Here is a 115,343-nt window from a genome sequence, read left to right on the forward strand (position 1 = left end):
ACGACAAGCGCCAAAATGTACCAGATGTCTCCTAAAGTAGATAGAGCCTGACTAAGCCAGAGTCTATGAAATGATTTTGTAAGCATTGTACTCATCCTTTTCAATATTCAGTTGTATTCAGGAAAAGGAATGAGATTCTACAATGGTCTGCCTCCGATCAGATTGAAAAAGATTTTTTTATTATAGCATTTGTTTTTGATTTTAAATAGTTTTGTACCTACTTTATATGTGTTGAAACTAATCATGTTATGACCTTCATGATCACTCTCATTCATTAAGGATACTTCTATCTCACCTATTTGTTCAGCTAGTTCATTCTCTGAGATGATATCATTTCTTGTTATATGAACTACTTTCTTTAGATTTATCATTTTGTAATGTAAGATCTAATTGTTCTTTGAGTTCTTCCACATTATGACAAACAACTGAAGAATTCATCAACATCAGATGTCCCCATTGATTGATATTGAATTCACCTTCATGTAGACAAAAGATTGGTTTCTTATGCGCATAAGCATAACCAAGCTCCCAGCAGGTATTACTTAAATTCAAGCCATTGTTGTTTAAAACAGCGACAAACATATCACATTCTTCTATTGCCTTAACTGCAGATTTGAACATTTCATCTCCACTTTTTGAGTGTATAGATTGATTTTCTATGTCTCTATGTGGTAGATGTGTGGTTAAAAAGTGTGCTTCCATAATCGTATTTAACCGTTCCAACTTTCGTCGTTCCCCAGAAGTAAGTATAGAGCCTGACAAATATACATTTTTACGCAAATATCCCACGCTCCTATTCACAGGCTTCGTCATATAGTAATTTCTATTTGAATGATTAGAGCAGTCCTACTGTAAATCCATCATTTTTTGAATGGTTATAAGAACACCATTTTCTTCATTAGATTTTGTGATGAAACTTGCTGCTTTTTTGGTGTTCTCGCAAGCATTGCTAACAGCAAAGCTGTACTTAGCAATTGCCATCAGTTCAACATCGTTCTCTCCATCACCGAACGACATCGTTTCCTCCGCAGTTACCCCCAGCATATCCTGTAATTTTTTTACCGTTTCGCCTTTATGGGTATGAAGAGCAGTAATATCGAGCCACCTGGCTTCAGAGTCGACAATGTAGATTTGGCCATTTAACGTCTGTTCCACATGTTTTCTAAGCATTGTGCTTCTGCCTTCTGTATCAAATACGGTTATTTTGATAAAATCACTATCGATTTCGGAGAAGGAATCCATTTTTATGACTTGTTCATAAGAGCCTTTAACTACGTTGTACATATCATCAGAGATAGAGGAATGTACGTATGCTGCATCGCTTGCACATACAATGATTGTCATGTGGGGATCAAAACCTTGAATTTCTTCAATTGCTCGCAGAACGAGTGTGCGATCAATGCTAAACTCTTTGACGACTTTTCCATCTTTCTTGATTCTGGCTGCGCTATCTCCAAGAATCCAAATCCCTTTTCCATGGTCACCAAACAACTTTTCTACTCGTTCACACTGTTTTCCCGTGCAGGCTACAAACGTTATTCCTTTCTTTTGCATTTCTTCATGTACTTCATTAAAAAGTTCAATATCAAACGAACCTTGATTATTCAGAAATGTTCCATCCAGATCAGTTACTACGAGTTTAATCATTTAAAATCCTCCGAGTTCAAGTTGGATTTATTATTCATCTTTATAAAGTTAACTTATTAAGTATTCATGGCAAAACCTTTATCTATTCAAAGAGATCATTAATTGATCGAATTGGCTTCACTTCTATAGGCTGATTCGACGATTTCAAAGCCGCATATGCCCCAATCCAAATGATAACTGCTAAAATTATATATACCATAACCCTCACCTCCCGTATTTCCGTAGATCCTTCTAATGTAGCCAGCGCTTTTTGTAACCCTCTTTATAAAACAACTTTATAAAGTCAGTATGCAGCAAACCTTAATGCTCTGTCAAAGGGTAATTAAGGAATCTTCTATAGCCTCCGCCGTATGTAAAAGAAAACCTCTACATCAATGAAGAAGTCTTCAATGATATAGAGGTTTATTTCGATTTGAAAATTGGTTTTCAGGTAAATTATCTTTTATCTGACCTGAATTAATGTGCGGTATAGCCTCCATCAACAAGCAAGGTAGTACCATTCACGAAACTAGCATCATCGCTGGCTAAGAACAACACAGCTTTTGCGACTTCTTCTGGTCGTCCAAGTCTGCCCTGTGGATGAAGTGAAGTTAAATATTCTTTGCTTTTTGCATCTACGTTCTTCAAGAGAGGCGTTTCAATGTATCCAGGACATACGGCGTTAACACGGATTCCCTTACTGGCATAAGCAGTACATAAATTCTGAGTTAACAGTTTAACGCCTCCTTTTGCCGAGGCATAAGCTGTCGTTTTAGGCAATGCAACAAAGCTGTGGATTGAGCCAGCATTAACAATAACGCCGCCATTTCCTTGCTTAAGGAACTGCTCAATAGCATATTTATTGGAAAGAAATACACCTGACAAGTTAATATCGATGGTTCGTTTCCATTTATCATATGACAATACATCAGCGGCTTCGTCATCGGCAACCCCTGCATTTGCATACATAATATCCAACTTACCATATTTCTCAACGGTTTCATTAATCATGTGTTTAATATCTTCTTCTTTAGTCACATCTGTTTTGACAAATAACGTATCATGACCTTCCCCATTGAGTTCGGCAGCTAGTTCTTTACCATGTTCAGAGAAGTCAGCAATGACCACTTTTGCTCCTTCTTTTGCGAAAAGGCGAACGGTGGCTTCACCAATTCCACTAGCACCACCTGTAACAATAGCTACTTTTTCATTTAATTTCATAAGATTCAACCGCTCCATTTCTTCATAGTAAGATTCATGAACTTGTACTCCTCAATCTTACTCCTTTAATTTTGAAATACTATCCTATAAAGTTCTGTGTAATAATGGATTGTATCCCCCCCCATTTGTAGGGTATTTCACTTGAAGGGAACGGCTTATTATGACACAAAATTTTCATCCATATACTGAAATGACTTTTCAGGAATTTGTATTATTTTTCAAAACGCATAGCAAACAGCTCGAAGAAAACACAAATATTTACCTGATCTCGGAAGCTAACATCTCTGAGACACATCGGAACGAAACGGGAGTACTGATGAGATCCTTTTTTCAGATGTTTACTTATTCAGACTTGGATCATATGGATAATCATTATTCTTCTTATTTGGATACCTGGGTTCAATCCCAGCTAACCATTTTAAATATGGCAAGCTTACAATGGCTTCAAATTATATTGGAAAAAGCTTTAATAACACTATTAATACAACTGAAACATCAACGGATGATGGACCCGCTCATGTTCCTGTTATCTGTCTTTTCGTATCTGATGCATAGCTTTCATAAGTGGGCTGATACGGTGTCTGGTAATCATGAAACGGAGGAAAATGAAGAATTAAAAAAACTGCGTTTGCTGGACCAATTAAACCAACTCCTAGTCAGTTCTTCCGGAGCTTCAGATCTCGCCTTTATCCTGAAAAAATGTGAGAAGTATTTCAATTATAAACGCTGTGTCTTCTATGCATATGTACCTTGGTCCAACCAGTTCTATGGGGTCATTGGCGAAGAACTTCCGAAAATTCAGAGCATGAAAGGACAATTGACTGAGCAAAATCTGATCTTCAACTCTAAAAGACCGATCTATTTGAAAGACCCAAAACCTTATTTAAGGGACGAGCATATCCAGTTATTTCAGTTGTCTTCGATTATTTTTATACCGATTGCCCACGATCATCAATTGTACGGCTGGGTCACTTTTGACCAAATGGGAGAATCATTTAATTGCACAAAGGATGAGCTGGATTTGCTTGAACAAGTGGGAAAGAGAATTGGTTTGTTTTTATCCAGGAAAGAGAAGGAAAACACCGCCAAAACGATGGCCATCGCTTTAACAGAAAGGGAGTCTACCGTGCTCGAACTTCTGGCGGAAGGTTATGATAACAAGAAAATCGCTTCCTTGTTGTTCCTCAGCGAGTATACAGTAAGAGATTACGTAAGCAGCTTGATGACTAAGCTGCGTGCAAAAAATCGAACACAGGTCGTTGCCTATGCTTTTCGTTGGGGGTTATTGAGTTAGTACCTTTGAATTTAGTTCGTCAAAAAAATAAGATCACCAACATGTGTATCATGTTGGTGATCTTTTATTCATTCAGCCCTTCTTGGGTAAATGCACAATAACGTTGAATTGATCGCCGTGAATCTCGACCTTAATCTTGCCTCCATGCAACTCAACGATGCTTTTCACAATAGCCAGCCCTAGTCCCGAGCCTTCTGTCTGGCGGGATTCGTCTGCTCTTTTGAAACGTTCAAACAATTCTTCCGCATCAAAATCAATCTCATAGGCAGAGGTGTTTTGAATTTTAAACCTTACCAGATCATCCGTCTCGTCCAGATAAATATAGATGCGGGTTCCTGGAAGCGAATATTTCTGTGCGTTGCTAATTAAATTTTCGAATACACGCCATATTTTATTACCATCCAAATTTGCATGGATCGGAAACTTGGCAATCCTCTCCCGAATTTCGAGCGACGCTTGTCCCATATGGGTGTTTGATTCTGCTATCGCTTGTGTCAATAACGTTGCCACATCGACATACTCCATATCCAGCTCTATTGTACCGCTGGCCATCTTAGAGATATCGAACAGGTCTTCAATTAATAGTTTCAGTCGAAGCGCCTTGCGTTCCAGCGTTTCAATATAGGCTCGGGTTGTTTCCGAAGGATGATTTTCTTTTTTTAATAAATCGACATAGTTGATAATTGAAGTAAGCGGAGTCTTCAAATCATGCGATACGTTGGTAATCAGTTCCGTTTTTAACCGCTCGCTTTTCATTTGATGTTCCAACGCGCTTTGATACCCGGCTTTCATATTGTTAATATAGCCGGCAAGTTCAGATAGAGAATCGTTTCCGTTATCTTGAATTGAGTTCTGAATATTCCCTTTGGCAATCTCTTTACTTCCATTGATGATGGCCATGAAACGCCCAAGCTTGGAGAGCATATAAGGAACCAGAAACAGCACAAATAGCAACAAATAAAGAATGAGCCATCCCTGTCCGTAATATGTGACTGCCTCCCAAAAACAAATGCCGGCTAAGGCGGTCAGCAGAAACATAAGAATGAGGCCAAACGTTAGTCTCCCGTTTTGCAGACTGGCTCTAAAGCCGGTTCTCCAAATATGAAAATAATCTATCAACACACTGCCATCCCAGAAGGAACGTTTATTATGTGGTGCCTTAAAATAACGAAACAGTCTGGCTACCAACAAACCCAAGATAATACTGGAAAGCAATTCCCAGATGAAACGTGAAGTTGAAAATCTCAGACTCAACCCCAAATATAAATACTCGTTTATAAGTATAAAGATCCCTATAATAACTGCGATTATGATGACAAGAAGGTCGATTCCAATCTTTCGATCTTCTTTACTTTTTCTCGATTTTGTATCCAATTCCCCATACCACCTTCAAATATTTTGGGTCTTTAGGATTGATCTCAATTTTCTCACGAATGTTTCTCACGTGTACGGCAACCGTATTCTCTGAAGCAAAGACCGGCTCATTCCACACGCGCTCATAAATCTCTTCAATCGAGAAAACTCTGCCCTTGTTTTCCATTAACAACTCCAAAATTTTGTATTCCTTCGCCGTCAGTCTAACGTCCTCTCCATCCACTTCAACAGTCTTGGAGCTTTTGTTCAGCACAAGTCCTTTTACTTGAATGATCTCTTCTCCAATGGAGTGAAAGGAACCTAAATTCGTAAACCGGCGCAGCTGGGATCGGACTCTTGCGATCAGTTCCAAGGGATTAAACGGCTTCGTTATATAATCGTCAGCTCCAACATTAAGTCCCAAAATCTTGTCACTATCCTCCGATTTGGCGGAGAGCATAATGATCGGTATATTTTTATCTTCACGAATCTTAAATGTCGTCTTGATTCCATCAAGCTGCGGCATCATGAGGTCCATGATAATAAGATGAATCGTTTCTTGTTCAAGGATCTCCAGTGCCTCCACTCCGTTAGAGGCCGTAAATACGTCTACATCATTGCTTTTTAAGTAAATAACGAGAGCTTCTCGAATTTCCGGTTCATCGTCTACAACAAGAATATTATTGATCTCCATATTTCTCACCTTCATCGTGTAATTGCTCCTACAACTCTACAATACTTTCTGCGGAGGCACCAGTTATGTAAAGCGAATACATTTTTCCATTTTCTTTTCATCAGACCATCATACACAATCTACATGAAAAATCTCTGGTATAAAAACGAAGGAATTTATGAAGTTTTAATACATCGTTAGATAGTGATTGAGAACATAATGAATCTCATGGGCAATGTTTATTCAACATGGTTATTCCCTTCGCATACGTTTATGTGTGTCGAAAAAAAGGATGAAATCGAATAGGTATCTTGATTTTCCCTCTATGCACCCTTACATTTTAATAGAAAAAAGCGGGGCATTAAGCCCCGCCAATAGTAATGTTTGTAATCCAGCCTTCAGGCGCTGGGAGAACTCCCATCTGGATACCAGTAAGAGTTTCTAGTAGTTTCTTTGAAATAGGTCCCATTTCTGACATACCACTTGGGAAATATATTTCTTTACCATGGTCATCTATTTTACCCACAGGAGAAATAACAGCTGCAGTTCCACATAAACCACATTCTGCAAAATCTTTTACCTCTTCGAAAAGAACTTCCCTTTCCTCAACTTCAAGGCCGAGATATTTCTCAGCAACGACCATTAAAGATCGTCTGGTGATGGACGGAAGAATACTTTCTGACTTAGGTGTAACAACTTTATTGTCTTTGGTTATAAAGATAAAATTGGCCCCGCCTGTTTCTTCAACCTTGGTTCTGGTTGCAGCATCCAAAAACATATTTTCATCAAATCCATTTTTTTGGGCTGTCCTTAGCGCATGAAGACTCATGGCATAATTCAATCCTGCTTTGATATGTCCTGTACCATAAGGCGCAGCACGATCATAATCACTAACACAGAGGGTAAGGGGCTTGGCTCCTCCTTTAAAATAAGGGCCTACTGGTGTAGTAAATACTCTAAACTGATACTCTTCAGAAGGTTTAATCCCAATAACAGGACCACTTCCGAATAGAGTAGGTCGTATGTATAGTGTAGCACCAGAGCCATACGGTGGTACATATGATGCATTTGCTTTTACTGTCTCGACAATAGCATCTATAAACCTATCCTTTGGAAAGGGTTGCATATGAAGTCTTATAGCGGAATCTTCCATGCGCTGTGCATTTAAATCGGGACGAAAAATAGCAATTTGTCCGTCTTGGGTGGTATAGGCTTTTAAACCTTCAAAGCATGTCTGCGCATATTGGAGAACGCCTGCCGATTCGTTGAGCACTACATTGGTATCCTCTGTTAAAATTCCATCATCCCATTTTCCTTCTATAAAATTTGAAACATATCGTTTTTCTGTCTTTCTGTAATTGAATCCGAGATTACTCCAGTCCAAGTTTTGCTTTTCCATTTTGTCACCATACCTTTATTTTATCATTTCATTTTTGAACCATTTACTGCGATACTGCCTTTTCTAAACCTTTAGGAATTCTTCCATTTGTAAGTTACACAATTAAATTCTATTGTCAAAATAACACGTTCAAACAATTCAGGTCAATTAATAACAATAAAAAGTTGGAGTTGTTTAAGTCATATATGTATCTATCCCCGTTCTTTCTTTAATATCTAAAGAAGAACGTGGATCTTCATTAATAACATCAACCTTAGTAACGGGACTCAGGTTTCGTAATACCTTTAGAAGGTCAGAATCACTTTTCCCTGAGAGTGACCCGTCGACACTTTATTCAATGCCTTTTCGATATCATCAAACGTGTAGGTTGAGTCTATAGATGGCTTAATATCTTCTTTTTCTATTAGGCTTGTGATCTCTTGTAATTGAATTCCACTGGCTTGTACAAATAAAAAGCGGTATTCATTCTGATTCTTACGCGCTAGAGAATCCAATCGAGCACCTGCCAGACCAAACAATGCTTTTTTCCACATCGGAAAATCATTATCAACCGCAAAGCGATAATTAGGGCCAGCTTTCAAGGATACCAATTTCCCATGTGGTTTTAGAATACCCAGTTCAGCTTTGATATCTTCGGCACCCAAGGTGTCTATCACATAATCGATATCGGACAAGATGTCAGCATAATGTTCTTCCTTATAATTAATGAATTGATCTGCCCCGATTGATAATGTACGTGATCTGCCTCTTTCACTGCCACTTGTAATAACCGTTAATCCCATGGACTTAGCAATGGGGATAGCCATCGCACCGAATCCTCCGGTTCCTCCAGGAATAAACAACTTTTTATTGGTTTTGGCTTGAAGTACATCATGTAACGCTTGATACGCAGTTAAGGAAGTAAGCGGCACGGCAGCAGCTTCAATAAAAGATAGATTCTCGGGCATCATGGATAAAGCATCTTCATTCACAGCTGCATATTCAGCAAAAGCACCAATTTTATTCAGCGGCAACCTTGTGTACACAGGGTCCCCAATTTTAAAATTCAAAACATCTTCACCAACAGCTTCAATCACACCAGATAGTTCATTCCCTAGAGTTAAAGGCAACCTATAGTTGGCAATCATCCGAACGCTGCCGTTCATATTCATGATATCCAGTGGATTGACACCCGCAGCTTTTACTTTGACAAGGACCTCTCGACTATCGATATGAGGGATGTCCATCCGGTTTAATTCTACATGAATGGTTTTGGAATACTTCTGTATTTGAGCTGCTCTCATCATCTTCCTCTTCCTCTGCTATTAGACTAAAAATATGGCGTACAATGTTCAGTTGTACGCCACGTTTCACGCTTGATGTTAGTGTAGCTCCTCTGTTGAAAGCTAAATCTAATTGAGCTAATTCCTTTACAAGGTAGATATAAAGTTCAGGACCTTGTTCACCATCTTGGACTCCACCCAGAGGTGTATCCTCTCTGTCATGTGTGCCATTGCGAGTCGATGGGGCGGGGCAATTCTATCTTACCGATTTTCGTTGTAGTCCATAATTTCACCAATGGTATTCACTGCTGTTTTGATGTATTCCACAGCTATGTGAATTGAATTTATAATTCTGAAATAACTGGATAGATCGGACCTCTCAGATTGAAATTATAGTTCTGATCTACGATCCCTACCACTTCGTTGTGATCATACAGTTCCACCATAAAGCCCGCCATTTCTTTAGCCGTGTGGTACTTAGGCATGTTTGCTTTGTAGTCAAATTCTTCAGCATCTATGGATCTCTTCACGAATTCCGTTTCCGTTATCGCGGGTGCCAGGATTTTCGCTTTTAGTTTTGCACCTTTCAGTTCCAGTTCTTTGGCAAGACCTTCTGTGAAGGCACTAACATAATATTTCGATGCAGAATAAGCAACACTACCAACAGCAATGGCATATCCGAGTGCGGAAGAGACGTTAATTAACTGAGTACCTTCAACCTCAGCATAATTTCGCACATACAGTGTAGAAAGGATGGTCAGGGATTCAATGTTCACTCGTAACATCGTTTCAACTTTATCTAATTTCTGTTCTGCTATAGATGAACCTTCACCGAGCCCTGCATTGTTGATCCAGGTCTCAATCTGGTATTCCTTCAGATTGTTATATAGTGTATAAGCCTGATCTGTAACAGATAGGTCACTTGTCTGAACAATAACATTTACTTGGGGATCTATACTCTGAATGGTTGATTTAAGCTCCTCCAGTTTATCCAATCTTCTAGCTACCAAAATCAAGTTTTTTCCACGTGCTGCAAATGCTAATGCCGTTTCATATCCAATCCCTGAACTTGCTCCAGTAATCACTGTGTATTTCATCATAATCTCTCCTTAGGTTCCTACATTTTTTTAGAATGATCGTTCTCTAATGTGTAAAAAAACAGTTAGATCTAACTTGCTGTTTAATCTAAAGCAGACAGTGTCATATCAATAATATTCATTATTTTTTGTTGATCTGTTGTTGTCTTAACCAACGTACGCAGTCCTAGCCAAGCGTTCATTAGATAATGAGAAATAACGACCGAGTCAAGATCAGAATTAATCTCACCCGTTTGTTGCCCCTCCAGAACAAGGTTAGTCAAACATTCCTCGGTTCGCGCATAACTCTCACCCACGAAGCATGAAACTTCAGTGTCTAATACACCTAACTCCACACCTGAATTCACCAAAAAGCACCCCAGAGGTTCTCCTTCGTTTCTTACAGTAAACTCAAACATCTCACGGATTAATTGTTTGATTGGTTGTTGTTTTTCAATCAGAATCTTCATTCTGCTGGTCTGCTTCGTTTCATATCGTTCCAGAGCTTTCATAAATAAAGCATGTTTATCCCCAAAGGTATCATAGATACTTCTTCTATGAATACCCATAAACTCAACCAGGTCTTGCATTGAAGTTTTCTCATATCCTTGTGTCCAGAAGAGATGCATTGCTTTATCTAATACTTCATTAACTTCAAATTCTTTGGATCTTGCCATCGTCATCACCTCAAATAATCATTATACATTAAGTGATTGTTCGGCAAACTGAGATAGTTAAATTGAACATATCTCAGTGATAAGACATGTCGAATTAAGCCTGGATTCTTCGTTTGTTTGCTTGTAGCCAATCCGGTGTCCAACCTTTTTCCATAGCATCCAGGGTCACACCCGGCGGAACGATGGCGTCGATTGCATCCAGGATATCAGTGTTTAACCGGATATCGCTGCCTTTTAATGTTTCACGCAGTTGCTCAATTGTTCTTGCCCCCACTATTGCAGAGGTAATCGACGAATGAGCTTGTGTAAAAGCCATGGCAAGATGAGGCAACGTTAATCCTGCTTCATTTGCAAGGGTTTGGAGCTTGGCAACGGCTTCGAACTTGGTACGATTTTCTTCTCGATTCGGGTCGACAACAACCGAAAGTTTCCCTAGTGATCCCGCTGCTCTTGAATCTGGAGCAGCCGCTTCTCCCGAGCGGTATTTTCCAGTTAATAAGCCACCCGAAAGCGGGCTCCAAACCAGGACACCCATTCCATATTTCGCGGTCGCGGCAAGCAAATCGAATTCGATACTCCGATTCAAAATGGAATAAGGGGCTTGCTCAGATACGAAGCGTGCCATATTTTTACGTTCACTAGCCCATTGTGCTTCGGTTACCTGCCATGCTTGAAAATTGGATGTACCGATATAGCGAATCTTCCCTTCACGAACCAAATCCGTCAACGCGTCAAGACTCTCTTCAATATCGGTATGGAGATCTGGCTGATGCAGTTGATACACATCGATATGATCCGTTTGCAGCCTTCTCAAGCTTCCCTCGACTGCACGCTTGATCCAATACTTCGAGTTACCAGATTGATTAAGTCCACTGCCCATGGGCATTCCGCCTTTTGTGGCTAGAATAACATCCTGTCTGCGGCCCTGTAGGAGCTTACCCAGAATCTCTTCGGATTGACCACTGGAGTAAACATCCCCCGTATCAATCAGGTTAATGCCTCCAGCCAAAGCCTCATCCAACATGACTGCAGCCTCTTTTTCCGTATTATTTCCCCAAAAACCAAATGTGCCTGTACCTAATACAAAACTGCTTACTTTAAGACCTGTATTTCCTAATACACGATACTCCATGTTCAATTCATCCCTTCTACATATTGATATATTGAGAACGAACATTCTAATATAGGCATTAAACTACGTAGTAAGATCTTACACCGAGCCCCATCACTCTCTGCTTCGTAATCGTGTATATCTCCTACGCCAACAATATAACATATCTAGAACGATTGGTAAAGAATCCTTTTATAACTGTCTTGTGATCGTTATTAGTGAACTTATAGGATAGTAAAATCCCCTTTCAGCATCCTCGACTTCGAACAAGAACATGTACCGATACAACAAAAAAAGCCGCTGTAATAGCGACTTCAATGGTTTTGTCCCACGATACTTTGTCACGGATGTTAATTGTTTTTCAACGGGTTAACATGTTGTTCCATATGCTCTTCTCATAAATTCTAAGCCATTGCCTCTTCTCGCAGATCATGCTCCATGAAGAGAATATCACGTTTCATTTCTTTCATGCCCTGTCTTGAAATCCGCCCTGTCTCAAACATAGATTGAATGTTGTCTCGCTCCAGTTGTATTCCGACCCGGCCCAGATCCTGCATCGATAGGTCGAACTCTCGTCGGGAGTATGTGTCCGATTCGTTTCTGGTCATACGCAGCAGTATACTTTCATATTGCAAGATCAGTGAGCTGACTGCCTCTATATCTGATTCGCCTTCTGAAAGCAGACCTTTTAGCTGCTCAATGACATAAGCCATATTTTGAATTTTGAGTCTGGTCAATTCAGCGCGTCTTTCTCGAATGCTTAGTCGGGCAGGATTCAGCATCCCGAACATTTCGACCCATTGCTTAATGGGAAAAACCTCTTTTTTATAGCGGACATCTCTTGTGCGCATAAACAACAGTTGGTTAATTCTTTTAAGGTAATTGTACGCTGTATATGGATTTACTTCTTTCTTTTCAAGAGCAAGCAACGTATTCTCTCTTTCCCATTTCATGACAGACAGACCCAAGGACCGCTGTGTCTTATCTTTCTTTTCATCTTTCCTAAGTGTTCGGATTCTGGAAGTATACATATTGATAATATGGGCGGTCGCAAGCCGGTTCTGGTCCGTGGTCAGTTCATTTAATCCGGTAACCACATTCCTCAGAATCTCAATTTTTGCCTGAATTTCGTCCTCTTCCTGCTCCGTTTGTGTTTCTTTACCTAATAAAAGCGGCAACAGATAGTTGGATGCCAGAAGAGTCCACAAGATTACTCCAGCCGCAAGGAAAATGATCAGATCTCTGGCTGGAAATGCAGTTCCATCATTCAGAAAAAACGGCAGTGACAAGGTACTCGCCAGTGTAATCGTTCCCCGGACTCCCGATAGACTGAGGATAAGCGCATTCTTCAACCGGAGCCGCCAAGGTTCGCGCGATTTGGCACCTTCAGGATTATCCATTAGCATTGCCCAGATGAGACGCAGCCCGAGTACAGCTAAAGTCAATAATAGTGTGTACATAATGACTTTAAAATTCCCTATGTCCGGGTTACTCCAAATCGTCTGGATAATATCAGGAAGCTGTGTTCCAAGTAGTAGGAAAACCAGTCCGTTCAATACAAAGATAATGACCGACCAGGTGCTTTTGGATACAACACTCAGCTTGGCTAACTCGGGGTTCATTTTCTTGTAACCAAAAGAATGGGCGATTCCTGCGGCGACAACAGCCAGGATACCGTTGACCCCTAATTCCTCCGCAGCCATGAAAATCAAAAAAGGAGTCAGAATCTCAATCAGCATGTGGAGCGTGACATTCTCCATCCCCAATTTGCGCAACCACTTCACCACACCATATTTTACTAAGGTAAGCAGAAGGCCTAACACCACACCGCCAAGTGAAATGGCAATAAAACTGATACTGGCCGTTTTGAAAGAGAATACACCTGTGACCATTGCAGCTACAGCGAATTGAAAGGAGACCAGCCCTGATGCGTCATTTATTAACGACTCTCCCTCAAGAATTTGCATCGTCTGATGGGGGATCTTCACTTTCTGCTCCAGTGCACCCACGGCCACAGCATCGGTAGGTGCTAGTGCAGCTGCCAATGCGAAGGCTGCCGCCAGCGGGATGACCGGAAGTAACCAATTCAGGAAATATCCCATCACGGCTACCGTTACAAACACCAGACCCAGCGCTAGCAAAAGGATCGGTTTCTTCAGCTTCCAAAGCGCTTCTTTATCCGCATGCCTGCCATCATTGAACAGCAACGGGGCAATGAATAAAAGCAAAAACAACTCTGGATTTAATTTCAGTTCATAATGCAAGGGCAGCAAAGTAATTAACATCCCCAGCGCAATTTGAATAATAGGCACGGAGACCGAAGGGATAAACCGGTTTACTAAATTGGATAAAGAGACTGCCGCCAGCATCAACAAAATAAATTCAAACAATTCCAAACGTATCTTACCTCCATATTTATCTGCAATAAGCAGCTTTTCGTAAAACAGGTTTCTAACAAGAAGTCATCTTATTTTAAAATGCATTTATGAACTGTATATGAATCGCTTTGCACCTAGCCTGCCCGGAGCAATATTCTATAATCCACATAGGTATTTTTATCGGAATTGCCGATAATTTCATTAATACTTTCTAATCGAAATTTCTTTTCAGGAGGTACCCCGCGCTGTTGAAAAACAAAAGCAGCCGCTTAGCGGCTGCTTCTGCATAACTACATTCATATTCAGTTCACAAAGCTATTTTATTCTATACAACATCATTAGAAATATTATGGATCATGGGAGGAACGAATATGAAAAAAAATATTCTAGTTAGCGGGGCGAGTTTCGCCGGAATTTCAACAGCCTACTGGATGAAGCAGTTTGGCTACAACGTGACCGTTGTTGAGATCGCTGAAGGTCTTAAAAAAGGCGGCACACCTGTAAATATCCGCGAAAACACCGCCGACATCGCGAAACGTATGGGGCTTCTAGACCAAATCCAGTCGAACAAAATAGACATGGAATTGATGGAATTCAAAAATTCCGATGATGTCACTGAAAGAGTCGAAATCCGTGAGCAGCTTGCAGAAGATGAATATGAAATCGAGCGAGATGTATTGCTGGATATCATGTTCGAGGTTGTCCAAGATGACGTTGAGTTTATTTTCGGAGATAGCATTACGTCATTAAAGGAAGAAAGTAATGGCGTTGAAGTAGTTTTCAAAGGAGGACAAAAGCGCTCGTATGACCTGGTATTCGGCTGTGATGGTATTCATTCGGCCGTCAGAAAATTATACTTCGGCGAGGAAGCGGAATTTTCGCATTTTCTTAAAACGTATTTCTCTATCACGATCGTGGATAAGTTGTTGATCCGGGAGAATACGACACAGATGTACAACGAGCCGGGCAAGGCGGTCATGCTGAACTCTTATAACAATAAAACCGATATCGTGCTCTGCTTTTCTTCGGAGAAGGAACTCCCTTACGACTACCGAAACGAGGAACAGCAGCGGGATATCATTTTGAATCAATTTTCCGGACTAGGCTGGCGAACGCCGGAATTGCTGGAAGAAGTGAAGAACTCAAAAACTTTTTACTTTGACAAGCTGTGCCAAATGAAAATGCCGTCGTGGACAAAAGGCAGGGTAGCCCTAGTCGGTGATGCTGGATACTGTGCCTCTCCGGCTGCTGGCATGGGTGGATCACTCGCAATAGATGGAGCGGCAGCCTTGGCTGATGCTTTCCAAAAAAACCATGGGAATTATGAACTTGCGTTCCAAGAATATAATCAGAGTTTCCGTCCTTTCATCGAGGAAGTTCAAGCAAACGCAGAAATGATGGTAGATTTTCTAGTCCCACGAACTGAAGAAGACATTCGCGAAAGAATTTCGCAAACGGCATCCATCAAGGACATATAAGGACCGATCTGTAGGATATTGAGACTATCATTTGAGGGTATTTTTTCAGTGTGTATTTGTTGAGTTTAATGATTAGAATCAAGTTCTTGTCCTCAGTTTGGGGCAAGAACTTGACTCCTCAAACAAAAAAAACCGCTAAATTAGCGGTTTTCAATGGATGCATGCAAAGTTTATTGGTGATTTATCATATAGATCAATCCTATAAGATTACCTTTTACCTCGTATATCAAGTTAAAGGTGTAATATCCTTTTTCTTCATTGGACATATCTAAAGTAAACTTGTCGGGGTTCTGTTCCCATTCGCTCACATTGATCAGTGTCTCTTTAAACGTTTTATTGTTTCTAACACTTGCTGAATAGGGGATCACTTTATTACCATCTATTCCTGTAACCAAATTTGTGACTTCAATGCTAGGGCCCGTTAGCTCTCCTACTTCATTGATTTGAGGATTTGCCAACAAGTTAGCGAGTTTGGTTAACCCTTTTAATGGCGAGAAATCCGTAATTGCATTGCCTGTGATATCTAACGTCACCAAGTTATTTGCGTACTGCAACCCCTCTAGGGATTTAACTCTTCCAGATTTACTATTAAGTGTTGTCAACTTCAGCATATCGCCAAGGGTTAGATCTCCCGTTATTCCTAGCGTTGTCTTAATAGAGTCTCTTAAATATTCATCTTGTATGACAATCGACGCAGTTAAATCAACTTCGGTTAATCCAGCTATTGCTGCCTGTAATGCCGCTAGTGCTGTATCCACTTCTTCTTGCTTAACTTCCTTATTAGCCAGGATCTCCTCGGCGGCGGATAAGCTAGCGGTGAACGCCCCAGCACTCTCCTCTGTGTACCCATCAAGATTAATCACTTTAGCATCTGTAACAACTTGTTCCAGATCTTCAGTATATAGTCTAGCCGCGTTGACAAAATGTAGCTTTGTATCTCCCCATGTGGCATGGTCAGATCCATTGCCATTTCCACCGTCTGTTACGACTAATTTAAGCTCTTTCGCTCCGTTAATGTCTACTTCAATGAATTTTTGCGGATCTCTAGAGTTCATAACTCCACTGTCGAATTTCTTATCTCCATCCACATAAACCTCAAAGCTTACAGAGCCGACAGAACCATACATTTGCCGATCTACACCCACATAGGACGTGAAGTAATCATAATTCTTATCGCTTAAATCATACACAATCGTAGAGTTCGAATGTGCTCCAATGCCTCTGTCATAGATTACTTCACGATTATTCTCATCCGTTAATCTCAAAGCATGATTACTAATCGAAATATCCTTTTGCGGAGCAGCATAGCTATTTTGGGTAGAAGTCCAATCAACATCTGTCAGATACTTGTAATCCTCCATGTTAACGACAGCGATCGTACGTGTTTGCGTCACTACATTACCATCGCTATCCGCTACAGTGTAAGTGATTGGATATTCTCCAACTCGATTGAAATTCACTTGCTCTCTTCCCGTAACCACTACACTAGAAGTTAAATCCCCATCCTCAGCATCCGCGGCTTTATAATTTTCATCGATCTGGAGGGTTTGTCCTACTTTCATCGATATCGATTTCGGTATCGTAAGTGTTGGCACACTATTTAGTACAAGGAACTTTGCATCTGCAAAATCAGCATGATCAGAAGCATTTCCGTTACCTGCATTATCTACGATTAGCTTCAATTGCTGTACACCCGCAAGCGGGATTTGAACCCATTTGGCTTCCGTACCATATTTCATCAATCCACTGTTATACACTTCTTGGCCATCTGCCAGAATACTGAACTTCACGCTGGAGTTATTCTGCTCCGGAATATTGCGATCGACACCTACGATCGTTTCAAAATAGGCGTAGTTATTATGGGCAAGATTATATACGATTTCCGAATTGGCGTGTGTTCCAATTCCCTTTTCAAACTCTTGAATTGCACCATTGACGAGTAACTTGATTGGATTGTTCGAACTGGCTTTATCTTTTCTAACCACATTATAATCTGTTTTAGCCGACTCCCAGTTCAAATCGCTTGCATAGGGGCTGGCGCTGTAAACAACGATTTGTCGTATCTTTGTAATGGCATTTCCATCGCTGTCAGTCACTTTGAATTGGACTTGATACGTTCCAGACTTACCTGGATTGAAACCATTCAAGTTCACTTCAACTTGTGATGTTAAATTACCATCTTCGGCATCAAATGCTTCTACGCCCTTCAGCACATCAAACTCACTATTTAACTTCACTGTAGCCATTTCTTCAGGAACCGTTAACGTAGGTAGGCTAGCATTATTTGTGAACTTTGCATCTGCCCATACCGTGTGATCCGCTGTATTTCCATTGTGGTTCGCATCGGTTGTGACGAGCTTCACTTCTCTTGCGTCTGTTACAGGGATCTGTACAAATTCATGTTCTGTACTCGATTTGAACACATCACTGCTAAATTTCTGTTCCCCATCGACGTAGATTTCGAACGTTGCAGAGGAAGCTGCATTACCTTTCACAGCCTGATCGATACCGATATAACTTTCGAAAAAGTCATACCCTTTGCCTTCAATGTTGTACACAACTTCAGAGTTGGCATGAACACCTAACCCCTTAGTATACATTGCAGCTAGACCTTGTCTTACTAAAGTAATTGCGCTACCTGATGGTGCCTGATCCTTCTTCAAGGAGCCCCAACCTACACTAGCTGATGCCGTATCCAGATCGGAGGCGTACACATAATCACTTGTTACGGTTACGTGCGCCGTTTTGGTTTCGGTAGTTCCTTCATTCTTGATTTCATAGACAACCTCATAATTTCCTTTTGTCGTGATATCAACGTTATTTGTTTTTACAGCGATAGTATCGGTAAGATCTTTCCCTTGATAATTCGCTGCCTTAACGTAGCTGATTGGATCAAAAGCCTGATTCAGCTTGAGCGTAATATGCTCTTCAACCGATAGCATTGGTTTGAATGCCTTAACCTCTACCGGGCTCAGCGCATTCAATTTTTTATCATAACCAATGATCTTATAGGTATAGTTTTGAGCCATATCGACATTGGCGTCTACAAATTGGTCCGTACCCGTAAATCCAACTAAGACATTGTCCCGGTATATTTCATAACCCAGCATATCTTCCTTGTAGGCTTTATCCATATTAAAGGTCAACGTATTCGTTTTTGCTGCTGCATTCGAGCTAATATTGATGTTGATAGGAACATTTTTATTAGCGATCCCTGTTCCTTCATAGTGGACGACTGAATTATTTAAATACCATAACTTGTTGGACGCCTGGTATTTGCTTACCTTCACTTTGGTCTCGGGATTAACTGTAAAACCGTGTCTAGCAAAAAAGCTGCTCAAATCCTGACCTAATACTTCTGACGAGAATTCTACTAAATATTGTTGTCTGGAGCTTTCCCCATTAGGAAGGGATACTTTACGATCTCGATATAGACTATTTAACTCCGCCCAGTACCCTGGATGGGCCAATTCTAATTGCCAGAATGCGCCAAGTCTCGCAAAAAGACCCTGCTGTTCCATCGCTACTTTATTTTCTTGAATAACATATTTATAAATATCCGATTCAAATGGGATGCGTGTATCTATGGAATTACGCTCTACTGACATCAACATAGGTAACATGTTATTGCTGACCTCACCATACTCCCGTTCACCTACAGCCATGCGGTGCCCGATCTCATGCGATAAACCCCAACCTGGATATACCTTGCCGAAATCTTGTAGCATCAAAGGTACGGTTTCAGCCTGAATTCCAGTATGGTCACCTGCTGCATACATCGCACCATACGGCTGCATTAATCTAATATTCTCTCGAATAAGCTTAGGATCATGGTTCTCACTGCGGCCATCTAGACCAAAGTAATCAAATAATCTATTAATCCATACATCATAACCCGTTAAGGTAGCCACAGGATTTTGACTCTTCGTAATAAACTCATTGTAGGCTTGTGTAGCCGTACCTGTGAAAATAATACGATCACTCACCATTTCAACTACGTCGATCATTTCACGGTCTTTAATGTTCGGATGGGCTGCTTTATCTGCATCTAATCTTTGTTTATAATCGTTCAAGAAAGCTTTAAATTCGGCCGGATCAGAGTCCTGCGTCATCATCGGGAATCGTTCTACACCTTCAAAACGAATACGAGGCGCTTGGCCTTGCTCTTCAGACGTATAAGGATTAACGATGTAGATAGGTCCACCTTTTGTTACATCATGGGCGTAAGCACTGGTTGTAGGGTTTTCAGGTACCACGATCGTATTTTTTCCAAGACGCAATTGCACTCCTTTTGCCCAGCTATTCCAAGCACCTTCTTGCTGCGAAAAGATTAATGAAGGCACTTTATCAGTAGAATCGACATCCACATATACGTTAATCGTATCGCCCGGCATGGCTACAAGTCCGGTAGGCTGGTTATTGGTGCCCATACTAAATCTTAAGTTTTGCTGCGCATGCTTCTTCATATCGCCATGTTGTTCAGCTGTAATAATCATTCCTGCGGTTTGCAGTTCACCGCTCACGATCTTTTGGGCTACATCAAGCTGAGCTTTAAACTGAGAATATAAAGGATGGGACTTTGCCTCATTTTCCAAAGCAGTTATTTTCTCTACTGTGTTAAACTCCCCGCTAACCTGACTATATGTATTATCCGTAAACAGTTTGTTCATCTTATCCGACAGAGCATCTTCTTTATAAAAAGCAAACTCAGCCGCACTCGCCCAATCTTGATTTGCCTTCTTGAAGACAAACTTGATTCGCTTAAATGCTGTTGGCGCAAATTTCATTTCAACTACGTCACCTGTGGAGCCTTTATACTCCCCCGTGGATACTAACGTGAAATCATCGCCTGCATCCGTCATTGAACTGTAAATCTCAAACTCTTGAGCGAATCCTTTCCCTTTAGCTCCAGTTTGTCTAGCTGCGTACACGATTCTATTTAATGTAGTCGATTCATCCAAAAGAAGTACGACCTCATTTGTGAATGTTGAAGAATTGGGTTTACCTGTTTCCCAGTGTGTATTTATATCTCCATCAATCCCCTTATTTATGGTGGAACTTGAGTAGTTCCCCCCATTATTAGTGATTGACTTAATATGAGTAGTGTTCATTTTAAAGACATCATTATAAGCATTTAAAATGTCTTTTCCGTATAAATCAAACAGTTTAACGGATGCCACAGTGGGTACAATAGTGCCACGATCCCCTGCCTGGTTTGTCACACTAGCATTAGAAACACTGGATAGTTGACTTCCTGCAGCATACCCTGCTTCACTTGACAGGCCAACGAGTAGTGCTGCAGATGTAGCGATTGCAATCATTTTTTTCATAATTGTTTCCTCCTGATGAATGATAGTTATGACAACTGACCTAAAATAGCGCAAAAAAAAACTACCCATAAGAGTAGTTTTATTGCACGCAAAGCTATTAAAAGATGAAGACTTCACCTTTTATAAACTTCTAAGAACAAAAAGCATCATATACTCTTTGGCAACTGGCTGACATTGTCATAAAACTTGAAACTTTAGTCCCTGTAGCTTTGCGTCCCTACGTTTCCATAGGTTTGCCTATTCAGTTGTAAGTACATTTAGACATATTATCACAGCAATACATCAATCACATGGTTAATTAGTATGATATAGGACTAGGTAATTTAAATTATTTTTTAATGATTCTTGGCAGCTAATCACGTTGATTAGCTGCCTTCTTGATTTTATTGATCTATCGTTACTCGTTAGTGCAAAGTTTTTTAAACGCAAACCCACTTACAATTAAACACGCTTTTGAAGCTTGACATCACATTCTGACATATTCCCAGTGACGTATTCGATATAATTCACAGAGCCATTAAAGTTCAAATATGCTTCATAACGCATGCGGATGGCGGGTAATGTAATCCAATCCAGAACATTTTCCTTTGGAACCCAACTACATTCGCTCGTTTCATCAGAAGTCGCTAACTCTCCACCTACAGCTTTGCACACGAAATCAAACATAACCTTTGTGGGAACATCCGTCACACCGTCATACCACTTATGTATCGCTGTATTCGAAACAACATTAATTAAATGGTTAACCTCGGCGTCAATTCCACTTTCCTCTTTTATTTCACGAATCACACCATCAATTAGATTTTCTCCAACTTCAGTTATACCACCAGGATACACCCAACCATCATCATGGGCTTTTACTAATAGGATATTTCCATTTCCATCTTCTACAATTCCACCTGATGAGACAATATGTGTCGGAAACGTCATTTCACAACCTCCAATTTCAGTAAATTTGTATATTTATTCCACAGCCCTCCTGAATTGTCCTCCTTTTGCGAACATACTTAAAAGTGGCTTAAATTCAGCTTAAGCTTATTTTCCGAACAAGATCAATGTATGGAGTTGGATTAACCAACTCAGGTTTGGATAACGCGGCCCCAGAGCCCAATCATAGATTTAATTATCATTTAGATTCTCTAGACGATTTGATTAAAATCATTAAAATTCAAAAAGGGATCTGAGATAATTTGTTTAATGTCCGAATCTTAATCTCTGGACCATCCTCCACAGTCCGCTCAATTCATTAAGTTCGTACACGCTGTACGCGCTTGATTCCTGTGCGCAGTGAAAGCCCAAAGCAAAGAATCAGGATGATTCCGGCAACCACATAAGGGTAGTTAACATTGATATCAAACATCAGTCCAGCTACTACCGGCCCGATGATATTGCCAAGGCTGGTAAAAGCGGAGTTAAGTCCAGCCAAATATCCTTGATGTTCTTTTGCGACCATGGACATTTGAGTGCTGATGGCCGGACGCAAAATATCGATGGACAAGAAGACAACAAAGGTGACCGCGAAGATCAGCCAATATTGGTGTACGAACAACGTCAACAGAACAAATACCCCGGCAAGGATCAAGCAGACTGTAATGACTGTTTTCTCACCATAACGGCTTATAATCCAACCGAAAATGGTTAACTGAATCAACGCGCCCCCAATAGAGCCGAATGTGAAAATGAAGGCAATATCCTTTGGTGTGAAGCCAAACTTATGGTCAACGAACAGACCGTATACCGCTTCATAGTTGGCAAGTCCAAAGGACATGACGAACACAATAATTAAACTGATAAAATAAGGCTCGCGGTATGTAAACCGCAACTGTTGAATTAGACTTCTTTTGGGTTCCAGATTAGGCATTGCTTTGTCGCTATTCCCATTACCCTTTACAAGGGATGAAAGAGATTCCGGCAGGACAATCATAGTAAGGATCGCAGCGATTAGACCAGCAACCCCTGCAGCATAGAACGGAACACGAATGCCGAATTCGGCAATATAGCCCCCGATGCCGGGGCCAATGATGTAGCCTGTCGAGATCGAGGCATTAATGAATCCCATTCCCTTCGCACGATCTTCCTCTGAGGTTACATCCGCCACATAAGCCATAACCGTTGGCATGATGAGTGCTCCACTAACGCCACCCATCATCCGGGATACAAAAAGCAGCAAAGCTGAGTCGGCTAACCCAAATATCACTTCGGCGCAGGCGAAAACTAGCATGCCGGCGACAATCATTCGCTTGCGTCCTAAGGAATCGGATAATCGTCCCGCCAGTGGTGAGAAAATCAACTGTGTAAATGCAAAGGAAGCAGTAAGCATCCCAGCAATCGTACCGTTAATATCTAAAATAGTAATATATTGCGGTATCACTGGTATGACCAGACCGATACCAGCAAAAACTAAAAATAGGTTAAACATCAGAAGCAGCAGAGCGCCCCGATTTTTGAATAATAAAGCCATCTAAATTGTCCTCCCTAAATCAAATATTGAATATGTATGCTAAATATGTAACTTCCGCAGACGCTGATCTAACCCATTGTGAAGTGAAGAATAACCAACATATAATATCTATTTTCATTCAAATATACTTTTTAAATATAAATGTTTAAAAAGTATGGAGTTAAATGTAATACACATTTTTTCCGCTGTCAATATATACTTTCTTAAATTTAATGTGTTGATCGGTGAGTGAGCCGATTCCCTCGATCGGACGTATTGGACTGACAGTCTGTAATTATTCAATGTACAGTTCAGGCTGAAAACCCCGGTCTGACCGCTCGTGACTATATAGACAGCAACCGGTTCGTCGTCCCGAATATGAGCAAACAGACGAAAAAAAAAGCCGCTAAAATTAGCGACTTTTAATGTGATAATTTTTATGTCCCTCTGACATCAACTGTCTTTTTGGAACAGCTCCATTTCGAGTTCAATGGTATTCAAAATAGAAATGATTCAACTAAAATATAATTCCGATAATTATAGCAGATAAAACGCTTACAAGTGTTGCGCCATATAACAGCTTCAATCCAAAGCGAGCAACAATATTCCCCTGTTTTTCATTCAGCCCTTTTACTGCACCCACGATAGTACCAATGGACCCAAAGTTAGCAAATGAGATTAGAAAAACGGAAACAATAGCTGTAGTACGGCCACTTAAACCGTCTTGAATCTTAACAAAGTCTAGCATGGCAACAAATTCGTTCGCAACCAGCTTCGTTGCCATGATACTCCCCGCATGAACCGCTTCATGCCATGGCACACCGATCATAAAGGCAATTGGTGCAAAGACATACCCTAGAACTCCCTGAAATGATATTCCAAATATGCCACTAAAGACCCCGTTAATTAAAGCAATGATTCCAACAAAACCAACTAACATTACCCCAACTACGATGGCTACTTTAAATCCATCCATAATATATTCGCCCAGCATTTCAAAAAACGTTTGTTTGCCCTCTTCCTTAACTTCAACAATATCTTCTTCTGCTGTAACTTCATACGGATTAATGATGGATGTAATGATAAAGCCGCCAAATAGGTTTAAAATTAATGCAGCTACTACATATTTAGGTTCCAGCATCGTCATATATGAACCAACAATAGACATGGATACCGTTGACATTGCAGATGCACATAATGTATACAAGCGATGTTTTGGCAATAATCCAAGCTGATTTTTCACAGAAATAAATACTTCATTCTGTCCTACAATTGCGGCTGCAACCGCATTATAAGATTCCAATTTTCCCATGCCATTTACTTTACTTAGCACCAGACCAATATACTTGATAATGAACGGCAGTATTTTGTAATGTTGCAGGATTCCTATTAATGCTGACATAAAAACAATTGGCATCAACACAAACAGGAAAAAGGTATGAGCTCCTTCATTGGCAATCCCACCAAAAACAAAGTTCGTTCCTTCGTTGGCATATCCAAGTAATTTCGAAAAACTATCGGCAAACCCTTTAATTAAGAATTCGCCTATACTCGTTTTTAGTATAATTAATCCCAAACCTAACTGAATAACAATCATTATGATGATTGGACGATATTTGATTTTCCGTTTATTATTACTCGCAAGCCAGGCTAGTAATAGAACAATAACCAGACCAACAACAGAAATTAGATAATGCATAATTAACCCTCCAAATTATCGATACTTTTTTTGGAATCCTCATATCGATTTGCATCTTTCCACATTAACCCTTGTTCCAAAATAATCGCCAATAGACTTCCGCAAATTAACCCATTATTCAAAATGGCTATTACAATCGGAGATAAATGGCTCGTAGCGGATGTAGGAATAAACATTAAACCCACACCAACTAAAAGAGAAACTCCGCTAACAACAAATGTTCGTTCTTCATGCAGAACCTTCTTCAATTCCTTCAGCGATAATCCAACCATCTTCACAAAGATAACGAATGTAACGGCATAGCCTATAGGCGCTGGAATACCGGATATTACGTTCATTATTGGCGGAAACAAGGATACAGAGATGACTAAGATGCATCCAATTAAAAACGATTTCCGTTCCCTCATCCCTGTTTGTTCAACATATCCCGCCGCTCCCGAAATAGGCACTGAGCCAATCGCTCCGAAACTGCCACCAATAAAATGGGTAATGCCAGAAGTAAATCCGGCACGCAAATAACGGTTATGATCCAATTTCTTTTGTTTCATAACGGTCTCCATCAACCGAATAGACGCAAGCGCATTGGTTATTAACAATAGTGTTAATAGAAAGGCAGTTGTGACTGTCCCGCTATCAAATCTTGGACTTCCAAAAGGAAATAGTTTTGGCAGTTTAAATAGTGTATCCGCCGGTGAAATCACCGGCATCTTGTCGCATATGATAAACAATAAGCAGCCTATCGATATACTGATTATTACTGAAAATTGGCGCAGCAAAACAAAGCGACTGTTCCCTAACCCAAAGGTAATGCAAATCACAATCACACTCAGCAAGAACACTTTAACATCTAACAAGGTGTGGCTTGACGTGATCCCCATCATACCTTTCATAAAAGAACCGCTTAATTGAAAGATCAATAAGAGCAAATATATAAAAGTGACCGTTGGCGTAAATAGACGAGCGATTTTATCCATCAGCTTAAATGCTGAGATTAGGATAAATAAAACTCCACTACAGATCATTCCCCCACTTAAAGCTTGCAGGGCAGCTATATTCGAAGAATACAATACCCCCACTAAACTTGCGTAAATAGTGAAAATGCTCCACCATAACCCTGCTGGACCTTCATGAATAGGGAATTTATGGCCGATGACGCCTTGTAAAAATCCAGCTATTCCTAAAGTAATTAGTGTGCTCTGGATCAGTCCAGAAGCCTCCATGGGTGTTAGGTTATATAAATCTGCGATAGCAATTGGCGCAGCAATTGCACCTGCGATCATAAACATCATCCACTGCAATCCAGACAGTACTACCTTCATTTCTTTCTCACTCTCTTTTCTTACTACACTACTCTTATCGGTAGATTAGCTCTCAATGGCTGTGTTAAGAGCGATTTCGACCATTTCATAAAATGATTGTTCACTTTCTTGATGAGTTAAGTGCTCCTGTGTTAACAATTGACTACCTACTGTCAAAATAGATAGCGCTTTCACGCCATATTTAGCGGCTAACGTATATAGGGCTGTGCTTTCCATTTCAACTCCTAATACACCAAAATCCATAAACTTGTGAAGTCGATCTAAGCTCTCACGGTAGAATTCATCGGAGTTATAGATGTTGCCTACAAAGACATTTACTTGTTTAGCTTGTGCTTGTTGATACGCTTTCATTAACAATGAGAAATCTGCTGTAGGTGCATAATTACAGCCATGGAAGATCTTATCCGTCATATTACTATCTGAAGACACGGATTGGGCTATTACAATATCGCGGATATTAATTTCTTTCTGCATCGCGCCACATGTACCAATACGAATCAATTTCTTCACTTCATAATCGACAATCAATTCCGTTGCATAGATGCTCATCGATGGATTTCCCATCCCTGTCCCCTGAACTGATACCCGTATCCCCTTGTATAATCCAGTGTACCCATACATGCCTCTTACTTCGTTATAACAATTGGCCTCATCTAAAAAGTGTTCTGCTACAAATTTTGCACGTAAAGGATCTCCTGGAAGCAAAACGATGTCCGCTATTTCTCCTTTTTTCGCGCCTAAATGCCTACTCATATTTCTGCCTCCTACTCTCAATGTTGAACTCAGGCTTACCGAAATCTCTTCCGCTTGCCTTCAAGAAAATCTGTTCGGAAAGTACATTGAGCATAAGATTTTTCAGCATAACAAACTAGACCAAAATCTTACGAAGGATACGGGAAATAATTGATCAAATTATAAAAGTAATTCTTTACGAATATTGTCCAGATCTCTTTTAGACGGGATCGTAGAGATAATAACAACAGGCACGGTCTGCAATGCAACAGGGATATTACTAATGACAAAATCAATCTGATGTTGCTGCATCATTTCGTCGGAGAGCCCTTTCATTATGGAAGTAATGATGATCAGCTGATCCCCAATTTCCTTCTTGATCAAATCCGCTATGTAATGACGAATTGAAAATTCTTCTCCAATCACCAAGAAGGCCCTTTTCCTTTTATAACGTAAATTGGAACGAACAATTAAGGTTAGCTTGGTTAAATGAAAATTATTGTACAAGACGGCAGGATAAGCTTTACTCCACGTTTGCATGCAGGTTTGTAGTTCTTGATAAAGCTGTTGGCATTCCTTTTGAACATAAGCCGTTAAATTACTTTGTGAAATCATCATCCATTCAGGAATTGCATTATCGATTAATAACTTGTCAAAAAACGCGTATATCTCCAATAGAAATCGTTCTTCCATCTCCAAGTTAGGGTATACTTTGGCTAGTAGCCTTAGAAGCAGATTACCCATTTGATATTCTTCTTTGTCCTTATGCAATTCAACTTCTTTCATCGGCGTTATTTCTGATCCTTCATAATAATGATATTGGCTGAGACTGACCAGAGATTGCATAAAGTAAATTTCACTATGGGGAAAATCAATGGAAAGCTTCTCTCCAAGACTCTTGGCAAGGGTCTTCACAGGCAAATAAAACATCCCCTTTTCCCAAGGGTAAGCACTTTCGTCGATTTTTACGTATTTGCCTTTAGCGACTCTTTCCACAACAATGGCCAACAAAAAGGATAATCTCCGTTTGGAATTGATAAAATACACAATATTTTTCTCATTCTCTGTATTTGTGATTAACTGATTGATATATGCAAAATCGACATTCGCAAAGGGCCATCCTGTGAACTCATACGCATCACAATATAACTTCCAATAGAAATATCGAATATTCATTTCATTCCCTTTGATCATCGGGGTTGAATATGTAATGCGTAACTTATACGCTTTTAGATCATTATTATTTAATTGCACGATCAGTTTCTTCAACGACGAGGTACTCATAAACATGACTCCGGCAAGCTCCTCCACGGACAGTCGATCCACATTCGTGAACAAAACATTCATCAGTCGATAAAAAATGGTTTGTCTGAACATTGAAGAAATCACTTCACTCATCGTCTCACTTCGCCCATCGCGCCGAAGAACGATTCCCTTTCCTCTAGAAACTTCTATGGTTACCGTAGGGGGTAATTGCTTGCTGATTTCCTCAACCATCTTACGTATGGTTTTATCGGAGATACCTAAACTTTTTTCAACTTCAGCTAAGATAAACCATCTTTGTTCCGTATCAAGCAGCGTTAATAGTTGATTAGCTAATGTAAATCCTTTATCCATGTTTCCACCCTATTTCAATGTGATTTGAATGTCATCGTGTTTTTGGCTAATGAAACGTCAATTCCCTCATAAGAAAAGAATCGGCTCTTTAATGTATTTAAATACGATCTATGATAAACCAGTGTGAATAAGCTTAAACTATCCAATGCGTTAGTTCAATCCATATACAAGTCGACCCTTTCGGCCACACCATTGATATGATTTCCCTTTTTTATCCATAAAAAAATCCCCTCCGCTCAGCAAGATTAAGTCCATCTTAACAGATGTCTTTTTTTTCTTGTCTACGAAAAGGGGATAAAAGCAATTTATATCTATAGATCTTATACTTTAATATTCAATTTGTGTTGTCTTCATAAAGATTAAGATTTCTTTCAAATTGTTCTTCTAAATGCTCTGCGTAACTGACAACTCGTGGGGATTCCAATAACCTACCTACTACACAATATAATCCAATCAAAATACATACAGATATAATGATTTCAACAATGAATGGCATCATTCTTCCATATTCTCTCCTTACCAGGTAACGTCTAAGTCGGCCCACGTTAGATTTGATTATTTGCTTGGTTATCCACTACCATTCGACTTGGTCGAAACGCATGTTTTTGTAGTAATACTCTCTGTCATGATCGGTGATTTCACGAAGGACCCTGCAGGGATTACCCACAGCGATAACATTACTAGGAATATCCTTGGTTACCACGCTTCCTGCACCGATCACACTACCCGAACCAATAGTAACTCCTGGCACAATCACAGCGCAGCTACCGATCCATGCGCCATCCTCGATGACTACCGGTAGGGCGAACATTCCACCTTCTTTGCGCTTTTCTGGATGTACTGGATGATTGGTTACAGCAATCGTGACATTCGGACCAAACATGACATCGTTTCCAATCGTGACTTTATAGTCATCGACAACAGTTAAATTAAAGTTGATATAGACATTGTTGCCTACTGTAGTGTTTGATCCATACGACATCCGAATAGGAGGTTCCATCCAAACATTTTCACCAATACTACCGAAAAGTTGTTCCATCAGAGTCTTACGCATTTCAATATCATCGGGATGTAAGCGATTGATCTCATAACATAGTGCCTTTCCTCGTTGACGCGCCCGAGCCAGATCAGAAGCTTCCTGTGGATAATTCGCATCGTGATCCGTAAACAGTTGTCGGCTTGCCATTCGTTCTGTAATATTCATGCCTTAGTCTCCTCTGAATTTAATCTAATCTATTTATTTTAGTTGACCTTACATTCTTTGACCGTCTATTTCTTAACCTACTGGTGAAAAAGTCCTTGTAATATTATTTAGCCATTTGAATTGGCGATAACGGTAAAATGCCAATGGCAACTTAATGATCTCATCCAAACTAATGACGATATATAATACAAGGGGTGATACGTGCCAGACAAAAGCACAGAGATAACCAAGCGGCAAAATAATACCCCACATTACAATCGAATCACACCAAAAGCCAAATTTAGAGTCACCACCTGCAGTAAATATTCCTGAGATATTAGTGGCATTAATGGATTTAGCAATACAATAAAATGCACTGATATATAACATTCCATCCAAGTAGTTTTGAGAAATGACATTTAGATTTACTACGGAGAAAACAAGGGGTTTTATCAGGATAATTGTACATCCTGCTAATACTCCAAATAGTAAAGCATAAAGATTCATTCTGCTTCCCACCTGTTTTGCTTTGTCGATCTCCCCTTTACCTAGATATTTCCCAACCAATATAGATCCCCCACTAGCAATACCTCCACACAGGACAATGGTTAAATTCTTAACCACGGATGCAACAGAATTCGCTGCAACCATATCAGCACTTACATGTCCAATAATTGCGGCAGTCGCAGTTAGTGCCCCTCCCCAAACAATGTAATTGCCTTGTACAGGCATGGTGTATTTCAGGAAATCCTTTAGGAGATTGCGCTGAATTCCATCCCATATGGGAAAACGAAAGCGAATCGATCCTCTCGTCACTGAGTATATAACACAGCAGCCCAACTCAATAAACCGAGCTAAAACTGTAGCAAGAGCTACCGCCATGATTGCCATTTCAGGTCTGTCTGGGAAAAGGACAAAGATACATAACGCATTAAACAAAATGTTTAACATTAAACATAGTGAACTAATCCAAGCGCTTAGTTTTGCATTTTCCATACTTCTAATCACGCTAAGATACATTTGTGAAATGCCCATTGCAAGATAAGAAAACGAATTCATCTTTAGAAATATTGAACCAAATCGAATTAATTCACTATCATTTGTAAAAAAACGCATTAACGTTTCAGGATATAAAAAAGATACTAAAAAAAACAAAATAGAGATACTAAATGAGAACAAGCAGGCAGTGCTGAGAATACGCTGTATGGTTTGTACATCCTTCTTCCCCCAATATTGTGCAGTCAAAACCCCTGCTCCCGTAGCCATTCCCATGTAAAACAATGTTAATGCGAAGGTGATTTGTCCCGCTAGCGATACGGCCGACATTGTAGATTGGCTAATCATTCCCAACATAACTACATCAGCTGATATAACTGTTGCTGAGATTAGATTTTGTAATGCAATGGGAATGACAAGCGTGATTAATTCCTTATTAAAATCTCGCGTCATAGGAGTAGTTAACTGTATGCGCTTTTTCTTTTTAACGTACATCCACCCCTCTCTGTTGGTATCCATATTATCAAGATAGGATAAATTCATTGTCCTTTCCATAAATATTGGCTATACTTTTGTCAAAATCGTATATTTATTGGAGGTACTTTGTTGGATGAAAAATTTAGAGGTATTTTCTGATTTATCGGAAAGATTGAATTATAATCTACCTGACCTACCCTTGTATGTCCGGAGAGGAAGCTTGAATGAATTTGATAATTTTGCAGCTGCCGCTCATTGGCATTCGGATGTTGAGTTCATTTACATTCTGGAAGGCTCCATGGAGTATTCTGTTAACGGACAGACCATTAAATTAGAGCAAGGAAATGGGATTTTTGTGAATAGCCATCGTTTGCATTTTGGTTTTTCTCACAGTCATTGTAATTGTTCATTTATCGTTATAGTGATCCATTCCTCTCTTATCGGGGAAGGTTCGTTCATACGAGCTTACTGGGAAGAGAAGTTTGGGCCAAACATGGATGATTTTGTATTACTAGCAGAACAGATCTCCTGGCAGCACGAGATATTGTTATCCATTCAAGCGATCTATGCTGAAATGCATAATAGCTTTGCTCCAAATCCGTTCCGCTTAACTTCTCAGGCTTTATCTTTATGTGCTGGTATTGGAGATCACTTGCAACCGAAGGTGGGAGATATCCACGATGTGCAATTATGGACGAATATTCAGCAAATGACTCGATTCATTCATCAAAACTACGAGCAAAAAATAACTCTTGAAGACATTGCGTCCTCAGGAGCCGTTTGTCGAAGCCGCTGCTGTACTTTATTTAATAAATACGTGGGTCAAACTCCCAACAACTATCTAACTCGATACCGCCTTCATAAAAGTTGTGAGATGTTGAGGGAAACTAAAAGATCTGTGAGTGAAATCGCACTTGCCTGCGGCTTTCAAAGTGTGAGCTACTTCTCATCCCTTTTTCGCAAGCACATAGGATTAGTTCCGCTAGCATATCGAAAAAGCGACATAAATGGCTTAAGTAAAACGGAGAATTAAACCTATAAATTACTTACAGTGGACCTTTTAACAACACGATTTAAAGTTCAGTTCTGTCCCGCCAAGCAAACCAGTATCTAAAAAAAGATTTTCCACAGTTAGCGATCTTCCCTCGCGTGGGAAAAGAACTTGTAGCAATAAAACAAAAAAGCCGCTGAATTAGCGACCATCTTTATCTTTTTTTCATTTTCAACGTATCTATTCTCGGGTTAACGCGACCCTCCTTAGAATCCTTTCACGGGCTTTGCCTTTGGTGTTCTCCCTCTTATGAGCCAGATACTTCTTCCGTTTTTAACTCACTCTTTGCGATATCGATGAAGGCAGCCATTGATGGAGAAATCCATTTCTCACGATGCCAGAGCATCTGTGCGGAAAAGGATACATCCGATAAATCCCATGGTAAAGCAACTAGTCTCCCCTCTCTTAATTCTTCCTTTAAAGCCATCTCAGGTAACAGGGCGATCCCAAGACCAGCCACAGCGCATTGTTTAATTGCTTCTACACTATGAAACTCCAGTTCTGTCAAAGCATCGGCGCCTTTTTTCAATAAGGACTGGTTAAAAGGAGTGCGATAAGAACAGTTTTTTTCAGTCAACAAAAAATGCTGTTTGTGAAAGTCATCAATGATCAATGAGGAGTGCGTTGCTAACATATGATCTGGAGAAACCACCATTTTAAAATACTCATCTTTCAAAAATTCTGAATGAAGATCTTTGGCTGCAACGAATTCATCCAATACAAATATCACATCTGTAAGTCCTTCTCTTAGGCTGTTTCTAAGCTCTTGTCCGGACAAGGGACGAAACAAAAGACGAACGTCTGGGTAGTTCTCCCGGAAGCGTTTGAACAAAGCAGGAAGAAAGTATGCACAAAGAACTTCGTCTGCCCCGATAGTAACCGTTCCTGTCGTTTCCCCGTGCTGACTTGATACACACTTGGCCTCTTCTACATCGTTCAGGATTTTAGTAGCATAAGGCAAGAATTGTTGGCCGGCATCCGTTAACATGACATTTTTGCCTAGTCGATCCAGCAATTTTACGCCCAACTCTTCTTCCAAGGATTTGATCTGCATGGTTATGGTAGATGGTACATAGCTCAATAGTTCAGCAGTCCGACTAAAGCTGCGTGTAGAAGCCAGAGTCCAAAAGGTTTTTAGTTGACGTATTTCCATAATCGAACACCTTCTTTGTTCAAAAAAATTGAATGTTACCTTCAAAAACGTTTCGTTGAATTGATGATAAGCGTATTGTAGAGTGAAAATCAAGTTATTACTAATTTGGTTATGAAGGAGCATCCATCAATGAAAGATTATGAAACGTATCCCCTTGGAGATCTATTGCTTCAATCCGGTCAGCAACTCCCTCAAGCATTTATTGCTTATAAGACCTACGGTACCTTAAATGCCGCAAAAAACAATGTTATTGTGTATCCGACTTGGTTTGCTGGTCTTCACACCGATAATGAATGGTTAATTGGAGAGAACAAGGCACTAGATCCTAATCGATATTTTATCATTGTGCCCAATATGTTGGGTAACGGATTATCGTCCTCTCCCAATAATACTCCCGCTCCTTTTGATAAATCCAATTTCCCTCTCATCTCTATGTATGACAATGTACGTGCTCAACATCAACTCATGACTGAAAAATTCGGTATCAGCAAAATCAAGCTAGTTGTGGGTTGGTCTCTAGGAGCAATGCAAGTTTTTCAATGGGGAACAAGTTATCCTGAAATGGTCGAACGTATTGCACCATTTGGCGGAACGGCGAAAACGAGGCCGCTAGCACAACTGGTATTCCAGAGTATGATCGCAGCACTACAAGCGGATTCAAAATGGGAAAGAGGACTTTACAAGCAACCACCTGTTGACGGTCTCGCAGCGATGGGGAGGGTTTATGCCCCTTGGGGATTTTCAAATTCATACTATTTGGAGAGATTGTATCAATCCGAGGGATACAGCTCATTGAAACATTATGCAGAAGAATACTGGGACCAAGTATTTTTGTCCTTTGATGCGAATGACTTGATTGCCATGTTACGTACAGGAATAAGTGGAGACATTAGCGATAATCCCGTCGACCAGTACAACTTCGAACAGGCATTACGTAAAATCTCCTCTCCTGCACTCGTTATGCCGGGATCAAGTGATTTGTTTTTCACTCCAGAGGATAGTAGGTATGACGTTCAACATATGTCGAATGCTGTTTTTCAACCCATAGAATCCAATTGGGGACACTGCTTTGGAATCGGTGCAAACGAAGCGGATTCACTCGTTATAGATAGTCATCTAAAGCGATTTTTGGAATTAGGCTAATTAAATAGGGACTTTCAGTGGGACTAAAACCTTTTAATCAGCCATCATTTCATAGGGAAGTGTCTTCTTTATATAGTCTCATTGATTTTGATCAACAATTTCTTTAATACTTGCTTCTCTTCGTCGGTAAGGACTTGAATGATTTCTTCCTCCACCTTTTGGAAAGAGTCTTGAAAATCTTCAATCAGTTCAATCGCTTTTGGCAATACGTATATGTTTTTTTGCCGTTCATTATTGGCCGGGATTTTACGCTCGATTAACCCTTTTTGCTCTAGAGCTTGAAGCATACTTGTAATGCTGGCCCGACTTAGATGAAACCGATCTGCAAGATCCATTTGAATAATATGACTATTTTGGTTTTCGTAAATATAATCGATTACTTTTCCTTGTTGAGCGTTTAAGCCCAGCTCTTTTATACTCTCGTCCGCTCTTTTCTTTAACTTAAGACCGATAATCTGAAATAAATCCAGATAAGGTGTTTCCTTTCGGGATTTCATAATCTTCCCTCCTTTGATTGTTAGGAATCTAATTGTAAGTAAATAAACTATACAGCGATCCCATTGGCTTGTCAAAAAAACATTAGCTCGTTGACAGTTAGAAGACTAACAGTTATGATTCGAATTGTTCGACAAACAAACACTTGGGAGGAATTCAAATGGAGAAGGTAACTCAAAATGCTGCGTTAGAACAAGTTACAGTGATTACAAATGTACGTATCTTTGATGGTGAGCAAATCATTGCGCCTAGACATGTTGTCATTAAAGGGAAGTCTATTGTTTCAGTCGGTGGAGACCTTCCGGCGGATGCAACAATTATCGATGGAGAAAATGCGACTCTAATGCCTGGTCTGATTGATGCACATGTCCACACTTCCATCGGCGGATTACGAGATGCGCTAAAATTCGGCGTTACCACTGAACTCGAAATGAACGGTGATTTTACTAAACGAGGGCGCGAAATTCAGTTGAAAAATGTGAATGACATCGCAGATGTCCGTTCCGCTGGCACAGCAATCACCGCTCCGGGTGGACATCCGGATGAATTATTGCCGGATGGAGATGAAATACCTGAATTCGTATTAAAGGAACTAGAGAAGTTATCGGAGGAAGATCGGGAAGCAATGTTAGCCGCATACGCTCACGATCACGATGAAATACCGCAAGTGACAACAGTCGAAGAATCGAGTAAACATGTGCATACCCAAGTCGAGAATGGGGCCGACTATATTAAGATCATGATTGAAGAAGGAACGGTCATGGGTGCACCTGGCCTGCCTGTATTAAGCGACGAGATTCTAAAAACAGCCGTGACAGAAGCCCACAAGTCCGGTAAGCTGGTTATCGCCCACGTCTTGACAGCTCTTTCATCGCAACAAGCCATCGATTTTGGAGTCGACGGTTTGGGCCACTTGTTTATCGACAGACCCGAGTACACCTCCGAGTTAGTGAAATCCATAGCAGCTTCAGGCGCTTTTGTTACACCGTGCTTGGTGTTGAATTCGTCGATTATCGGAAATCCGGCATCCGAATTGGCCAATGATCCGCGTGTTCATTCCAAATTAAATTCTGATTGGATTGATATTTTGAACTCAAGCTTCAATACGTTCCCACAAGGCAATATGGAGAACAGCTTTAAAAATGTGATGGACCTTCACCGAGCCGGAGTTGATATTCTGGTAGGGACGGATGTCGCGCCGGTTCCCGTTCCAAACCTCGGTGGCCTTGCTCATGGGGCAAGTGTCCACCACGAAATGCAACTGCTGGTGAAGGCTGGGTTCACTCCGATCGAAGCTCTTCAGTCGGCCACTTCGAAACCGGCTCGTTGCTTTGGTCTCCATGATCGCGGCCGTATTACCGAAGGTGCGCGCGCAGATCTTATTCTCGTGGACGGTGATCCAACAACTAATATTTCGGATACCTTGTCGATCAAATCCGTGTGGTTCAATGGTTCGCAGCAACTAGGTTAATCCCATTCGATCTGCCCGTATATTGGAAAACTCCGTGCTTTGGCACGGAGTTTTAAGCATTTTCCTCTTTGAAAATCGTATCCTTGCCCTGAAATGCGTATTCACTCTAGGGCTCTTCAGGATCTACAGTTATAGGTAAAAGGATACGGGTTACCGTCCTATTCACATCCATTTCACTTGTCTGGATACGGATCAATCATGCGAATCGTGCCATCCGGATTGTACGTTAACTCAGCAAACTTTACGCAGCGCTTGTAATCGACGCCGCCAGAAAGGGAACAATCGTGATAGAACAAATACCACTTTTCCCGAAATTGTACAATCGAATGATGCGTTGTCCAGCCCATGACTGGCGGTAAAAAGGTACCTTGGAATGTAAACGGACCCATCGGATTGTCGCCAATGGCGTACACCAGCTTGTGCGTTGTTCCTGTGGAGTAGGACAAATAATATTTCCCGTTATATTTGTGCATCCAAGGGCCTTCAAAATATCTGCGATCCTCATCCCCAGCGGTCAGCAGCTTTCCATCCTGATCTACGATGGATAACTCCAGCGGCTCCGACACCATCGAGAGCATATCTTCACTCAGCTTTGCAACTTTTGGTCCGATCGCCGAAGCATCCGGAGCAGGACCTTCCGCATGTTCCACGTAGCTTCCAGTCTGCCATTTCTCCAACTGTCCCCCCCACAACCCGCCAAAGAGCATATAAGCCTGCTCATCATCGTCTACAAACACTGCGGGGTCAATGCTGAAGCTGCCCTGAATATATTGCTCCTCCGGTTTGAACGGCCCTGTCGGTGAAGACGATGTAGCCACGCCGATGCGGAAAATACCATCATGGTCCCGAGCCGGGAAAAACAAATAATAGGTGCCTTTTCTGTATGCGGCATCCGGAGCCCACATTTGACTGGACGCCCAAGGTACATCCTTCACATGCAGAGCTTCGCCATGGTCCGTCACGGCTGAATTCATGTCCGCCATAGAGAGTACATGATAATCCTCCATCTTGTACTGATCTCCATTGTCATTCACCGGACCGTCGTGATCCAGATCATGGGAAGGATAAATATAAATACGATCCTCGAATACATGCGCTGACGGATCAGCAGTAAATATATGGGTAACTATAGGTTGATGCGGTTTCGGTAATTCGGACATACAAATGGCTCCTTCCAATAGATATGTACTCCCAAGTATCTCTTCGAGATGCTGTGGGTTAAACGAATCGATATTGATCCGTTTCATGTCACTTGGGTACAATGATTCGCGCAACACGCTGATACGCTTCCTTTGGACGATGCAACTCATCGAACAGGAATGGCCAGTTTTTTCGCCCTCGAACAGGGAAATTGTCAAGCCAGGTGTAGTCGTCGGCAGCCCCCCAGAATGTCACAGCGCTAATATGCTCCTTATATTCGTGGAGCAGGCGGAAGATGGATTCGTATCGCTCGGCTTGCAATTCCAGCATCTCTTGCGATGGCTGAACGAGATCTGTACGTCTGTCTTCAAAGCGAAATACCGATACATCCAGTTCGGTGAGCTGAAGCTGCAGTCCAAGCTGCGCATACCGCTCAATTGCTGCGCGCATATCATCCAAGGACGGATCATACAGATTCCAGTGCGCCTGCAGACCAACGCCATGAATTGGCACGCCTTGATCGAGTAATGAACGGACGAGCCGATAGATGCGTTCCCGCTTATGTGGATCAGATTCGTTATAATCGTTGTAGAACAACAACGCTTGCGGATCTGCTTCATGCGCGAATTCAAACGCTTTGGCAATAAAATCCTCTCCGGCGATATCCAGCCATTTGGATGGGCGCAGGAATGCGTTTGCATCATCCGCATCATCGGAAATAACTTCGTTTACAACGTCCCAAGCATAGATAACGTCCTTATATCTGCCAACAACGGTCTCAATGTGTGCCTTCAATCGCTCCAGCAATACATCGCGCTCCACCAGTCCGCCAGTTTCATTCTCGAACAACCAATCCGGAGTCTGGTTGTGCCAGACCAGCGTATGACCACGCAGCGCCATGCCCTGCTCTCTGGCAAAGGAAGCGATGAAATCCGCATCCTCAAACGTATACCGTTCCTGCTGCGGATGCACACTGGAGAATTTCATTTCATTTTCTGCCGTCAGACTGTTGAAGTGATAGGCGAGCAATGAACGCTGGCTGTCAATCGTCTTCGGACTCACTGCTGCTCCAATGTGGAATGCATCCTTGTACAATTCCTTCAGTGAAACCTCTTTTCGAAACGAACCCATAATTTCCCTCCTTTAAATTTCCTTCTTCGCATTGATTTATTAGCAACTGAATCAGACCGAGTACTCGAACCAATCAAAATGGGCAGGTGTGCTGCTTGCCTTACCATTGCCGGTAGCGTATAGTCCGACCACCGCTCCGGTAAAGCACATTTTGTGCACAAAGTCCTCCGGTGATATGGCACGTGCCGAGCCTGAACCCAATGCTGTCCAGTTCTGTCCGTCCTCGGAACAAGTCAGCCTATATTCCTTCTCTGTCGATTCGATTCGGAGCGACAGCCGCTCCGTTACAGTCTCGCTCTCGTGAACCATGTTCGACTCTCCGCGCACCGTCAAGCGAGCAAAGAGTATGTTTCGTCCGTTCAACCGTCTTATGCCAATCTCATAGTGTGCATCCTCATCCCGGCGAACACATAATCCCGCTTCTTCTCCATCGGCAACTGGCATGAAAGTCAGGCAGGTCGTAAAGCTGGCATGAATATGCTGCTGCCTGCGGCCAACAAACGTGATCTGACCCACGTCTTCAAGACTTCCATCCTGCCCATACAACGTCAGGTAACCTGGTTTTTCTGTAAGCGAGCATGCTCCTTCTGTAGGGTTGCGCACAAACATCCATTGCGACCCGAGTTCTCCGTCGAATTCGTCCCGGCCGACAACGATGGCAGTATGGCTCCCGGGCAAAGAAGGTAATGTCATTGGCAATCGCTGGACCTTCATGTCCAGACTCACTATTCCTTCATTGTTGTCAATGTGGGGCCACCCCTCGTTCCAAACGACCGGGGCGAGGAGGGTTTCACGTCCAAGCACACTATATCCTTCCTCTGTCAAACGCACGCCAAGGAAAACGGCCCACCAGTCTCCGTGGTGATCCTCCACCAGATCGGCATGACCCAAATACTGGATCGGATGGTCCAGATGGCGATGGGTCAGGATCGGCTCAGGATAGCGTTCAAACGGACCATAAGGTCGATCGCTTCGGCCGATGATCTCACGATGATCCTTGGCCGTCCCGCCAGAAGCAGACATCATGTAATACAATCCATTGATTTTGTACAGATGTGGCCCTTCGGTCCATGGCCCTCCATCTCCGTGCCAGACAACTTGTGGTTCAGAGAGAGCCTCACCTGTAGCGATGTCGATCTCATACTGGATGGCATGAGAATCGTAATCGGCACCTTGTTGTGCGGTCACGTACACTTTGCCATCGTCGTCAAAAAATAGCGATGGGTCAATTCCACCGTATGGAATACGAATTGGATCAGACCAGGGGCCAGCAGGGTCGGTTGCCGTCACGTAGAAATTGCCGATGCCTCTCACATCTGTCGTAATCATGTAAAATGTACCTTCATGGTAACGCAGTGCCGGAGCATAAATGCCGTCTGAGCTTTTCCGTCCGGTCAAATCAAGCTGGCTGACCCGATCCAACACATTGCCGATTTGCTCCCAGTGAATGAGATCCCGGCTCCGAAAGATCGGCACTCCGGGAAAATACTCAAATGAACTGCAAATGAGGTAAAAAAATTCTTCAGCCTTCACAATGCTGGGGTCCGGATAGAATCCAGGAAGGATTGGGTTGGCATAACAGATCGTATTAGCTTGAAGCTGCTTCATCTATTCCTTCACACTCCCTACATTTAGTCCAACGACAAAGTATTTTTGCATAAACGGATACACCAGCAAGATCGGAACAGAAGCGACAATTGTAACTGCAGCACGAATGGAAATTGGAGTTACCTGTGTTGAATGCTCCACCCCCACGCCGTTGGCAACGGAAGGATTACTGTTGGCATTCATACTGGAAGACAACAGCTTCATCAGTTCGTATTGCAGTGTGCTGAGCTCCTGACGTGATGACGTGTACAGAAAAGCATCGAACCAGGAATTCCACGCGCCGACTGCGACAAAGAGCGCAATGGTCGCCAGCACAGGCTTGCACAGTGGAAAAATAATTCTCCAGAAAATTCTGAAATCTCCTGCTCCGTCAATTTTGGCAGATTCAATCAAGCTTTCGGGGATCGTGTATATATAAGTACGAATGACGATCAGGTTAAACGCACTAATCAGCGATGGTAAAACATATACCCAGAATGAATTGATTAAGTGCAGGTCCTTCATCAGGAAGTATCCCGGAATAAGCCCTGCGTTGAAATACATGGTGAGTACAAAAATGGTCGTAATCAGCTTGCGGAAAATATAATCGCGCCGACTCAGCGTATAAGCGAGCATGGTGGTCAAGAAAATGTTCAGAACGGTGGATAGTACTGTACGTGCAACGGAAATCAAAAATGCGTTATAAATTGTGCCTGATGCAAATACGGCTTTGTAATTCTGCATGGTGAAATCGCGGGGCCACAAATATAAGCCTCCTCGAATGGTGTCATTCCCTGCATTAAACGAAACCACAATGGTGTTCAAAAATGGATACAACGTCACAATCACCAGCAGAACCATGAAGATGGTGTTAAAGGTGTTGAACAGAAACGGTTCCATGCCTCTGCCACCTGGGCGGCGTACGGAAAGCGCCGCTGTATTTCCTAAACCAGACAATGGTGTTTTTTTCGTCATTATAACAGCCTCTCTTCCCCAAGCCGCTTGGCGGTCCAATTCGCTACAAGTAACATCGTAATGCTGACCACGGTCTTGAATATTCCGCCTGCAGTTGCGAGCGAATAGTTGCCCTGTGCAATCCCGTATTTGAGCACAAAGATATCAATCGTTTCCGACCAGTCCACAACGAGTCCGTTGCCCAGCAAATACTGAACCTCAAAGCCGGCTTCGAGAATATGTCCAATCGACATAATCAGCAGGATGACAATGGTAGGCTTGATTCCCGGCAAGGTGACATTCCACATTTTTTGATATCGATTGGCTCCATCAATATCGGCTGCTTCATACTGTGCCGGGTCAATAGAGGCCATGGCCGCCAAATAAATAATGGTGCTCCATCCGACTTCTTTCCAAATATGAGAACTTGCAACAACGCCCCAGAAATATTTCCCTTCCGTCAGCCACAAGATCGGCTCGTTGATTAAGTGCAGTTTCATGAGGATATCGTTGACAATGCCGTCAGAAGCAAGCGATGTCGCTACGATGCCGGTAACGATAATCCATGATAAGAAGTGAGGAAGATAAGAGATGGTTTGTACCGTCCGCTTCCACATGATCTTCTTGATTTCATTGAGTAACAATGCCAAAACAATAGCGGTAACGAAACCCAAAATCATGTTGATGATACTCATGGCAAGCGTATTACGAAGCACGCGCAAGAAATTGTCATCCGTGAACAAAAATTGAAAATGCTTGAACCCTACCCACGTTTGCTGCGAGAAACTTCTGGCTGGTTTGTAATCCTGAAAAGCCATCGTCCAGCCCCAGACAGGCACATAAGCAAAGATAATAATGTACGCAAGCAGAGGAACAGACATCCATATGAGCTGTCTCTGTGCTTTGATATTTTGCCAAGTAATCCGCCTAATTTTCGGTTTTTTCTTCGGTCGGAGCGGCTTGGTACCCACTACAATTTCCTCCATAATATCAGGCTCCTATCCATCTTTATATTGAAAGGAATAACGTCCAGCGATATGTTCTTTAAAAAAATCAGGAAGGAAGGTAGCCCTCCTTCCTGACAGCATTTTCTTATTTCACTGACCAGTTATCGATTCTCCACTGCAATACTTCATTGATGCGGCCTTCGAAAGCCTTGATATCCAGCTTTTGAATTTCGGAAACGTATTCGCTCCATACACTGCTGAATTCGGATGTGTTAGCCAAAATCGCTTTCGGTAAATATTTGGTTGATAATTCGTTCAGCTTCGTATTGGCAATTTTGGCTGGAGATCCCTCAACCAGATCGACGGACCAAGCCGGGTAAGTAACCGGATTCTCTGGTGGAGCACTGAAGAAATCCACATAGCTGTTGAAACCGTAGGCGTCCAAAACTTCCTTATCAAACGGTCTCAAGCTGGCTTGATATTCTTCCGGCTGATTGCTTGCTGAAGTAGCGTTGCCATCGCTAAAGTAACCTTCCATCTTCGGTGCGGTTCCATAGAAAGCATCTGCTTTATTGGCCAGTTTCCAGGCCGCATCTGCGGCATTGTCGCGCTGCTCTTGGGTTTTCATGAAACGGCCTTCGTCATTCACGTAATAGTCTTCATCCTGAATGCCCCAAGTGAGTGTCTTTTGCCAATCTTCTTCCATAAGCTTGTCGAGCGCTTTAATAATTTTCACAGGGTCCTTGGCACTTACAGTAATGCCGTAACCATTGTTCAGGTTGAGCGCCGCGCGGTCGCGATAGTAGTCCTTCGTGCTGCTGTCGTATACCAGCGGGAAGCCGACGTACGTGCGTTCAATTTTGTCCTGAGTTATGAGCGAATCTTCCGCGCTGAGAAAATTCCAGTGTTGGTCGAACATGCCGAGTACTGCCCCACTGGACAATTTGGCCATATATTGGTCGTAGTTTTGTGCAAACGCTTCCTTATCCAGCAAGCCTTGTGCATTGATTTCATTTAGTTTCTGATAGTACGTCTTGGCATAATCCTTGTCTGCAAAAATCTCCGCCTTGCCGTCGTTGACGACCACACCACCATCATTCGGATGACCGATCAAATGCTGCGGCGGGTTCAGCAAGCCCCAGTTTTTCCAATCATAGTTCAATACCTCGAAACCGACTGTCGGTTTGCCGTCAATAGTTGGATACTTTTCCTTGTATTTCGCGATCAAGTCAAAGTATTCGTCCAGTGTTTTGGGCGTCGGATAACCGAACTCTTTCAACACGGCTTTTTGAATCCAAAAGGCAGGTCCGCTGTAGTAAGTATCAGCCACTTCGCCGTTGTATGCACCGTAGTTTGGCAGGTAGTAAATGTGTCCATCATTCGGGTCCTTCATTTGATTCCAGTACTTCTCATAATGCTTCTTCAGATTAGGCGCATGCTCCTCGATCAGATCTTCCAACGGAATGACCGAACCGGCTGCTGTCAGTTTGGTGTCCGCAGAGATCAGATCCGGATAATCTCCTCCGGCAATCATAACGCCAAGCTTTTGGTTTTTGTCGCCAGCCAAAAATTCAAATTTGAATGTAACGCCAAGCTCATCCTTGATTTTTTTGTAGATTTTGTTGTCAGCGGTTGGCTGTTGTCCGGCCTCGTTCAGGAATACCGAGATTTCTAACGGATTGTCAGCCCCCACCTCACTACCTTTACTACTCTCTTCTCCACTGCCTGAATTGCCGCCTGAGCAACCTGCTAGCACAACACTCAACGACAATAACAGTGTTGCCCCCATACGGAAGAATGATTTTTTACTGTCCCCCATAAAGCACCTCCAAAGTTTGATCTCACTACATGAAAGCCCTTTCATTTGAATAATTTAATTATAAATTTACATCTCTATGGAAACTATATTCGAATTATAGCTCTTTCCGAGAAAAGCTCAGGTTTTCTTGTATTCGTTAGGAGACATGCCCATACGTTTCTCAAATTGCTTTAAAAAATGATGGTAATTGGCGTATCCAACCTTTTCCGAGATCTCGCTATTTTTGTACTGATTCATCTGTAGCAACCGACATGCCTCCTCAACCCTCAGGTTATGAAGCAGTTCATTGAAGCCGATTCCATTTTTGCGTATCAATAGTTGTCCCAAGTAGGCCGGATGCAGGAAGAAACGTTCCGATAGCAACTTAATAGTCAATCCCTCCTGGTAATGCGTATGAATATAATCGTTGATTTCCTGTACAATACCTTGCGCTTCGAAGACGCTCTCTTTAAGCAAAAACTCAAAGCAGACTCTTCCACACGAATGCAGCATGCCGATCAAATCATCAAGGGTTAACAGTGCTTCATCCAGTTCCGGAATTTCGAACATACGGTAATTCTCTGAATCTTCTGCCATTTGCGCCCTCATGTAAGCACGAATTTCATGAAGAAGATAAATCACAAATTTTCGGGCTTCATCCGGGTGGACCCGCATCTGTCGAAAGGATTGCTCAATAAACTCCACAGCGGACTGGTAGTTGGCGTAATCAATGAGCTGAAGTGCTCCCAGTACTCGCTCGATCAGTTCAACCTGTTGGTTATGCCTTTGAAAATCGTGGTTCTGGATATCGGCATAATCCATTATGCTGTTCTCTTCCGCTTCATAAAAAGCGTGCAGCAACGCCTTCTCTGCTGTTATGCGGGAGTTGCTGATGTGATGAAGAGAGGATTCGGTTGAGCCAATCGCCATATATGTACGAAAGCCCGCCAGACGGCGAGCCAGTGTTTCTAATTGTTTTCTAAAATTTCCGCTCGTTCTCCGAGGTCCGGGGGAAACATCGCCAAACACAATGGATACAAGATCATTTCGCATACGAATGATATAGAGGACATCCCGTCCGTTCAGAATCTCTGAAGCAAGACTGCTCCACCGGCCAAACTCTTTCTCCGATACCTGAACCAGGCATACAATCCAGGATTCAGCTGACTGGGAAAGGGACTGCATCAATTGAGTACCCTCAGCAGACAGCACTTTGCCTAATAAAGCCTGCTTCATCGTCAACATTTCCTGCTCTCTCAATGCAATCTGCCCAATATAAAGCTGCTCTTGCTCCTTCATCAGTTCCATGCCCATCATGCGAATCTCGGACTCCGCCTGTTCCTCATCCAATGGTTTTAACAGATAACCGGAAACTTTGAATTTAAGCGCTTTTCGCGCAAACTCGAAATCGCTGTACCCCGTAAGAATAATGAACTTGGTCGACCAGTTTCCTCTACGTCGCCATTCTTCAATCATCTCTAGCCCATTCATAATTGGCATTTGAATATCAACCATGACAAGATCCGGCTGTAACTCTTCCATTCGTTCCAACCCTTCCGCACCGTTGCCACACATAGCGCATACCTCAAAGCCAAGACTTTCCCATGGAATCCACAGCTGCAAGCCCTCTAGCGCCCATGGCTCGTCATCAATCAGCAGCGCTCTAAATGCCATTGTCCTTACCTCCTTCTTCACCCTGATGATCTAACAGTTGCAATGGAATTTCGAAGGAGACCTCTGTCCCTTCTCCTATTCTGCTCACCAAGTTAAAATCCACTTTATCGTCATAATACAATTCAAGACGGCGATATACGTTACGTATGCCAATGTTACTCCCTCCGCTCTCCTCCTTGCTCCGCATATGATACAGAACCTCTTGCAGCCGTTCCTTATCCATGCCCTTACCATTATCGGATACAACGACGCGCAGGCGTTCGCTCACAACTTCCGCTTTAATCTTCACATACCCTAACCCCTCAATAGCCTGAATTCCATGTTTGCAAGCATTCTCTGCCAACTGCTGGATACTCATTTTTGGAATTCTATACTGCCTCGCCTCTTCGCTAATATCAATGTAATATTCAAACTTGTCTCGAAAACGGAACTTCTCGATCCCCAGATACATGACCGTAAAACTCATTTCCTCTTCCAGCGTGACCACATCGTCCTTCCAATTCAACAAGCGGCGAAGCAACTTGGATAGGTCCTTGATAATGTCTTTGACATCCGCATAATTGTTTTTGGTGCTAACCACCAGTAGCGCATTGAGCGTATTAAATAAAAAATGGGGATTCATCTGGCTTTGCAGCAAATTCAGTTCAGCGCGAATGCGCTCAGCCTCCTGGCTCCGTTGCTGAATTTCAAGCTTGTACACATTATTGATCAAGGAATGGATCTGAGCGGTCATCATATTGAAATTACGAATCAGATGACCTATCTCATCCTGTCCCCCATCAATGTTGATCAGATCAAATTTCTCGTTCCCCACCTTTTGCATATGTCTGGACAGACGTTTCACTCGATAATTGTATGAGCGCAGCATGACATAGATGAAGATGGAGGTAACCAAAGTAATGATACCAGCGAGCATGCCGAAATAAAGCTTCATGGAGAGCATCGCTTGTTTGACACGTGTTTCCTGAGGTACGCCAATGAGCTTCCAACCTTTCACATAGCTGGCCTTGCCAATCGGTACGATATGTAGGTCCTTGTCCGCCGCCTTGCTCGTATCAAATAACGCATAATCACTATCTACCTCACCCTGATACTTGTCATCTGTGGACACGATAATCTGATTCTTCGCGTTGACCAGATACAGGTCCAGCGAGCTTTTCTCTCTCGCAATAACGTCATAGAATCGATTAAGGTAAAAATCAATGCGCACTAACTTCTCGTAAGAGTTGTCTGCGTTATAATAGTCCATTTTTTCAATCACGCTAAAATACGACGAGGTCGCCGCGCGATCATTCGCTGCCTGATCGCGATAAGCGAGTACACTTAGTGATTCCCCTGCTGCTTCCCATTGTCTGAACCAGGCACTGGCGTTCATTGAGCTGTCCAGATAATAATAATCCCCTCCAGACACAATCGTTGGATTATCTGTGTAGATGCCGATCCGCTGGATTTGATTGTTCACGGGAATATAGGAAGTCACTCGATGGCGAAGCTGTTCATCGAATGTATTGTAGAAATCCAATTGGTCTTTGTATACACGATCCATGGATTCGGACAACAGCTTGTCCGTGATTAAGGCGTGACTGACAGCGATCCCCCCGTCAATCATGGTGTGAATGTCCTTTCTCGCCCGCTCCAGCGATATTTGCAGATTCTGCTCTTCCCGCTCCTTGATTAGCCCCGACATACGATCCATGAACAAATAATTGCTTGCTATGATCGGAAGCAAAATACCGATAACATAGATCAGCATAAACTTGTAGTTCAAAGGAATATCGTTCACGATGCCGCGAAATCGGAATTTCTTAAACATGTCTTCCATCGCCATCCTTCATTCATTACTTGTCGAGTCCCAATCTATGGTTGTTTTCGATACGCGGAGGGAGCCATCCCCGTCATTCGCTTGAACTGACTTACAAAATAGTCGGCATTAGGGTATCCTGAATGGACCGCAACTTCGGCTATGCTACAACAGCTCTGACGTAACAGTCTCTTCGCCTCCTCGATCCGTTTATCATTCAGATATTCCCGAAAAGACTTGCCAGTCTGCTGTCTGAAGGCTTGCCCCAGATAGTTGGCATTCATATGAAATTTCTGTGCAATCTCCTGGAGCTGCAGCTTCTCCCGAAACTCATGGTTAACATATTGCACTACACGAAAAATCGTGCTGCATTCTTTTTCTTTCCGCTGCTCCTGCAGAGCTCTCAAAGCGTTGAGACTTAATATAAGTGCATATTCCCTAAATGCAGGAAAGGAATCAATGTCAGATAAATCGCCCAACATATGTTGTAACTGCAACACAAACCTGTCTACATTCCCATCCAGCTCCTTCATTTGCTTGAGAACTCCCATTTCAAGAGCAAGCAATTGTACCCGAACATATTCTATATCCGACACAGACAGCCCTGAATCTGGACTCGCAAGCAACTCGTGTACCTCTCTCTCCAACCCATTCTCTTCACCCGTTAAAATGGTTTTAAACAGGTTACTCAACGCTTTTTGATTTACAATCGCCATGTTACTATGCCGTGGCAAATCTTGATCGCGAATAATGCCGCTTCCTTTTTGATAACGCTTCCATTTCAAAGCAGATAACGCTTTTTCAAATGCTGACCGCATAGCGACTACTCCACCTGAGTGATATCCAAATGCCACAATAATTGATCCATGACCGGAGTAAATCTCAAACAAGGTTCTCCCTAGCCTCTCAAGCCAACTCAGAGAATCTTCAATTATAGCAGCAAACACACCCATTCTTCCTTCAGCATCCATAAAAAATTCGTAGTGATGAGCGCTAGCAAAACGCTGTACCTGTGACTTTATGTCTTCATTGCAAATATCCGTTTCAATTAAAAGACAGGCCATATTCTCATGACCCTTCATTTGCAATATACTTTCCACTTCGGCTTGCAGTTCGCTGCTATCCTCCCCCTGAAACAGACGGTTGAACAAGCAATTTACATATAAAGTACGCTCATGTTGATGCAATTTCTCTGCGACAAGCTCGTTCTGAATTTTACGACTCATCTGTTCTAATACGTTTTCAATCTCAACCTCATCAATGGGTTTGAGTAAATAATCCTCCACACGCTGTTCCAGCGCTGTTTTCGCATAATCAAAGCTATCGTATCCGCTTAATATGACAAATCGCGGCGGTTTGGCTAGTTTTTGTATCGAGCGGTCAATCAGTTCAAGTCCGCTCACTGAAGGCATATGAATATCTGTAAACACCAGGTCTGGCCGAAGGTTCTCAATAATGGACCAAGCAGCGTTCCCGTTCTCAGCCTCTCCACAAATTTGAAAACCGTATTTGTTCCAATCTACCATTGTCCGCAGACCTTCCAGTACCCATGGCTCATCATCCACTAACAAAACATTCATCATTCTTGTTCCCCCCCGTTAATAGTGATGAATTTTGTCATTGTACACCTTGAATTTGCGACTATTAGTTAATCATAACATCCGAGCAAAGAATGCCAATACTTCAAACCAATATACAATAATTTTTAAAGAAAGTACTTTAATTTGCACAGTAACTCTGCTTGTATACACTCCCTGACAACTGATTTAATGTCTATGAGCAAGGATATTGATCAACTTACCAAATGGATCACGGACATAGAATCGACGAACTCCCCAAGGCTCATCCGTAAGTTCATATTCTATTGTATAACCCGCGCTTTTCATGCGTTCGTACACTACATCGACATCATCAACTTCAATCGAAAGGTCAGGTGTAGGTGTATTGGAGCCACCTTGTGTGGCGATACTTATTTGAACGTTCTCCTCTCCAAGTAATCCGTATGTTTCAATCCAACCATGATTCATCAATAAATCAAGTTCAAGCACATCCTGGTAAAAGCTTTTTGCTGCTGGAACGTTTTGTGTATTAATATTGGTGACAATTCGTTTCACCCTCATTTTCAGAACCTCGATTCAATTAGTATATTCCCCCAACGAGGAATCCTCGCCCTTATTTTACATTATCATCTAGTACCACGTTATTCAATCGACAAAAAGACCAACCAAGGGATTCTGGCTAGCCTGATAATACAAAAGTGGGATGCATCCCTTATGAAATTATAAATTTGGTTAATAATAAGAAATTATTCAGGTGAAAACCTATGGGAGTGATTCGATGCTGGGGAATGTCATTTTTGGTATGGTTATCCCCATCTTAATCGGTGGATGGATTCTACGTAGAAACGTCAACATCCTCTTAGCTTATTATCCGCTGGGAGTAGCCACCTCTTCTTGTTTAAACAGTGCGGGCTTCAATTTTTTCTGGAATATCCTTCCCAATACCCGTAACCAATCATATGCGGGGCTCCCTTTCGACTTAGGTATATACCCTATTGCTGGATGCCTCATGATATACATGATTCTTGAAAAAAATACGAAGTCGTGGCTAGCAATCTTAATAACCTCTTTTACATTAACGCTGATCGAATGGTTGGCTAAAGAAATGGGTAGAGTTCTTTATTTTAATGGCTGGAACATCTATTGGACTTTCTTTTCTTATTTTCTTCCTTTAGTCGTGGTGTACGGATATAGTAAAGTATTCACTCTGATGTACAACGTTTCTGATAAGAGGAGAACATAAAGTTTGGTTCTTTCCAACATAACAATTATTGCGATGCAAGAATATATCGATTCCATTTCTGTTGCCAGGGGATATCGTCCCAGAAAGGATGATGCGGCGCACAGTTAGAGCATAGAGTCATTCCCCAGAAGCCAAGAGCCATTCCTTTACGCAGCGCGTACTCTGCAATGAATTTCCCAACAGGCCCCTCTTCGAATCCCGCTAACAGCGGCGTATAACCAACATATCCTTCCCCAATAACGACCGGCAAGCCAGAATGAGCCGCCCATTCGTGAGCTTCCTCGAAGCGCATATCTGCCTTTTGCAGCATAGCCAGCTTATGTTTACTATAATTGTCGTATAAAAAAAGATCCCATTTATCCGGCTCCACCCAGTCATGCAGATAGAGCAGCCTTAACCCTACCGGATTACCTTCCATTCTCCATTCTTGGTCGCGCGGTAGCGTATACTCTTCAAATGGAGGCGCATCCTCCCGCAGGAGCGATTGGACAAATGAGCCGGGAAAAGGCGCCTGCTCATCATCAATTCCAGCCGCTTCGGTTAATTCATTCAATACCCCTTTGATATAGAGATGGAAATGTGCAACCTGTAAATTTCCCGCTACATAGGATTTGGGATAGGCTTCATTTAGTGTATAGCTTGCTGTCATCAAAATATCCGGGTGGACACTTCTAAGATAACCTACGGCCTCTTCAATATAAGGCTGCATGGCTTCCACCAGTGCCGGTACATTGGACGGGGCAATGCCTCGAGCGGTTCCAATCTCGGTCAGTTGCCCGAACTCCACCTCATTATGCAGCTCCGCGTAGACGATCTGCTTGTCGTATCCTTTCGCTTTTATATACCGGATAAGCTGATCCATGGATCTCGCAATAGCCATAAACCGCTCCTCCGGAGATATGGCAGCCAGTTCATCGCGCAACCCGGGAAATGCCAGGAAGCTGGGGCTCTGCTGATATTCCCAAGAAGACAGGATGATATAACAGCCATGGGCCTTGGCCTGTCCGAACAACTCCAGCAAATGTGCATGTCCATCCAGCTGGGCGCCACCTCGGCAGTTGTACCAGCGTGTCCGCTGCCCGATCTCTCCAAGGCTGCCGAAGTATAATGGACCCGGCCGCTTGCCTTCCGCCGTGAACAATAAAAAGGGCATCGCACAGATTCGGATCGTATTGTAGCCCCTCTCCACTGCTTCCTTAAATCTCGCCTCAAGGTCGCTATAGGGTTCTCCCGGTAAGGTCATGGTGTACCAGGAAAAATCCCACATCGTGATGGTCAGTTTGCGCGGCAACTCCCTACGCCCTACATCCATTATCATTACACCTTCCTTTTTGTTTGTAGCAATACAGGTTTATTCTCTATAATACAGCCAATGGACAATATCTCTACATCTCTTTGATGATGGAGCATTAAGGTTGAAATCCTTCGCCCAGTCGTTGGGAATACCGTCTATGAACCATTGCCCCTTGATGATTAGGCTCCATTTCCAGAGCCAACTCAAGTTCGGTTCCGGCCTCTTTGTCACGGCCAAGCCCCAGAAGTCCCAATCCCCTCATGTACCGGCAATGGATTACATTTCGCCGGTTCAGATCATCCTCAAATACTAGGAAATCCGGCAAGGATACCGCAAAATAATCCATTTTGATATCGTCAAAAATATGCTTTTCAGCATAATCAATCAGTTTATTAAAACGGCGCTTAGCTTCCTTCCCGTTACGGAGCTTTAACCAGGCCAACCCTTGGTAAAAAATCATTTCTGGCGGCTGATCGTTGTAGAACAACGCACTTGTCGGCTCGGCTAGACCCTGTGAAGCTATGGTATAACTAGCGATAGCTTCTGTTTCCCGCTGCAGTCCTTCGTAAGCCATGCCTAGATAATAATAAATATTATTCTCCTGAGTTCCTTCCAACTTACCTTCTCCCAGATTCAACGGATAGACTAATGCTTGTTTTAAATGCTGAACTGCTGCTTCATAATGACCGTTTTGCAGCGCTTGTTTACCAAGCTCGGTATGAGCCAACTTATATTGCCCAGTCACTTTCCCTTCTCCACCTTCCCACGGATGGAAATTGCGCAGAGACAAGGCAGCGATTGCCTCTTGATAACGTTCAAGATTGTTTAGCAGGGATACGTATTCCACATACAGATCATCTCGCTTCTCGACCAGATCTCGCCGCTCTTCAAGGAACTGGAGGCGTTTGTCTGTTGACCACGCAAGCTTCTTACGCAGCTGATCCAGTTCAAAGAAAATACGACCATCATCCGGTGCATAAGCAAAGGCCTGTTCAAGCGAAGCTAGGGCCGCTTTCGGATTGTTCTTTTTGTTATAATAGGCCAGCCCCAAGTTGCGGTGTACCGTCGGAAAATCATCCCGCAGTTCGCGGGATTTCTCCCAGCTCGCAATCGCCTCGATAGGTCGTTTTTTGTCATAATAAAAGTTTCCGAGGTAGTAATGAGCCTTGTCGTCCTTCGGGTTAGCATGAACTGCACTTACCAGCAGCTCAAGTTCAAACAACGTGTTCGGGAAACAATAGGTTGGATTGGCCAATTGTCCCTTACGACGTGCTTCTTGATCATGTTCATGTTGTCCGATACGTTTATATAATTCAGCCAGTGCATAATGCAGCATCGGATAGACTGAATTTTCCGGGTCCACTATTCTTTTCCCTACTGCAATGGCTTCTTCATAGAAACCGCTGTCCATATAATCTGCGATGACATTCAGATAGTTGTGTGCGTCATCTCTCATCAATTGCTGTAATTCAGTCAGAATACCTTGTGCAGCATCCTTGTCTCCCATAGCTGTATGAGCCAAAGCCAACTCATTATAAGCTCCAAAATCCGCAACATCCAATTCAAGGGTTTCAAGCGCATAGGCCTTTGCATTATCAATCAGACCAAGCTTGCGCAGCAGTGCGGCTTTCAGATTACGTGCTTTGTAGTTTCGTGAATTGCGGATGAGTGAACGTTCGATCTGCTCCAGTGCCTCGGTGTACTGGCCTTTCAGGCTGGAAATCTGAGCAAGAGAGAAGTACCCAGCATCCTGCCACGCTGCCGACCAGACCGATTTGTGGAAAGCAGTAAACGCTTCATCCAAACGGCCTTGGCCACGAAGTGCTCTTCCCAGCTGGTAGTAGGCCTCGCTCTCATATGGGTTCGGATTACGCCAGGTCAACCGCTCAATAGATTTACGGAAATACTGCTCGCTGTCTATGTATAATCCACGACGAAGTAGTAACGTTCCATAAGCTACATTTAACCGGATATCTCCGTTATCCCGCTTCAATCCTTCCAGATAGTACGCTTCAGGCTCAAACGTAGCATGCCGATATTGCTCCAGATGCTTGCCTGCCAGATACAGTTCTTCGGTCGAACGCAGTTCTTCTGGTGCTGCCAGTGGTTTAGCAGCTTCAGGAATCTGTTCAATATCTGGACGTTTCGGTTGATAGGAAATCAGCACTCTGCCTTCCCTATTTCGAACCAAAAGCTTCAGATCATGCTCCTGCTCCCCGCTCTCCAGCGGAATAACCTTCTGATATACATCTACAGGGGACAATTCAACCGTTTCCTGCAAATACCGGGTTGCCGCCCCACTCAACTCCACAACGGCATGTTCGAGTTTAGATGTTGCATATACCTTGATCACTGCCTCTCCGGCTTCAGCATCAACTTCCAGATTGATGGCTGCTTCGATGGAGGCATTTTTTACGACACCGATGTTTTTGTAAGGCATGAAATACTGGGTAAAGGTCTTCTCCTCGTAGGGCTGTAGCCAAGTGAAGTCGGGCTGATTGTCTGTGTACACTCCAGTCATAAGTTCAATGTATGGGCCATCTTCATCCGTCAATTGACGGTCCCACGCCTGACCGAACTCCCCATTCCCCCAAGTCCATTGTTTCTTGCCGGGAGAAATATGATGATTCGCCACATGCAGCAATCCGGCCTCTACGCCGTGATCATATGCGCCGACGAAATTATAATCGGATTTATAAGCCATGTACGAAGTCGGAACCGGGATGTTCTTATACCGGGAAATATCAACGCCTTCCGAGTAATCCTGTTTGTAATAAGTTCCGGTAGCAATAGGAAAACGGGAGACATCCCTTTTGCCATGATCGAATACAGCCGTTACGTCTGGTGGAAACACGGATTGTGTATATTCATTAACTGCTACGGCCGGATTTGCCCACCACAGAAAGGTCTGTGGCTCAGGTGTCCGGTTGTATAATTGAGCCTGGATCTCCAAATAGGCTTTATCCGGATAGAGTTTGAAGGCTGCAGTGACTTTTGTACCGTACATCCGGTCAATCTCACTAACCCATACTGTAGCACTGCCATCGTCAGTTGCTTCGTATTTGTATTCAACCGGACCAAATGTATTAGGACGGTGATGCTGCGGCCAGTTAAATTCAATTCCTCCGGAGATCCAAGGACCAGCAAGGCCCACCAGTGCAGGCTTAATGACGCGGTTATAATAAACAAAATCATAATTGTTCGTTTTATCAAGCGCACGATAGATTCTACCGCCGATTTCCGGCATGATCTCCATACGGATATATTGATTCTCCAGAATAACCAATTTGTAATTTTTATCATGCTTCACATCCGAGATACTCTCGATCACTGGATGCGGATACACACGACCGGTGCTTCCCTGATAGACTCTTTTCTCCAGAAACATCGGATTTGGGTCAGCTTCACCCGCCTCATATGTAGGTATCAACACGCTTGTCTCCCACACTTGTACCTGACTGGATCCGGTTGGATCCGCCTCCAGCTTGTGATCCACAGCCTCATGCTTCATGTTAGAACTGCCTCCCTTGTCTTGATAGTTATACTGTATATTCTGGCAAGGAAGGTTCCAATTGACGAAATGCGGGAAGTGATGGATTATATTCTTATTCGGATTATGAATTACGGGGGTAACTGGAATGAGTCCTGACCACATACGCAAGCGTGAAGGATTTGCAGAGGAGAAGCTATATGTACTTCCTGAATACTGGATGAAAGAACTGGAACAAGAAGAACTAACCTCTACCTTATTTATTACGGACATCGGCTATTTCCCCAACGCTCACTATCATTTCAGGGAGCGTCTGGAGGGCAGCCCCTCGCATATTTTCATCTTTTGCGAAGCGGGAGAAGGATGGGTTGAGTTGAATCATGGAGAGCGATTAATCATGCAGCAAGGAGATATGATGATAATCCCACCCGAAACTGCACATCGTTACGGGGCAATGCAGGAGAATCCATGGAGTATCTACTGGTTTCATTTCAAAGGCAGCCATTCGAATCGATTGGTGAAGATGTTTGGTTTATCTAACGCCACACTCGCTTTATCCCCAAGCGGCAAGGCCCGTTTAATGGAATGGTTCCTACCTACCTATGAAATGCTGGCCGAGCGGACATATGCCCTGACTACCCATGTACATGTGGCCCAAACTACTAGACAGTTGCTCTCCGGGATTGGCTTAAATGCCGTCAAATCGGCACAAGAGAAGAAACGTGAAACTTATCTGGAACAGGCCATTCAATACATGAATGTACATATGAGTGGCTCTATTTCTCTTACGGAGTTGGCTAATCATGTCGGGGTGTCGAAACAGCATCTGATCTTTCTGTTTAAATCTGAAACGGGCGTCGCTCCGATCGAATATTTTCTACAGCTCAAAATTCAGCGGGCAGGTCATCTTCTGGATCTTACCGAATTGAGTATTAAGGAAGTCAGCTATGCAGTGGGCATTAGTGATCCCTATTATTTCTCCAGGCTCTTCAAGAAGATATCGGGATTCTCCCCTTCCAGCTACCGGAAGATTCCGAAAGGCTAGCCTTTCAAAAGTTCTTTGCCGTCTTTCCTTCATTACCATAATAAAAAACCGTTGAGTCTTTAAATTAAAGATCAACGGTTTTTTATATCTAATAGGATCAATCCCTCATATTCTCAATTAAAAGTTAGCATCAGACTGAGCATGCTGAGGTGTGTGATGCGATATTTTTTTAACGAGTAGGAAGTACGTAAGAATCGCAACGAGACTGGTCATTAATAAAGTGAGTCCAAGTGGGACGGCAGTGTCTTCACCTGCGATACCAACCAGAGGAGCAACCAGCGCGCCTAAAAGGAAAGGAACAACTCCGAGTAGCGCTGCTGCACTTCCAGCCATCTTGGCTTGGCTCTCCATCGCAAGCGGAAATGCTGCAGTAGACGTAATACCTATGGAGCAAACAAAGAAGAACAATGGAATGACCAATGCGAACAGCGGGCCATGAACTATGGTTACCACCAAAGCTGCAACGCTTGCCGCTAGAGCAAGCCACAGTCCAGATAATAGAAGAGTCTGCTCAGGTATACGTTGTGCTAACCGACCCACAATTTGGGAACCGATGATCAAGCTGATCCCGTTCGAAGCAAACAATATAGCAAATACAGTTGGTGTGACTCCATAAATATTTTGGTAAATAAATGGTGTTCCTGCTACATATGCAAATACCCCAGCCGTCATGATTCCCTGTGCAAGCATATAGCCGACAAACTTGCGGTCACGTAGTAGCGTTCTGTAATTGCCCAACTGTTGTTTGAAGTTGGGAGCCATACGTCGTTCAGGTGGGTTAGACTCCTTCAAGCCCCACTTTGTCATTATTAATAAGAAAACGCCCAAAAATGAGAGTGAGATAAACACTCCAATCCATGTCGTGAATGAAAGAATGCCACTTCCAGCGATCGGTGCTGCCAAAGGCCCTAAATTCCCTACAAGCAACAGCAAAGAGAAGAATTTAGTGAGTTCATGTCCACTGTACAGGTCTCTAGCTATCGCGCGAGAAATAACAATTCCTGCTGAAGCCGCAAACCCTTGAGTGAACCGAAACAAAATCAATAGTCCGATATTAGGAGCAAAAGCGCACGCCAAGGAGCAAATAATATAGGCTGCCATGGAGATTAACAACGGTTTACGTCTACCGTGAGCATCACTCAAAGGACCCATAACGAGCTGCCCCACACCTAGACCTAATAAACAAGCAGTAAGACTAAACTGAACAAGTGATGCACTTGTATTGAAATTCTTTGCAATCTCAGGAAAAGCCGGTAAATACATATCAATAGTAAATGGGCCTAATGTTGAAAACAAACCCAGCAACAAAGCCAGGCCAAATACATTCCAATTATTACTCTTTATCATTGTTGATTAAATCTCCAATTCATTACGTAATTTAGTTTATTTGAATCGTCATTACAATCCATTTAGCGTTACCTATCCCCCGTTCACACCCCACATCTATGATCCTAACAAATTGTAACTGCCCTACTCCAGAAAAGCCACTTATTTTTCTTTCCTATTCGGAGTATAGGACATAGAGTTAACTGTAAGTCAATAGTTCGTTTAAAAGCAATCATAAAACCCCCTACTAGAGCAAATTATAGTTTTGCTCTAGTAGGGGGTTTTAGACTATTCATGCAACTCGTGTTCCGCATTAGTATATCAATGCATCAGCCTTGCAGTTTCCTAAGGATTTAGTGCACAATGAGCACTGGGCATTTCGATAACTGTGAAACCTTGTGGCTGACACTTCCAAGCATCATTTCTTTTATGCCACTTAGCCCCCGGCTACCAATAATAATAAGTTGCTGCTCAGTAACCTTAGCATATTTTAATATTTCATGTGCAGGATCTCCCTTAAGATGAACTGTTTCTGAGTTAATCCCCGCAGATTTTAATTTGGATTTGGCGCGTTGCAACTGTTCCAGACTCGCTTTCTTCATTTCGTTCAATATTTCTTCCAAGAAATTCTCTGGTAAATAGGTCATACCACTCGATACATATTCCTGGCTAACATTAACCAAGGTAACTTGGCTTTGTTTGTCTCGGGCTATTTCAACGGTTGCATTGAGAAGTTTGTTCGTTATTCCAGCTTGATCAATTGCCACAATAATTTTGTCAAACATAGTTATCGTCCTTTCCGTGGCAGCTCGTAACGACTTCCGCTACCTACAAAACGGTTTCTTGCTGCTCCCATTCCGGCTAACAAAAGTAAGACCGAAGCGCCCAGCAGAATGAAAAGTGGCATATCCCAACTATTTGTCGCATCATGCAGATATCCAATAAGTGCAGGACCAATTGCGGCAAGAAGATATCCGATCGATTGCGCCATGCCAGACAATTCCGCTGCTTGATGCGCATTTTCAGTGCGTAACCCAAAAAACATCATGGATAAACTAAAGGCGAAACCTACACCAATTCCCAGTATTATGATCCACAATAATATAATATTGGAGCTTCCGTAAAGAAGCCCGAGTGTTCCCGTCAAAAGCAAAATGGTTGTGATAACCACTAACAAACGTTGGCTAGACATGCGCCCAGCAATAACAGGAACAATAAATGTAAATGGAAGCAGTGCTAACTGCATTATCGAGAGGTACCAACCTGATTGGGTTGAATCAATTCCTTGCTGCTTTAAAATTTCAGGTAACCATGCGATCAACACATAGAAAACCATGGACTGTATACCCATAAATAAGGTTACCTGCCATGCAAGAGGGGACCGCCAAACATTCACATCGTTGCTGGCCCTCTGCTGACTGGTCGTGACTGTTTGCTTCGATTGATTTCTTAATTGGGGTAACCAACAGAGAATGGCTACAAAACTTAGAACCCCCCATATTCCTAATGCTCCCTGCCATTTTAGACCTGCGTTCACAGCTAGCGGTACACTGATTCCTGATGCAATGGCTCCACATAAACACATTGAAACGGAGTAAAGACCTGTCATAGAGCCAATTTTGTTGGGGAAATCCCTTTTGATTATACTTGGCAATAATACATTACATATGGCAATTGCAAATCCTAGAATTACTGTTCCAATATACAGATTAGCTGCACCAGATAAAGAACGTATTACAATGCCAATTGTCAAAAAGATTAGGGCAAGCAAAATGATACGTTCAACCCCATACTTTCGGCCTAATTTCGGTACTAGAGGCGATAATAAAGCAAAGGCTAGCAAGGGTAAAGTCGTTATCAAGCCCGCTAATGTATTTGAAATATGAACGTCATCCCTTATTAGACTCACTAAAGGACCGACTGATGTTAAGGGAGTACGTAAATTAGCAGCAATAAAAATAATGCCGAGAATGATAAACCCTATAGAGGAAGGTAGGGCTTTTGTATTTTGATTGTTCAGCATTCTTCAATTCTCCTTCCTGAAATCACAGATATTATTTGTTCCCTGTTGATTGTAAAAATGGTGCAATAATTATCCGCGCGGACAACAAAAGTATATTATAGTATATCATTATTTACAATAAGTATTTTATAATATAATTAAATTGTCTAAAAAAACAAAAATACAACTCTGAATTCCGGTAATGGAATTCGGAGTTGTATTCATAAGTGGAATTTGCGACTTTTAGAAACCATACTTCAAGGCTATATGCAGCACGGTTTCACTATTCGTATGATTAGTATAAGAGTGAGGAGAATCAGCACGAAAACTAATCGTATCGTATTGATTCAAGATGTGAATCTCTCCATTGACTTGAATTTCAATGGATCCCGTCATTACGGTCGCAATTTCAGTTGTATTCACATGATGTCCTTCAGGATGGTAGGAGCTATTGGGCTGTAAGTAAGCCCGACACATTTCAATATCGCTGCTAGCGTTTTTAAAGACGGGTTCAATAACCCAATTTTTTTGTTCATTAGAAAACCGCAGTCCTTCGCCTGCTCGATACAAACTTACAGGGTCTTCTGATTTGAACAAAGCCAAGAGTGGTAAAGATATGCCTTTTGAGATTTTCCATATGATCGCCAAAGTTGGATTTGTCTCGCCACGTTCGATATTTCCCAGAGTAAGTTTGCTTACGCCTGTCAATTCCGCTAAGTCGTCTAAGCTCATGTTGTTTTCTTTTCTGTACCTTTTCAAGGCAGCGCCAATTTGTAATACAAGTTGTTTGGATTCGTCGACTTCTTCCATTTGCTATTCACCTCAACAAAAAAGCAGTTATAAGCTAGTATATCGTTTATCTAGATTCTTTTCCATACGATTAGAGTTCAGAAGAAGAAGGCGAGATTTCGGCCAATCATTTATTTGTGGATGCTAGCTGCGGAACACGGGTGCCGTCATCTATAAGAATCATATAGTCGAATTTCAAACACTTCTGCCCGATCGCCACCGTGCGTTTCCTTAATGATCACCCTAATCCGTTTTGATTGGATCGGATTCTCAAGACGATGAATCTTTTTGCGAGTAAGGTTATGGCTATCACCAGCAAAACGTTCCCATTCCCCATTAATATATGCCTGCACCTCGTAGCTCTTAACCAACTCGGGAATGATCAGAAACGGTGTCTCGTGATGATGCAAATTGATCAAATCCTCATTAACATCGTCATTAAAGGTAAGGTGAATTTCCCGAATATCCACTGGTTCTGGAAGCTTGACTTCAATCCATTCTTCACGGCCATTAGTGATGGGCTCCGATATCCACAACTGTGGACCGCCAAACGGGCGGACATAGCCGTTGATGACTTTATCAGGTGAATACGCGCCAGTCTCAACTGCAAAACAGAATGGCTTTCGGACAAGTCGCTTCATCGACCATTCGATAATGGGCTGATTCGGCTGATGATCCTCCAGATCAGAGCTGATTATTGGCTTAACTCCCCGCTCAAACGCGAGGACACCGCTGATCGGGACAGCTGATGTATAGAGACTGACTGCTTCATTCGCACGAACAATGATAAAAACATTACAAGGATCGCCTCCAAACATTGCACTGTCTGCAGGCACATCCAACCATTGATTTTCACCTGCATCGATCTGGATATGCAAAGCTTGCTTGAAGTTTGCCGGTACATAATTCTCATGGCGACCGGTATCCCATAGTTCTATAGTGAGACTTGTAGCCTCACGGGCAGAGACCAACAGCGTAAATCCCTCAATTCCACCCTCGGTCGGGAACAGCCATCCAACATCAGTGACCAGCCGGTATTCCTCGGAAGGTTCGTTGATCAAAATTCGGGTCATCGTGCTTGAAGCCGTGATGGTCCCCTTTCTCGCAATGTCAGCAGAATCCATATTTCTCAGTCCTATAATTGAGGCATCGGTCCGTAACATCGTTTGCTGCAATTCGGTTAAATGCTGCTCACGCAGCTCACGAGGCGTAACGCCTTTGATTACCGACAAGGCAGCGCCTACACCTGCCGCTTCTCCCATTACCGCACAAGTTGCCATGACGCGGGTTGTTCCGAATGCAACATGCGATGCACTGATATTACGTCCCGCAAACAGCAGATTGCTGACATTGCGGGAGTACAGACATCCAAACGGAATATGATAAATGCCATCCGCATGCAGATGTTTGGAGCCGCTCTCGCTTGCATACATCCCTTGTGGGGGATGCAGGTCGATGGACCAACCACCAAAGGCGACCCGGTCTTCGAATGGGCGTTGAGAGATAACATCATTTTGCGTCAGAATCGTATCACCAAGGAAGCGGCGGTATTCGCGTTTGCCTGGAATCGAGCCTACCCATTCCAGCGTCATCTCCTCGGCCTGAAACTTGCCGGAGTTCTTAATATAATCCCAGATGCCATAAATAACAGACCATAACTCATCCCGAATCTGCTCATTCTCATGTACCGTATCCAGCTCGCCGCCCCATTCAATCCACCAGTAATGACAGCCAGAATCTCCACTACGGATCACACGCTTTAGCGGAATTGGGGTTGTCGTAATGTCTTTAGCAAACGATGGAGCTACAAACCGTACCGGTTTTCCGGTATCTTTCGTATAGAACAACAGTGTGCTGCCAAGCGTAATATCATCAGCAACTTCCGGTGCCCATTCTTCCCCGAACTCATGACGGGCTTCACGGCCAATCCGGTATGCTGCTCCAGCGAGAAATCCAACAAGTCCGTCCCCTGTACAGTCAAGAAAGATCTTACTTTCAAACGTAATCTCACGCTCGGAGCCCATCATCCAGCCTTTCACGCTACGAATTATCCTTGCATCCTTCTCACCGTCTGCTTCTACTTCTCTAACATCCGTATTCATAAATAGAGTCAGATTAGGTTCGGCTCTTACCGCCTCCAGCAAAGTAACATCCCACAAATAGGGGTTGCCTTCCGGATTCCGTTGTTGATTCTGAATGAATAATTCACCCATAATGCCGGTCTCCCGGGCATAACGGTTCACGCCATGCCCCGTTGCACCGCATACCCATACACGTACCTCGGAGCTGGAATTGCCGCCAAGTACAGGACGATTATGCACGAGGGCAACCTTTTGACCTAATCTTGCCGCTGCAATAGCGGCACAAATCCCGGAAAGTCCTCCGCCAATGACCGTAACATCGAATAATAGTTTCTCGCGTCTCATTATATAAGCCTCCTTTGAATTAGCCTTTTACAGCTGAACTGGATACACCTTGAATAATATATTTCTGACCAAGCAGAAAGATTAAAATCATAGGGATAATCGCTGCGGAAGAAGCTGCCATCATTCCGTTATAATCAACGTTGTTTTCCAAAACGAAATTTTGTAGACCAAGCGGAATCGTATAAAGCTTTGGACTCTGCAGGAAAACCAGAGCATTCTCATAATCATTCCACTGCCAGGAAAAATCGATAATCGCAAACGTTGCAAGCGCTGGTTTGGCTAACGGTAACACCAGCTTGAAGAAAATTCGAAAATGACCCGCACCATCGAGTAATGCAGATTCTGTAATCTCGTTCGGTATACTGAGAAAGAATTGACGGAGCATAAATACGCCAAATATCGAGAACATGGCTGGCAGAATTAATGCCCAATGCGTGTTATAAATATGAAGCCAGTTAAACAGGATAAACTTCGGAACAAAAACGACTTGAGGAGGAATCATCATCATGGATAGATACACGATGAAGAGGGTATTACGTCCTTTAAATTCCGTACGGGCGAAGCCATAAGCAGCAAAAGCCGACAAAAAAACGGCACCTGCTGTACCAATCACGGCAATCTTAATTGAGTTCAAATAATAAGGGAGAAAGTTATAGTTTCCCGTCCAGATTCGCTTATGGCTGGTCCAGTCCAGCTTCGAAGGAAGCCATTGGCGGAATACTTCACTTGGGGTCTGGAAGGAAGTACTGAGCATCCATAAAAAAGGGACTATCATAAACAACCCTGCAATCAGCATAAGGATCGTGACAGAAAGCTTAACCGAGCGTGTCTTCGTTGTTCTAAACATAGAGCCAGCTCCTCTCTAGTAATGGACCCAGCGTTTTTGGCCGACCCATTGGATAATGGTAATGACAAGAATAACCGCAAACAGGAACCAGGAAATGGTTGACGCATAGCCCATCTCATAATAGCTAAATGCCGTTTTGTAGACGAACAGCGACAGAATCGTAGTGCTTCCGCTTGGGCCGCCGCCCGTAATCGCTTGGATGAGAGAGAAGGATTTGACCGTCATAATCAGCCCCGTAATCAATAGCATAAATGTCGTTGGACTAACAAGTGGCCACACAATTCTCCATGTAATAGTCACTTTCCCTGCCCCGTCGATACGCGCCGCTTCAAGTTGCTCGGTCGAAATCTCTTGCAGAGCTGCCAAATAGATAATCATGTTGTAACCTAACATAAACCAGATTTGCACGACGTCAATGGCATACATCGCCGAACTTGAATCGGCGAACCAACCCGGAGGCGATACAATGCCGATAAAGCGAAGTACTTCATTAATTGGCCCCTGGGACGGCTGGAACAGTAGCATCCATACAAAAGCAACAGCAACACCGCTTGAGATATATGGCAGGAAGAACATGCCTCTAAGCAATCCTTTCAAATACACGCTCCGGTTAAGCACAAGAGCAACGAGAAATGCAATTGCTAATGAGACCGGAACGGACATCAGGAATATGATCGTATATTTGATTGAAGCATAGAACTGATCATCACCAAAAAGGCGTTGGATATTATCTAATCCGGTGAACGTCCAATTCGGATTGGCGAATTGATAGTCCGTGAACATCATAAAGAAGGAGTACAAGGCAGGCAGAATAAAAAATGCCAGGATACCGAGCATATTAGGCAAAATAAAAACGTAGCCCACCCAGCCTTGTTTCCGAATCCAGCTGTTCCTTTTCACAGAAAACGCCGCCTTTCTTCTCGTATGAAACTTTTTAAATACAGCAAAGAGAGAAGACGGAAGCGAAGAATCCTTCTTCTCTCTTAAGGATATTGTCAATATTCGATTATTCGATTATTTGATATATTCCTGATGGCGTTTGGCCATATTCTTAAGCGTTGTATCGATATCCTGCTCATTCAGGAAGTATTTCTCATATTCTTCCTTGCGGGCATCCAGCGCTTGCTGCGGTACATTCAGCTGGAATGATGGGAACTCACCGAACACAACGCTATTCATCGACTCTGTATCGTATTTGTCTTCAACACCTTTGAGCAGCAGGTCCATCGCCTGCTTGTTATCAACGCTCTTCGAGGATGGAAGGCGCCCTCCACTTGCCATCGGCAACATTCCGCCGTCCGCATACCACTTTGCGAACTTCCATGCCGCATCCTGATGTTTGGATTTTGCGTTAACGGAGAGCATATCACCTAAACCACCAGCATACTTATAATCCTTCTGATCGGCAGATACTTTCGGAATTGTAGCGAATGCGATTTTGAAGTCATGTGGAAAATCCTTCAGGTTATTGGCGTTGCGGAAAATAAATTCTCCTGCGGCTAACATAGCTGCTTCCCCTTTAAGGAACATTGTGTCTACCGGCATCTTGCTTGTTACTTGTTCTCCATATTCGGGCGTCGATTTGTCCACAAACATCATGTCATGCACGATTTGAAGCTGCTTTTTCCAAAGATCATTATTAAAGTTAGATGTTCCTTCCGGCGTGGTTACCCCAAGACCCGCTATGGTACCGTCAATTGCGGCGGTAAAGGCAGCATCATGCTGCATAAGACCGTACACATTTGATTTTGTTAGCGCTTTCGCATATTCTCTCAAGTCATCCCATGTCCAATCAACGGGAGGAATCGGAAGACCGGCTTCATCCAGCATGCTTTTGTTAAGCCAGATGAATAACATGTTTTTCTTTGTCGGAATGCCATAATACTTATCCCCGATTTTCCATTGAGCGGCGTCTACCCCCATTTGCTCGTCGATGTTGTAATCTGTTCGGCTGCTCAGATCCAAAGCGACTCCTGCATCAACACGTTTCTGTAAACGGTTAAGCGTGTAGTTGACGAACAAGTCTGCGTCCTGACCCGTCATGAGCGCCGTATCCAGCTTTAGGTTACCGGGGTCATCATTTACATAACGGAAGTACTCGACCTGAATGTCGGGATTTTCTTTGTTCCAGCTGTCAATCACTTCTTGAGGTCCAGCCTCGGCAGGAACAGCTCCCCAAAGCGTGAGGTTGATGGTCTCACCGGCATTTTGATTTGCCGATCCTGCACTCGCTCCCTCGTTGTTAGCCCCTCCGCACGCGCTGAGCATCGAAGCTGTCAAAGTCGTAATCAAAGCTGCCTTTAACCAATTTCTATATTTCATTTACAGTCCCCCTTATCGAGTTGATAAGCTGCTTGCTACGTCTTTAACTTTATCACCAGCCTGACATTGGGGGTATGAACGGTGTTTGGATATTCATAGAACGATTTTTTGTTCTTTCCGGTATTCGTTCGGGGTCAACCCACACCACCGCTTGAATATTTTAATGAAATAATTGTCGTTCTCGAAGCCTACCAACCTGCCAACTTCACTCACCGTTTTCTCCGTCTCTGTCAGCAGCATTTTCGCTGCTTGAACGCGGCGGTTCTGAATAAAATGCGTCATCGTGATCCCCATCTTTTTCTTAAATAAGTCACTGACATAACTGGCATCCATGCGAACATATTCAGCCAATCTCTTTAATGTCACATCCTCGGCGAAATGCTCCTCAATGTAGGTAATCATTCGGTTCAGCTCTGGATGATCTGTTGGTTCTTGGGTAGTCTTATCCGGGAACCATTTATCTGCCAAGCGAAGCTTATCCATTCTTGTCAGCTCTCCGGCTACTTTGTCCATGGTTTGCTTCAGTTCCTTCAAATCCAGAGAAAGTTTCATCAAATAACCTGAAGCCCCGTATTCCAATGCTTGTCTGGCATACTCGAATTCACTTACTGCCGTCAACATAACGAATCGGCATTCATGTCCTTCCTTTCTCGTGAGCTGGAGTAAACGGATGCCATCCATTAGCGGCATGAAAATGTCGGAAATGACAACATCAGGCTGCAGTTCCCGAATCAACTGCAAACCTTCCTCGCCATTTACCGCCTCACCGATAATTTCAAACGGAATATTCGCCTTTGTAAACAATTTGCACAAGCTTGCTCTTGCGTACTGTTCATCTTCAACGATCAATGTGCGCCACAATGGTGCTCCCCTCCTTCAAATAGGGTTTGGATAACAATAATGGGAAATGCATGATGACCTTCGTCCCTTCGTCCGTCGACTCTATCCGAAGTCCTGTTGGCTGGTTCTTAAACATAAGCTCCAAACTCTCGCGAAGGTTCTGTACACCAATGCTTTTTCGTTTCCGGTAGGACTGATTCGCCTGGGATTTTTTGATTCCTATGCCATTATCCGCGACCTCCAAAATAAGCAGAGAGTGGTGGCTTGATGCACGAATGTCGATCTGCCCCTCAAGCTGTGTTTGTCCAAACCCGTGAATCAATGAATTTTCTACCAGCGGCTGTAGACAAAATTTCGGAATCAACGCATACTCCAGATCCCTGGAAACTTCATAGTGGAGCTCGATGCCATGTCCAAACCGTTTCCGTTGGATATCCATATAGGATTCAATTAGCACAATTTCCTCCTTCAGAAGAATAAGATCAACCTCCAAATTCAGCGTAGTTTCTAATATTTTTCCTAGCGATACACAAATCTCGTAAATCTCATCTTCATCCTTATCCAGTGCAATGCTCTTGATTGTATTCAGCGTATTCAGCAAAAAATGAGGGTTCATCTGACCAAGCAACACCTGAAATCGGACAAACTGCTTTTGCCGCTCCTCAAGCTTTAACTGTTCCAATAGATTATTGATGTCTGCGATCATGAAATTGAAGCTTCGGGTTAGGGCCAGCAATTCACCTTTACCTTGTTCCGGCAGCTTTGTCTTCAAATTCAATTTTACGGTTGTCTCCATCTTTCGTTGAAGATGCTTTAAAGGACCGGTAACCGTTGAGGAAATGAAGTAAGTCAGCAACACAAACAGCAGCAGGATGGCCCCATATACGGTATAGAACCTCAGCTTCTGTTTGTTCACTTCTTCAAATAACAAGGACAGGGGAATCTTTTTCACAAGATAACCGTCAAGCTCTTGAATTTTGCTATAGGTATACATCATATGATTGTTCACAATGGATTGGGAGAAGGTATCCTGTCCCTGACTCTGACTTGCTGCTGGAATGGCAGATGACACGGTATAAGGGACGCTGTCTCCCGACTTGGATTGAAGCATAATATTCCCATATCCATCCATTAGAAAATAGGCTCCTTCGCTATCGCTACCGAATGTATTTCCCTCCGTTTTTTCCTGAAACCATGCTTCATAATCGATACTAAAACGTCCATAAGCAAATGGTTTTAGTCCGTCGTCACGCAGCACTTCGTAAAGGCTCAGCATCCGATTTCCTTTTCTCTCACGAACGCCAGTCGTCAAATCATTGGATTTCCATACGTACCGTTGTCCCTCAGTCCTCTTCAGCTCCTGTACCCAAGGCTCGGAACTGATGTGGGCATAATTCAGAGAATTCTCTGGCGTATACGAAGTGTAAGCGTTTCCTTTTAAATCGATCAATGTGTAGAATACGGTAGCTCCTGTAAGGAAAAAGCTGTTTTCAATACTAGCGAATTTATTTTCCACAATCCGCTTTCGATGGATAGCATCATATAATTCCGGCTTCTGCATCACTTCCCGGAGGACAGAATCCTGATCCAGCAGCATCCCAGTCTTCATCACAAGACTCATCAAATCAATAAGATCGGCTTTGATGCCTTCGAGTTGCTTGACGTTAATGTCCGAAGCATCCCGCTGGAGCATAACTTCCGTTTCTCGGAAGTTGTAGAGAACTAATATGGCTATAGGCGTCAGGAGGAATAATAGAAACGAAAATAGTATTCGGTGTTTAAACGTGCCTGGCGTTATTCGTCGCAGCCATCTGGTCAACATGATTATTGCTCAGCCCTCCCCTCGGTGTATACCTCCCAATTTACTGAACATTATGGGAGATCGCAACAGTAAAATGTAAGCGCTCATATGAGAAGTTGGGAATCTCCTCTTTCCTATGGATAAAAAAACGACAGCCAAATAATTGACTGTCGTTAAGTTGATGCTATTTCCGAATCGACTTGAAGGACTCCGTCTGCTGTGTAATACCTTTCTCTGCCGCAAAGCGCTCGATGCTGGATGCGCCGAAGAATCCATCGATGCCCTTCGTTCTCTCAATGACATAGGCCGCATCCTCCGGCTCTGCAATGGGTCCACCGTGGCAAATAATCATGATCTCCGGGTTCACAGCCCGCCCTGCTTCAATAATAGCTTCAATTCGTTGTACACAGTCGTCCAGGGTCAGTGCTGTTTTTGCACCAATGGAGCCCTTGGTCGTCAACCCCATGTGCGCAACCAAAATGTCAGCCCCCGCCTCCGCCATAGCTTTTGCCTGAGCAGGATCAAAAACATAAGGCGTAGTCAGCAAATCCAATTCATGGGCGATACGGATCATTTCAACCTCCAGGTCGTACCCCATACCGGTTTCCTCCAGGTTTTGTCTGAACACCCCATCAATCAAACCAACGGTTGGGAAGTTTTGAACTCCGCTGAAGCCCTGCTCCTTCAGCTGCTTCAGGTATACCTCCATTATTCGGAAAGGGTCGGTGCCGCACACCCCTGCCAGAACAGGCGTATGTTTGACGACGGGCAGCACCTCGGCACCCATCTCAACGACGATTTGATTGGCATCTCCATAGGAGAGCAAGCCCGCCAGCGAGCCGCGGCCCGCCATTCTGTACCGACCGGAATTGTATACGATTAACATATCTGCTCCGCCCGCTTCACTGCTCTTGGCCGTAATGCCTGTGCCTGCTCCGACACCTAGTAAGATTTTACCCTGCTCTACCTCTCCCCTAAATTTGTCCATAATTTCTGATCTGTTCAGCTTATTCATTTCGTTATCCTCCTTATTGGATTCATTAGGAATTTGATGTCATGAGAGCGATCAGCTTTTGTGCTGCGGCCTCTGCAAAGGCTGGATCGTTGATGGTGCAATCCATTTCAATCACTTCAACAATTGAGCGATCGACATGCTGGCGCAGGGTATCAAACAACATCCGGTCCTCCTCCGGTCCGTAGAAAGGCTCCCCCTCTACATCAATTGCGGATACGCCTCTAAGTGGTAGCATTAGCACGGTGCGTTCCTTTGCCATGTTCAGCTTCTCCGCAAGCTTCCTGCCGATCTGCTCATTCTCTTCCACCGTGGTTCTCATCAGGGTTACCGTCGGATTATGCTGATAAAATTTATGATCCTTGAATTTCTCCGGCACAGTATCGCTCGGCCCAAAATTGCACATATCCAAGGCGCCCACCGAGACTACCTGCGGAATGCGATTGTGGCCTGCAGCCTCTAAGCGATTCGGCCCCGCATTTAAGACACCGCCGATGATTTCATCCGCCCACTCCGTCGTGGTCAAGTCCAATACCCCTTCAATGAAGCCTGCTTCAATCAACGCCTCCATCGACTGCCCTCCGATGCCCGTAGCGTGGAACACAAGCACCTCATAGCCCCGCTCCTCCAAATATTTTCTTGCCGCTGTCACACATGGTGTTGTCACTCCGAACATCGTGGCTGCAACCAGCGGCTTCTTATCCGGTTTGTGCGTATGCTCAAACTTGAGCATGCCCGCCATCGCAAATAATGCATTTGTAAATATTTTCGTAGAAATGGAGTTCAATCCGGCTACATCCACCACAGACGGAATCATGACAATATCACTCGTGCCTACGTATGGAGCTGTGTTTCCAGAAGCAACGGTTGATACCATCACCTTAGGGACTCCAATCGGCAGAGCTCTCATGGCAGGTGTGACCAGTGAGGTCCCACCAGTGCCACCAAAGGAAATGATTCCGTCAAATTTACCTTGTTTGTACAACTGTGGCACCAGCTTCTTCAAGCCTATGGACAAAACCTCTGTAGCCAAAGCCCGATCCTTCTTTGCCGCAAGTTCTTCTATGACCATGCCTGCGGCGTGGGCGACTTCCTGATTGGACACATCCGGAACAAAGGATGGTTCAAATACACCTGTATGAATCATCAAAGTCCCCAACCCAAGCTCCTCTGCAATGCTCTTGATGTAAAGGTATTCATCACCCTTTGTGTCAAATGTTCCAATGATTGCGACGGTCTTCATTCCACGGCCTCCTCGTATGACTCTTTAGAAACCAAGCTCGATCGCAGGTAGCACGCTGATTTTTTTTGCTAACAGAAAAACCAGTACGATCGTTATAGCTTCATCATACTGGTCCTGTTTATTTATGAAAACGCTTTTAAGTTCTATGTTTTTGTGTTTAGGTTAGATCTGTACTTTTTGGGAGAGCAGCCCTTAAGCTTTTTAAACATTTTGCTGAATTGTGCGTAATTGGGATACCCTACCATCTCAGCCACCTCGGATAATTGAAGCTGCGGCGCATGAAGAAGCGTGACGGCTTTATTGATGCGGAAGCTTACCAGATAGGTCTGAAAGCTGCAGCCAACCTCCTTTTTAAACAAACTGCTCAAATAGCTGCGGGAAACATGAGCAACCTTGGCCAGATCCGAAAAAATAATTTCACTACTGTAGTTTTGCGCCACATACTCTTTGACAAACTCAACGTAATCATAATGCTGGGTAATGCCTTTCAGCATTTTGACCATAAAATCGTCCTCATCCAGTTTACCCAGGCGTTTAAAATCGCGAGTAACTGCCGTAATCGACTTCTCGGAAGGAATTCGTTCAAAAGCAGACCCGCCAATATACCCCATAATGTCTGTGTTGTCGCTATACATGTACTGGACATCGACCGGCGTCTTTACCGGACCGCCATAAATCATCTTGATCAAATCCGGCTTAAGCTGATTGCAGGTATCAAAAATACGCAGTGCCTTTGATTTGGCGGCCTCCAAGGATACAACCTTCCGTGCACCCAATAACCCGCCTTCGGTTAGGCCAAGATGAGCACAGATTACATCTGCCCCCGCTTCAATCATCTGGGCAGCCTGAAGCTCATCAAATACGAACGCCACCGTAAACAAATCCTGTCGATGGGCCAGACGTATGGCCTCAACCTCGACGTCATAACGAATCCCGTCTTCCTCCAGAGCCTCTCTGAATAATCCGTCTATCAAGCCGACCGTAGGATAGTTGTTGACTCCCGAAAACCCTCTCCTCTTGATTCCCTCTATATAATCAGCCATTTCTATGGTTGGATCATTTGCATTCAGTCCAAAGAGTACGGGAGAATGCCTCACCAGCGGCACAATTTCTCTTGACGCAAAATCCATCACCATATCATTACTGTTGCAAAATGGAAGAAAACCGGCAAGAGAGCTCCTCCCCATCTGGCGAAACTTGCCGGAGTTCAGCATTAATATAAAATCCGCTCCACTCTGAGCTGCATACTTGGCTGTAATCCCCGTGCCTGTCGAGACACCGATGATGTGATTTCCCTCGTACAGCTGTGATTGAAGACGCTCCAGTATGACTGTTCTGTTCAAACTCCATCCGCTCCTCATCACAATTTACCAATTGTAGTTTTTGTTCCTCAATATTATTATTGTACATCATTCCATATAGCTCATTCCCTCCTTCCTCGATCCGTTTGGTTAAAAGGCATCAAAAAAAAGCCGATTTCCCAGTTGGGAAATCGACCTTAGACATGCTCTTGATATTATTGTGTGACAATGATCGGGCCATTTTTAGTAAGGATAATCGTATGTTCCACTTGAGCTACATAGCTTTTTTCTGTAGCAAAGGTCCATTCGTCTTCTTTTTGATACACTTGTTCTTCTAAAGTTGAGATAAATGGTTCGAATGCAATAACCATGCCTTCTTTTAATAACTCATCATCCGATGTATCGTTATAATTATAAATATGGTCAGGTGCTTCGTGTATGTTACGTCCAACACCATGTCCTGTAAGGTTTTTAATAACGGTTAATCCATGCTGTTTTGCTGTTAGGAATACCGCTTTTCCGATGCCGCTTTTTTTGGAACCAGGTTTTGCTTTTTTAAGACCTGCTTCAAATGCTAGTTTAGCAACGTCGCATATTTTCGTTAACACTTCTTCTCCTTCGCCTACTACAAACGAGATTCCTGTATCAGCGAAATAACTGTTCTTCGAGCCAGAGACATCTATGTTGACTAGATCTCCTTCTTGAATAACCCGTTGCCCCGGAATACCATGTGCTACTTCTTCATTAACACTAATGCAAGTATAGCCAGGAAAATTATATGCACTTTTTGGAGCTGAGACTGCTCCTTCTTTCTCAAAAAGCTCTCCAGCTATATCATCAAGTTCCTTCGTCGTTATGCCAGGAACTGTTCTTTGCACCAATTCATCTCTGATAAAGGCAACAATTCTGCCAATTTCCTTCAAACCATTAAAGTCTTCCTCTGTTTTTGCAATCATTGTTTTCTGACCTCACTATCTTTTATCATCAATTAAATGTATAAGCTGGAACAACCAATTAGATAATCATATCCAAATGGTCAAAGCTTCGCAACTTTTTTTATCAATAACACCTTGACACTAAAAAAAGAAAAGCCCCTTCCGTCTTCAAAGGGGCTGAATATTGCATTATACCTCTTGTTCTTCGGCCTGACTAGGCGGAGCCATCAGACCTTTGACGGCACCCATAAACGGATGGATGGATTTGATCATGCCGTAGCCCATTTTCATGACCGGCATGAATTGCTGGATCATGCCGAATATCCGCATTCCGCCGCCAAGCATACCGCCAGCCGAAGCCGCACCGCCAAGCCCGCCAAACAGCGAACCCATCATCGGTAGAAAGGACGAAACCTGCGCACGCGACACTGTGCGCGAACGGGTAGACGGCTTGCGCGTACCATTCACCCGTTTCCGGTTCTGAGAACGACCGCTCTTGCTGGGTGCAACCTTTTGCTTGGAACGCTGGGAACTGTCCCCTGTGGTCGCCGTCCGCGATATTTTTCCTCCCCCGGTAAGCACCACGCCTCCGCTATTCACGTCAGAAATGTAACCGATATACGTTTCACCACTATGAAGAGTCACGCAGACGGGCCGGGCTTTATACCGCTTTGCCTTTAGGCGTATTTCGTTGGTTTTAGCCATTGAATTTCACCTCGCTCTACTGAATCTACTTCAGTTTACGCGATAAGTGGACTGCTTGCCTGTGCGAATGGGACATCTGTGCGGTATTCGCTATAGGTCAATTCATCAATTTAAGTGATACGACTGGAAATATAAATGCAAGATCATTGAGCGCAACCCGTCTAAATCTTCGCCTTCTCCTCTTCCGCCATCGACCGGATGTAGAAAGCACCCAGCACCGAGCAGAGCAGGAATGAGAAGAAAGCAATCGCTGCGGCTTGTTCACGCTCCTGGAAAACGCTGAATACCTGCTGCATGGAGACACCAAGCATCTGCGGAGAGTTGGCTCCGATCAGATAGGGTGCAGTGAACGAGCCGATGACCCCCATGAAGACAAAGGTCAGGGCAACAAGAAATGTCTTGTACGACAGCGGGAAAATAAACCGGGTAAATAGCGTCAGTCTGCCTACACCCACGTCCTTTGCACTCTCAATGATCGATGAAGGAATACCCGACAGCGCGGAACTGAGCAGCATGGTCGTAAATGGAATGTTGAACCATAGGTTGGCGATGATAATCCCTTTCTCGTCAAAGATGATGCGTGGCAGCGTAATCCCGACCACCTCAAGCATACGGGCGAGCCAGCCATGATTGCCAAGCAAATTGATCAGACCGTAAGTTGCAATAACACCAGGGATGAACAGCGGGATCATGTACGTTTTACGAATCAGATTGACGATCGGCCCCTGGTTGAAGCGCATATAGATCGCCAGTGTGTAGCTGATCAAGATTACGGCAACACACGTAATGGCAGTGACCCGAAGTGTAAATACGATATTGCTGCGCATCCCCTTATCTGTGAACAGATAGGTATAGCGGCTCAGATCGTATCCACCCGAGCCGTTGCTCAGGCTCATGATGAAGGATTGAACAATCGGGATAATGACAACGATTAACAGGATGGCGAAGGAGGGGAGCACCATCGCCAGGCCTGTGATCGACTGTCTGGCTTCCTTACTCATTTCGCGGCAACGTCGCTCTGCCAGCGTTTGTTAATTTCCGTGCCCAGATCCCCGATGTTGAACGTACGGAAGCCTTCGGCCACACCGTCGAACTTATTCTGCATTTCCTGTGACATATTGGAGAGCTCAATGCCCGGGAAGCCATTCATTTTGTCAACGATCACTTCCTGCGCTTCAGGGGACAGAACAAAGTTCAGGAACTCATTGATCGCTTGCTTCTTGTCCGACTCCTGGTTGACCATCAGGTACGTTGGTCCGCCGTTGAAGCCTGGCGTGATCTGCTGCATCTTAATTGTATCCGGCAACAAACCTTCGTTCAGCTGCTGCAACACCATGTCGGACCAGGCCGGAATTAAGGACACTTCGCCATTCATCAACAGATCCAGCGTGCCCTGGTTTTTCTTCGGATAGATGCCCTGCCCATAGACATACGGTCCGATTTCTTTGAGCGTGTCAAAACCGCCATCCCACTTCTCCATGATCGCCGGATCGGAGTTGTGGATGTCCTCTTCCGGCAGGTCCTTGTAGACAATCGTCTGCACGAACGAGCTGCCGGAACCACCCGTTGACGGGTCATTGTAGGCGAACTGCTCGGGATTGGCTTTGATCCACTGCAACAGCTCGTCCAGCGTAGTTGGTGGATTGGAGATTTTGCTGCTGTCATAGGCTAGAACCACGGCGGACGAACGATACGGAACAGCGAAGTTGTCCACATCCTTCATCGTGTCTGTGTTGACTTTGCTCAGGTTAGGAATGTCCTTCTCGTTCAGTTGCTCCCAAATACCATCCTTTGTGCCCTGAGCAACGGAGGTGATTCCGTCCTCGTAGAGGTCAATGTCTCCTGAGCCCTTACCCGCTTTCTTGGCGGCCACGATCCGGTCGTAGGTCGGCTCAGCACCAGTACCGGACGGGATATAGACTAGATTCACGTCGATATCCGGATGCTGTTTCTCAAACATTGGCTCCAGCGAATCCCACAGATCCTTGACGTTCTGAGAGCCCGTAAAGTAGAAGTTAAATTTCACCTGATCGCTCGATGCAGCAGCGCTCCCCCCGGTGGTGGTGATACTTTTTATCTCACTTCCGTTTCCACACCCGGCCAGCAATGACACTGATAATCCCACAACAGTCAACAATGATAAAAATGGCTTTTTCATACGCATATCATTCATCCTCCTCAGTTCGATTCATCGACCGGGAATCCGGTCATTTTCGAGATCGAGACGCCGACGTCTTTTCCTACCTGCAGCTGCTCAACGAATTCCTTGTTCAGAAAAGCACGTATAATGCCGAATTCCACCAGTTCCACGGTAACTTCGGCGTAATGTCCAAGAATCATGACCTGCTTGACCTTACCCGCCAAAGTACCTTCTCCCATCGTAGTACTGCTCACCTGTACGTCTTCTGGTCGGACCGCAGCTGTCACCTGTCCACTTAACCCCTTCTCGTTTGGCAGGCGAAGATGTGCAATCCGGATGCTCTCCCCTTCCGCCACCCCCTTAAGGAAATTCATTTTGCCGATAAAACCGGCGACATATAATGAAGCGGGCTCATCGTAAATCTGCTGCGGATGAGCAATTTGCTCGATGCGCCCGTGATTCATGACGATAATGCGGTCGGACAACGATAGTGCTTCTTCCTGATCATGCGTGACAAAGACCATTGTCAGCCCGGTCTTCATTTGGATCTCACGCAGCTCCTCACGCATTTCGTGCCGCAGCTTGGCGTCCAGCGCCGAGAAAGGCTCGTCCAACAGCAGTACCGCCGGATTCAGCAGCAGAGACCGAGCCAGCGCAACCCGCTGCTGCTGTCCACCCGAAAGCTCGGCCGGATATTTCTTCTCGAAACCCGACAGTCGGACCAGCTTGAGCGCATCCTCGACCGCTGTGCGGATCTCTTCCTTCGGCATTTTGCGGATCTTCAGGCCGAAGGCCAGATTGTCGTATACCGACATATGCGACCACAAGTTATAGCTCTGGAACACCATCGAGGTCGGTCGTTTCTCCGGTGGCAGTTGAATGACACTTTTGCCCTCGATCAGGATGTCACCGGAGTCCGGTTCGAGAAACCCGCCGATGCTCCGGAGTACGGTAGTTTTCCCGCACCCGGAGGGACCAAGAAGGGTGACCAGCTCGCCTTTTTCAATATCGATGTTGATGCCGCTTACCCCGTCACCCGTTTTGTAGCGTTTGGCTAACTCTCGTACAGACAACTGCATACTTCTGCCTCCCCTTGCTTCGGTATATCGACCGAAATATTTTTATTTCATTTGAAAACCACTCGCCAGCACGTCCGCGCTCACCAGCCGCTGAGCTGCCACTAGCAAAATAATAGTAGGCAGCGTCAGGATGATCGAGAATACGGCTCCGGCGCTGCTCGGAAAGTCGGAAATAATGGAGTACATGACGATTGGCATTGTTTTGTAATCGGGAATACCAACCAGGAACGTGCCCTGCGCTTCGTCGAGCGAATTGAGGAACGTGAAGATCGAAGCGACCATGATGCCGGGCATCGCCATTGGCAGGGTGATGCTGCGGAACACTTTGAACGGGCTTGCCCCAACGTCCCGCGCCGATTCTTCCTGCGCCCGGTGCACGTTGCGAAAGGCGGAGGTCGGAATCCAGGTCATGAACATCAACACATTAATCATATGGATCAGCACAACGCCGAGCAGCGTGTTCATGAGTCCAATCCGGTAGAAAAGAACCGCGATGGAGACGTACAACCCCATTTTCGGAAAAGCATGCGTCAGCAGGAACGAGAACAAGAACATCCGCTTCAGCGGAAACTGGAGTCTTGCGAAGGCATACGCTGCTGGGATGCAGACGACGATGGACAGCAGGGTCACCAGAGTAGCAATGAGGAACGACAGTGAGATCGACGAGACAATATCGTCCTTTGCCAGTACGAACTCCCACCATTTGAAGCCCCATACCTGGGGCAGAATATCCGGATAATTCCACTTTTCACTAAAGGCAAGCACTAGCAGGTTGACCAGCGGACCTGCGAAAAAAATGGCGAACACGGTCAGCAACACAAATTCGATTATTCTTCTCGGACCTACGTGTTTCCAGTACCAAGACATGTTCCGTCCTCCCCTCCATTTGTCGATTGACGAACAATCACTTCGCTTTCGTATTCAATCAGGCGCGGCACGCTCCCCTCGCCGCTAATCAGGCGATCCAGAATCGATACCGCGTCTCGGCCAATACCAGATGCATCCACGCTGACGGTAGTCAGTGATGGGTGGTACATTCCGGCCACTTCGGTATTGTCGTAGCCCATAACGGATACTTCCTCCGGAACGCGGACTCCGCGCTCCAGAAGCACCTTCATCGCACCCAGTGCAAGCATGTCATTTGTACTGAACAGAGCGCTGTATCGTCCATCCCGGAATGCCGCATAATGCTCCTCCATCAACTTCCGACCGGAATCGAAGCTCGATTCCGATGACTCGACAACGGTAAATCCGTCCTGTTCAGAACTAACGCCGAGGGACTCCAGCCGTTTTCGGAAGCCCTCCAATCGCAGCGAGTGGCTCCGATGCTCGCCCGGTCCAGCGATGATAAAGAATTTGCGGTGTCCGCAGTCATATAAATGCTGTGCCGCCCGTTCTCCACCGGCTTCATCGTTGCTCACGAGATGCACGACGTCCGGATCTTCCGTCGATCCATTCACCATCAGATAAGGGATATTGAAGTTCTTGACGTAATCGATGACGTTCTTCTGCAGCCGGCTGACCAGGATGAGTCCATCCACCCGCTGTTCCAGCATATAATCGGTGGAGCGCAGCGACATTTCCCTATCGGTCTTCAGGAAAATCGAGTAGCCCATCTCTTCAGCGGACATCAGTATCTCGTCAATGATTCTGCCATACAGCGTGTGGGACACGATCGGCAGCCTGTCACGGAAAACGATGACTCCGATGTTGTACGTGCGCTTGGCGACCATCGCTCGGGCGACGGCGCTCGGCTTGTAGCGAAGCTGCTCGACCGCCTTGAGAACGCGATCCCGGACTTCAGGACTCGCATATCCGTTTCCGGAGATAACCCGAGAAGCAGTCGATTTCGATACACCAGCCAGTTGGGCCAGCTCCCGCAAACTATGATTCAGCTTATTGTCCAATCCCTATTCTCCTTTGCAAAATCCGTCTCTTCCCGGACGGCAATTAGCTTCGCCGGATCACGGGTTGTTATCGAGTCGACGCCCAACTGTGCAAGTCGCCGCATATCGTCCGCCTCTGAAACCGTCCAGACGTAGATAGCCAGACCGCTCCGCTGCACAGCTTCCATAAGTTCTGGCTGAACGACCTGATACGGCACGTTAATCCCAAAGCAGCCGGCTTCGCGAGCATCTGCACACGCCTGGAACACTGCCTCGTCGTAGCTCAGACTGCCGAAGCTTTGCTTGTTCACATTAAGAAGCCTGCGTATGCTTGGAGCGTAACGACTAGCTTTAACCGCTGACCCGTAATCGCAGCCACTGAGAAACACCATCTCCGCCATACCCATCCGATTCACCAGAGCTGAGACCGGCTCCAGAGCGATGTCTGTTTTGATATCAAGGTTCATCACTTTACCGGCTGCGCGTATCTGCTCAAGCACATCCTGAAGTGTTGGAATAGGCGATAGTCTAGCGGTGTTCAACTCCTTCAGTGTCATTTCTGCAAGACTGCCGCAGCTTCCATCTGCCAAAGTGATATTGTCATCGTGGGCAAGCACCGGCACATGGTCCCGAGTCGAACGGATATCGTCTTCGTAAATATCTACGCCAAGTGTTAGGGCTGCCTGAAGTGACTCGAAAGAATGATCGGGATGGCCCATACAGCCAGTATGGGCTGTGATCAGCGGGAATTTGTTCATCGCGGGTATCCTCCTTCTTCGAAATAGATCGCGTTGGTAAAGGCGATCAGTACATGGACTCCTCGTACGGTTCCCCACAGCTCAGCGCGAATCCACCTGCGGGGGATATCTGGAGTGGAATCCCTCAGTTGGGCTTCAAATTGCATCATCTGTTTTTCCGATGAAGACGGAACTTCAAGATTAAGCTCCTCGCCCAGATTGGAACATAGCTTCAATCTGCAGACCTGCTTCTGTAGCGACCAGAGTCCGGTGCGTACCGAGAAGTCCAGCGTCAAGTTCACCCGGACCGGATCCTCTGCAGCTTCCCGTCTCTCGACTACCGTTGGAACGGTAGAGCCGATTGCATACAATGCATCTCCAGCTTCCAGCGTCAAGGTCAGCAGAGGACCTATCGTTACCGACGCGCGCCCTTCCCGCAGCGCTTGGATAAGCGTTTCTTCATGGAGCGAAAGGGCTGTCGAGCCTCCGTTCCCCGCCACTGCGTCGTCCTCAATCCCGAGATAAGTAACTGAGATCGGATCGTCTGTCTCTCCCTGCGCATGCCAGTCCCTGCCTGAAGTGGCTGCAATCCGATATCCTTCGTTCAGCTTGTGAGTCCACAGATCAAAAGCTCGCCGATTGTTCGTCTGAATGGAAGGGAACGTGCCGGACCAGACTTCGATGTAATCGACAGCGGACCAGTTCCCAATCTCGTATTCCCAGAAGCAACCGGTACAGGCAGGACTGCCGATTCGGAAGGGATGAGCAAGCCCGGCGATTCCACCGAGTCGATGCACGTTCTCGATCCCCGCATCAATTCCATCCCTATTCGCTTGACGCCAGTCGGCAAAAGCGCTAAGTCCTATCGTCACCATATGACCGTAAAAAGTTGTCCACTCCATACCGGGAATGATTCGTAGTCCGTATTTCTGTTCGATTTCCTCTTTGCCGCTCAAGCCGGACATCGTGTTATGATCGGTCAGCGCGATGGCGTCGAAGCCCAGATTGGCTGCTCCCGCTGTCAGTTCTCCCAGTGTCTGACTGCCATCGCTGTGCAGCGTATGTGTATGCAGTTCACAGGCGAACCACTTCATATCGAGTCCTCCTCTGTCGTCCAGACTTCCAGCCGATAAGTGCACGTATCGGTCACGATGCAGTGCAGGCTCAATGTGACGCTCCAGGGCCCCGGAACCAGCTCGCCCGCCATAAGGCCGGGAGAAGCTTCTCTCTCCGATATATATAGATCCTGCACCTCGTCTTGGCGGTGGCACGCCCCTCGGTATCCGCGAGCATCGTCCAGCGAGAGTGTGATCAGATTTTTCAGAGGGAGATGCCGATCAGCATTGGCAATCGCGTATTCCCGATGTTCCGGCAAAATGTATAGATCGTAACTTTCCTTGAGCAGCCGTAGCGCATTCTCCCGATTCTCAAGCGTCTTCGGCGTATATTGTAATCGCAGGTTCAGCTTCACGCAGCCCTCTTCCAACTCAAAAGGAATGCGGATATGTGTTTTGGAATCCTTCGGAGATGCGTATCCTTGTAGATCCAGCAGCTTCATTGCGCCGCACCACCTTTCATTAATTCGTTATCTTCATGACTTACGTTATGCGCGTTTTGCTGAATGTGGGACCGTTCCCACATCTAATACTTATGTTACGGGTTAAAAATCAGGTCCATATCTGCATCGTGTTAATATTCTGTAAATGCAAAAAAGACCGAACTTCTATTAAAAGAAGACCGGTCTTTGTATTTTTTTATCGCTAGATTGTTTTCGCACTGCATACGAGTGGCAGCACATAAAATTTCTCTTGAATGGATTCTTAAAATCGATTGATTGAAAATGGAGAAATGTTATGTTCCGTTTTCCCTGATATAATCAAATCACTTAAAATCTGTCCAACTACACTACTAAATTTAAAGCCATGTCCTGAGAAACCTGATGCAATGGCAACGTTAGGATAGTTAGGATGTGTATCGATAATAAAATCTTCATCAGGAGTCATTGTATACATACACGTTTTACCGAACTTCAATTCTTGTGCTGAGGGCATATAGTGTTGCAAAAATTGTTTTAAATCTGTCGTGTCTTCCTCTAGTTCACCAAATTCCAGGATGGCTTCATCTGGATTGATTGTATCTCCTCCATCATGTCGGCCTAATTTTAATCCGGAACCATCAATGCTTGGGAAACCATAATAATGTCCGTGAGATGTTTCAAACGAAAAGGCTGGGAACTCCTTATGATTATATAAATCATCTTTAGTATCAAACCAGGCAAATGTTTTTCTTATAGGATTAAGAGGAAGATTTAGATCCAACATGGAAAGGAGACTTCCTGACCAGGCCCCTGCTGAAACTACTAACGCATTAGCACTAAAAGTATGATTTTCGGTCTTGATGGTAACTCTTTTATCATGAACCATAATTTCTTTTACTTTACTATTGGTTATGACGGTAGCTCCGTTTTGCTCTGCGAGTTCTCGATATGCTTCAATGCATTCCTCACATTTCAACACTCCTGAGGTTGGTTCGTAGCAACCAATGTAATTGTTCGGTAAATTGATGCCTGGCCAGCGCTTATTTACTTCATTGGAATCTAAAATCTCAAGTGGTAATGAATAGGTTTTTGAGCTTGAAATGATATTTTGGATAAAATCTGTTTTCTCGTAACCCACATTTATAACCCCAGTAGGGAGAAATAATTGTTTTCCCGACACTTTCTCTAAGTCATTCCATAATTCTTGAGCCTTGAGTGCCAACGGAACATAATTTTCACCTTCACCATACGCGTGCCGAATGATTCTTGTCTCTCCGTGATGACTGCCTTTGTTATGGGGCGGGTTAAAGGAATCTATTAATAGTGTACTTTTCCCACTCTTGGATAAAAAATAACCCGCCGCCATCCCCATTGAACCTGCTCCTATTACAATTACGTCATAATGCATTGCAAGTTGCCTCCTTGTAAGAAATCCCCATGTAACTTAAGTATTAAGTATGGCTAGTATTCTTCTATATTACAAATGATATTAACACTTAACAATTGCGCTATCCTGGACATGATACCCAAGTCATAATAAAAAAACCGCATAACAATGCGGTTTTCTTAGATTCGTAAATTTACTATTACTGAGCCGTTAAAATCAGCGGTCCATCCGAGGTGATTGCGATCGTATGCTCATATTGTGCCGACAACTTGCCGTCGGCCGTTCTCGCCGTCCACTGATCGTCGTCGATCGTGATACGGAACGTTCCTTCGTTGATCATCGGTTCAATCGTAAACACCATGCCTTCTTTTAATCGAATGCCTTTGCCGGCTACGCCGATATGCTCATAGGTCGGTTCCTCATGCAGGCTCCGCCCAATCCCGTGTGCCAACAGATCACGTACCACCGAGTACCCATGCGCTTCCGCATGCTTTTGAATCGCCGACGTTATGTCGCCGAGCCGGCCTCCGGGTATAGCCCGAGCAATTCCCAGATCCAAGCATTCCTTTGTCACCTTCATTAACTTTTGCACTTCCGGCCGAATATTGCCTACCGCATAGCTCACACACGAATCGCCGAACCATCCCCCGTATTCCACGACGATGTCGAGTTTTAGCAAGTCTCCATCCATGATTACCCGTTTCGAAGGAATGCCGTGGGCCACCACATCGTTGATCGAAATGCAGGTTTCGGCGGGGAAACCATTATAGCCTTTCGTAAACTGCTTGCCACCCAGCTTGGTGATGTGCCTGGCAACAAAATCATTGATTTCTAGTGTGGTGATGCCAGGCTCGATTAGTTTGGTCACCTCGCGGTAACAGTCCGCAACGATTTGGCTCGCCGGCTTCATTTCTTCAATTTCCCTAGGTGATTTTATAATGATCATCTTTTGTATATTCACTCCTTAGGCATCCTATAATTTTAAAAAACCGACGATATCCCCTGCCTCCTCGTGCAACTTTTCGCGACGCAGCGAAAGCGAGGCGCACCCAACCAAGGCAGCCATCAGCATTTCCGCGCGCTGTAACCGATACGGCTGCTCCGCCGCGTTTCCGCCGGAAGCATCATCCTCGTCTGCCGCACGCCCGGTGTCCACCAGCGCAGCAAACGGCGAGAGCACCTCATCTTGAAAAGCAGCCATAAGCTTGGTCGAGCGTGCTTCAGGTAGCGAGGCAAACCCCTCAAGAGCCAGCTTATACAGCAGGTATATGGCGTGGTCCTCCGCCCAAAGCTGCAGCAACTGGACGCTGGCTGCCGCGACGGGGCCAAGTTCTGCGGAAGCGGTCGTTTCGTAGTTTCCGCTTTGGGAATCCGCGACAGCAAAGTTTCCGGTATTCGCCGCAGAAGCAAAGGCGAGGAGCCCATTCGCTGGCTCATCCCCCGAATTCGAAGCGTGTGGGGCTGCCGGTGCTCCCCCGGCCCGCTCCAACGCATCCCACAGCAGATCGTGGAGCAAATCGCCTTTATTACTGTAATAATGGTATACCGTGCCATATCCGAGTCCCGCCTCAATGGCCACATCTCGGATTTCGAGTAAAGACCCTTTATTCAAAAACACATCGGCAGCGGCTTTACGAATTTGCGCCAGGCGCCGCAGCCGGATCTCTTCGTTTTGTTCTTTTGTGCGTGGAGTCATCTCGTCCGCTCACCTCTTTTATTTTTGACCTACTCTTATGTCAATATAAAACATTAGCTTGCAAATAACAAGAATTAGCTGGAGGATTACGGAAAAACAGACATACTAAGCGGGTGCCCCGGCTTAATATGTCTGTTACTTAACGAGTATATAGCTTTACCACAACATAATGACAAAGCGTTTTAACACTTCGTTCTTGTCCTTCCAAATTAATTCGCGCCATTTTACCCCTTTGATTAGCCGTTGAATGTTACTCTAACCAAAATACATTTGAATACCATTGCTTTGCAGATGTGGATTACCAGGCGTACACGCCTTGCTCATTCAAGAATTCGCCGTTATGATGTTTGCCATCTGTCGCATAACCCACGATAATCGCAGCAGCTGCCTCTTTTGATTTACCGCCTTCAGCATTTCCGTTGAGGTCTGTTGATGTGAATCCAGGCGTTACCGCAAATACTTGAGCCCTGCTGCTTTTAAGTTCATAAGCCATCGAAACTGTCATAGCATTGTTGGCCGTTTTGGATGAGTTATAATCGAATGCGTTTAAAGCAAATCCAGCATTTTGCATATGATCCAGAGAAGCCATGTCGGTCGATACATTAACGATTGTGCCTTCGTTATCTTTGATTAACGGGAACAAACGCTGGTTCAGACGAAAGGTTCCGAAAAAGTTGACTTCAAAAGCGCTCCTCAGATTCTCTTCTTTGGTATCCGTAAAAGAACGGGCGAAAGCACCCGGCATACCCGCATTATTGATCAAAAGTGTTAAGTACGGATAATCCTTGGCAATCATATCGGCTGCCCTTTCGATAGTTTCCAAGTCACTCATGTCAATTTGCACAAATTCTATGTCTAACCCCTCAGAAGTTAACTCGGTAACAGCTGCTTCGCCCCGTTCAACGCTGCGTGCACCAAGGACGACTTTCCAGCCGGCTTGTCCTAACTGCTTAACGATTTCGAATCCGATTCCTTTATTTGCTCCAGTTACAAAAGCGGTCTTCTTCATGTGAATCCTCATTTCTCTAATTTGATTTCATTAACAATACATAAGTTACTATGCTACACTTAGTGTAGGTCAACTATAAATTTTGATAAAAAAGAGGGTTAACATGTTAACGATTGGAGAAGTAGCGAAGAAAGTCGATATCGCTATCGGGGCGATACGCTTTTACGAAAGAAAGGGCCTGTTGAAGCCTGCTGCGCGAAGTGAGCAGAATAACCGTCTTTACACGGAAGATGATCTGAACTGGCTGGTTTTTATCAAATGTCTTCGCGAAACCGGGATGAGTGTGGAGGATATCAAAACGTATTATGACAAAGTAAATGAAGGAACCTCGACTCTGCCGGAAAGAACCAAACTGATTCAAGATCAAAGGCAAAAGTTGCTGGAAGATATCGAGGAGAAAAAAGCGCAGCTCGTTCATTTGGATCACAAACTGGAGCGCTATTATCGCGGAGAAAATTATTAAGATAAGTCTTTTCCTAAAGACAAAACTTTTGAATTTCATGTAATTAGAACGTTGAACCCAAAAAAGGCAGACGATCACGTTTGATCGTCTGCCTTCTTCATTTTATTTAGCTATAGTTCGCATAAGCTAAAGTTTCAACATCGATGAAACTATTGTTTAAATAGGTTGACAATGAGAATTGTTATCAATAATGTGGAGTGAGTTACTATCGAAATGAGGTACACAACGTGAAAATAGATGTGAATCAGTTAGCAGAACATTTTGCACACATTCCTTTTCAAGTAGAGGGAATATATAGATATGCTACAAATCCAGGAGTGAATCACGCTGACTATACCGACTCTTTTCCTGGATTTGTGTTTCCCCTTACAGGAAAGATACAATTTCAATTTAATGGAACACCTTATATTCTTTCGCCAGGAAAAGTGGTGCATGGTGGTGCAAAAATGAAATTGAATGAAAAAACGTTTGATAACTCCAACTGGGAATATATCCTTGTTTTATACCGTATATGTAGCTCAGAACTAGAAGAGTCAAGCTTTTCCCATCAGCATTTTGAATTATCAACGGGACAATCCCCTCGTCTTATCGAATTAATTATGCAGCTTTGGCATGTGTATAATCAGCGTGGAGGCATTTCAAAATTTCAGACTGAAATGCTGTTTCGCGATGTGCTGAACGAAGCCTTAATAAGTGTGTCGAATAGGCAAATGAGTAGTGAATCACATACTTTATTCGAACGGGTATCTAATTATATTCATGAATACTACTATCATGGCCTTACCATAACATCGCTCGCAGAACAATATAACGTTAATCGAAATCGACTTTCTTACGTATTCAAAAAACATGCAGGGATGGGCCCGGCAGAATATCTATTAAAATACCGTATAAACATGGCACAAAAAATGCTATTTACAAGTGATGTGCCAGTACAGCAAATTGCACAAGCGGTTGGAATTGCTGACCCTTTTTATTTTAGTAAAGTGTTCAAGAAACAATTTGGTTTTTCTCCTACTGAATATCGACGGAAGTTCATCAATAATCCATCCTAACTTCAACAGGCATCCATTTTAAAGCGAAAATTAAATCAATATACTTATGGCAGACCAAGAAAAACATCATCATGTCTTGAGTTGCGTATGCAGCATTATATCGAAGGTGAAAAAATAAGGAGGGCTTACTATCCATTATCAAGCGATTAAACTAAGCGAGGAACTATCTAAAATAAAAGATAATTGGTCACCCCAATTAATTGGTGAAATGAATGACTATCAATTTAAAATTGTTAAGATTGCTGGCGATTATGAATGGCATGTTCATCCCGAAACCGATAAGTTATTTTTCGTGATTGAAGGCGAGATGATCATTGATTTTCGTGATGGTCAGGTGAGAATTTCCAAGGATGAGATGTTTATTGTCCCGAGGGGACTTGAGATCAAACCCTCCGCCGAAAAGGAATGTCATATCATGTTAATGGAACCTAAAAGTGAAGGCAACACTGGCGGGACTGAGTCCGCATAAATACCTTACTACGTTTAATCGAACGGTAATTGTACTAAACGAATCTAAGCCCCTTCAGCAATGAAGGGGCTTTTGCTTTTTAAGATAACACATGTCACTGAACAGTTGAATGGTTTTATTAACAAACCGATTTTAAATAAATAGATTATGATTTGCATGAGCTGCCTGCCCCAGATAGTAACCCACTCCACCGATGTTAACCGAATCCATTAATTCTTCACGCTGAATCCCCATTAAATCCATGGACATCTGGCAAGCGACAAACTCAACTCCCTGCGCAGTTGCGGTCTGCATCAGTTCTTCCAGAGAAGCAACATTATTATTCTTCATAATGCCTCGAATAATCTTTGGGCCAACTCCAAGCATATTCATTTTGGACATGCCTAGCTTGTGGCTGCCACGCGGTAACATCATGTCAAACATGCGGCCAATCATTGTTTTGGATACAGGCTGTGGCTGATGCTTACGGATAATATTCAATCCCCAGAAAGTGAAGAACATGGTTACTTTACGTCCACTTGCTGCTGCCCCATTTGCAATAATAAGAGAAGCAATCGCTTTATCTAGATCACCACTGAAGACAACCATCGTGCTCGCAGGCTCCTCTTTAGGAGTTTCCATAGCAGACGATGCGGTCTGCGCGGTATTTTTGGCAATTACAGCTTCAATAGTACCCCCTTTGGATCGTTCCAAGTGTAGAAGTGAGGAACCAGACATCGTTGCCCATGCTTTCACATCTTCATAAAATCCTGGATCGGAAGCTTTCACCCGTAGGGTCTCTCCATTCGATAGTTGATCCATTTTCTGCTTAAGTTGTATCAGCGGACCGGGACAACTTAAACCGCACACGTTCAACTCGTTATCAATACGCTGTGGCTCTGTAAAGATTGGATTGGAGAGCTCTGCTTCCTTTACAGCATGTTTCGGATTGTTGTTCTGACCCTGTCCATCATTATTATCATGGTTTCCGGTAGAAATTGGAGCAGGCCGAAATTGTGCTTGGCGGTATGTCTTATAACCTCCACTCAGATTTTTCACATTAAAGCCATGCTGACGCAAAATCTGCGAAGCTGTATATCCACGCAGACCAACCTGGCAGTATACCCAAATATCTTTGGTTGAGTCTAATTCATCTAATCGCTGACGAAGCTCATCCACTGAAATATTTATGGAGTCCGGAATATTCCCATTGCGATGCTCCAGCTCACTGCGTACATCCAGCAATATCGACTGCTCCGGCTGGCGTTCAGTTAGCTGATCATAGGTGAACGTTTCAACACGTCCAGCCGTAATATTTTCAGCTGCATAACCAGCCATATTAACTGGATCTTTCGCAGAGGAATACGGTGGCGCGTAACTCAACTCAAGCTCTGATAAATCACTGATGTGACCCCCAAAATGAATGGCTACAGCTATGTCATCAATCCGTTTATCCACACCGTCATAACCAATTGCTTGTGCACCTAAAATTTTACCTACCGGAGTAAACAGCAGTTTAAGAGTAATCGCGCTGGAACCCGGATAATACGATGCATGAGATGCAGGATGCACAATTACAGTTCGATAATCGATGCCGAGACGTTTTAGTGTTTTCTCATTACTACCTGTAGTTGCTCCGGTCATTCCAAACACTTTAATAATTGCCGTTCCTTGTGTTCCTTTGTAGATGGAACTTAGTCCGGCGATTTGATCTGCAACAATTCGTCCCTGTTTGTTGGCAGGTCCAGCAAGCGGAATAGCTGTCTTTGTGCCATGAATGGTTTCAGTTACTTCGATGGCATCGCCAACAGCATAGATATGTGGCACACTGCTTTCGAGTGCTTCGTTGACCATAATATGTCCACGTGTTCCTAGGGAAACTCCGCTATTTCTCAGAAAAGCTGTATCTGGAGTTACTCCTATCGCAAGAATAACCAGGTCAGCTGTCAGAACATGACCATCAGATAGTTCAACACCAATGCCATGCTCAAGTGAACGAAAGCCCTGTACACGCTTGGAAAACAGCAGCTTTACCCCATTTTGCTCCATTTCCTGTGCCAATGCTGCTGCCAACTCAGCATCAAATGGTGTGAGCAGCTGACCATTACCCTCTACCAACGTTACATCTAATCCGGCTTCCTTCAAATTTTCCGCCATTTCAACACCAATAAATCCCCCGCCTATAACAATCGATGATATGTTGTTAGAAGAACTTATTTGTTCCTTGATGCGATCAATATCTGGAATGCTGCGCACTGTATAAATCAGTGGATTATCCGTACCCGGCAGATCGGGAATAATTGGCTTGGCACCTGGTGACAAAATCAATTCGTCATAGCTTTCTTCATATTGACCGCGCTCCTGGCTTTGTACCTGAACTGTACGAGTATGCGGATCAATAGCGACGACCTCACTTCGCGTACGCACATCAATATTAAATCGATCGACCATACCTTTGGGAGTTTGTACTAGCAAACGCTCTCGATCCTCGATCGAGCCACCAATATAATAAGGTAAGCCGCAATTGGCAAACGATATATAGGGTCCTTTTTCAAATATGATAATTTCGGCATGTTCATCCAGGCGGCGCAGACGGGCAGCTGCTGATGCACCACCCGCTACTCCGCCCACAATCAGTACTTTTTTACTCATGATTCACAATCTTCCTCTCCAAACAAAATAGGTATCATCTGTTCAATCCGTTGGTCGGCAAGCACGTAATTTACTTCAAGGCCATTGCGCTCAGTCGTTACAATACCTGCACTGCGTAGCTTCTGCAAATGCTGGGACACTGTTGATTGGGGAAGGTCTAGACACTCCTGCATATATGAAACATTACATTTCTTTTTTCGCATCAACCCGCGCACAATGCACAGACGAATTGGATGAGATAGAGCTTTCAGTAGATTAGCAGGTTCATCGAACTGTTTTAAATTAGTGCTATCAAAAGCTTCTGTATTCAAAAATACCCCTCCTGAATCGTTATATCGTAATATTACGATATTTGAATTGGGATGTCAAAATATTTTCATCTTATGCTCATGGCCCTATAAAATTTTAACCAACAAATTTATAAGGCAGCTGAACGTATTCAATCAATAATCAATTAAGTAAAGTATTTCTTTTAATATGTTAATCCTAAAATTAATACCTGAGGATACATAAAAATATTCCTTATATCTAGAAGCTGATTTCCCCCTCTTACTCTCCCCAATCTGTTAGTCACATCTAACATATAGGGGTTTATTTAATACGTCCACTTCAAAAATCGGTGCGTTCTTCCATGTCGCCCCCTACTTCTCTTCTAACTAAGTCGACCTTCATTAAAACAACAATCCCAACAGTTTTATCGAGTTTTAGTCCCAGCTAGTGTAATTCAGTTTAAGTAACAATTCTCGAATGAAAACATATCAATCACGTTTACTATGTCCCATCAATATGTTATATAACACCCATGGCTAAAATAAACATCTCCATACTAAATCCGATCATACTAATAGAATGGCTTCTCTCCACAATGTGTCGTCCTCTGTTTATATGACTTAAGCCGCTCGGCTTATACACGAATTTAACGTTTTTTCCCCACTAAAATCTAGAATAAATATAAGAAAACAAAATCATTTTTCGGAGGCACTTTTCTTTGTCTTCAAGTGTTATAGGGATAAAAGGTCAAGGAGGTGTTGGCATCGCCGCAGGAATACATTAACTCAGAAGAAGTGGAAACGCTTATCTCCAACATTCAACAAGGAAATACAAACGAATATGAAGCGATCATCAAGATATTTCAACAGCCGATTTTCCGCTATTGCTACCGTTTGCTGGGCAACAGACAAGACGCTGAAGACGCCGTACAGGATGTATTGGTCAAAGCCTATCAATCGCTGCATCAATACAAGAAAGAGAATCATTTTTCGGCTTGGCTGTATCGGATCGCCTATCATCATTGCCTGAATCTGCTGCGAAGACGCCGTATTTATCTTAATGTATTGAAGATTATTTCCTTAGAATCCGTTGTAATAAGCTACGAACAGGAGCTGGATAATATATTGTACAAGCCTCTATGGGCTGCAGCACTGTCTCGATTATCACTGGAGGAACGAAACTTGCTTATACTTCGGGTGTTTGAAGACAAGACTTTCGCGGAGATCGGCACCATTTTGAAGGTCAACCCTAATGCGCTTGTAAAGAGAATGAAACGGATCCAGCAGAAGATTCGGAAATCCATGAAATTGAAGGAGGAATTCGTTTGGAACGAAACAGAGTTGCCCATGAATACCAAGATTTAAAACAAGCATTGAGCAACGAGAGGATGCCTGAAATCGACGTCACCTGCCAGGTAATGCGCAGAATCTCTTTAATTGAAAGCCGCCGTCATTCGGTCTTGAAAAAAACAACGAGAAGCACAGTTGCAATGGGTGGTATGCTCGCCCTCATTTTGCTAATCTCAGTCAGCGCTTATGCCGCTTCGGAATACATCCAGCTCTTTACTCGTGACGGGGTCGTTAAGGTCCAACATGTTGCTTCGGATGAACCTGCTACTGGCACGGCAAACGTATATGATTATTCTGCTGCCCAGGTACAGGACTTTGCTAAGCCGGGGGAATTAATCGCTTTTTTTGTGAAAAGCGACAGAATTTCAGAAATTACAGAGCTTGGACTACGTTTTGAGTATAAAGAACAGCAAATAACTTCGTACTCCGACTTCTTGAAGGAAATCAAACGTACAGGAGCTCCTAACCTGCCTCTAACCGCCATGGGCTATTCCTTCGAGTACGGAAAGATAAACCCAAAATTTCCAACAATTGATGTGCAAAAGGAAGACTCCTATTACCAGAAAGTATATAGTGATCTTAGAGTTCAAGCTGCCAAATCTTCTTCAGGGCAAAAGGTGTTCATGAAGACCGTAGCATGGTCAGAGCCTTTAAGCATTAGCGGAATATATTCAAAAGGAAAGGCCCATATCGGAATTTCTGTCATCCTCATGAATGGAGGAAATATGGTTGTAGAGCAGGAGAAAGAGAATTCAACGGACAAAATTTTAGTCGCCGGAACGGAAGTTGTCTATAACAGTATGAAAAAAAATGCCGTAAGTTATCATTACCTAAACTGGTACAATGAAGAGCAAGATGCATATTACACACTTTCCAGCTTTGGGGACAAAGAATTAACCAAAGCACAATTTTTACAATTGGCCGGAGAGTTACTAAGAAAAGGAACATCATAAGAAAGCCGATAAACACACAGAAGCTGTTGTGTTTATCGGCTTTTTTAAGTGCCCTTATATCATGAATGAATAATTCCCGATCTTCGGAATCAATATAAAATTAAAGACCTGATAAGAAAGAACGTACACAAAACACCCAGCAATAAAAACATCATTGCTGACTGACGTTCATTCTTCCACAATCGAATTGTATTAGCAATATTTAAAATTACCAATGCAAGCATATTAATTCTAGTATTCATTTCAATAAAATTAATACACAGTAGAATAAATACCACTATCCCTACAAAAAGAAACCATATCGGTATATTCTTACTAAGCCGTTTAATCATTTCATTCCCCTTCTAAAATTAATATTCTATCTCTAATAGGGTATTCTTCAACTTTATTGAAATACCTTTATAATTTCAATAAAGTAGGAATCGTAGACGTCCACGCTAGTCACGGAAATGCGGGCTTTAATCCCCACTCGTAGCCGTTAACTCATACTCCTGCTCAATGTGGGAATAGCCGATTATTGCGGTGTTTCCAGTTCCAAGGTTGAATTTTTATACGAAACGTCGGATTCCGAGCCCATGCATCATGAGGTGCCTTTTCCACATATGACACGGTGTCATTTTTATTGTTGACTTGTGACACAAGTGTCATATATAATTCATTAATCAGCAATTGTGACACGGTGTCACTTATTAGGATTGGAGGATCATATTTGCCCAAAAAAACATTTTTTCACTTATCGAAAGATAAACAGGACACTTTAATTCAATGTGCTAAAAGGGAATTTTCTCGAGTTCCATTACACGAAGCATCTATTGCCAATATCATCAAAGACGCGGGGATCTCTAGAGGAAGTTTTTATCAATACTTTGAGGAAAAAGAGGATCTGTATTATTACCTGTTGAACCAGTCCTCACAAAAAAATAGTGACCGATTTATCGCAGCTTTAAAGGAGAACAACGGAGATATATTCGAAGCTTTTATCGATTCATTTCAATTTATGATTCAGAATCACACCAATCAAGAACACAAAAACTTTTTTAGAAATGCCTTTTTAAATATGAATTATAAAACGGAAAAAACATTTACGAAGAACATTTATGAAGAAAATCGGGATAGCCATCTTTTACCTATCATTGGGTTAATGAATACGGAAACTTTAAATATACAAGGGGACCGAGAATTGCAGCATATTTTAAAAATCATTATAGCTGTAACCTTTGATAACCTTATTCAAATATTCGTAAAAGATTTAACCTATGATGAAGCTTTAAAAAATTATGGTGAGCAGATGGAACTGCTGAAAAAAGGATTTAAAAAAATTTAAATAAATAGATGTTTATACACAAATATTTAAACGACTAAGGGATTAAATGAAGTGTAAAAAAGGAGAAAAGACATATATGGATTCAGCTTTACAAGAAAAAAAACCACCCTATTTAATGATTGCGATTCTTTTTATTGGTGCATTTGTTTCATTTCTAAATAACTCGCTCTTAAATGTAGCGCTGCCATCCATCATGGTGGATTTGAACATTAAAGATTATTCCACGATCCAGTGGCTTTCTACTGGCTATATGCTGGTCAGTGGTATATTGATTCCGGCGTCAGCATTTTTATTAACACGTTTCTCCAATAGAAGTTTGTTTATTACTTCCATGACCATCTTCACTTTAGGTACGGCCATAGCAGCCGTTGCACCAAACTTTGGCATATTGCTTACAGGAAGAATGGTTCAAGCAGCAGGCTCTTCAGTAATGGGACCACTGTTAATGAATATTATGCTGGTAAGTTTCCCACGCGAAAAACGCGGAACAGCAATGGGTATTTTCGGATTAGTTATGATTACAGCCCCTGCAATCGGGCCAACATTATCAGGTTTCATTGTAGAATATTATGACTGGCGCTTGCTTTTCGAAATGATTTTACCGTTAGCCGTCATTAGTTTACTATTAGGGATTTGGAAATCCAAAAATATAATGCAGCAAAACAAAAATGCAACACTGGACTATTTCTCGATCATATTATCTTCCATTGGTTTTGGTGGTTTGTTATATGGGTTTAGTTCTGCAAGTTCAGATGGCTGGACAGATCAAGTTGTCTTAATCACTTTAATCGTCGGAGCTATTGCTCTGATCTCCTTCGTTGTCCGTCAATTGAAAATGGAGACGCCATTATTGGATTTACGGGTTTACAAGTATCCGATGTTTGCCCTTGGCTCTGTTATTGCGATTGTAAACGCAGTGGCGATGTTCTCCGGAATGATTTTAACACCGGCATACGTACAAAACGTAAGAGGTATTACACCACTTGATTCAGGTTTAATGATGTTGCCTGGTGCGATAATCATGGGGATTATGTCACCTATTACAGGTAGACTATTTGATAAATACGGCCCACGTGTTCTTGGCGTAATCGGACTTACGATTACAGCGATCTCAACGTACATGTTGGCAAACCTACAAATCGACTCGACTCACACTTATATTATCCTTGTGTACACTCTGCGTATGTTTGGTATGGCAATGGTGATGATGCCTATTATGACAAACGGCCTAAATCAATTGCCAACACGCTTAAATCCACATGGTACAGCTGTCAACAATACAGCTCAGCAAGTGTCCGGTTCGATTGGTACGGCTATTCTGATTACGATTATGAACTCGGTGACAAAAACAAAAGCTGAAGATTTAATGACTGGTGTTGATCCAACAACTTTGACAGCAGCCAATAAAGCTTTATTAACCCAAGAAGCGTTACTAGCCGGAATTCAATATTCATTCTATATCGCACTTGGCATTAACATTGTTGCATTAATATTAGTTTTCTTCATTAAACGTGCGGAAGTAAGTGATGAACCTGTCGAGGCTTTAAAAAATCAGCAGGGTAACACTAAAACTAAAACCGCAGTAAATTAATTAAAAGCATTTGATCAAAAAAAATACAGACAATATCAAAGAAATATAATAACTAGGGGCCTACTATCTTAAGGATAGCAGGCTCCATTTTCTTTTCTCTAAACTTACATGTTATGTATGTTTTCAATCCAATAGACCGGGTATATATTCATCAATGATTTGTTCATTGGGGAGGTTAGATAAATATGTTTATGGAATTAACCATCAAACTAGTGATTAGCTTTTTTGGGCTATGGGCCATCACTTTTATTACAGGTAGAAAAACCGAACGATCATTAGAAATATGATATAAAAACTTACTTTCCCCTCCTCTACCTAAAGAGCTTCATCAAGTCCATGCTTGTCCTATTAGTATTATGGAGAACCACATCATTTAACCACTAAACGATAAGAAACCTTTAGCCGTTTAATAGGCTACAGGTTTCTTAAACTTAAAAAATGTTTGGATTACTTCTTAAGAAAGTATAATTCCTTGTAGAGAGTTTTTCTTGGGTTTCAATACTTAACCTCAATCATCAAGTCTGCTCCCTTGCCTAAAACCTGTACCTCTTTCACTATTTCTTGGCCGTTTGGAACAATAACTGGACTCAATAGTTCATATCCAGCCTTCTTGATTAAAGGAATATCAAACTCAAGCAGCACTTGACCTTGTACGACACGATCTCCGGTTTGTACATGAGCAGTAAATCCTTCACCTTTTAAAGATACCGTGTTCATGCCGACATGAATTAGAATTTGAACACCAGAATCGTGCTCAAGAATGAGTGCATGCTTGCTCTTCTCCATGATATGGGCAATCTTACCCGAAAATGGCGCTGTCACTTTTCCTTCGGAAGGTTCAACTGCAAATCCGTCGCCCAACGCTCTGCTGGAAAAAGCTTCGTCTTCTACCTCATCCAAAGAACGAGTTGTACCTTGAATTGGGGAAAAAATCTCCAGTGTATGTTCTTGTTTTCTTTTAAATCCAAACATGTTGTTTCCTCTTTTCCTTAGCAGAAGTCTGCCTCTAATCCCATTACTGTCTTCAATCTTCTAAATGCTCACCGTTACTTTTGATACAATTCTGATACCAATAAAATGAATCCTTTTTATACCGTTTATTCGTACCCTGTCCACGGTCATCCCGGTCAACGTAGATTACACCGTAACGCTTCCTCATTTCGATCGTACCACAGGAAACAATATCAATAATCCCCCACATCGTGTAGCCGATTAATTCAACTCCATCAATAATAGCCTCTTTCATTTGTTTGAAATGTTCCTTGAGATAGTCAATTCGGTAAGAATCATGAATTTCGCCTTCATTCAATTCATCAAGGGCACCTATTCCATTTTCCGCAATGAAGATGGGCAGTTGATAACGATCGTACATTTGGTTTAAAGAAACCCTCAGACCAATCGGGTCAATTTGCCAGCCCCAATCACTTGCTTTTAGATACGGATTTTTGTTTCCTGTCACTAGGTTCCCGCCGGTTCGATCCCAGTTTTTATCGGTTGTCGCTACCATGGACATATAGTAAGAAAAACTCAGGAAATCAACAGTGTATTCCCGCAAAATATTATCGTCATCCGCTTCTTTATGGATATTGATGTCGTTGTCATTAAAGTAACGTTCCATATAAGCGGGATACTTGCCTCGCGCCATAATATCCGTATAAAAATAGTTGGCATATTGTTCATCTAAAATAGACTGCATTACGTCTTCCGGCTTACAGGTCGCAGGATAAGTCGTGAAACGGGCAATCATGCCGCCTACCTTAGAGCCCGGGAGGATCTCGTGCGCCAGCTTAACGGTTAGGGCATTCGCTATGAATTGGTGATGTAGACATTGGTAAATTGCATTTTCATAGTCTTCTTCCTGATCTTTTATCAAGCACACACCGTTATAGGGGTTAAACTTGCCGGCATTGATCTCATTGAATGGCAGCCAATAATCCACCCGATCTCCCAGTCTTTCGAACAGCACTCTGGCATATCGCAAGTAAAATTCGATGGTTTGCCGGTTTTTCCAGCCGCCGTATTTCGTAACCAAGTTAACCGGAATATTGTAATGCAGGATTGTGGCAAAGACTTTCATTCCTCTTTTGCGACATTCATCAAACAAATCAATGTAAAACTGTATCCCTGTCTCATTGGGCTCTGCATCATCACCGTTAGGGAAGATCCGAGCCCAGTTAATGGATGTCCGGAAGATTTTCAATCCTAATTCTTCCATCAATCTTAAATCCTCTTTATAGTTGCTGTAAAAATCAATTCCCCAGCGAAATGGGTAATGAGTCATATCTTTGTCCAATAATGCTTGCTTGAACCGCTCACCAGTCATGTTGATGTTACGATGATGGTCACGCTCCTCTTTGGTCCAGTTGCTGTCAAAATAACGCAAGTCTTGGGTATCCAAACCTTTTCCGATCACGTCATAGGCACCGTCCGCTTGGGATGCTGAAATTGCCCCGCCCCATAAGAAATCTTCCGAAAATCCTGTTCTCATATTCATATCCTCCAATCAATATTTACATTTTTCTATTTTTGAATGGGGTTTAATCAGAACCCTCATCCTTATCATATAAAGACTTAAGGTGATGGAACAATGTCAAAAGATCAAATAAAAATAACAAAAAGTAAGATTGTAATTCTAATGTTTAGTGTTTAGATTTTTTCAACAGTACGGTTGTTAAGAAGTAGGACAGGATAAAACTGATGATAGCACCGATAATTGCATACACAAGATTCATCGCATGATTTGGATCTGCAAAAATGGGTAGAGTCAGTAATCCAGTCGGAGCAAGCGCCAGTCTCTTAACTCCCATAAGGCCAACAAACAATCCACTAATTCCTCCGGCAACCAGTACGGCATAAAATGGTTTTTTCAGCTTGAGATTCACCCCGTAAATGGCAGGCTCTGTTACGCCGAGGAGAGCGGTAAAAGCCGCGGAGTTAGCCAATACTTTAAAATCCGGATCATTCTTGACGTGTCTGGCCACCGCAAATGCAGCTGCACCTTGTGCAACGTTAGCTACCAGAAATCCGGCGCCAATCATATCGAACCCATAGGTTGTAATGGATTGAATGACAATGGGTATGGTAACAGCGTAATGCATACCCAGCATGATAAATACCGGCCCGAAAATACCAAAAATGAAAGGTAAAATCCACACGAGATGGTTATTCAAAAAATTAATTCCCACCGCAACATATGTTCCGACGATGTTACCTAGTGGAGCTATAAAAATTAGGGCAACCGGTGCCATTACAAGTAAAGTGATTAACGGCTTCATAAAGAAACGAACTGATTTTGGGGTTACCCGATCCGCAAACCGTTCAACATAAGAAGCAGCCCAAATCACCAAAATAATCGGGATAACGGATGAACCATAGCTTACCAAGGATACGGGTATCCCCAAAAAGTAAACAGGGTCTTTGGCTTCTACCATAGCCACAAAACTCGGGTGTAATAGAACTCCGCCTAAGGACACAGCCATCATTGGATTCATCTTAAATTTGTTTGCTGCCGAGAATGCCAGCATAACCGGCAGGAAATAAAAAGCCGCATCTGTAACAAAGTTAAGAATGGCGTAGGTTTGTGTTTCTTTGGACATAAGATGAGTCATCGTTAAAATGATGAGAAGCGTTTTGAGCATTGCAGCCCCAGTGATAGCAGGCAGTATGGGCGTGAAAATCCCAGAGATCGTACCCAACAAACGCGAAATGATAGACTCTTTTCTTGCAGAGACGTTTGAATCTTCGGTTTTGATCTCTTCCTGGTCAGAAGTGTTATCGCTTAACAATGGAACGATCTCATTGTATATTCGCGCCACCTCTTGTCCTACGATAACTTGGAACTGTCCACCGATGTTAACCACTCCAAGGACACCAGGAATCGCCTTCATCTTCTCTTGATCTGCCTTAGCTGAATCTTGAAGTGTAAAACGTAATCTTGTAGCGCAATGCGTTAACTGGTTGACATTCTCTCTGCCCCCGATTTCTTTTATGATGTTACTTCCTGTACGCTTGTAGTCCATATCTTCTTCCCCCTATTCCCTGACTTAATATCACTTTTCAATTTGTGGAAAATGTATGACCAGTGATACACTTAAATTGTAAAAGGCTTTGGAAGCGGTAACAATATCATAAAGAAAGCTATACTATATCAAAAGGTAAGGTTGAGTGATATGGACTATAACCAATTGGATTTTTTTCTAAAATCATACACCGATAGTGAAAAAAAGTATTTGGCTAATCCGGATGCGGTAAGCCCGATCTACCAAGATATGATTCAGGTAGATGTCCGGGGGCATATGGTCTATCGCTTTAAACCTCTAAATGTCATTGAAACCGGAATCGCCATTAGTAAGGACTCTCGCTTTACTAGCGTTCCTCTTTACGTTCATACCAATGTCAATATGAACTATATATACTCAGGAGAATGCACGTATGTGGTGGATGATAAAACCATAACGTTAAAGGAGGGTGATGTTTGTGTTTTTGATAAAGACGTTATTCGTATGAAGAACAAGATCGGGGAAAACGATCTTGTCATCAATATCAGTATGAGTGACCAATTTTTATCAAGTAATTTCCTCAGCCGATTAGCTAAACAAAGCATTGTATCCAACCTAATCCTTTCAGCCATATCCAACAGTCAAAATCATGATAACTTTCTGATCTTCCGTACTAAAGGAAACCATAAAATTAAACGTTTGTTTGCCGATTTGCTTTGTGAGTATTATGACTTGCGTATGTACTCAAGTGAGATTATAAACTCGTATCTGGTGATTATTTTTACAGAGCTGCTGCGTATATATCAGGATGACTCCGAAAATCAGAAAATTCAGTTATCCAACGATTCTTCAGGCAATATAGTGGATATCCTGCGTTATATTGAAAAGGAATATTTGAACTGCACCTTATCGTCATTATCCAAACAGTTTGGTTATCATCCGAAATACCTTTCTTATCTTATCAAGGAAAAATCGGGAAAGAATTTCAAAGAACTTCAGGTTTCTTTGAAATTGAAGTTAGCTTGTTATTACTTGGCTAATACTTCATTATCGATTCAAGAAATTGCCGAGAAGGTTCAAATCAGCAACCTGAATTCGTTTTATCAAAAATTCGCAGTGACTTACAATATGACGCCAAAAGCTTATCGCCAGGCTCATAGTTAACCGATTTGGAGAGGAACGTATGAGACCACATCATTAGCTATGATCTATGCATCCTATTCTTCCCCATGAATTTAAAATGTAATAAAAAAGCCGCTGATCTGTTCAGACCAGCGGTGGTACCCTTTGCTTTTTGAGTTATGTTTAACAGCAGTTTGAACCCCCACTAATGACTCGCGTTAATCTCTTGCCACCACATCACTCTCTAGACTTCAGTCCACTTCTTTAAACTGTCATAACTAACGGCTTCTTTGGGTTCCCACGGTATAATCACGGTGTGGTTATTCGAAGCTTTCTAAATCTTCTTAATCCATTCCCGCTCAGCTATTGCTCCCTCTAAGTATTGGATCCATAATGTTAAGTTGCAGGAAAGCTCTGTTTGTGTTATCTGCCTGTTTCAGCGAACGTCTTCATGCGCTCCCCAATCTGGTCACGAACCCTTTGGAATACAGCCCATCTCTCTTCTTCTGTACCTTGTGCTTTCGTGGGATCATCGAATCCCCAGTGTTCTCGCTTCACTTGTGGAGGGGTTATTGGACATTTATCTGCCGCATCCCCGCATAATGTGACGACGAAATCTGCACTGTTCAGTAGCTCGGAGTTAATGATGTCCGAAGTTTGGCTTGAAATATCGATACCTACTTCGTTCATCGCTTCCACTGCTTTTGGATTCAAACCGTGTGCTTCGATTCCTGCGCTATAAATGTTCCAGTCCTCACTCAGGTATTTCTTAGCCCAACCTTCAGCCATTTGGCTCCGACACGAGTTGCCTGTGCATAGGAAATAAAGTGTTTTTTTGCTCATGTTCATCATCATTACTTGCAATTTGCAAATAAATTTCGAGTTATCGACTAGAATGATGCAAAGCGCTTCTCTGTTTTTTCTAATGCTTTCGTTCTAACTTCTAGTGTACGACCATCCATACCAGCATAGTTATACCATTTCAACTTGTGAAACCCCATTTTCCGAAATGTACCACGAAATAGTATTTTAGTTATGGGATTACCAAATATCCATCTATAGAAGAACCCTGGAGTGGCCATTACTGTTAATAGCGATACTCCCTTAAGCTTTTTTAACTGGCTAACAAAGGGCCTACCTTTTTTAGGTTCCTCATAAATGATTCCTTTGGCAAACACTTTATCCAAAAAGCCTTTCGTTGATGCAGGCATCGCTTCCCACCATATTGGGAAAATAAAGATTATATGATCCGCTGCAAGCAATCTTTTTTGATAATCTTTTACCAGAGGATCAAGGGTTTTCTTTTGTCTCCACGCCGAGAGTTCTGCCCCTGACATCACAGGATTAAATCCATCTGCGTGCAAGTCAATGAGATCTACGTTGTGTCCACTGGATTGAAGCCCTCTAGTAACCGAAGCCAATAATGCTGCTGAATAGCTTCTATGATGAGGAACATTCTCAGAAGAATTAGCTGTGTAAGGATGGTCAAATATAATAAGCACTTTCATAGGACTCTTTTCCCTCCTGTTATTCACAAATAATAGCGTCTTTGATGTTGCTAAAGAACATCTGTTCCCAGAGACCTTCCTGCTGATGTACCTCTTGCTTCCCATTCTCATTGACGGTCAACTTAACTGTCCCTATACTACGAACGTATGTTGGATTTATTTTCAAGACTTTTACAGCCACACGCATCGGTAAAGAAAGCTTCATGCCCTCCAATAGAGAACTTGCAACGATATCCGCTTCCCGATGATACTCAATTTGATAAGAAGTGTTATTGCCAGAGGACTGAATAAATTTCAATTGGTTATCCATGAATTTCTTTGTAAAGGGATGCTTAATCGTATCCGTTCGTTCTATCCTCGTGTTCTCCTCACGATCTTCCAGAATCACACCGTCTTTAGCAATCATGATGATAGGCATGCGTGTATAACCATACTTTTTCTCCGCAATGATATCGCAAGATATCACGGTATACGGTCCAATATTAGCACGGCACCAGTACCAATGGTTGATGAGCTTGTTCATTTCTGCGTTTCCCCAATTATGATCGTGATATCCGTTACCAACTAATTCACGGCGTTGTCCATTTACAGTAAGTACGGCCTCCAGATCGGCAGAAGGCTGGGCAACGAACCATGCAAAGAAGTCCTTTTGTTTTTCTCCAAAAAATATATGTCCTGTTTTAGGTCTCCACATGGGCACGATAGATTTCATGGTACAGCGATATTCAATGTCATCGTCAACAAAATGGATTATATAATCCCCATTGGAGTATTGGATACTACTTCTATCAATTTTCACATCACATGTTTCTTTGGAAGCGCGGATTGTACTACCTTTCTCTTCGGATATTTTTTTCGAAATGTTTCTACCATCCGGCATCGTCAGATCAAACCTTATTGTTGGGCATGCCTCACCTTTGAGGTCGAACTCATACTTCGTGTAGAACACGACCACAATCTTAGTACCATCTGTAAATTCGGCGTCAAAATACCACCACTCATAACTACCTGCTTGACCATCTGTTCTCATACCATCTTCCCAATTGGCAGGTTCTTTATTAATCCCTAATCTTTTGTAATCTTCATAGGTATGTGCTAAAGTCACTACCTTGTTCATCCTAAATTCCTCCGCTTCCCATTAGTGTCACACTTGTGTAACTTGTTGGGTTCGATTATAATTGGATGTCTATAAAGCAGTCAATACGTGTGACAGAGGTTACACATTAGAGGTGATTTGTGACATGTCTACTCGCGTTAATCCTATTGCTCAACGATCAAAGAAATGGTTATGTGATGCTTTAATTGAACTTTTACAGGAAAAACCCTATAGCGCAATCACGATAACAGAGATGTGTGATAAAGCCGGTCTAGTAAGAAAAACCTTTTACCGCAACTTCACATCCAAGGAATCTGTACTCGTCGAAATCATTGATTTAATGTTTCAGGATTTTTTTGAATATATTAGTGATAAAAACTTAGGGCCTCATGAAATGCCCCTTGCCTATTTCACATTTTGGGAGAAACATAACGTTTTTCTGCACATTTTAATCGAAAATCAATTATTTGGACTTCTTAACGACCAATACGTTCTTTACTTGGAAGCGATGGAGCATATCATAGGTACTAAGCATGAGTACCATAGCGAAATAGAAAAAGATTATATGAGAACGATGGTGGCTGCGGGGTTATGGAGCATATTAAAAAAGTGGATAATACGCGGTTGTACGGAGTCAAAAGAAGAAATGGCCAAAATGACACTTGATTTTTTTGATATAGAGTGAAACTTATATTTAGGTTAGACCATACTCTAACTAAGAACTAAACATAGATTATAGAAAGAGATATCAACAAAATGTCAATTTATCTTCATACTATTACGACAATCCTTTGACTTGTCTGTGACAATAGTCACGTTCTTATGATAATTCTGATATATTAGTACATGAGTGAGATGAATGATCTTGATCGTAATGTTATGAGTAGATAACTACCATCATTACTGTATGGATATTAGGAGGAATAAGATTGTGTTATTAGCGATATTAAGTATAGTTATGGTCGTACTGTTTACAGCATTCATTGTTCTTAAAACGTATAAGCGAAAAGAAAAACTTACAGGTATGCCTGGCATGATGATCGCTATGACCATTGGCATGATGTCCAGCCTTGTACTTGGTGTACAATTAGGCATTGTGTTTCCTCGTGATTTAACGGTCCCATCCATTGCCGCCATATTGTTTGGCTTAGGAGCCGGATACTTCACAGGCAAACCTATCAGTATATTGGCAACTTTGGATGGTATGTTGGCAGGAATCATGGGTGGCATGATGGGCGCAATGCTCGGGGTAATGATTGGTCCTTCCTATATCATGATGATATTTGTTGACATCCTATTCATTTTTATTTTGAGCGTTGCTCTTCAATTGTCGAATCAAGATACGGATACTAGCGCTAAAACAAATAAAAGTGGAATTGGTGTGCCGTTTATTGGAGGTATACTCACTGTAGCTTTTGGAATTGTAGCTGTGGGTGCAACGTTATTTTACCAATTTCAACCGAATGATACATCGGCAATTAAATCACAAGAATCACAGAGTGAGCAAGCTAATTCTGTTCAAGAAAATTCAGGATATCAGATTGTTTCTGTCGACGTAAAATCAGATGGTTTTAGTCAAGAAAATATTAAAGTAAAAGCTGGCGTTCCGACGAAAATAAATTTTATAAAACATTCAGGTTATACATGTATAAGAAGTGTTCAGTCTAAAGATTTAGGAATAGATGTGTATCTAGAAAAAGGAGATAACTTCATTACCCTAAAAGATCTGAAACCTGGAACGTACAACTTCAATTGTGGCATGTACATGTATTATGGAACGATCACCGTAGTATAAGCGAGAAATGTAGGATCATAATAGGGAACTTTATGTCAGTTACTCATGACACAACGTTCCCTATTTAAATTGCTTTTGTTGACCTTTACATAACAAAAAAAACCGCCAGCGAAAGCCAGCGGAAATTCTAAGCTTAATATTAAACTAAGAATGCTTTGGAGATGATAACCAACAGAATAAACAATACCAGAATTGCACCAACGGACGTGAAGCCACCGTATCCTCCACCAAGTCCGCCTACATTTCCATATCCAACTTCGCTCATGTTTCTTCCCCCTCTTTTGTGGTATGTGTTAGATTATTCAGGATTTGTTAATTTGACAAGGCTAAAAACAAAAAAGGCTACTGCTCCCTCTTCCCTTTCAACCGTAAGATTTTTGTAAGAATGAATTAATAAAAAATCAGGATTCACACTCTAGAATGAAGATAAATCAGTTGATATCATTCATATCTATGAGGAGGACAATAATGAGTTTAACGAGAGAATTAGGTAGCTTCAAGAAGTACATAGTAGGGTTCATGGCATTATGGATTGTGTTAGCATGCGCTACAGGTACCGGTTATGCAAGCATTGAACCTGCGACAAGTCAGACGTTAGTGCTTGAGCATGCGACGATTGTAGATGTAAGGTCCGGAAAGTTAGCCAGCGATCAGACCATTATCATTAAGGATAACAAGATCAGTTACATTGGAAGTAGCAGTCAAACGGCCATTCCCGATTACGCGCAAGTACGGAATGCTAAGGCCCAATACATCATTCCCGGTCTGTGGGACATGCATGTCCATCTGGAAGATAACTATAAAGACGCTTTTCCTCTCTTTCTGGCTAATGGTGTAACCGGAGTAAGGGAGATGGGCGCGGCGCTGACAAACGTCGATATATGGAAAACGAGTATTCAAGCCGGGATGCCTGCACCACGTCTTTTCTATGCAGGTTCGACTCTAAATGGAGGTCCTGCTGACGAAGCCCCACACATGTTCTACCTGAGCACAGAGGAACAAGCGCGGGAAGCTGTACGTCTCAATGTCGCAAAAGGCGCGGATCATATCAAAGTGTACTCTTGGTTGCCGCGTCCTCTGTTTCTAGCAGTCATGGATGAAGCCCAAAAATACGGTTTGCCAGTTGTCGGTCATTTGCCGGTAGAGGTTCGGGCCAGTGAAGCCATTCAACTGGGGTTCAAGAGCATAGAACATCTGCATGGTTTGTTTATTGCTACTTCGAGCATTGAGGATGAACTTTTCAAACATGCCGACATGAGTGATTTGCTTGGTTATTCGCTCGCAGAGGTCGAGGCTTCCCAATCTTATGATTCAGTAAAGGCTAACAAGCTGTTCCGCAAATTCAAAGAAAAAGGTGTCTGGCCTGTACCGACCATGGTTACCTATTTGAATATGGCCAAAACCGAAATCGATCCGCGGTCCAAATACGTACCGACGGCCGTGCAGAAGCAATGGGCCGAAGTGATTCGCGCAACCCCTCCCGAACAAACGGAATTAATGGAGGCCATCAATTCCCTAACGCCGGGCATGGTCAAAAAGTTAAATGATGCTGGCGTGCCTATGCTTGCAGGCACCGATTCCAGTTACGAAATGACTAACTTTATATACGGCATTTCCTTGCACGATGAACTTGAATTGCTAGTTAAAAGCGGCCTCACCCCACTCCAGGCCTTGCAGTCAGCAACGTTGAATCCGGCACGATATTTGGAAAGAGAGCAGGAACTGGGCACCGTAGAAAAAGGGAAACTTGCTGATCTCGTACTTCTTGATAAGAATCCGTTAGAGGATATCCGAAATACGACAAGCATCTCCGCCGTTGTCTTGGATGGAAAACTGATGGAAAAACAAACTTTGGACCATGCAGTTCAAACCTATCCCGTGATAAAAGTCGCCGATATGAAAAATGAAACGCAATAATCAGGGTCATCTGCCAATAAAAATATCCTTCATTAATCATTAATGCGGACAAGCCCTTCTCTTCCCGAATAAGAAGAGGAAGGGCCTTATCCTGTTTCGATACTTTGATCATATTAAAATGAAAACGACAGCCCAGTAAATTACTGTTCTGCCGTTAAAATAAACATGATATTTATCGGATCATGGTAATCAAGCAAGCGCATGTGCCCTTACAAGTTCAGATCATCTGCAAGTGCTTCAACTCCTGTGAAGATAGAATCGCCGTAACCCCAGAAGTTGTTGAAATCGATAACGTAAATTTTCTTGTTTTTAATCGCGTTAATACTTTGCAATTGCTTGTTGGCTAGCAGCTTTTCAATCGTTTGTTCTGGATCAATACCGCCGGCATATTTCGAAATAATCATGGCATCTGGATTGATCTCGATTAGCTTCTCCAAACTGAGGGTGCCTTCTTCGTTAATCAGCATATTATGCATATTGATTAATGACATTGCACTTTCAATAAATGTGTCTCCATTTCCGTTGTACACTCCAATGGTTCCATCACCATTATCAAAGAAAGATGCATAATTGATCGTTTCAGCGCTTGCTCGAGCCGATAACGCTTTCTCACGTGCTTTGAGCTGATCGATATATGCCGCTGCATTCGCTTGTACGTTAAATATTTTACCTAGCTCAGTGATATCCTGATATAGATTATCTAATTTTGCGTCAGTAACACTGGTACTTTGTACAAATGTTTTGATATTCATCTCATTCAGACTGTTTACAGTGCCAACGCCCCAATCAGCATCTTCAAACAATCCCCCACGCCCCATAACCAGATCAGGTGAAGCACCTATGGTCACTTCTTTACCTACATAACCTTCAGATAACACAGGAATTTTTTTGAAATCTTCAGCAATATCATCAGGTACATTGCCAAACAACGCCGCTACGCCAACAATCTTGTCAGTCAAACCAAGACGAATCAATAACTCTGCTGCACCTTGTGTATTGGCAACTACTCGTTCAGGTGCCTTATCAAAGGTTTGTTCCTTTGCCACCCAGGTGCCGTTTTCAGTTGTATAGTTTGACACAACAAATGGGTACGTTGTTTGAGCTGCGCCTGTCGCATCCGCATCCGTTTTTTGCTCATCTGTTGAAGCATTCGTAGCGGTATCCGTCACTGCTCCCTGTGAGCTAGTGTTTGCATCTTTGCTGCCGCCATTACTACTGGAGCAAGCTGCAAGCACAAAAACAAGTGCAGTAATTAAACAAAGGATTGCTCCTTTTTTCACTCGTAAAAACATTCAAAATCTCTCCCTTTTCCTTTTTCTTTTTGGCCATTATGTATCATAGTCATTGTCAGTATACAGCAAATGTCGAACTACGTAAATGAGAATGATAACTATTATCATATAAAGAAGTTGCGATTTATAGAGCCCCACATTCCATTGGTGAAATTCCCACGACAGATCAACTATCCATGCCCTCGAGATCTTCCGTTTCTAGTAGCACATCCAGATAAAACAAAAAAAGCCGCTATAATAGCGACTTTCAATGGAGCCCTAACCGATTGTGCCAGTCGGAACGTGCCGTCTTCGAACCTTCTACTCATCCGTTCGTTACATTGCCGCTGATATTAAACATTAATTGTATTGACGAATATCAGGCGGTACATAAGTACTTATAAAAGTGTTAATTTCGTCTAAAGAATCTGTAACAAGTATCTTTTGTCTATCTGTTTTCGTTAAGAAACCTTCTTCGACCATTTTGTCATAGAATTGGCCAATCAGATCATAATATCCGTTCACATTGTAAAAGATGCATGGATTGACATGCTGCCCAATTCTCCCCCACGAAATGACCTCTGTAATTTCTTCAAGCGTCCCTGGTCCACCTGGAATTGCAATATAGCAATCTGCAAGTTCAATCATTTTAGCTTTTCTCTCATGCATATTAGACACAATAATGATTTTGTTAAGCTGCTCATGGGCCAGTTCTCTCGCTTGCAAAAAGGTAGGTATAACCCCAGTAACAATTCCACTACGTTGAATCACAGTATCCGCGAGCACTCCCATTAATCCTGCTTTTCCGCCACCATAGACTAGTTCATGTTCCTGGTCAACAATCCAGTTACCTATCTGAACGGCAGCTTTCTCGTAAATAGCATTGTTACCTTTACTTGCACCACAATATACCGCAATCCGTTTCAATTCAATTCCCCCGTCCATAGTAAATTAGCCGCGCCAACTGCTTACATCACATTGACCATATTCATTATCACCCACAGCCACCACCGTTCCGTCTGATTTAATGCCAAGAGTATGAGCACAACCCGCAGCTACCGCCACAATATCACACCAGCCCCCTACATTGCACTGTTCATGCTTATTCAACCCCACAGCCACAACCGTACCGTCCGATTTAAGGCCAATGGTATGATTACTTCCTACCGCTATCGCCGTAATACCACGCCAGTCGCTTGTATCGCATTGGCCATGTTTATTCCTACCCACGGCAACCGCCTTACCGTCCGATGTAAGCCCCACGGTATGAAGATACCCTGCCGCTACTTCGACAATGTCGCTCCAACCGCTTACTTCACATTGGCCATACTGATTATTGCCCACAATCGTCACCGTTCCGTCTGATTTAAGTCCGACGGTATGCCAGTCACCCGCCGCTACCGCCACCATATCACGCCAGCTGCTTACATCGCATTCGCCTTCATTATTTCGTCCCACTGCAATCACTGTGCCGTCCGATTTAAGACCAACGGTACGACGCCACCCCGCAGCAATTGCTACAATATCGTGCCAGTCGTTGACTTCGCATTGATCGTGTATATTCCAACCCACAGCCACTACAGTGCCCCGAGACGTTAGGCCGATAGTATGCGCATTACCCGTGTTCGTTGCCATGTGAACATTACCAGCAGCTACCGCCACCATATCGCGCCAACCGTTTACATCACATTGTCCAACTTTATGATCACCCACTGCCGTCACCGTTCCGTCCGATCTAAGACCAATGGTATGACGTCGCCCCGCCGCTATGGCGGTATATTTAGGGCGCTTCACCTTTAATGCCGCTTCAATCGACGAAATGTAATCCATCTTTTACCTCCTTAAAATAAATTACCAGAACCCCGTTGCAGTATGAATATTATTTTTTTACATCTTACTCTACAATAAATAGTAAATACAACGATTAGAAAGGTCAAAAAAACCGTTAACTCTTTTCAGAATTAACGGTTTGGAAATCGTACCCTATTTTAATTTAGCTGGCGGAATACTTTGCGGGTTATTAAACACATTTTTCGGATCATATTTCGCTTTTACTTTTCTCAATCTGGCGTAGTTCTTTCCATAATAGGTCGGCCCTGGATTTTTAATACCTTGGTCTGGTACGTTAATGTACGACCCAACAATATAAGGTTGCAATTTCTTTCTTGTGTTCCGAGTCAAAGCAATATTTTTAGCTGCACGCGATGGCTTCACCCATGAGCTGTTCCATTCTACATAAAATTCAGCTTTACGCCAATAAAACGCAGTGGCTTGAGGAGCGACTCGACTTACAGCACCGCCCCAGTTAAGGAAATAGAAACCGGCTGGTGTACCTTCCTCTGCATTTTCCAGAAACTCACGCATGACTTTGAAGGCTTTATCCGGGAATGGCTGTCTACCAAAGCCACTGGAAAACTGGTTGCTGTACCTTTGAGTGAGCACAGGATCTGGGGCTAGCAAAAACTTCGTGGCTGCCCTGTATGGCAGGTACAGAATGCTTTTTTTGGTAGGCGTTCCTACGCTAAGAATGGGTTCCAACTGACGGAGGGCTTCACTCTTCGAACCGAGGTATACCCCTATCATGCTAACATTTCCGCCTTTTTTGGGACCAACACTTAATTCACTTCCCAGCTTGGTACTGGCATTAGGCGCCCATACTTGCCATTTCTTCACGACTTTTTCGAACTGATTCCATGGCCATGTGATACTAAATACAGTAGCTTTGGCTGGAGAGTGCCGCACCTTGAATTTATATTTAGTATATACACCGAAGTTACCGCCTCCGCCGCCACGTGTAGCCCACAGAAGATCGGAATTTTTCTTTTTGTTCGCCCGAATAATCCGCCCTTTAGCGTCAACCATTTCGAGCTCGATTAGATTATCACAGATGAGACCCGTTGTCCTTTGCAGTGGACCAATTCCACCACCAGGTGTTATTCCACCAATTCCAACCGTTGGACTGTCACCAAATGGGGCCATATATCCTTGTCGAGCCAACGTATCCACGATTCTTCCTACACGATTACCTGTCTCCACGACGGCCGTTCCGCTTTTTTTGTTTAATTTGATTCTCTTCATTTCGCTAACGTCGATGACAATACCACCATTGACCTGTGATAGGTTGGGCTCTAAAGCGTGCCTCCCACTTCTCGGACGAATAGGGACCTTATTTTGACGCGCCCATCTTATGGCATTGGCTACATCCTGTGTTTTTTGAGCAAATACAAAAACTTTAGGGAATCTGTCCGTATGCGGATCCCAGTTCTTCCGAGCCACTTCATATCCAGGGTCACCTTTAAACACCACTCGCCCTGTAAGCTTAACTTTTGAAATCACGTATCTATCCAACTCCTTAGTTATGAAAACACATAATTTTCATTGACAAATTAGGCTGATTCCATATAACCTATGAAGGAGAATCATGTTGTGTTTGGGCGTATAAAAAAAGAAAAATATCGGATCACGAACAACCTACGCTCAGAATCCGATATTTTCGAATGAAATCATTTTTCCTTATGCAATCACTTTAGTTGAATCTTGAAGACATCTCCCGCTTCACCACCAAAGACGATAAAACCACCTTTAGGAAGCAGCGTTGATTGTTGATTCGTTGCTTTTGAAAATTGAAGCACTTCACCTTTATCGTTATATACCGCATAACCTCCGCTCTCCGGAGAATCCACCGTTAGCGTTTTATTCGCTGAGCGGGAATCGATGGCATACCACCGAGCTTGACCGTTTGAAGGGATGGTGGTGATGCCTTTTTTCCCACCGAAGATTGGTGTAATGGCTTCCTCCGCAATATACTCCTGTCCATCCTGAGTTAAGTACTCCGCTTCGTTCTTCGTGCGGAAATGCAGATCGAAAGCATCTCTTCCGTTCATCACAGGAATCTGGGCAACATTCTCTGCATTATCCGGATCTACAATTTGTGTGCCATTCGCATAACCGTTCTCCACATCTACGGTCAGGTTTTTGATCAGCATCGATGGCACCAGATAGAAGATCGACGTTATCTTTTCATCCAGCGCGTAATATTTCGAGCCGTTTCTAGCCTTCCATTTCTCTTTCGATGCTGTATCCAGTGAATTCTTTTCCAATTTTTGATAATCATATGTGTTCATGACCGTTTGGCCTAATCCAGGCAGCGTGATATTCGCCTGAACTTTAAAATATACCTTGTCGTTGCTTTCTTTCTCGAAGCTGACCTTCACACTTCCATCGTTACTCGTAAATTCCCCTTCACCTGTGTACACGTAATTCTGCTCCGGGATAAGTCCTCCCTGCATAGCCGGAAGTGCGATCTCGCCATTTTTAACCTCTATATCAAGGGTTGAACCTACCGTACCATAGTGGCCTGAATACGCCGTTAATTCCGATGGCATCGTTGTTTTGACAGGTTGTGAGAAAGTTTGTTCAGGCTCTATCTCGTCGATGATGCCTTGATCCTGAAGAACCTCCAGCAGAACTTTAGTGGCAAACATCTGATTATAGATAGAAGACCCGCCCGAAGATAGGACCGCTATTGATATATCATGTTCCGGTATAGTGATTAATGAGGCATGATACATCATGGTGTCTCCACCTTTGGCAAGTGCGGTAATGCCATAATCGCTGAACGGTGCTAGTGCTACAGCATCCCATCCGAGACCATAGTTGAAGGTATTTCTCTCTTCGGACACCCATATTCCCCGACGATATTCATGATTTTGCATGGACTCTGCTGTTGATTTGGACAGAATATCCGGTTTGTTTCCTATCAACACTTCAGCGAACTTGCTTAATTCTTCTGCAGTCGAGTAGACTCCACCTGCACCGATGATATTGGCATTTTCGACAGGCAGTTTCGTTTCAAACGAAGGCCAATAGGTTTCCGATAATTGTTTTCTATCAAAAGAATCAAGCGGTGTCTTGGTTGCTTGCAGCTGTAACGGCTCACTGATGAACTTGGCAATAAATTCGCTGTAGCTCAATCCACTCACACGTTCAACCAATATCTCAAGCAACTGAAAGCCATCATTGCAATAGACGGAAAAGGCCCCCGGGTTTGATTTCAATTTCTCTGACTTTAGTTTGAGCAGTAATTCATCATGATTGCGGGTATCGGTATCGTCAAATAACATACTGTTTCCATAATGGGTGCCATAAAGCCCGGAGGAATGGTTCATGAGCATTCGTGGGGTTATTTGGGTATACCGGGCATCTGCCATTTCAAAATCTTTAATATAGGAAGTGAGGGACTGATCCAGATCCACTTTACCGGAATCCACCAGCATCATGGTGGCAGCCGTGACAACCATTTTGCTAACGGAGCCTATTCCAAACATGGTATTCTTGTCGACTGGTGTCTTGGATGCTTTATCCTGGAATCCAACACTGTCGGACAAAATGATCTTCCCTTCATCCATGATCGCATATTGTAAACCTGTAACACCATAATTCTTCACCATCTCTGTGGCGAGTCGCCCAGCCTGATCTTCAATCGCTCCCATCTTGTTCGTCTCTGCACTGACATCTGTCATCGGAATGACTACAAGTACAGCCGTACATAGCATACTGATTAGTTTCTTCATGATAATAACTTCCTCCCTTATGATACTGCTCATATAATTACATTCATCATATCGGGGAAGAAGCATATAGAATGATAACGAACCCTGAATGGAAAAAAACAATCCCCGAACGGTATGTTCAGAGACTGTTCATGTCAAAAGGAAGAACGACCATGTTATTAAATGTCCGATGATGATTCTCGATACTCATATGTCCGCCATACTTGTCGCACATTCTCGATATATTGGTTAAGCCGATCCCATGGAACTCGGGATTGGGCTTCTCACTCTTGAGGTGAGTCAATTTTTGCTCCACATGATTCAGAATCTGGATTACGAGTGCAGACGCCGTGGAGTGAATTGCAACCAGGATATACCTGTCTTCGGCATGTCTAACTTTCTTGGAAGCTTCGATGGCATTATCCAACATATTGCCGAGCACAACGCACAGATCATAACGATCGATATGGAGATGTTGTGAATGGAGTTGAATACGGGTGTCGACTTTGATCCCATTTGCCTTCCCCACGGCGATGGTATTCGTAACAAGGGCATCGATAACAAGATTGCCGGAGTTCACCCGCTGGTACGCTCCTTCAATCTTATTCAATGTGAGTTTAATATGCTCACCTGCGGCATCAAGCTTGTTTTGCTTGATACACTCTTCAATGTACAGGAACTGCTGATTGGTATCATGGATGATGCTTTTCACGTTTTTGAAACTGTGCACTGTCTTTTCATAGTTGGCATCCTGATAGTCCATCTGACGCTGTAGTTGAACATTTTCATGTGCGAGCTGAACCTTTTCCACCATATTATCGAATACATAAACAATGAACACATTGAGAAAAAGAGAGCCCAGCACGGAAACGACGTAATATATATTTTTTTCACTATAAGTCGAGGCCACATTGATCTGATAGATCGTAATGGTGGGTACGATCAGAAACAAGAAATAATAACGATATTGCACAGCGAAACTTCTCCGTTTGGCAATCAAACGCACAATCTGGATAACAATGAACATGATACTGCAACCAAGCAACATCACTTTGGAGAACACCCAATGATAATCCACGTTGAAATGATCCCATATGCTGTAATCCGTGGAATCGATCGCACTCATAATATATACGGCAATGTAATTTACCGTTGTGAGCAGTACTGCATAGAGGATGGTAAAAGCAAGTTTTATGATGAATTCCACCTCATAGGATTGTGCCAGGCTGAAGATGAATAACAATGCAAAAACGGATGAAACGACAGGTGAAAATGAAGATACCAAATAGAAATACCCTAGTACGATAAATACAATGAAATAGATTGCTCTATATGGCTTTCGTCTGGACTTGCCCAGCACGGAATTGAAATAAAAATTCACCTGAAATGCCATAAGTAAAGGAACGACGAAGACGGACAAGATTACATACATATCCATATCACTGAATCCTCATGATCATATATTTGGTATAAGCATCCTTGACTTCCTTGACTTTAGAGCGGCCTATAGGCAATTCCGTACCATTTAACATGACGACTTGGGTACCCGCAAACTTCTGAACATGCATCAGGTTGATGATAATCGAGCGATGAATCTGCAAGAAACCATGATCTTTCAAAGCGGTAGCGTAACCGGATAAGA

General features: G+C 43.2%; 96 protein-coding genes and 1 riboswitch (2 of these 97 only partly in view). Of the genes, 18 read left to right on the forward strand and 78 right to left on the reverse strand.

The features are described from left to right. The 4 genes from BLV50_RS07595 to BLV50_RS07610 all read right to left on the reverse strand — a co-directional run. Positions 1 to 86 carry the beginning of an MFS transporter gene (locus tag BLV50_RS07595; protein ID WP_090806780.1) on the reverse strand. Its footprint begins 1,150 nt before the window's first position, so only the first 86 of its 1,236 coding nucleotides appear in the window; its start codon is at positions 84 to 86; its stop codon lies off the left edge, out of view. 244 nt (positions 87 to 330) lie between these two features. Further along, the gene (locus tag BLV50_RS07600) at positions 331 to 780 is read right to left on the reverse strand and encodes a nucleoside 2-deoxyribosyltransferase domain-containing protein (protein ID WP_063563684.1); all 450 of its coding nucleotides are present in this window, start codon (positions 778 to 780) and stop codon (positions 331 to 333) included. A gap of 66 nt (positions 781 to 846) precedes the next feature. After that, positions 847 to 1,647, reverse strand: coding sequence for an HAD-IIB family hydrolase (locus BLV50_RS07605; RefSeq protein WP_090806784.1), 801 nt, complete (start codon positions 1,645 to 1,647; stop codon positions 847 to 849). A gap of 456 nt (positions 1,648 to 2,103) precedes the next feature. Next, the gene (locus BLV50_RS07610; protein WP_090807539.1) at positions 2,104 to 2,847 is read right to left on the reverse strand and encodes an SDR family NAD(P)-dependent oxidoreductase; all 744 of its coding nucleotides are present in this window, start codon (positions 2,845 to 2,847) and stop codon (positions 2,104 to 2,106) included. A 334-nt stretch (positions 2,848 to 3,181) separates the two neighbouring features. Here BLV50_RS07610 and BLV50_RS07615 point away from each other — a divergent pair, with 334 nt between their 5' ends. Next, positions 3,182 to 4,141 (forward strand): LuxR C-terminal-related transcriptional regulator, encoded by a 960-nt coding sequence (locus tag BLV50_RS07615; RefSeq protein WP_256337887.1) that lies wholly within the window; start codon positions 3,182 to 3,184, stop codon positions 4,139 to 4,141. Between the two features lie 72 nt (positions 4,142 to 4,213). Here BLV50_RS07615 and BLV50_RS07620 read toward each other — a convergent pair whose 3' ends face one another. The 8 genes from BLV50_RS07620 to BLV50_RS07655 form a co-directional block, all read right to left on the reverse strand. Further along, a complete protein-coding gene (locus BLV50_RS07620; RefSeq protein WP_090806786.1) occupies positions 4,214 to 5,515 on the reverse strand; it encodes a sensor histidine kinase in 1,302 nt (433 codons plus the stop codon). Then, positions 5,490 to 6,188: a response regulator transcription factor gene (locus BLV50_RS07625; RefSeq protein WP_064640817.1), complete on the reverse strand. Its 699-nt coding sequence runs from the start codon at positions 6,186 to 6,188 to the stop codon at positions 5,490 to 5,492. The genes BLV50_RS07620 and BLV50_RS07625 overlap by 26 nt, the downstream gene beginning before the upstream one ends. 340 nt (positions 6,189 to 6,528) lie before the next feature. After that, positions 6,529 to 7,566 carry a branched-chain amino acid aminotransferase gene (locus BLV50_RS07630; RefSeq protein WP_063563680.1) on the reverse strand — a complete coding sequence of 346 codons (1,038 nt, stop codon included), beginning with the start codon at positions 7,564 to 7,566 and terminating at the stop codon, positions 6,529 to 6,531. Positions 7,567 to 7,850: 284 nt separating this feature from the next. Next, positions 7,851 to 8,849 carry an NADP-dependent oxidoreductase gene (locus BLV50_RS07635; protein WP_090806788.1) on the reverse strand — a complete coding sequence of 333 codons (999 nt, stop codon included), beginning with the start codon at positions 8,847 to 8,849 and terminating at the stop codon, positions 7,851 to 7,853. A gap of 323 nt (positions 8,850 to 9,172) precedes the next feature. Next, complete coding sequence (locus tag BLV50_RS07640) at positions 9,173 to 9,925, reverse strand: SDR family NAD(P)-dependent oxidoreductase (protein WP_090806790.1); 753 nt, start codon at positions 9,923 to 9,925, stop codon at positions 9,173 to 9,175. A gap of 83 nt (positions 9,926 to 10,008) precedes the next feature. Next, on the reverse strand, positions 10,009 to 10,581 hold the full coding sequence (locus BLV50_RS07645; RefSeq protein ID WP_072733122.1) for a TetR/AcrR family transcriptional regulator: 573 nt from the start codon (positions 10,579 to 10,581) through the stop codon (positions 10,009 to 10,011). A gap of 94 nt (positions 10,582 to 10,675) precedes the next feature. After that, positions 10,676 to 11,713 (reverse strand): aldo/keto reductase, encoded by a 1,038-nt coding sequence (locus tag BLV50_RS07650; RefSeq protein ID WP_090806792.1) that lies wholly within the window; start codon positions 11,711 to 11,713, stop codon positions 10,676 to 10,678. A 383-nt stretch (positions 11,714 to 12,096) separates the two neighbouring features. Then, positions 12,097 to 14,088 carry a Na+/H+ antiporter gene (locus tag BLV50_RS07655; protein WP_090806794.1) on the reverse strand — a complete coding sequence of 664 codons (1,992 nt, stop codon included), beginning with the start codon at positions 14,086 to 14,088 and terminating at the stop codon, positions 12,097 to 12,099. A 353-nt stretch (positions 14,089 to 14,441) separates the two neighbouring features. Here BLV50_RS07655 and BLV50_RS07660 point away from each other — a divergent pair, with 353 nt between their 5' ends. Beyond that, positions 14,442 to 15,548 carry an FAD-dependent monooxygenase gene (locus tag BLV50_RS07660; protein ID WP_090806796.1) on the forward strand — a complete coding sequence of 369 codons (1,107 nt, stop codon included), beginning with the start codon at positions 14,442 to 14,444 and terminating at the stop codon, positions 15,546 to 15,548. A gap of 170 nt (positions 15,549 to 15,718) precedes the next feature. Here the strand turns inward: BLV50_RS07660 and BLV50_RS07665 are convergent, their stop codons facing one another. The 9 genes from BLV50_RS07665 to BLV50_RS07705 all read right to left on the reverse strand — a co-directional run bounded on the left by BLV50_RS07665 (position 15,719) and on the right by BLV50_RS07705 (position 31,383). Beyond that, positions 15,719 to 20,878: an NPCBM/NEW2 domain-containing protein gene (locus BLV50_RS07665; protein ID WP_177031136.1), complete on the reverse strand. Its 5,160-nt coding sequence runs from the start codon at positions 20,876 to 20,878 to the stop codon at positions 15,719 to 15,721. 156 nt (positions 20,879 to 21,034) lie between these two features. Further along, positions 21,035 to 21,126: riboswitch (cyclic di-GMP riboswitch) on the reverse strand. Positions 21,127 to 21,319: 193 nt separating this feature from the next. Further along, on the reverse strand, positions 21,320 to 21,808 hold the full coding sequence (locus BLV50_RS07670) for an NUDIX hydrolase (RefSeq protein ID WP_079693760.1): 489 nt from the start codon (positions 21,806 to 21,808) through the stop codon (positions 21,320 to 21,322). Positions 21,809 to 22,124: 316 nt separating this feature from the next. Further along, positions 22,125 to 23,339, reverse strand: coding sequence for an MFS transporter (locus BLV50_RS07675; protein ID WP_063563671.1), 1,215 nt, complete (start codon positions 23,337 to 23,339; stop codon positions 22,125 to 22,127). 496 nt (positions 23,340 to 23,835) lie between these two features. After that, positions 23,836 to 25,017 carry a NupC/NupG family nucleoside CNT transporter gene (locus tag BLV50_RS07680; RefSeq protein ID WP_063563670.1) on the reverse strand — a complete coding sequence of 394 codons (1,182 nt, stop codon included), beginning with the start codon at positions 25,015 to 25,017 and terminating at the stop codon, positions 23,836 to 23,838. 2 nt (positions 25,018 to 25,019) lie between these two features. Continuing rightward, positions 25,020 to 26,336, reverse strand: coding sequence for a purine/pyrimidine permease (locus tag BLV50_RS07685; protein ID WP_090806800.1), 1,317 nt, complete (start codon positions 26,334 to 26,336; stop codon positions 25,020 to 25,022). A gap of 45 nt (positions 26,337 to 26,381) precedes the next feature. Beyond that, entirely contained in the window at positions 26,382 to 27,089 is a 708-nt protein-coding gene (gene deoD, locus BLV50_RS07690; protein ID WP_064637627.1) for a purine-nucleoside phosphorylase, read from the reverse strand. Between the two features lie 159 nt (positions 27,090 to 27,248). Beyond that, positions 27,249 to 28,685 carry an AcpB/EbpR/MafR family transcriptional regulator gene (locus BLV50_RS07695; RefSeq protein ID WP_090806803.1) on the reverse strand — a complete coding sequence of 479 codons (1,437 nt, stop codon included), beginning with the start codon at positions 28,683 to 28,685 and terminating at the stop codon, positions 27,249 to 27,251. 574 nt (positions 28,686 to 29,259) lie between these two features. Further along, positions 29,260 to 29,889, reverse strand: a complete 630-nt coding sequence (locus BLV50_RS07700) for a DapH/DapD/GlmU-related protein (protein ID WP_090806805.1) — start codon at positions 29,887 to 29,889, stop codon at positions 29,260 to 29,262. Between the two features lie 72 nt (positions 29,890 to 29,961). Further along, the gene (locus BLV50_RS07705) at positions 29,962 to 31,383 is read right to left on the reverse strand and encodes an MATE family efflux transporter (protein WP_256337888.1); all 1,422 of its coding nucleotides are present in this window, start codon (positions 31,381 to 31,383) and stop codon (positions 29,962 to 29,964) included. 91 nt (positions 31,384 to 31,474) lie between these two features. On the opposite strand from BLV50_RS07705, the gene BLV50_RS07710 reads away from it, so the two are divergent. Continuing rightward, positions 31,475 to 32,374, forward strand: coding sequence for an AraC family transcriptional regulator (locus tag BLV50_RS07710; protein ID WP_090806807.1), 900 nt, complete (start codon positions 31,475 to 31,477; stop codon positions 32,372 to 32,374). Positions 32,375 to 32,639: 265 nt separating this feature from the next. Here the strand turns inward: BLV50_RS07710 and BLV50_RS07715 are convergent, their stop codons facing one another. Continuing rightward, positions 32,640 to 33,545 (reverse strand): LysR family transcriptional regulator, encoded by a 906-nt coding sequence (locus BLV50_RS07715; RefSeq protein WP_090806809.1) that lies wholly within the window; start codon positions 33,543 to 33,545, stop codon positions 32,640 to 32,642. A gap of 129 nt (positions 33,546 to 33,674) precedes the next feature. Here BLV50_RS07715 and BLV50_RS07720 point away from each other — a divergent pair, with 129 nt between their 5' ends. Next, the gene (locus BLV50_RS07720) at positions 33,675 to 34,688 is read left to right on the forward strand and encodes an alpha/beta fold hydrolase (protein ID WP_090806811.1); all 1,014 of its coding nucleotides are present in this window, start codon (positions 33,675 to 33,677) and stop codon (positions 34,686 to 34,688) included. Positions 34,689 to 34,756: 68 nt separating this feature from the next. On the opposite strand, the gene BLV50_RS07725 is transcribed toward BLV50_RS07720, so the two are convergent. Then, positions 34,757 to 35,185 (reverse strand): MarR family winged helix-turn-helix transcriptional regulator, encoded by a 429-nt coding sequence (locus tag BLV50_RS07725; RefSeq protein ID WP_063563662.1) that lies wholly within the window; start codon positions 35,183 to 35,185, stop codon positions 34,757 to 34,759. 158 nt (positions 35,186 to 35,343) lie between these two features. Here BLV50_RS07725 and BLV50_RS07730 point away from each other — a divergent pair, with 158 nt between their 5' ends. Next, the gene (locus tag BLV50_RS07730; RefSeq protein WP_090806813.1) at positions 35,344 to 36,654 is read left to right on the forward strand and encodes an amidohydrolase family protein; all 1,311 of its coding nucleotides are present in this window, start codon (positions 35,344 to 35,346) and stop codon (positions 36,652 to 36,654) included. A gap of 173 nt (positions 36,655 to 36,827) precedes the next feature. On the opposite strand, the gene BLV50_RS07735 is transcribed toward BLV50_RS07730, so the two are convergent. The 10 genes from BLV50_RS07735 to BLV50_RS07780 all read right to left on the reverse strand — a co-directional run bounded on the left by BLV50_RS07735 (position 36,828) and on the right by BLV50_RS07780 (position 49,806). Then, on the reverse strand, positions 36,828 to 37,814 hold the full coding sequence (locus BLV50_RS07735; protein WP_090806815.1) for a glycoside hydrolase family 43 protein: 987 nt from the start codon (positions 37,812 to 37,814) through the stop codon (positions 36,828 to 36,830). 88 nt (positions 37,815 to 37,902) lie between these two features. Then, positions 37,903 to 38,925 carry an endo-1,4-beta-xylanase gene (locus BLV50_RS07740; protein WP_090806817.1) on the reverse strand — a complete coding sequence of 341 codons (1,023 nt, stop codon included), beginning with the start codon at positions 38,923 to 38,925 and terminating at the stop codon, positions 37,903 to 37,905. A 51-nt stretch (positions 38,926 to 38,976) separates the two neighbouring features. Beyond that, positions 38,977 to 40,533 (reverse strand): glycoside hydrolase family 43 protein, encoded by a 1,557-nt coding sequence (locus tag BLV50_RS07745; protein WP_090806819.1) that lies wholly within the window; start codon positions 40,531 to 40,533, stop codon positions 38,977 to 38,979. Next, positions 40,534 to 41,487 carry a carbohydrate ABC transporter permease gene (locus tag BLV50_RS07750; protein WP_063563657.1) on the reverse strand — a complete coding sequence of 318 codons (954 nt, stop codon included), beginning with the start codon at positions 41,485 to 41,487 and terminating at the stop codon, positions 40,534 to 40,536. It lies immediately after the preceding gene. Then, on the reverse strand, positions 41,487 to 42,452 hold the full coding sequence (locus BLV50_RS07755) for an ABC transporter permease (protein WP_063563656.1): 966 nt from the start codon (positions 42,450 to 42,452) through the stop codon (positions 41,487 to 41,489). Before BLV50_RS07755 ends, BLV50_RS07750 begins: the two co-directional genes overlap by 1 nt. A gap of 106 nt (positions 42,453 to 42,558) precedes the next feature. Next, entirely contained in the window at positions 42,559 to 44,232 is a 1,674-nt protein-coding gene (locus BLV50_RS07760; protein ID WP_090806821.1) for a type 2 periplasmic-binding domain-containing protein, read from the reverse strand. 117 nt (positions 44,233 to 44,349) lie between these two features. Next, positions 44,350 to 45,885: a response regulator transcription factor gene (locus BLV50_RS07765; protein ID WP_090806824.1), complete on the reverse strand. Its 1,536-nt coding sequence runs from the start codon at positions 45,883 to 45,885 to the stop codon at positions 44,350 to 44,352. After that, a complete protein-coding gene (locus BLV50_RS07770; RefSeq protein ID WP_063563958.1) occupies positions 45,875 to 47,698 on the reverse strand; it encodes a sensor histidine kinase in 1,824 nt (607 codons plus the stop codon). The genes BLV50_RS07765 and BLV50_RS07770 overlap by 11 nt, the downstream gene beginning before the upstream one ends. A gap of 44 nt (positions 47,699 to 47,742) precedes the next feature. After that, positions 47,743 to 49,266: a response regulator transcription factor gene (locus BLV50_RS07775; RefSeq protein ID WP_256337889.1), complete on the reverse strand. Its 1,524-nt coding sequence runs from the start codon at positions 49,264 to 49,266 to the stop codon at positions 47,743 to 47,745. A 186-nt stretch (positions 49,267 to 49,452) separates the two neighbouring features. Beyond that, positions 49,453 to 49,806 (reverse strand): VOC family protein, encoded by a 354-nt coding sequence (locus tag BLV50_RS07780; protein ID WP_063563652.1) that lies wholly within the window; start codon positions 49,804 to 49,806, stop codon positions 49,453 to 49,455. 217 nt (positions 49,807 to 50,023) lie between these two features. Here BLV50_RS07780 and BLV50_RS07785 point away from each other — a divergent pair, with 217 nt between their 5' ends. Further along, the gene (locus BLV50_RS07785; RefSeq protein WP_063563651.1) at positions 50,024 to 50,488 is read left to right on the forward strand and encodes a CBO0543 family protein; all 465 of its coding nucleotides are present in this window, start codon (positions 50,024 to 50,026) and stop codon (positions 50,486 to 50,488) included. Between the two features lie 25 nt (positions 50,489 to 50,513). On the opposite strand, the gene BLV50_RS07790 is transcribed toward BLV50_RS07785, so the two are convergent. Together BLV50_RS07790 and BLV50_RS07795 are read right to left on the reverse strand one after the other, a co-directional pair. Next, positions 50,514 to 51,800, reverse strand: a complete 1,287-nt coding sequence (locus tag BLV50_RS07790) for a cellulase-like family protein (RefSeq protein ID WP_090806830.1) — start codon at positions 51,798 to 51,800, stop codon at positions 50,514 to 50,516. A gap of 97 nt (positions 51,801 to 51,897) precedes the next feature. Beyond that, positions 51,898 to 55,293 carry a DUF5107 domain-containing protein gene (locus tag BLV50_RS07795; protein ID WP_090806832.1) on the reverse strand — a complete coding sequence of 1,132 codons (3,396 nt, stop codon included), beginning with the start codon at positions 55,291 to 55,293 and terminating at the stop codon, positions 51,898 to 51,900. 127 nt (positions 55,294 to 55,420) lie between these two features. Between BLV50_RS07795 and BLV50_RS07800 the strand changes: the two genes are divergently transcribed. Then, a complete protein-coding gene (locus BLV50_RS07800; protein WP_079693775.1) occupies positions 55,421 to 56,317 on the forward strand; it encodes an AraC family transcriptional regulator in 897 nt (298 codons plus the stop codon). A gap of 117 nt (positions 56,318 to 56,434) precedes the next feature. Here the strand turns inward: BLV50_RS07800 and BLV50_RS07805 are convergent, their stop codons facing one another. From BLV50_RS07805 to BLV50_RS07935, 27 genes are all read right to left on the reverse strand, one after another. Then, positions 56,435 to 57,664 carry a multidrug effflux MFS transporter gene (locus BLV50_RS07805; protein ID WP_063563647.1) on the reverse strand — a complete coding sequence of 410 codons (1,230 nt, stop codon included), beginning with the start codon at positions 57,662 to 57,664 and terminating at the stop codon, positions 56,435 to 56,437. A gap of 332 nt (positions 57,665 to 57,996) precedes the next feature. Beyond that, entirely contained in the window at positions 57,997 to 58,410 is a 414-nt protein-coding gene (locus BLV50_RS07810) for a universal stress protein (RefSeq protein WP_256337890.1), read from the reverse strand. Positions 58,411 to 58,430: 20 nt separating this feature from the next. Then, the gene (locus BLV50_RS07815) at positions 58,431 to 59,666 is read right to left on the reverse strand and encodes a CynX/NimT family MFS transporter (protein WP_090806836.1); all 1,236 of its coding nucleotides are present in this window, start codon (positions 59,664 to 59,666) and stop codon (positions 58,431 to 58,433) included. Between the two features lie 222 nt (positions 59,667 to 59,888). Further along, complete coding sequence (locus BLV50_RS07820) at positions 59,889 to 60,455, reverse strand: helix-turn-helix domain-containing protein (protein WP_063563645.1); 567 nt, start codon at positions 60,453 to 60,455, stop codon at positions 59,889 to 59,891. Positions 60,456 to 60,601: 146 nt separating this feature from the next. Then, positions 60,602 to 62,860 (reverse strand): FAD-dependent oxidoreductase, encoded by a 2,259-nt coding sequence (locus tag BLV50_RS07825; protein WP_090806838.1) that lies wholly within the window; start codon positions 62,858 to 62,860, stop codon positions 60,602 to 60,604. Between the two features lie 19 nt (positions 62,861 to 62,879). Then, complete coding sequence (locus BLV50_RS07830) at positions 62,880 to 63,707, reverse strand: carbohydrate ABC transporter permease (protein WP_064637560.1); 828 nt, start codon at positions 63,705 to 63,707, stop codon at positions 62,880 to 62,882. Between the two features lie 15 nt (positions 63,708 to 63,722). After that, complete coding sequence (locus tag BLV50_RS07835) at positions 63,723 to 64,607, reverse strand: carbohydrate ABC transporter permease (RefSeq protein WP_090806840.1); 885 nt, start codon at positions 64,605 to 64,607, stop codon at positions 63,723 to 63,725. Between the two features lie 114 nt (positions 64,608 to 64,721). Further along, positions 64,722 to 66,029, reverse strand: coding sequence for an ABC transporter substrate-binding protein (locus BLV50_RS07840; protein WP_072733141.1), 1,308 nt, complete (start codon positions 66,027 to 66,029; stop codon positions 64,722 to 64,724). A gap of 93 nt (positions 66,030 to 66,122) precedes the next feature. Then, positions 66,123 to 66,890, reverse strand: coding sequence for a response regulator transcription factor (locus BLV50_RS07845; protein WP_090806842.1), 768 nt, complete (start codon positions 66,888 to 66,890; stop codon positions 66,123 to 66,125). Next, entirely contained in the window at positions 66,868 to 68,691 is a 1,824-nt protein-coding gene (locus tag BLV50_RS07850) for a cache domain-containing sensor histidine kinase (RefSeq protein ID WP_090806844.1), read from the reverse strand. Before BLV50_RS07850 ends, BLV50_RS07845 begins: the two co-directional genes overlap by 23 nt. A 163-nt stretch (positions 68,692 to 68,854) precedes the next feature. Further along, entirely contained in the window at positions 68,855 to 69,658 is an 804-nt protein-coding gene (locus tag BLV50_RS07855) for a phosphoenolpyruvate hydrolase family protein (RefSeq protein ID WP_371121623.1), read from the reverse strand. A gap of 52 nt (positions 69,659 to 69,710) precedes the next feature. Next, on the reverse strand, positions 69,711 to 70,925 hold the full coding sequence (locus BLV50_RS07860; protein WP_090806847.1) for a Tm-1-like ATP-binding domain-containing protein: 1,215 nt from the start codon (positions 70,923 to 70,925) through the stop codon (positions 69,711 to 69,713). Positions 70,926 to 71,068: 143 nt separating this feature from the next. Next, positions 71,069 to 72,268, reverse strand: a complete 1,200-nt coding sequence (locus tag BLV50_RS07865) for a phosphoenolpyruvate hydrolase family protein (RefSeq protein ID WP_256337891.1) — start codon at positions 72,266 to 72,268, stop codon at positions 71,069 to 71,071. A 173-nt stretch (positions 72,269 to 72,441) separates the two neighbouring features. Next, positions 72,442 to 73,182, reverse strand: a complete 741-nt coding sequence (gene map / locus BLV50_RS07870; protein ID WP_063568306.1) for a type I methionyl aminopeptidase — start codon at positions 73,180 to 73,182, stop codon at positions 72,442 to 72,444. 168 nt (positions 73,183 to 73,350) lie between these two features. After that, positions 73,351 to 73,866 (reverse strand): hypothetical protein, encoded by a 516-nt coding sequence (locus BLV50_RS07875; protein ID WP_063568307.1) that lies wholly within the window; start codon positions 73,864 to 73,866, stop codon positions 73,351 to 73,353. A gap of 161 nt (positions 73,867 to 74,027) precedes the next feature. Then, positions 74,028 to 74,867 carry an ABC transporter permease gene (locus BLV50_RS07880; RefSeq protein ID WP_063568308.1) on the reverse strand — a complete coding sequence of 280 codons (840 nt, stop codon included), beginning with the start codon at positions 74,865 to 74,867 and terminating at the stop codon, positions 74,028 to 74,030. Continuing rightward, a complete protein-coding gene (locus BLV50_RS07885) occupies positions 74,864 to 76,030 on the reverse strand; it encodes an extracellular solute-binding protein (protein WP_063568309.1) in 1,167 nt (388 codons plus the stop codon). The genes BLV50_RS07880 and BLV50_RS07885 overlap by 4 nt, the downstream gene beginning before the upstream one ends. A gap of 14 nt (positions 76,031 to 76,044) precedes the next feature. Next, positions 76,045 to 77,085, reverse strand: a complete 1,041-nt coding sequence (locus BLV50_RS07890) for an ABC transporter ATP-binding protein (protein WP_063568310.1) — start codon at positions 77,083 to 77,085, stop codon at positions 76,045 to 76,047. A gap of 42 nt (positions 77,086 to 77,127) precedes the next feature. Then, positions 77,128 to 77,952: an ABC transporter permease gene (locus tag BLV50_RS07895; RefSeq protein WP_076289304.1), complete on the reverse strand. Its 825-nt coding sequence runs from the start codon at positions 77,950 to 77,952 to the stop codon at positions 77,128 to 77,130. Further along, complete coding sequence (locus BLV50_RS07900) at positions 77,928 to 78,992, reverse strand: LacI family DNA-binding transcriptional regulator (protein WP_090806851.1); 1,065 nt, start codon at positions 78,990 to 78,992, stop codon at positions 77,928 to 77,930. Before BLV50_RS07900 ends, BLV50_RS07895 begins: the two co-directional genes overlap by 25 nt. Further along, on the reverse strand, positions 78,977 to 79,729 hold the full coding sequence (locus tag BLV50_RS07905) for a glycerophosphodiester phosphodiesterase (RefSeq protein ID WP_090806853.1): 753 nt from the start codon (positions 79,727 to 79,729) through the stop codon (positions 78,977 to 78,979). Before BLV50_RS07905 ends, BLV50_RS07900 begins: the two co-directional genes overlap by 16 nt. Next, entirely contained in the window at positions 79,726 to 80,802 is a 1,077-nt protein-coding gene (locus tag BLV50_RS07910) for a CehA/McbA family metallohydrolase (protein ID WP_090806855.1), read from the reverse strand. Before BLV50_RS07910 ends, BLV50_RS07905 begins: the two co-directional genes overlap by 4 nt. After that, positions 80,799 to 81,266: a hypothetical protein gene (locus tag BLV50_RS07915; RefSeq protein WP_090806857.1), complete on the reverse strand. Its 468-nt coding sequence runs from the start codon at positions 81,264 to 81,266 to the stop codon at positions 80,799 to 80,801. The genes BLV50_RS07910 and BLV50_RS07915 overlap by 4 nt, the downstream gene beginning before the upstream one ends. A 262-nt stretch (positions 81,267 to 81,528) precedes the next feature. After that, on the reverse strand, positions 81,529 to 82,653 hold the full coding sequence (gene solA / locus BLV50_RS07920) for an N-methyl-L-tryptophan oxidase (RefSeq protein WP_090806859.1): 1,125 nt from the start codon (positions 82,651 to 82,653) through the stop codon (positions 81,529 to 81,531). Between the two features lie 178 nt (positions 82,654 to 82,831). Then, entirely contained in the window at positions 82,832 to 83,578 is a 747-nt protein-coding gene (map, locus tag BLV50_RS07925; RefSeq protein ID WP_064637514.1) for a type I methionyl aminopeptidase, read from the reverse strand. Between the two features lie 27 nt (positions 83,579 to 83,605). Next, positions 83,606 to 84,328 (reverse strand): TetR/AcrR family transcriptional regulator, encoded by a 723-nt coding sequence (locus BLV50_RS07930; protein WP_090806861.1) that lies wholly within the window; start codon positions 84,326 to 84,328, stop codon positions 83,606 to 83,608. A gap of 298 nt (positions 84,329 to 84,626) precedes the next feature. After that, positions 84,627 to 85,337: an SDR family NAD(P)-dependent oxidoreductase gene (locus tag BLV50_RS07935; RefSeq protein WP_072733155.1), complete on the reverse strand. Its 711-nt coding sequence runs from the start codon at positions 85,335 to 85,337 to the stop codon at positions 84,627 to 84,629. Positions 85,338 to 85,440: 103 nt separating this feature from the next. Between BLV50_RS07935 and BLV50_RS07940 the strand changes: the two genes are divergently transcribed. From BLV50_RS07940 to BLV50_RS07950, 3 genes are all read left to right on the forward strand, one after another. After that, positions 85,441 to 85,800, forward strand: a complete 360-nt coding sequence (locus BLV50_RS07940) for a MerR family transcriptional regulator (RefSeq protein WP_063562626.1) — start codon at positions 85,441 to 85,443, stop codon at positions 85,798 to 85,800. A gap of 227 nt (positions 85,801 to 86,027) precedes the next feature. After that, entirely contained in the window at positions 86,028 to 86,855 is an 828-nt protein-coding gene (locus BLV50_RS07945; protein WP_063562627.1) for a helix-turn-helix transcriptional regulator, read from the forward strand. Positions 86,856 to 86,985: 130 nt separating this feature from the next. Then, on the forward strand, positions 86,986 to 87,324 hold the full coding sequence (locus tag BLV50_RS07950) for a cupin domain-containing protein (protein WP_090806863.1): 339 nt from the start codon (positions 86,986 to 86,988) through the stop codon (positions 87,322 to 87,324). Positions 87,325 to 87,456: 132 nt separating this feature from the next. Here the strand turns inward: BLV50_RS07950 and BLV50_RS07955 are convergent, their stop codons facing one another. Beyond that, positions 87,457 to 89,955, reverse strand: a complete 2,499-nt coding sequence (locus tag BLV50_RS07955; RefSeq protein WP_090806865.1) for an FAD-dependent oxidoreductase — start codon at positions 89,953 to 89,955, stop codon at positions 87,457 to 87,459. Next, positions 89,952 to 90,266 (reverse strand): ArsR/SmtB family transcription factor, encoded by a 315-nt coding sequence (locus tag BLV50_RS07960; RefSeq protein ID WP_064637503.1) that lies wholly within the window; start codon positions 90,264 to 90,266, stop codon positions 89,952 to 89,954. The genes BLV50_RS07955 and BLV50_RS07960 overlap by 4 nt, the downstream gene beginning before the upstream one ends. A 714-nt stretch (positions 90,267 to 90,980) precedes the next feature. On the opposite strand from BLV50_RS07960, the gene BLV50_RS07965 reads away from it, so the two are divergent. The 4 genes from BLV50_RS07965 (at position 90,981) to BLV50_RS07985 (ending at position 95,442) form a co-directional block, all read left to right on the forward strand. Further along, on the forward strand, positions 90,981 to 91,589 hold the full coding sequence (locus BLV50_RS07965; protein ID WP_240321261.1) for an RNA polymerase sigma factor: 609 nt from the start codon (positions 90,981 to 90,983) through the stop codon (positions 91,587 to 91,589). Beyond that, the gene (locus BLV50_RS07970) at positions 91,550 to 92,527 is read left to right on the forward strand and encodes a hypothetical protein (protein WP_090806867.1); all 978 of its coding nucleotides are present in this window, start codon (positions 91,550 to 91,552) and stop codon (positions 92,525 to 92,527) included. Before BLV50_RS07965 ends, BLV50_RS07970 begins: the two co-directional genes overlap by 40 nt. A gap of 709 nt (positions 92,528 to 93,236) precedes the next feature. Then, positions 93,237 to 93,851, forward strand: a complete 615-nt coding sequence (locus tag BLV50_RS07980; protein WP_063562634.1) for a TetR/AcrR family transcriptional regulator — start codon at positions 93,237 to 93,239, stop codon at positions 93,849 to 93,851. 76 nt (positions 93,852 to 93,927) lie between these two features. Then, complete coding sequence (locus BLV50_RS07985) at positions 93,928 to 95,442, forward strand: DHA2 family efflux MFS transporter permease subunit (RefSeq protein ID WP_063562635.1); 1,515 nt, start codon at positions 93,928 to 93,930, stop codon at positions 95,440 to 95,442. Positions 95,443 to 95,937: 495 nt separating this feature from the next. On the opposite strand, the gene BLV50_RS07990 is transcribed toward BLV50_RS07985, so the two are convergent. The 3 genes from BLV50_RS07990 to BLV50_RS08000 form a co-directional block, all read right to left on the reverse strand. After that, a complete protein-coding gene (locus BLV50_RS07990) occupies positions 95,938 to 96,414 on the reverse strand; it encodes a PTS sugar transporter subunit IIA (RefSeq protein ID WP_063562636.1) in 477 nt (158 codons plus the stop codon). Positions 96,415 to 96,466: 52 nt separating this feature from the next. Beyond that, on the reverse strand, positions 96,467 to 97,930 hold the full coding sequence (locus tag BLV50_RS07995) for a glycoside hydrolase family 1 protein (protein WP_090806870.1): 1,464 nt from the start codon (positions 97,928 to 97,930) through the stop codon (positions 96,467 to 96,469). A gap of 151 nt (positions 97,931 to 98,081) precedes the next feature. Next, positions 98,082 to 99,461, reverse strand: a complete 1,380-nt coding sequence (locus BLV50_RS08000) for a PTS transporter subunit EIIC (protein WP_090806872.1) — start codon at positions 99,459 to 99,461, stop codon at positions 98,082 to 98,084. 150 nt (positions 99,462 to 99,611) lie between these two features. Between BLV50_RS08000 and BLV50_RS08005 the strand changes: the two genes are divergently transcribed. Next, a complete protein-coding gene (locus tag BLV50_RS08005) occupies positions 99,612 to 100,604 on the forward strand; it encodes an AraC family transcriptional regulator (protein ID WP_090806874.1) in 993 nt (330 codons plus the stop codon). A 381-nt stretch (positions 100,605 to 100,985) separates the two neighbouring features. Here BLV50_RS08005 and arsC read toward each other — a convergent pair whose 3' ends face one another. From arsC to BLV50_RS08020, 3 genes are read right to left on the reverse strand one after another with little or no spacing between them, the layout of a single operon-like run. Then, entirely contained in the window at positions 100,986 to 101,405 is a 420-nt protein-coding gene (arsC, locus tag BLV50_RS08010; protein ID WP_090806876.1) for an arsenate reductase (thioredoxin), read from the reverse strand. Positions 101,406 to 101,452: 47 nt separating this feature from the next. After that, positions 101,453 to 102,070, reverse strand: a complete 618-nt coding sequence (locus BLV50_RS08015) for an NAD(P)H-dependent oxidoreductase (RefSeq protein WP_079693805.1) — start codon at positions 102,068 to 102,070, stop codon at positions 101,453 to 101,455. Between the two features lie 19 nt (positions 102,071 to 102,089). After that, the gene (locus BLV50_RS08020; protein WP_090806879.1) at positions 102,090 to 103,187 is read right to left on the reverse strand and encodes a lipocalin-like domain-containing protein; all 1,098 of its coding nucleotides are present in this window, start codon (positions 103,185 to 103,187) and stop codon (positions 102,090 to 102,092) included. 124 nt (positions 103,188 to 103,311) lie between these two features. On the opposite strand from BLV50_RS08020, the gene BLV50_RS08025 reads away from it, so the two are divergent. Together BLV50_RS08025 and BLV50_RS33395 are read left to right on the forward strand one after the other, a co-directional pair. Further along, a complete protein-coding gene (locus BLV50_RS08025; protein WP_090806881.1) occupies positions 103,312 to 103,851 on the forward strand; it encodes a TetR/AcrR family transcriptional regulator in 540 nt (179 codons plus the stop codon). Between the two features lie 246 nt (positions 103,852 to 104,097). Continuing rightward, on the forward strand, positions 104,098 to 104,961 hold the full coding sequence (locus tag BLV50_RS33395) for a cupredoxin domain-containing protein (RefSeq protein ID WP_256337892.1): 864 nt from the start codon (positions 104,098 to 104,100) through the stop codon (positions 104,959 to 104,961). A 139-nt stretch (positions 104,962 to 105,100) separates the two neighbouring features. On the opposite strand, the gene BLV50_RS33065 is transcribed toward BLV50_RS33395, so the two are convergent. After that, a complete protein-coding gene (locus BLV50_RS33065) occupies positions 105,101 to 105,226 on the reverse strand; it encodes a hypothetical protein (protein ID WP_063562644.1) in 126 nt (41 codons plus the stop codon). Between the two features lie 203 nt (positions 105,227 to 105,429). Between BLV50_RS33065 and BLV50_RS08035 the strand changes: the two genes are divergently transcribed. Next, entirely contained in the window at positions 105,430 to 106,878 is a 1,449-nt protein-coding gene (locus BLV50_RS08035; protein ID WP_177031137.1) for an amidohydrolase family protein, read from the forward strand. 209 nt (positions 106,879 to 107,087) lie between these two features. On the opposite strand, the gene BLV50_RS08040 is transcribed toward BLV50_RS08035, so the two are convergent. From BLV50_RS08040 to BLV50_RS08070, 7 genes are all read right to left on the reverse strand, one after another. Continuing rightward, positions 107,088 to 108,170 carry an ABC transporter substrate-binding protein gene (locus BLV50_RS08040; protein WP_090806885.1) on the reverse strand — a complete coding sequence of 361 codons (1,083 nt, stop codon included), beginning with the start codon at positions 108,168 to 108,170 and terminating at the stop codon, positions 107,088 to 107,090. Positions 108,171 to 108,509: 339 nt separating this feature from the next. Continuing rightward, the gene (locus tag BLV50_RS08045) at positions 108,510 to 109,094 is read right to left on the reverse strand and encodes an LOG family protein (protein ID WP_072733167.1); all 585 of its coding nucleotides are present in this window, start codon (positions 109,092 to 109,094) and stop codon (positions 108,510 to 108,512) included. Positions 109,095 to 109,100: 6 nt separating this feature from the next. Next, a complete protein-coding gene (locus tag BLV50_RS08050) occupies positions 109,101 to 109,979 on the reverse strand; it encodes an RCC1 domain-containing protein (RefSeq protein ID WP_090806887.1) in 879 nt (292 codons plus the stop codon). A gap of 153 nt (positions 109,980 to 110,132) precedes the next feature. Then, positions 110,133 to 111,485 carry an FAD-binding oxidoreductase gene (locus BLV50_RS08055; RefSeq protein WP_090806889.1) on the reverse strand — a complete coding sequence of 451 codons (1,353 nt, stop codon included), beginning with the start codon at positions 111,483 to 111,485 and terminating at the stop codon, positions 110,133 to 110,135. A gap of 185 nt (positions 111,486 to 111,670) precedes the next feature. Continuing rightward, complete coding sequence (locus BLV50_RS08060) at positions 111,671 to 113,722, reverse strand: serine hydrolase domain-containing protein (RefSeq protein WP_090806891.1); 2,052 nt, start codon at positions 113,720 to 113,722, stop codon at positions 111,671 to 111,673. Positions 113,723 to 113,840: 118 nt separating this feature from the next. Then, the gene (locus BLV50_RS08065; RefSeq protein ID WP_090806893.1) at positions 113,841 to 115,139 is read right to left on the reverse strand and encodes an ATP-binding protein; all 1,299 of its coding nucleotides are present in this window, start codon (positions 115,137 to 115,139) and stop codon (positions 113,841 to 113,843) included. Between the two features lies 1 nt (position 115,140). Then, positions 115,141 to 115,343, reverse strand: partial view of a LytR/AlgR family response regulator transcription factor gene (locus BLV50_RS08070; RefSeq protein WP_090806895.1) — the final stretch only. It continues 538 nt past the right edge of the window; 203 of the gene's 741 nt are visible here — the last part of the coding sequence; its start codon lies off the right edge, out of view; the stop codon is at positions 115,141 to 115,143.

Source organism: Paenibacillus sp. 276b, assembly GCF_900107875.1.
GTDB classification, from domain to species: Bacteria; Bacillota; Bacilli; order Paenibacillales; family Paenibacillaceae; genus Paenibacillus; species Paenibacillus marchantiae.

Coding starts and splice junctions, on each gene's coding strand:
- BLV50_RS07615 (WP_256337887.1), top strand. CDS start 3,182: ATGTTTACTTATTCAGACTTGGATCATATGGATAATCATTATTCTTCT.
- BLV50_RS08025 (WP_090806881.1), top strand. CDS start 103,312: ATGTCTACTCGCGTTAATCCTATTGCTCAACGATCAAAGAAATGGTTA.
- BLV50_RS07680 (WP_063563670.1), bottom strand. CDS start 25,017: ATGCATTATCTAATTTCTGTTGTTGGTCTGGTTATTGTTCTATTACTA.
- BLV50_RS07935 (WP_072733155.1), bottom strand. CDS start 85,337: ATGAAGAAGACCGCTTTTGTAACTGGAGCAAATAAAGGAATCGGATTC.
- map (WP_064637514.1), bottom strand. CDS start 83,578: ATGATCATTATAAAATCACCTAGGGAAATTGAAGAAATGAAGCCGGCG.
- BLV50_RS07780 (WP_063563652.1), bottom strand. CDS start 49,806: ATGAGGGTGAAACGAATTGTCACCAATATTAATACACAAAACGTTCCA.
- BLV50_RS08035 (WP_177031137.1), top strand. CDS start 105,430: ATGAGTTTAACGAGAGAATTAGGTAGCTTCAAGAAGTACATAGTAGGG.
- BLV50_RS07955 (WP_090806865.1), bottom strand. CDS start 89,955: ATGAGTAAAAAAGTACTGATTGTGGGCGGAGTAGCGGGTGGTGCATCA.
- BLV50_RS07985 (WP_063562635.1), top strand. CDS start 93,928: ATGGATTCAGCTTTACAAGAAAAAAAACCACCCTATTTAATGATTGCG.
- deoD (WP_064637627.1), bottom strand. CDS start 27,089: ATGAGTAGGCATTTAGGCGCGAAAAAAGGAGAAATAGCGGACATCGTT.
- BLV50_RS07825 (WP_090806838.1), bottom strand. CDS start 62,860: ATGAGACGCGAGAAACTATTATTCGATGTTACGGTCATTGGCGGAGGA.
- BLV50_RS07725 (WP_063563662.1), bottom strand. CDS start 35,185: ATGAAATCCCGAAAGGAAACACCTTATCTGGATTTATTTCAGATTATC.
- BLV50_RS07915 (WP_090806857.1), bottom strand. CDS start 81,266: ATGAAGCTGCTGGATCTACAAGGATACGCATCTCCGAAGGATTCCAAA.
- BLV50_RS07740 (WP_090806817.1), bottom strand. CDS start 38,925: ATGGGTTCGTTTCGAAAAGAGGTTTCACTGAAGGAATTGTACAAGGAT.
- BLV50_RS07650 (WP_090806792.1), bottom strand. CDS start 11,713: ATGGAGTATCGTGTATTAGGAAATACAGGTCTTAAAGTAAGCAGTTTT.
- BLV50_RS07610 (WP_090807539.1), bottom strand. CDS start 2,847: ATGAAATTAAATGAAAAAGTAGCTATTGTTACAGGTGGTGCTAGTGGA.
- BLV50_RS07770 (WP_063563958.1), bottom strand. CDS start 47,698: ATGTTTAAGAAATTCCGATTTCGCGGCATCGTGAACGATATTCCTTTG.
- BLV50_RS08065 (WP_090806893.1), bottom strand. CDS start 115,139: ATGGATATGTATGTAATCTTGTCCGTCTTCGTCGTTCCTTTACTTATG.
- BLV50_RS07800 (WP_079693775.1), top strand. CDS start 55,421: ATGAGTCCTGACCACATACGCAAGCGTGAAGGATTTGCAGAGGAGAAG.
- BLV50_RS07815 (WP_090806836.1), bottom strand. CDS start 59,666: ATGCTGAACAATCAAAATACAAAAGCCCTACCTTCCTCTATAGGGTTT.
- BLV50_RS07840 (WP_072733141.1), bottom strand. CDS start 66,029: ATGAAATATAGAAATTGGTTAAAGGCAGCTTTGATTACGACTTTGACA.
- BLV50_RS07875 (WP_063568307.1), bottom strand. CDS start 73,866: ATGGCTAAAACCAACGAAATACGCCTAAAGGCAAAGCGGTATAAAGCC.
- BLV50_RS07910 (WP_090806855.1), bottom strand. CDS start 80,802: ATGAAGTGGTTCGCCTGTGAACTGCATACACATACGCTGCACAGCGAT.
- BLV50_RS08015 (WP_079693805.1), bottom strand. CDS start 102,070: ATGAAAGTGCTTATTATATTTGACCATCCTTACACAGCTAATTCTTCT.
- BLV50_RS07640 (WP_090806790.1), bottom strand. CDS start 9,925: ATGAAATACACAGTGATTACTGGAGCAAGTTCAGGGATTGGATATGAA.
- BLV50_RS07705 (WP_256337888.1), bottom strand. CDS start 31,383: ATGGATACCAACAGAGAGGGGTGGATGTACGTTAAAAAGAAAAAGCGC.
- BLV50_RS07805 (WP_063563647.1), bottom strand. CDS start 57,664: ATGATAAAGAGTAATAATTGGAATGTATTTGGCCTGGCTTTGTTGCTG.
- BLV50_RS07730 (WP_090806813.1), top strand. CDS start 35,344: ATGGAGAAGGTAACTCAAAATGCTGCGTTAGAACAAGTTACAGTGATT.
- BLV50_RS07990 (WP_063562636.1), bottom strand. CDS start 96,414: ATGTTTGGATTTAAAAGAAAACAAGAACATACACTGGAGATTTTTTCC.
- BLV50_RS07930 (WP_090806861.1), bottom strand. CDS start 84,328: ATGACTCCACGCACAAAAGAACAAAACGAAGAGATCCGGCTGCGGCGC.
- BLV50_RS08060 (WP_090806891.1), bottom strand. CDS start 113,722: ATGAAGAAACTAATCAGTATGCTATGTACGGCTGTACTTGTAGTCATT.
- BLV50_RS07630 (WP_063563680.1), bottom strand. CDS start 7,566: ATGGAAAAGCAAAACTTGGACTGGAGTAATCTCGGATTCAATTACAGA.
- BLV50_RS07670 (WP_079693760.1), bottom strand. CDS start 21,808: ATGACGTTTCCGACACATATTGTCTCATCAGGTGGAATTGTAGAAGAT.
- BLV50_RS07940 (WP_063562626.1), top strand. CDS start 85,441: ATGTTAACGATTGGAGAAGTAGCGAAGAAAGTCGATATCGCTATCGGG.
- BLV50_RS07685 (WP_090806800.1), bottom strand. CDS start 26,336: ATGAAGGTAGTACTGTCTGGATTGCAGTGGATGATGTTTATGATCGCA.
- BLV50_RS07760 (WP_090806821.1), bottom strand. CDS start 44,232: ATGGGGGACAGTAAAAAATCATTCTTCCGTATGGGGGCAACACTGTTA.
- BLV50_RS07890 (WP_063568310.1), bottom strand. CDS start 77,085: ATGCAGTTGTCTGTACGAGAGTTAGCCAAACGCTACAAAACGGGTGAC.
- BLV50_RS07700 (WP_090806805.1), bottom strand. CDS start 29,889: ATGAATATTACAGAACGAATGGCAAGCCGACAACTGTTTACGGATCAC.
- BLV50_RS07755 (WP_063563656.1), bottom strand. CDS start 42,452: ATGGAGGAAATTGTAGTGGGTACCAAGCCGCTCCGACCGAAGAAAAAA.
- BLV50_RS07855 (WP_371121623.1), bottom strand. CDS start 69,658: ATGGACAAATTTAGGGGAGAGGTAGAGCAGGGTAAAATCTTACTAGGT.
- BLV50_RS08020 (WP_090806879.1), bottom strand. CDS start 103,187: ATGAACAAGGTAGTGACTTTAGCACATACCTATGAAGATTACAAAAGA.
- BLV50_RS07605 (WP_090806784.1), bottom strand. CDS start 1,647: ATGATTAAACTCGTAGTAACTGATCTGGATGGAACATTTCTGAATAAT.
- BLV50_RS07645 (WP_072733122.1), bottom strand. CDS start 10,581: ATGGCAAGATCCAAAGAATTTGAAGTTAATGAAGTATTAGATAAAGCA.
- BLV50_RS07635 (WP_090806788.1), bottom strand. CDS start 8,849: ATGAGAGCAGCTCAAATACAGAAGTATTCCAAAACCATTCATGTAGAA.
- BLV50_RS08000 (WP_090806872.1), bottom strand. CDS start 99,461: ATGGACTACAAGCGTACAGGAAGTAACATCATAAAAGAAATCGGGGGC.
- BLV50_RS07895 (WP_076289304.1), bottom strand. CDS start 77,952: ATGTCTTGGTACTGGAAACACGTAGGTCCGAGAAGAATAATCGAATTT.
- BLV50_RS07735 (WP_090806815.1), bottom strand. CDS start 37,814: ATGTCCGAATTACCGAAACCGCATCAACCTATAGTTACCCATATATTT.
- BLV50_RS07715 (WP_090806809.1), bottom strand. CDS start 33,545: ATGGAAATACGTCAACTAAAAACCTTTTGGACTCTGGCTTCTACACGC.
- BLV50_RS07695 (WP_090806803.1), bottom strand. CDS start 28,685: ATGGATAAAGGATTTACATTAGCTAATCAACTATTAACGCTGCTTGAT.
- BLV50_RS08040 (WP_090806885.1), bottom strand. CDS start 108,170: ATGTTTTTACGAGTGAAAAAAGGAGCAATCCTTTGTTTAATTACTGCA.
- BLV50_RS07995 (WP_090806870.1), bottom strand. CDS start 97,930: ATGAGAACAGGATTTTCGGAAGATTTCTTATGGGGCGGGGCAATTTCA.
- arsC (WP_090806876.1), bottom strand. CDS start 101,405: ATGAGCAAAAAAACACTTTATTTCCTATGCACAGGCAACTCGTGTCGG.
- BLV50_RS07885 (WP_063568309.1), bottom strand. CDS start 76,030: ATGCGTATGAAAAAGCCATTTTTATCATTGTTGACTGTTGTGGGATTA.
- BLV50_RS07745 (WP_090806819.1), bottom strand. CDS start 40,533: ATGAAGCAGCTTCAAGCTAATACGATCTGTTATGCCAACCCAATCCTT.
- BLV50_RS07790 (WP_090806830.1), bottom strand. CDS start 51,800: ATGGATGTAGGGCGTAGGGAGTTGCCGCGCAAACTGACCATCACGATG.
- BLV50_RS07880 (WP_063568308.1), bottom strand. CDS start 74,867: ATGAGTAAGGAAGCCAGACAGTCGATCACAGGCCTGGCGATGGTGCTC.
- BLV50_RS07625 (WP_064640817.1), bottom strand. CDS start 6,188: ATGGAGATCAATAATATTCTTGTTGTAGACGATGAACCGGAAATTCGA.
- BLV50_RS07665 (WP_177031136.1), bottom strand. CDS start 20,878: ATGAAAAAAATGATTGCAATCGCTACATCTGCAGCACTACTCGTTGGC.
- BLV50_RS07850 (WP_090806844.1), bottom strand. CDS start 68,691: ATGTTGACCAGATGGCTGCGACGAATAACGCCAGGCACGTTTAAACAC.
- BLV50_RS08045 (WP_072733167.1), bottom strand. CDS start 109,094: ATGGACGGGGGAATTGAATTGAAACGGATTGCGGTATATTGTGGTGCA.
- BLV50_RS07905 (WP_090806853.1), bottom strand. CDS start 79,729: ATGAACAAATTCCCGCTGATCACAGCCCATACTGGCTGTATGGGCCAT.
- BLV50_RS08005 (WP_090806874.1), top strand. CDS start 99,612: ATGGACTATAACCAATTGGATTTTTTTCTAAAATCATACACCGATAGT.
- BLV50_RS07765 (WP_090806824.1), bottom strand. CDS start 45,885: ATGGCATTTAGAGCGCTGCTGATTGATGACGAGCCATGGGCGCTAGAG.
- BLV50_RS07795 (WP_090806832.1), bottom strand. CDS start 55,293: ATGAAGCATGAGGCTGTGGATCACAAGCTGGAGGCGGATCCAACCGGA.
- solA (WP_090806859.1), bottom strand. CDS start 82,653: ATGCATTATGACGTAATTGTAATAGGAGCAGGTTCAATGGGGATGGCG.
- BLV50_RS07720 (WP_090806811.1), top strand. CDS start 33,675: ATGAAAGATTATGAAACGTATCCCCTTGGAGATCTATTGCTTCAATCC.
- BLV50_RS07750 (WP_063563657.1), bottom strand. CDS start 41,487: ATGACGAAAAAAACACCATTGTCTGGTTTAGGAAATACAGCGGCGCTT.
- map (WP_063568306.1), bottom strand. CDS start 73,182: ATGATTGCAAAAACAGAGGAAGACTTTAATGGTTTGAAGGAAATTGGC.
- BLV50_RS07660 (WP_090806796.1), top strand. CDS start 14,442: ATGAAAAAAAATATTCTAGTTAGCGGGGCGAGTTTCGCCGGAATTTCA.
- BLV50_RS07785 (WP_063563651.1), top strand. CDS start 50,024: ATGCTGGGGAATGTCATTTTTGGTATGGTTATCCCCATCTTAATCGGT.
- BLV50_RS07675 (WP_063563671.1), bottom strand. CDS start 23,339: ATGGCTTTATTATTCAAAAATCGGGGCGCTCTGCTGCTTCTGATGTTT.
- BLV50_RS33065 (WP_063562644.1), bottom strand. CDS start 105,226: ATGAGCGAAGTTGGATATGGAAATGTAGGCGGACTTGGTGGAGGATAC.
- BLV50_RS07710 (WP_090806807.1), top strand. CDS start 31,475: ATGAAAAATTTAGAGGTATTTTCTGATTTATCGGAAAGATTGAATTAT.
- BLV50_RS07775 (WP_256337889.1), bottom strand. CDS start 49,266: ATGAATGTTTTGTTAGTGGATGATGAGCCATGGGTACTGGAAGGTCTG.
- BLV50_RS07830 (WP_064637560.1), bottom strand. CDS start 63,707: ATGTTTAGAACAACGAAGACACGCTCGGTTAAGCTTTCTGTCACGATC.
- BLV50_RS08050 (WP_090806887.1), bottom strand. CDS start 109,979: ATGGATTACATTTCGTCGATTGAAGCGGCATTAAAGGTGAAGCGCCCT.
- BLV50_RS07820 (WP_063563645.1), bottom strand. CDS start 60,455: ATGGAAGAAGTCGACGAATCCAAACAACTTGTATTACAAATTGGCGCT.
- BLV50_RS07860 (WP_090806847.1), bottom strand. CDS start 70,925: ATGAAGACCGTCGCAATCATTGGAACATTTGACACAAAGGGTGATGAA.